Here is a 115,343-nt window from a genome sequence, read left to right as displayed (position 1 = left end):
GGGGGAGCCCCTGGAAACATAACGAAGAGAAACGCGGAGGACGACTAACAGAATCCCGGCGCTGGCACGAGGAAGCCCCTCTCGCGGCCGTGGCCCGGGGAGCGCTGGGACCGCATGGCAGGCCCCAGAAATCTAGGCGGCCGGCGGTGTGGTGGCACGCGCATCGGCCAAACCTCAACATGTGCCAGCCATAGCAAACACGTTGTGGCTGGAACCATTATCTACGCAGCCACCTCGACACCTTGGCCGACACGCAAGCATTTAGGCTGAACCTTCCGCAACGCCGACGGGAGGTGACTGAGAACTATTCCACCAAATTTTGCAAAAAAACTGCGGCGATCATCGCGGCCGCTCGCCTGTCTTTCAGCACATCGGCGACGCACATTTGCGGCTGGTCGTCATATGAGAGGTCGCGGAGTTCGACCAAGTAGTGCAGGACCAATTCTTTGTCTGTCTTGACGCTCTCACCTGGGGCAAGCAGCCAGTTCTCCACCTCGCGGCGATACGCTGGGCGAAATGCCGCTTGGACGGGGCGCTTCACGCGGCCGGTATCTCCGGTTTGAACCGCCAGGTCGAACTGACGGGATATGTTCCCCAAGAGCTGCGGCCGCCCGAAGGGCGACGAAAGATTTTTCACACCGTCTCTCGTTGGTTCTCCGACGAGCCAGATTCACTTAACGCTCGTCTTCCTGCGTCGGTGATTCGGAAGATCACTACGGGTCGCGTACCCATAGCATCTACCGTCGGCAGGTGCGCCTTGATCATGGCTGCTGCCTCCAACACGATCGCATTCCGAACGTCTTTCTCGTCTTGGATGACAAGCGGGAGGGAGGCACGCTCGATACGACGAAGCAAATCTATCGGCATTCTTTGTTACTCCCGAGTTGCACAGCGCGAAGTCTCGAAGTCCAGAATGTGACTTCAAAGTTTCGAAACAGACTGTACGACCAGGATTTAACAGTGTGGAGACGAAAGTCAAAAACCCACCAGCATCAGTGGGGTTAACCACTAGCTTCCGAGCCACACAGCATGACCGTCCTGACACCCTGCGCATGCACTAACGACCACCTTAGTCGCGTCGAGACGCTGCGTTGGACGGTCCAAAATACACTCGGCAGGTAACTCACTGGTGACTTCTTACTTCGTCGAGGTCCAAGGTGAGCCATGTTCCTGTACGTCGGCCACGTCACGCCGCGAAAGATTCAGAGCGCCTTGATGGTGACCAAACCCGACCGACAAGCAGCAAGCGCCGTCTTCAACGCGACCATGCGGGGAAACTTGCCCAAGACGCCTTGACCGTCTGCAGGCGGCGGCGGATTCAACCGGTCAACGCAACACAATAACCACGGCTGAGGCAGAAGGAGTGTTGCAGATGAAGTATTGGACGCGAACCCACTACACGGACGCCCAGAAGGCATTGATGTGGGAGCGCTGGAAGGAAGGCTGGACTCTGCATCAGATCGGCCATCTGTTCGACCGACCTCACACCTCGATCCACACCATCCTGTCGAAGACCGGTGGCATTCGACCACTGGACCGGCGGCGCAGCGCGAAGGCGCTGACCCTGGCGGAGCGAGAAGAGATCTCTCGTGCTCTAGTTGCGAAGGCCCCATAGGTGTTTCGGGTGTTCACCCGGAGAAGTTTTGAGAGACTGGAAATCGCCAAACCCCCAATCCACTCAAGACCCCGACCCGGATGAACACCCATAAGAATGCCCGATTGACGTACCTGCGGCGCCTGGAGATGGTTCAGGACATCACTGAACGTGGCGTCAGCGCATCAGATGCTGCCGCCTCGCACGGCGTCAGCGCCGTCACGGCCCGTAAATGGCTGGCGCGCTACCTGGTCGATGGTGCGGCAGGCCTGCTGGACAAGTCTTCGCGCCCCGAGAATTCGCCCCGCTCCATCGAACCTCATGTCGCTCTGGCCATTGTCGAGTTGCGGCGCAAGTTCTTCTTGCAGGCACGCATCGCTTCCTAAATGGGCGTATCCCGAGCCACCGTCAGTCGCGTGCTGCGTCGTGCCGGACTGTCGAGATTGAGTGACCTGCGCCCGGACGAGCCTGTGCAACGCTACGAGCGAGACAACCCTTGTGAGCTGCTGCACATCGACATCAAGAAGCTGGGGCGCTTCGACAAGGTCGGCCACCGCATCACCGGTAACCGCACTCAGCGTGCGCGCAGCGTTGGCTGGGACTTCGTCTTCGTTGCCGTGGACGACCACAGCCGCTTGGCCTTTACGCAGGTGCATCCCGACGAGACCAAGTTCAGCGCCGAAGCGTTCCTGCGGGCCGCGGTAGGCTACTTCGCAAGCATGGGTGTGCAGATCCAGCGGGTGTTGACCGACAACGGCATGTCGTTTCGCTCTGGGCTGTTCGCCGAAGCGTGCCTCGAGTTGGGCATCGGGCAGAAGTTCACCGGGGCGTATCGCCCGCAGACCAACGGCAAGGCCGAGCGCTTCATCCAGTCGGCCCTGCGCGAGTGGGCCTACGGGCACGCCTACGCGAACTCAGCCCAGCGCTGTGAGGCTCTGCCTGTGTGGAACCACTTCTATAACTGGCACCGGCCGCACCACGGCATCAACCTCGCCGTGCCCGTCTCACGTCTCTCGATGTCTTGAAAGAACCTCTTGATACTTCACAGGATCAAAATTCCAAGTCAAGCTTTCCAACCCGATGGACAAGCTTAGTCGGCGGCCTTCGCCACGGATGTCGGAAAGGATGCCGACAGGCGCAGCCCGGATCTTGAACAGGAGACCCCTTGTGCTGTACTCGGAGGCACACGTAAACCGAAGCGCGAGCCTTAGATTCCCTCAGGACTCGCGCATACGCCAAAAGCGGTCGTGGTGAACCGCCCCGGCGCCAGCAGCGCCGTGGGAGCGCGCTACGTCGCTCAGGCCAAGACCTGCCCGAACTGGCGAAGCTGTCGCACGAAAGGCCCTACAGCCTGAGCTTCTGCACGACGGGCGTCAGCGGGCTGAACCACCTCCAGCTCGAGATGTTCAAGAGCCTGGTGGTCAAGATGAAGACCGGGACCGCGCTCAACGTGATTCACTTTCCCTACCAACGGCGCGGCACAAGCCCTCACCGCGCTGAAGGCCGGCGAGGTGCAGGGCTGCGCGCTGCCCTACAGCACCTTTGAACTGCATGTTCTTTCATCCGTAAGTCCTTTTCGTTTGCTCACAAGTGAGTGGGAGGTGAACGGCAATGGTTGCCCAGAAATGCGCGAAGGATCGCAAACACCGCAGCAGGGCCTCGCGGCGCAGTGACATTTGGGAACGTTCTTCACCGTCGCGATGTGCGCAGTATCGGGTCGCCGTCCGTTGGAAGCGCATCACGGCGATTCCCGCCCTCTGGAGTTGAAACAAATGATTCTCTCGCGAACCGTCTTCAAGCTTGCCGCCGCAGGCCTCGTTGCCGCTGGCGCCCTGACCGTCGCCGCAACGGCCAACGCCGACACCAGCTGGTCCGTCGGCATCAACGTCCCCGGCGTGGTCGTGAACGAGCCGGCCCCCGTCTACACCTATCCGGCGCCGACCTACTACCAGGCTCCGCGCCCGGTCTACTCCGTTCCGCCGCCCGTCTACTACGAGCCGGCCGCGCGCTGGGAGGAACGTCGCGCCGAACGCTGGGAAGAGCGCCGTGCCGAGCGTCGCGAATGGCGCCGCCGCCAGTGGGAGCGCGAGCAGTACCACCGCTACTACGAGAATCGCGACTGAGGTCGGCGGCCTCGCGTGCAGGGCCGCCTCCTCCGCACCTGCGCTTCAGCCCTGCGCGGGCAATGGCTTCGTGAGCGCTGCGGGCGCGACCTGTCGACCGACCAGCCCGCCCACCGCCAGCAGCGCGAGCACGTAGGGCAAGGCGATCAGCAGGGCGCTGGGCACCTCGATGCCCATCGCAGGAAGCTGGAACTGCAGCGCAGTGGCGGCTCCGAAGAGACAGCAGGCCATCACGGTCCGGCCGAGGCGCCAGTTGCCGAAGATCACCGCCGCGATCGCCAGGTAGCCGGCGCCGCCGGTCATGCCTTCCGTGAAGGTGTGGATGTCACCGATCGACAGGAAGCAGCCCGCCAGCGCGGACATGAAGCCGGTGAACAGCACAGCGCCGTACCGGATGCGGCTCACCTTCAACCCCGAATGGCTCGCCGCCTGCGGCGACGTGCCCGCGGCATGGATCGCCAGGCCGAGCGCAGTGGCGCGCATCACCCAGCCCACCAACACGATCAGCACGATGGCGGCATAGAGCAGCCATGCCTGCCGGAAGACCTGCTCGCCCAGGTGCGGAATCTCCGACAGGCCGGGTGGCGCCCACTTGTCCAGGCCCGGGATCTCGGCGCGCGAGCGGCTGCCGAAGATCGCCCGGTAACCCAGGGTGGTCGCGCCGAGCACCAGGATGTTGATGCCGATGCCGGTGACGATCTGGTTGGCGCGCAGCGTGATGCTCAGAAAGGCCTGCAGCCACGCGATGGGCAGCACGCACAGCACGCCGCAGAGCAGGCCGAGCAACGGCGAGCCGGTGGCCCATGATGCGGTGGCGCCTGCAAAGGCGCCGGCCAGCATGAGGCCCTCCACGCTCATGTTGAGCACGCCGGCCCGTTCGCTCATGAGCTCGCCGGTGGCGGCGAGCAGCAGCGGCGCGGCGAGCCGGATGCTCGAGCCGACGAAGACGGCGGCCAGTTCGGGATCGATCATTTGCGTCGCGCCTCCATGCGCTGGATGCCGATGGCTGCCCCGGCGAGCGTCACGATGATGAGACCCTGGATCACCACGACCAGGGCGGTAGGCACTTGCGCCACCATTTCCATGTTGATCCCGCCCGAACGCAGGAAGCCGAAGAGCAGCGAGCCCGCAACCACGCCGGTCGCGCTGCCGCGTGCGAGCAGGCCCACCACCAGGCCGTCGAAGCCGTAGCCCGACGAGAAACCGGCCTTGAGCGTGTACTGCTCGCCCTGCAGCATCAAGGCGCCGGCAAGTCCGCCGAAGGCGCCGGCTGCGCAGAGCGCGCCGATGGCGAGGCGGTCGATGGGCATGCCGGCGCGGCGAGCCGCGCGCGGGTTCAGGCCGGTTGCGCGCAGCTGCAGTCCCGTCACCGTGCGGTTGAGCAGCAGCGCCACCGCCACCGCCAGCACCACCCCGATCAGCAGGCCGACGTGCAGCGGCGTACCCGCATCGCCGGTGAGTAGCGGCAGCTGGGTCGCCGCCGGAATCTCCAGCGACTCGGGCAGCGTCGCGCTGCTCGTCATCGGCCGGCGCAGCAGGTGCTCGGACTGCACGCTGCCGTACACCATCCAGATGGCGATGAAGGAAAGCAGCAAGGTCGCGATGACCTCGTTGGTGCCCATCTTGACGCGCAGGACGCCGGCGATGCCGCCCCAGAACGCGCCCGCCGCGCAGGCGCCGAGCATAGGAACGATGAAGGCCAGCCCCCACGGCAGCTGCGCCACTGGTGGCCACAGCGCGAGCGCCGTGGCCGTGATGCCGCCAACGGCAATCTGCCCTTCTCCGCCCACGTTCGTGAGGTTTGCGCGCTCGGCCAGGATGAAACCCAGGCCGACCAGCATGAGCACCAGCGCACGGTTGATCGAGGCAGCCAGCGCATAGGACGAGCCCCAGGCGCCGTCCGCGAACGCGGCGACCGCATCGCCCACGGGCACGCCGAGCGCGGCGATCAGCAAGGCACCGACGCCAAAGGCCAGCAGCACGGCGGCTGCGGAGACCTGCAGCGCAGGGGTCGGCCTGAGCCGCGACCAGGCAAGTACAGGACCGCTCATGGGGCGACCTCCTCTGCAACATCTTCCTTGTCACGGTGCCCGGCCATCCAGGCACCGATGCGCGCGCGGTCCGCGCCCGCCGTGGGGCATGTGCCCATCACCCGGCCCCGGTAGAGCACCAGCACGCGGTCGGCGACGCTCAGCAATTCGTCGAGCTCCGACGAGATGAGCAGCACGCCGACCCCGCGGTCCGCGGCGGCCCGGATGTGGCCGTAGACGGCCTCGACCGCGCCGACATCCAGGCCGCGCGTGGGCTGCGCCGCCAGCAGGAAGCGCAGGCCCTCGAGCGTGAGCTCGCGCGCGAGCACCGCCTTCTGCTGGTTGCCGCCGGAAAGGCCTCCGAACGGCACGTCGGGGCTGGCGGCGCGCACGTCGTAGCACTGCATGAGGTCCAGCGCCTCGCGGCGCATGGCCGCGCGGTCGAGGAGGCCGAAGCGCCGGAACCGGTCCAGGCGGTCGAGCATGATGTTCTCTGCGACGTTCATGCCTGTCACGCAGGCCAGCGCGTGCCGGTCTTCGGGCACCACGCCGCAGCCCGCGGCGCTGAGCTGGCGCGGCGTGGCGCGCGTCATGTCCTCGCCGCAAACGAAATAGCGCCCCTCGGTGGGACGCAGCATTCCCGAAAGCACCGCGCCCAGCTCGCCCTGGCCATTGCCCTCGACGCCGGCGATGGCCACGATCTCGCCCGGCTCCACCACCAGGGTGAAGTTGTCCAGGCGCACCACGCCATCGACGTCGCGCACGGTGAGGCCGTCGGCCAGCAGCGCTGCCTCGCGCGTCGGGCTGCCCGGTGCCGGCCGGGACGCACGAGACGCCCGTACCGGCGCGACGGCAGGCGCCTGCAGGTCGCGCTGGATCATCGCGCGCACCAGCGCGTCGATATCCTGTGCGGGCGCGTCCGAGCGCGCCACCACGCGGCCGCCGCGCAGGACGGTCGCACGCCGCGCAACGCGCTGGATCTCGGCCAGCTTGTGGGTGACCAGCACCACGCCGCAGCCCTGCTGCGCCACGCGCGTACACACCGAGAGCAATGCCTCGATCTCCTGCGGCAGCAACACGGCGGTGGGTTCGTCGAGCACCAGCAGGCGCGGCTCGCGCACCAGGCACTTCACGATTTCCACGCGCTGGCGCTCGCCCACCGACAGGTCCTGCACCTTCGCATGCGGATCGAGCGCGAGCCCGTAGCGCTCCCGCATCGCGGCGATACGCGCCGCGCCGGCCTTGCGGTCGAGCACGCCGCGCACCTGGCCGAGCAGCAGGTTGTCGAGCACCGTCATGTCGGGCACGAGGCTGAAATGCTGGTGGACCATCGCGATGCCGTGCGAAAGGGCATCCGCCGGCGAGCGCGGGCGAAACGCCTCGCCGGCCAGCGTCATCTCGCCCGCGTCCGCGGCGTGCACGCCGAAGACGAGATTGCACAGCGTGGACTTGCCGGCGCCGTTCTCGCCCAGCAGGCAGTGGACCTCGCCGGGATGGAGCGCCAGCGAGACGTCCTGCAGCGCCTGCAGCGCACCGAAGCGCTTGGACAGCCCCTCCAGCTTCAGCAGCGGCGCGGCGGCCGGCGTTGCGGCGAACCCCGGGCCGCCGTCGCTGATGCCGTCACCGAGGCCGTCACCGAGGTCGATGGCGTGGCGCTCGCGCATCAACCCTCCAGCACCTTGATCTTGCCGGACAGGATGTCCTTCTTGATCTGCTCGAGCTTGGCCTTCTGTTCGTCGGTCGCCCCGCAGATGACCATGTCCGATGCGTTCGGCCCCATGGCCAGTCCGAAGGGCTTGTAGCCGGCCTTCCAGGTACCGCCGACGGCCTCCTTGATGGCGTACTGCACCTGATAGCCGACGCCGGTGATGCTGTAGGCGGGATAGAGCGGATCGGTGCCGCAGCGGTTGGTGTAGCTGCCGATGATCTTCGTGCCCTTCTCCTTGGCCGCCTGCTCCATGCCGCGCAGGCCGAGGTTCAGGATGTGATAGTGCATGTCGGCGCCCTGCGCGATGGCCGCCAGCGTGGCTTCCTTGGCCTTGGCCACGTTGTCGAAGTCGCCGGTGTAGTTCTCGAAGTACTTGATGCCGGGCTTGATGTACCTGGCGCCGTTGCCGAACTCCTTGCCGGCATTGACGATGGAAGGGATCTCCATGCCGCCCACATAGCTCACGGCCCCGTTCTTCGAGAGCATCGCGGCGGCGGCGCCCGCGACGAAGGCGATCTCGGCCTGCTTGACGTCGTAGCCGGCCACGTTGGCCGTCTCCTCGGCCTTGTTGCCGCCGACGATCGAGAAGTGCGTTTTGGGGAAGCGCTTGGCCACCTTGAGCACGGCGGCCTGGGTCTGGCCGCCGACGCCGATCACGAGCGCGTTCTTGCTGGCCAGGTTGGTCAGGGCCTGCTCCATGTCGGCGTAGTTGATGTTCTCGATCATCTGCACCTTGATCCTGGCGCCGTACTCCTTCTGTGCGGCCACGAGTCCGTCGTAGCCGGACTCCATCCATCCCTTGTCCGACTTGGACCCGGGAATGAGGATGCCGACCGCGAGCGGATCCGCGGCCGAGGCCGGCAGGCTCAGCACGAGGGCGGTGAAGGCGCTGACGCCTGCGAGGACGGCGGCGCGGCGGGAGGGAGACGGAATCTGCATGGCATGCCTTTCGCTAGTTGGAGGGTTAAGTAACTAATCAATTACTTACCGACAACGCATCGCAATAACAGTGCCAGTGAATTCGCCGACTTTTTGCCGCATATCGGTGCGGCGACCACAACGAATGCACCAGCCTGCGGCGATGCGCCCTTCGCCCGCACACCACCGGAGCCTTTGATGAAACGCCACCCCTATCTTCCCGATGCCCGGCCCGACGGCGCCCTGGGCCTGGGCCAGCAGTACTACTGGGTCGCCAGCGAGCGCGAGGTCGATATGTCCGTGGAGCCGCCCGCGCCGCTGCGCGCTCGGGTGCAGGCGCAGCCGCAGAACGTGGTGCTCGACCTGCGCCGCACGGCCATCGTCATCATCGACCTGCAGAACGACTTCTGCACCGAGGGCGGATGGGTCGACCACATCGGCGGCAACTATGCGGCGGACCGCACGCCGATCGCCCCGCTGCAGAAGCTGCTGCCCGGGCTGCGCCGCGCCGGCGTGCCGGTCGTCTGGGTCAACTGGGGCAACCGCCCGGACCTGGCCAACATGCCACCCAACCAGATCCATCTGTACAAGAACAGCGGCACGGGCGTCGGCCTGGGCGACCCGCTGCCCGGCGGCAAGGGCCACGTGCTGCAGAAGGACTCGTGGGCCGCGGCCATCGTGGACGAGCTCGCACCGCACGAAGGCGACTTTCTGGTCGACAAGCACCGCATCAGCGGCTTCTGGGACACGCCGCTGGACAGCATCCTGCGCAACCTCGGGGTGCGCAGCATCCTCTTCGCGGGCTGCAACACCGACCAGTGCGTGCTGCACACGCTCACCGACGCCAACTTCCTGGGCTACGGCTGCGTGATGCTGAGCGACTGCTGCGCCACGAGCTCGCCGGACTTCTGCACCGAGGCGACGATCTGGAACGTCAAGAAGTGCTTCGGCTTCGTGACCGACTCGGCCGCCGTGCTCGCGGCGCTGCCCGCCTGATGCACACGGAGACAGCGCACGGATCGGGCGGCTGGATGCCCGGCCCCCGCTGCGAGCGGCCCGCCACCGGCGTCGGCGCGCTGAACGGGGTGCGCCTGGGCGTGAAGGACCTCATCGACATCGCAGGCGCCGTCACCGGCGGCGGTAACCCGGACTGGGCCGCCAGCCACGCGCCGGCCGTGCACGACGCGCCCTGCGTGGCCGCGCTGCGTGACGCAGGCGCGCGGGTCGTCGGCAAGACGATCAGCGACGAACTCGCCTTCAGCCTGGAGGGCGAGAACGCCCACTACGGCGCGCCGCGCCATCCGCGCGACCCCGATCGGCTGCCCGGTGGGTCGTCCAGCGGCAGCGCCGCCGCGGTCGCATGGGCGGAGGTCGACCTGGCGCTGGGCACCGACACGGGCGGCTCGGTGCGCGTACCGGCGGCGTTCTGCGGGGTAGCCGCGATGCGGCCCACGCACGGCCGGATCCCGCTCGACGGGGTCCTGCCCTTCGCACCGAGCTACGACACGGTGGGGTGGTTCGCGCGCGATGCCGACCTGCTGCGCCGCGCCGGGCATGCGCTGCTCGGCACCGAAGCCCGCATCGGCAGCGACCGGCCCGCGCCGCCCCTGCGCCTGTGCGTGGCCACGGACGCGCTGGCGCTGGCGGAGCCCGCGGTGCGCGAGCCGCTGGCCGCGTGGGCCCGCCTGATGCGCATCGACAGCGAGCGCAGCGCCTATGGCGGCAGCGACTGGCGCGACTGGTTCGAAGCCTATGCCGTGCTCCAGGGCCTGGAGATCCAGGCCCACGTCGGCCCGTGGATCCGGCGACAGCGGCCGCGCTTCGGCGCCGCCATCGCGCCGCGCTTCGAGGCGGCGCTGGCGCTCGATGCCGCACAGGGAACGCGCTGGAGCGACTGGCGCGCGCAGGCCGCCGCGCGGCTGGCGCAGAGGATGGGCCCCGACGAGGCGTGGCTGATTCCCGCCGCACCCTGCTTCGCGCTGTCGCGCCGCGCCGATGCGGCTCAGCGCGGCGCCTTCTACGAACGCGCACTGGCGCTCGGCGCAGTGGCCGGCCATGCGGGGCTGCCGCAGGTGGTGTTTGCGCTGCCGGCTGCCGAGGGCCTGCCGCCTTACGCATCCTTCATCTCGGCCAGGGGCAATGACGAACGGCTGCTCGAACTTGCCGCGACACTAGCGCCTGCATTCCCATCCACACCATGAGCAAACTTTCCCCACGGCAGGCGCCAGCCCAGGAGACGATCGCGCGGCGCGACGCCGCACTCACGCGCGCGAAGCTCCTGGAAGCGGCGATCGATGAGTTCTCGAACGAGGGCTACAGCGGCGCGCGCACCGAACGCATCGCACGGCTCGCCGGCACGAACATCCGCATGCTGTACCACTACTTCGGGAGCAAGGACGACCTGTACGTCGCCGTGCTCGAGGCGGTGATGGCCGACCTGCGGCACGAAGAACTCCGGCTGGACCCGGAGGCCGAGGAGCCGCTGACCGGCCTGCTGCACATCGCCGATTTCGTGGACCACCACTTCGCGACGCACCCGCGGCTGCGCAAGCTGCTGGCCTTCGAGAACCTCAACGAGGCGCGGCATCTCGCGCGCTCGAACCGGATCCCGGAGATGTCTTCGCCGGTGATCGCGCTGATCCGCCGCCTGCTGGTGCGCGGGGTGGCGGCAGGCGTCGTGCGCAGTGGCATCGATGCGCTGCACCTGTATGTGGCGATGGTGAGCCTGTCGTACTACGGCCGCGCCCATGCGTTCACGCTGTCACGCATCTTCAACAAGGACCTACAGGCCGCGGCCTGGCAGAAGGCGCACCAGAAGATGACCCGCCAGATGGTGGCGGCCTTCCTGACGCAGGCGCCATGAACGAACTTCCGCATGACTGCTTCCATGTCTGCTGAGCCCACACACCAGCCCGCCGCACCTGCTTCGGGCACCTCCCGGCGAGGCATGGTGACGAGCCCCCATCCGCTGGCCAGTGCGGCGGGCCTGGAGGTGCTGGCCGATGGCGGCAATGCCATCGAGGCCGCCATCGCCATGGCGGCCGTGTTGTGCGTCGTATGCCCGCACTTCACCGGGCTCGGAGGCGACGGTTTCTGGCTCATCGCGCAGCCCGGTGCGCCCGTGCGCGGCATCTCCGGCGTCGGGCAGGCCGCCGCAGCGCTCCCGCCGCTGTCGGGGCCAGTCCCGCTGCGCGGCGGCGCGTCGGCATTGACCACGGCCGCGGCGGTGGACAGCTGGGCCCGGGCCTTCGACATCTCGGCGCGCGACTGGCAGGGCCGCCAGCGCTGGGCGTCGCTGCTGTCTCGCGCGATCGAGCATGCGCAGGAGGGCTTCGCCGTGTCGGCCTCGCAGCGCTTCTGGCACGAGATGCGGGCCGCGGAGGCGCAGCACTGGCACGGCTTCGACGCGGCGTTTCCCGTCGGGCCTTCGCACCAGCACCAGCACCAGCACCAGCGCCAGCCCGGGCTGGCGCACACGCTGTCGCGGCTCGCGGCGCAGGGCCCGCGCGAGTTCTACGAAGGCGAAGTCGCGCACCGCCTCGCGGCCGGCCTGCAGGCCGCGGGTTCGCCGCTCACGCTGGACGACATGCGCAGCACCCGCGCTCGGGAAGTGACGCCGCTGGCCGTGCCCTACCGCGGCGGCACGCTGCTGAGCCTGCCGCCGCCGACGCAGGGCTTCGCCACGCTGGAAGCCATGGCCATCCTCGGCGAGCAGGATTTCTCGGGCATCGCCGAAGGCAGCGCCGAGCACTTCCACCGGATGGTCGAGGCGATCAAGCTGGCCTTCGTCGACCGCGACCGCTTCCTGGCCGACCCCGATTTCACCGAGGTGCCCGTGCAGCGGCTGCTCGACGCCGCCTACATCCAACAGCAGGCGGCGCGGGCGCAGGCCGGCGCACGGGCGATGCCCTGGCCCCAGCGATTCCGCCACGGCGACACCGTGTTCTTCGCGGCCGCGGACGCCTCCGGCCGCGGTGCGGGCGTGCTCCAGAGCATCTACTACGACTGGGGCAGCGGTGTCGTGGCCGGCGACACCGGTGTGCTGTGGCACAACCGCGGCGCGGCCTTCCACCACGATGCGAACCATCCCAACGGGCTGCGCGGCGGCAAGCGGCCCTTCCATACGCTGAACCCCGTCGCTTTCATGCGCGACGGTCGGCCCGAGCTGCTGCTGGGCACGCAGGGCGCGGACGGGCAGCCGCAGACCCTGGTGGCGCTGCTCACCCGGCTGATCGACTTCGGCCTGGACCCCGCGCAGGCACTGGCAAGGCCGCGCTTCCTGCTCGGACGGACCTTCTCCGACAGCCGCGACAGCCTGAAGCTGGAGCAGGACGTGGGCCCCGAGGTGATGGCATCGTTGACCGCGCGCGGCCACGAGGTCGCGCCCATCGCCGCGCACAGCCCACTGGCAGGGCTGCCCGGCGTGATCCGCTTCGAAGCCGACGGCAGCCTGGGGGGCGCGCACGACCCTCGCGGTGATGGGGTCGCACTGGGTCTTTGAATGCCGGGCTGCCGGCAGCCCGGCCCTCAGGCCTTCTTCGCCCAGGCGCTGCACCACCCCCCTGGCGTTGACCTGCTTGCCGGAGAACAGCGCGCAGTTGCCCTGCGGTTCGGTCGGCTTCGATTGCCACAGTGCGCAGCCGTTGCACAGCTGGGCGTTGACTTGCTTCGGGGATTTCTTCGTATCGGCCCTGGCCGAATCTGCGACATAGCCGAGCGCCACGGCTTGCGGCTCTCTCTCGCCGAGCTGGGCCTGCGCGAACGCATCGGAGGCGCAGGCGGCAGCGCCCGTCGCGGCGAGGGTCAGGATGAAGATGCGGCGGCTGGACGTCATCGCAAGGCCCCTGCAACACCGATCAACAACAACGCCCGGTCGCGCGTCGCGTTCAAGGGCTTCTGTCGGTTGACCAGAACCAACATCTCCAGAAGGTCTGCCTTCACTAGCGCCTTCACGCGACGCGGTACCACGCCGAAGGTGCGCCGGATGCCCTTCATGGTGCGCTTGATCAGCCAGTCCATGCCGGGCGATTTCAGTCCCCGCTCAGTGTGTGCCTGATGAATGGCAAATCAACAGCTGACCTCCACTGCCGGTCGGTTGCCTAAGACAGCAACATCCGATTGGCTCGCGATCGATGAGCACGATGATCGAGGCTTGGCACTAGTACGCAGAGCCGGGATGTTCGTGGTTGGCGAAGTGGCCGAGCAACGCACGGTTGTGAAAATCAGCTTGGTGCAGTCAGCAAACATGCACAGCCGCGAGCCTTGGGTCTACCTGTGCGATGTTCTGCAGCGGCTGCCGACGCAACGGGCTCCGGCAGCCTGCGTAATGTTGAGTCAATGCGCCTGCCTAGCATGAGGCCGACGCGTAACTCTCCAGGCCTTGGAGTTCCGCACCTAACGGTTTGCCGCGCCACGCCGTGTCCTCTCCGTCGCTTCGCAGACTCCGCCACCCATCGATACCCCCTGGACTTGTCATGCCACCTCTCTCACCATCGCAAACATGGTCGATCGCGCCCAAGGCAAGGTTGATCCCCGCCGCCACTCATCGGCTCGAACTCATCGAGGCCCTGCGTGGCTTTGCGCTGTTCGGCGTGCTGCTGGTGAACCTGCGCAGTTTCTCGCTCTTCGAATTCATGGGCAGCGCCGACGGCGCCCTGCTGCCGACGGCCGAGCGCCGCGATGGACCGTTTTCTCGCGCGTTGCAGCCGATGCGGCTCCTGCCCCGCAGACTCCTAGGCATCGCCCGCGGCGTTGCACGCCCGCCACCGGGATGCGGTACAGCCGAAGGACTGCTGGAACCAGCGGCTGAAAGTGCTGAGGCTCTCGAAGCCGGTCTCGTCCGCGATCATCGACAGTGGTGAGTCGGAGCCGGCCAGGGCGCGGCAGGCGACCTCCATCCGGATGCGTTGCAGGATGCCGGAGAACGTCTCCCCATCGTTCGCCAGCCTGCGGCTCAAGGTCCGGCGATCGATCTGGAAGTAGTCGGCCACGGACTGCGAATCGCAGTTCCCATCGTCGAGCAGGGTCCGCAGCAGACGCTCGACCCGCGTCGAGAATCCGCCCGGCGAGCGCTTGATCAGAGGCTCGAGCTGCTGCCGCGCGAGCTTTCGCAGGAAGGGCGCCGATGTGACGGGCCGCCGTTGCAACACGCTTCGGTTGAGCACCAATCCGGATATGAGCTGCCTGAACTGGACCGGGCATTTGAAGAAGCGCTCGACCGTCGGCATTCTTTGAGGCTTGGCGAACGAAAAGGACACCAGGTCCGGCTGAAAGGCCTCCCCGATCAGCCATCGAATCTGCATGGTGATTCCCACCAGGCAGAACTGGGTGGCCTGGAAGGACTCCTCCCTGGTCCGGGCCTGGAGCTCCGTGACGATCAGCGGCGACTGGAATCGCTGGTCCAGCTGGATCAGCGTTCCATCGGCATGCAAGGCAAGGTGCGTGGTGTAGAAATGGATGGCCTCTTCCACCGTTTCCGCCTCGCGCATCAGCAGGCTGACCGCCCCCAGGTTGGGCACGCCACGCTCGATGGCGGCGCGCATGCCGAAGTCGGGACAGTTCCCCAGTCGAGCCGACTCGGACAGCAGGCGCCAGAAGGAATCCAGCGAGATCTGCGTCTCGAGATCGTCCATGCAGGAAGGGTCTAATCCCACACGGCACAGCATCCGTTCGGGATCGAGCCCCGCCGCGCGAGCCGCCTCGAAGTAACCGATGAGCGTCGCGCTCCGGATCGATCTGGGTGCTGGCTTCCCTCTCATGGGCTGCGATCTCCAATGGACATGGGCAGAAGGCTCGTGCGTGCCTACTTCAGCGTCTCGAATGCGGTTTCCCTGATCGCGAACGTGAAGAGGGCCGAAAGTATCGCGCCGAAGATCAGGTAGTAGACCGGTGCGATCGGGTTCTGGAACGTCTGGATCAACCACACCGCGATGAATGGCGCGAAGCCGCCGAACACCGAAGCGGTCAACCCGTAGCCTATGCTCATCCAGGTCGTCCGGTTGCGCGTGGGAAACATCTCCACGATGGTCGTGGGCTGCACCCCATAGATCGACGCGAGGATGATCGCGAAGATGCACTGGACCAGGACGACGTCCTTCAAGGTCGCCGATTCGAGTGCGAGAAGATGACCAAAGGCCGGATAGGCCACCAGAAGAACGGCCGCGCACGAGAACAGCAGCACCTTCTTCCTGCCGATCAGGTCGGAGAGAAGACCGAAGCAGGGCGTGAGCACGAAAACGCAGACAAGGCCGACGGTGTTGGCCCACAGCGCATCGGCCATGGACAGCTTCAGGTTCGTCGTGACCCATGTCGGCATGTACAGCAACATCACATAGAAGCTGATGTTGGAGAGCACGGAGACACCACCGGCCTTGATCGCCAGCTTGCAACCTTCCTTGTCCTCGAGCATGGGAATGGGCGCCACGCGTTCAGCCACGGCCTTCTCGAACGCCGGTGTTTCGGCCACCGCGCGCCGCATCCACAGAGCGACGGGCCCGATCAGGCAACCGATGACGAAGGGCACTCTCCAGCCCCAATCCGCCATCTCCTGCGCGCTCAGCACCGAGTTGACGAGCGCAGCCACGCCCGACCCCAGCAGGAACCCGCCGATCACGCCGAACACATGCAGGCTGCCGAACAGCCCCCGCCGGCGCTCCGGCGACCATTCGACGATGTAGCTGACCGATCCACCCCACTCTCCGCCGGCCGAGAAGCCTTGAAGCAGGCGCGCGACCACGAGCAGGGCCGGGGCAATGACCCCCGCCGTCGCGTAGGTCGGCAGGATCGCGAGCAGCAGCGTGCCTGCCGTCATCAGGTACATCGTGAGCAGCAATGCGCTCCTTCGGCCACGCACATCGCCGATGCGGCCGATCACGAGGCTGCCGAGGGGACGTGCCAGAAAGCCGACGCCAAACACCGCGAACGAACTCAACAGCGCCGTTGCGGGCGCCGAGGTCGGAAAGAAGTTCTTGGCGATGTATGCCGCGATGAAAGCGTAGACGGCGAAGTCATACCACTCCAGAACGTTTCCCATCAGCGGCGCGGCCACTGCTCTGAACCTCGCCAGCCTGGAGCGGGGCCCTTTTGCGGGAAGCGAATGCCCTGGCGCGGCAACTGCGATGAAGGGGGGCGTGGACATCTTGTCTTTCCGCCAGATTGAATCTGGTCATGCTTGTGGTGGGTCGGGACGAGCGCCTCTTGCAAGGCGGTCGCCGTCTCTTGTCTCGACATCGAAGCGGCCGATCGGCCGATCGACAGCAGCGAGATTGCTCGCTTTGCCAGCTTTCGATTGACCTTTTGGGGCGTCGATTTTGCTGAATGGGGCATGTTCGGGGAACCTTCGATCCGCGGCGCCGTGCGATCGCATGCCGCATCCACCGCCATCCCCAGCGAGATCGGCTCGTTGTTGGCGAAGAAGAAGCGCCATGCCCCAAAGCGCACATTCGCCGCCTCAAATGGCCAAGCACCGCCGGTGCGACTGGCTACCTTCCGTGTATCCCCCCAGCAGCGTCACACGCAAAGGAAGCAGATATGCCGATCGATCAGGAAGAGATGCAGCCATGGCAATGGCCGGAAGAGGAATGGCGCCGCCGCGTTTATCGCGTGCGCGCCGGCCGGCGCCTTCGCCCCCGCGCATGGAAAGACGGTGCCAGGTTCGCCGTGGCGCTGGCATTCGATTCCGATCACGAGACCAACGAACTGCGCGACGGCGCCAAGTCGGTCAACCGCCTGGCGTGGGGCCAGTATGGCAATCGTGTCGGCGTGCCGCGCATCCTGTCGATGCTCGAACGGCATGGCGTCCCCGCGAGCTTCTATGTGCCGGCCGTCAGCGCGCTCCTCTATCCGGACGAGCAGCGAACCATCGTGAAAGCGGGACACGAGATCGGCGTGCACGGCTGGATCCACGAGCTCAATTCCGGCCTTGCCTTGCCGGACGAGCGTGATCTGATTCAGCGCTCGCTCGATGCCCTCGAGCGCATCACGGGCGTTCGGCCCACGGGCTACCGCTCGCCATCGGGAGACTTCTCCCCGAACACGCTGCAGTTGCTGCGCGAGCTCGGGTTCGCCTACGACTCGTCGATGGCCGCGGACGACGATTGCTACGAACTCATGATGGACGGCGAACCGACCGGCCTGGTCGAGCTGCCGTTCGATTGGGTGCGCGACGACGCGGTCTACTTTCTGATGCATCGCTTCCAGGGCCTGCGTCCGTACACCCCGCCCTCGGATGTCTTCGACATCTTCAGGCGAGAACTCGAGGGAGCGCACGCCGAAGGCGGCCTCTTCGAACTCACCATGCACCCGCACGTGATCACCAACCGTTCCCGGCTCTGGATCGTGGAAGAGATCATCAAGCATGCCAGGACACTTCCCGGCGGCGTGTGGTTCGCCCGGCATGACGAGATCGCACGCTTCGCCTTGGAACACACCCGCACGGAGGTCGAATGACAACCGCTGAATTCGATCCCGCACGGCGCGGCGTGGCCCGGCTCTTCTGCACCGAGTCCGGCGAAGGCTCGAATGTCCTGCTCCTGCACGGATGGACTTGCGACTCCCACGACTGGAGCTGGCAGTTGCCCGCGCTCGAAGCCCGGCATCGGGTCGTCGCCGTGGACCTGCGGGGACACGGCCGGTCCGAAGTACCGGCCTCCGGTGGCTACAGTCCCGACCACTACGTGAGCGACCTGGAATCCTTGATCGCCACGCGCCATGCCGGCCAGACCTTCGTGGTCATCGGCCACTCGATGGGCGCGCAGATCGCGGCGCGGCTTGCCGCGAAGAGACCCGACCTGGTCACCGCCGTGGTGTCGGTCGATGGCGCGCTCGGCTTCTCCCCGGAAGCGGCTGCTTTCTTCCTGAAGACCGCCGAGGCACTGGAGTCCGGAGATCCCGCGACGATAGTGCCGCCTTTCTTCGAAGCAGCCTACCAACCGTCGACCGCGCCCGCGTTCAGGCGATGGCACGCCAGACGCGTGCAAGGAATGGCCGCGCATGTCATCCGGGAGTCGTTCGCGCCGCTCTTCTTCGGCGCGGGCCAGGTCGGCGCAGGCGATGCGAGCGAAATCTTTCTGCGCGGTATACGACAGCCTTTCTTTCACCTCTGCCGAGACCCCGAGCAGGGATCGCGCATGAGCTCTTGGTTCTCGAACCCCAGGTCCAGGGTCGAGACCTGGCCGGAGGTCGGCCACTGGATCATGCAGGACCGCCCGGACGCCTTGAACGCCGCAATCACCGACTGGATCGCCGCGCTCTAGCGGCCTCTCGCCGCGACGGGCGGGTGCTCCGCCTTCTTTTTCTTTGCCCCCTTCCCTACAGAACCCTCTCGTGAGTCATCTTTTTTCTCCTTGGCAGATCGGACAGCTCGATCTGGACAACCGGGTCGTCATCGCGCCCATGGCCCAGTACGCGGCCAGGGATGGCAGCGCCGGCGACTGGCATGCCCTGCATCTGGGCCGGCTCGCGCTGGCGGGCGCGGGCCTCCTGATACTCGAAGCCACCGCGGTGCTGCCGGAGGGCCGCGTCACCCCGGCGGACCTTGGCCTCTACTGCGACGACAACGAAGCAGCGCTGGGCCGCGTGCTCAAGATGGCGCGCGCCTATTCGCCGGTCAAGGTCGCCATCCAGCTGGGACATGGCGGGCGCAAGGCGTCGAGCCAGGTGCCCTGGCAGGGCGGCCAACAGATTCGGTCGAACCAGCCCGAAGGCTGGCGCGGCGTGGCGCCCTCGCCCTTGCCGCACGGGCCCGAAGAAGAAACTCCGATCGAACTGGACGGCCAGGGCATGGCGCGTGTGATCGACGGCTTCGTCGCAGCGGCCCGGCGCGCGGCTCGTCTCGGCATCGATGGCATCGAGATTCACGCGGCGCATGGCTACCTGCTGCATGAGTACCTGTCCCCGCTGTCGAACCACCGCACCGATGCGTACGGGGCCAGCCTGGAGAATCGAATGCGCTTCCCGCTCGAAGTCTTCGATGCCGTGCGCGCCACGTTCCCCAAGGAGCGCCCGGTCTGGGTTCGCGTTTCGGCCACGGACTGGGTCGACGGCGGCTGGAACATCGAATCCACGATTCGATTCGCCCAGGCCCTGAAGGCACGCGGTTGCGCCGCCATTCATGTCTCCACGGGAGGCGTGTCGCCCTTGCAGAAGATCGCGCCCGCCCCGGGCTACCAGGTCGAGTTCGCCGAGAAGATCCGGGCCGAGTCGGGCTTGCCGACCATTGCCGTCGGGCTGATCACCGAGCCCGAACAGGCCGAGGCCATCGTGGCCCAGGGACAGGCCGATGCGGTGGCACTGGGCCGCGGCGTGCTCTACGACCCGCACTGGCCGTGGCATGCGGCGGCCGTCCTCGGTGCCCAGGTCGACGCGCCGCCCCAGTACTGGCGCTCCCAGCCATCGCGCTACAAGGCCCTCTTCCGGGGCGCCCGGATCGGCATGCGCTGACAGGCCGACGCTGCCGCCCCACATCTCCACCTCGACTTGAACCCAACCATGACCCGTCCCTACGCACCCAGAAATCCCGAACTCTTCGACCAAGGGCTCGCCACGCGCCGCGCCGTCCTCGGGGCCGACTATGTCGACACGGCCCTCCAGAACGCCACCGACTTCAACATCGACATGCAGGAGCTGGTCACCCAGTACTGCTGGGGCGATGTCTGGAACCGGCCCGGGCTGGACCGCCGCGCGCGTTCGCTTCTCAACCTCGCGATGATCACGGCGCTCAACAGACCGCACGAGCTGCGACTCCATGTGCGAGGCGCGATCAACAACGGCTTGAGCAGGAGCGAGATCAAGGAGGTCTTCCTGCAAGCGGCCATCTACTGCGGCGTTCCGGCCGCGATCGATTCCTTCCGCGTCGCCGCCGATGTCTTCAAGGAGATGGACAGCTCGGGGCAGCAGCCATGACGCGCGTCGGATTCATTGGCCTCGGCATGATGGGCACCCCGATGGCCCAGCGCCTGCTCGCCGCCGGCTGCTCGCTGACGATCCAGGATGCGAACCCTGCACGGGAAGAGGCCTTGCTCGCGCTGCAGCCCGCCGTTCGACGCGCGGGCGGTCCGGGCGATTTCTCCGGATGTTCCTGCATCTTCACGATGCTCCCCGACTCGGACATCGTCGATCGGGTCGTCCTGGCGTTGCTGCCACACCTCGCACCGGGGTCGACGGTGGTCGACATGAGTTCCGCCGATCCAGCCCGAACACGGCTTCTCGGCGAAAGGCTGAAAGACGCGCACATCGATCTGCTCGACGCACCGGTCTCCGGAGGCGTGAAGAAGGCCACGGTCGGCAAGCTCGCGATCATGGTCGGAGGAGCAGCCGATGTGCTGGCGCGCGTGAAGCCCTTGCTAAAGGCGATGGGCGAAGCCATCACGCACGTGGGCCCGATCGGCGCCGGACATGCCGCCAAGGCGCTGAACAACTACGTGTCGGCCGCCGCGCTCATTGCCACCGCGGAGGCCATCCATGTCGCCGCCGCATTCGGCATCGATCGCGAAGTCCTGGTCGAAGTCCTCGACGCATCGACAGGCAGGAACAACACCACGCAGAACAAGGCGCGCCAGTTCATGCTGAACGGTGCCTTCGACTCGGGGTTCTCGCTGGCCTTGCAGGCCAAGGACGTGGCCATCGCGGCATCGCTCGGGCGCCGGCTGGAGATGCCGATGCGCCTGGCGGAACAGGTCGACGAGATCACCCGGGCCGCGGCCCGGAGCCTGGGGCCGACCGCGGACCACACCGAGCTCTATCGCCATCTGGGCCAGCGATAAGGCCCCTCATGGGCCTCGGATTCATCCTCTCTTCGGACCAACCGGTCCATCCGTCCTCATCGGGAACTTGAAAGAAAGCCATGCGCGTACTGTCAGCAGGGTTCAAGCACGAAACCAACAGCTTTGCCTCTCACCGCGCCGATTGGCCGGCGTTCGAGCGCGGTGACGCGTTCCCGAAGGCCGTTCGTGGCAAGGCGATGCTGGACATGATTTCCTCGGTGGACGTGTCCGCCACCGGTTTCGCGAGCTACGCCAGCAAAAAGGGGTGGGAACTCGTTCCAAGTCTGTGGTGCGGGGCGGTTCCGTCGTCGTACGTGACGGACGACGCCTTCGAGAAGATATGCGAAGCCATCACCGCCGATGCGCGCAAGCTCGATTTCGACGCGATCTATCTCGAACTGCACGGGGCAGCCATGTCCGAGAGCTGCGACGACGCGGAAGGCGAACTGCTCGAGCGGCTGCGCACGATCGTCGGACCGTCGATGCCGATCGTCGCGAGCCTCGATCTCCATGCCAACGTCACGCGCGCCATGCTGGCCCATGCGGATGCTTTGGTCGCCTTTCGGACCTATCCGCACATCGACTACGTCAAGACCGGCGAACGCGCCGCGATCCTGCTCGACCGATTGCTGCTCGGCGGTGGAAGGGAGCCCCAGGCTTCGAGCCGGCTGCCGTTCCTCATCTCGATCAATGTTCAGGGAACGGCAAGCGAGCCGGCCAGGGGGTGCTACAGGCTGATCGAAGAAGTCGATGCGCGTCTTGGCACGGTCTCCAGCTTCTGCATGGGATTTCCGGCCTCGGACTTCGAGGAATGCGGACCGGTCGTGTGGTCCCATGGAGCGCGCGCACAGGAGGCCGTCTCGCTCCTCGTCGATTCGATCGCCGAACCTTCGCAGTGGCGGCTCTCCGCCAGATCGGCGCGCGAGACGGTGGACACGGCATTGACCCGGGCGACGTCGAGCCAACGGGCCATCGTCATCGCGGACACGCAAGACAACCCCGGCGTCGGTGGAACGAGTTCCACGACCGGCGTGCTGCACGCCTTGCTTCAAGCCGGCGCGGGGCGCGCTTTTCCCGAACGGGTGGCGCTGGGCGTGCTCTATGACCCGAAGGCCGCGGCATCCGCTCACCGCGCGGGTGTCGGGAAAACCATCCGATCCACCCTCGGCGAGTCGGTGCACACGCCCACGGGTCCCAGCGAACCGCCTGTCGTCGGCGACTTCAAGGTTCTTGCCCTGTCCGACGGCATCACCACCTTCAAGGGCCCGAAGATGACGGGCTTCCGGACCCGTCTCGGTCCCACCGCATGCCTCGAGGTCGATGGCGTCCTGGTCGTCGTCTCGAGTGCCAGGATCGGCGCTCAGGATCGCGAGCTGTTCCGGATGGTTGGTATCGATCCGGAGACCATGAAGATCATCGTCGTCAAGAGTTCGCACCACTTCCGCGCGGATTTCGAGTGTGTCGTGGAGAGTCCCGAAGAAGACATTCTTTTCGCGATCGCACCGGGCATGTTCCCCATCGATCCGGCCGATCTTCCGTGGAAGAAGTTGGCCGCTGCCACCCGGCTTTCTCCCTGAAGATCGATGGCTGCCACACGCTCGCGCCGGCGCCGAAGGATGGATGGTGCTCCCGTGCGAAGGGGCGGCAGCCCGCGCCCTGGGTTCACGGCTGGCTATCTGAACGCACTCAAGGCCTTCGAGGCCGCGGCGCGCCACCAGAGCTTTTCGGCGGCCGCCGAAGAACTCAGCATCACGCCGGCGGCGGTCGGCCAGCTGGTGCGCAGCCTCGAGTCGTGGCTGGGAGGCCGCTCTTCATCCGGGCGACCAGCGGCACCGCCCGCCTGGTGCTCACCGATGCAGTCCGCCGCGCGCTGCTCGACATTCGCGAGGGCTTCGACCGCCTGGGCCTAGCATTGCGCGGCTGAAAGACGCGTCGCCGAATCTCACGCTCACCGTGACGATCAGTCCGGCATTCGCAGCGAAGTGGCTGCTGCCGCGCATCGATCGGTTCGAGGGCCGATATCCGGAGGTGAATCTGCTGCTGGGCACCAAGACGCGGACCATCGGTTTCCTCGCCGAGCGCATCGACATCGGCGTGCGCTACGGAGGGAGACGCTGGGCGGGGCTTGCGGCCATCAAGCTCATGGACGAGCGCGTCTACCCCGTCTGCTCGCCGGCATTGAAGGGCTTGCGCAAGCCCGCGGATCTGGCGAAATGCAGTTGATCCACGATCTCTTGATGCCCGCACGCTCGAGATTTCCCACCTGGCGCAGCTGGCTTGACGGCACGTCGCTCGATGGGGCACAGACAACGCATGGCGTGCGCAACACTTTTTTTCGCGACTACTGCCCCCCCATGCAAGCAGGATTGATCGTAAGTACGGTTGGCAACAAGAAGGCTGGAAGCCGTTCCTTGTCAGCCTCGTCTTCGACTACACGCCACAGCTTTTGAGGGTGAGTGGCAGCATTTCCGGCGACGAGATTGAACTCTACATTCTGAAGGCGACGCTAAACGGCTCCAGTGGCGCGCGCGACTTCGTCCTGGGCTCCGTCATTCAGTCCAGAAAAACGCCTCGTGGGGACTTCGAGATTTCCATGTTCAGCCCGAACCTGCGACCCAACTATCTCATTGGCTATCTGTCCTCGATCGGTGCGCTTGACGCCGCTTCAATTCGAGCTTCCCTGAGACCGCGGGGATGACGGTTTCGGTCTCCGAGGGCCGGCTAGGCGCCCCCTAGACCCGAGAGTCATCTCTATAACCCGCTCTGGGCGATCAGCATCTGCGATACCTGGAGAGGCACGTCGCTCTTGTGCGCGAACGTCGTTAGCTCGGCCATACGAACGAGTGCCTAGCCAGTTCCTGTGTTGGGCAGTCCATCTCGTTTCAGATTCAGCGCGCAAGTGCTTTCAAGGTGATCTGCCACATTGGCTCGCGGCACGCAACCTCCTAATGGCGGGCGACGACGGCCAATCACGCCACCACGAAGCTCCTCGCTCAGAGCAGACCACCCTCCACTATCTCGTTTTTCAATACTGCAAATCCGCCAACTCGTTTGTGCCGATAAACCTCTCTCAGAACAATCCCGGCGAGAGCTGATTGACCAGCCTAGATGTCCGACATGAAGGCCAGCTCGACCATCGGCATGCCCGCTTCTCGGCACCGATGGTCGATGGTCGATGGCACCCAGTACCGCGATCGGCTTGTGAGTTCGCTTCCGAGTCTGGGTGGAGATCCTGGCTGCTTGCGCCCTGAATCTCCAGAACATTCAACCTGGAAATTCAAAACAAAACTGCTCAACGATCAAAGAGAGAGCAAGAGAAATTAAAGATCTTCAACTCGATTAACAAGTTTTTCGGGCATAGGGCATCTGCCCTATATCGAACAGAAAAGCCATGACGCATAGTTGCGAAAGTCTGGTGTGACAGACAAACAGCGGCGCAAGGCACGCATTAAAAAATCGGGAGAGCCATGAGTCAAGACAACGCTGCCTCAATCGCGGAATTCCTTCTGAAGCTTTATAGCTCAGCGCAAGGAAAAAGCGTTGCCCTCTTCCCCGAGTTCGCCATCGAGGAGCTCAAGCAATTTGTAGATTTTGACATGGCGCTTTTCGGTCTCATTCGCCCAGCGCCCGCAATCCCTGCCGGCGTGCATTGCTCATGGACGCACATACACCGCGAGCCAACCAACATGGTGGAAGAGTGGCTGACCCTCTGCTCCGAAGACCACGTTCTTCAGAACATGATGAAGGAGCTCGGCCGTGTTCGCTCTTATCACGTCCCCACAGTTTTCAGCAAAAGTGAAGATGCCAAGATTCTGGATTTCGCCCTCAGAACCCGCCACATTAATCTTGCCGCCGTGGCGAACAGCTATGGCGCTGAGGGGCTTTGCGGAGCGTTTTCCATCCGTCGCGCCGATACCACCTGGAAGTTCTCCGACGGGGAAAACTCGCTCGTGCAGTTGCTCTCCCCGCACATTTGGGAAGCCATCAGGATCAATCGAACGATCATGGCCGGCAAGGTTCAAGGTCTCGGCTCGGAGCCCGTTCGAGGGCTTTGCGTATCTGACGACAAGGGGACGATAGTTTTTCAGGACAACTCCTTTGAGCGCTTGAGACAAATCATGTTTCGAGACTCAAGCACCTATCGACTACCCGAGGTTCTTGCGAAATCTCTCTTGCACGAAAAAAAGCAAATCCTGGAAGATGGCCGAATGCTCTTTACCTGCAAAAGCGTCGCAAATCTCCGATTCATCACTGCAACCTTGATGTCCAGCCTCCACAAGCTCTCCATTCGAGAGAAAGAGATAGCCAAATTCTTCGGGACCGGACTTACACATGCAGAAATAGCAGACGAGTTAAGAATCTCTGGCTCTACGGTACGACGCCACATAGAAGCCGTCTACAAGAAGCTGGAGATACGAAGTAAGTCCGATCTTTCGTTTCTTATTCATACTTCACAGGACAGGTGTGTTGAGCACGTGTTGTCGGCGTTGGAAGCTGCCGTCATTTGAATGAATTGATCGAAACCCCGAACCAAGAATTCCGATCCACTAAAAAGAAGGCAAATGAAACTTCGAATCCTTGCGCTCTCCCTGATCCTCGTCGCTGCTGCAAACAATTCGTTTGCAAAAGATTGGGAATGGAATTACGAGATGGGCCGCGGCGGCACCAGTCCTGCGAGTGGCACCCAGCGCCCCACCAGCGGCAAGAATGTGGCAGAGCTGGCGCAGCAGAAGGATGGCAGCTACGAGTTCCGTATTCGCGGCAACACGGCGCCTGCCTGCTACAAGAGCTTCAAGACGGCCCAAGTGGAGGAGACGGATTCTGCCCTCACGATCACCCCCGAACCCCTCTTCGGCAACTGTGAGCGTATTCGCCTCGTGGTGAAGAAGGATGGGACTGGCGGGGTTCAACAGCAGCTCATGGGCAAGAAGCCAAATCAAGCTTGGCAGGACGAAGAAGTCCAAGCCTACGACCTGACGGCCAGGTGAAAGACAAGGAGACAGTATGTACGTCGTTCGCGGGAGCATTGATTCGCTTGGCGCCATGCGCGCACTGGGCGACGGTACGATCGTCTACGAATGGGTGCGCTTCAGGACCGTGGGTGATGTGCGCATCTGGCGCAACCGGGAGCGCGGCAACTTCGACGCCAGCGAAATCGATATCCTGAAGTTGGTCGAGCCAGCCATTACCGCAGCCCTGTCGCGCCTTAACTGGCACGACGCTTCGCCGGTCATCGAGCAAAGAGAATCTGCCGAGTCCACGCTGCAGCGCGAAGGGCGTCTCAGCAGGCGCGAGGCTCAGGTCGCCTGGCTGGTGAGCTGCGGCTACCCCGACAAGGAGATTCAAAACCGGCTCGGCCTTGAGTATCCAACCGTTCGCTTCCATCTCAGCAACGCGTTCAAGAAGCTGCGCGTCACGAATCGGGCAACGTTGGTCGGGCGAGTCCGAGCACTTTTGGCGCATCAAGCCCACGGCGGCCTGGAAGCGGCAGATGCATCGCCCGCCACGCATTCAGAAGATGCGCTCACTCCTTCTGCGTTCGCGACCAAAGTCCTCAGGCAGCGTTCTGCACCATAGCCGGCGCCTCCCAACTGAAATCCACGCCGAACGCGGCATCGAGCATGGCGCGGGCCTTTTCATTGTTGACTGGATGGGGCCTGCACCGGATTCGCCAGTCCATGCGTTCGAAGCAGCGTGCGCTCGGGCGGATTGCGACGCGGCCCGAACGGCGAATCGGAAGCGTTCAGGATGGAGGGCGCGCTTCTCGCCAGGAAATCGCTTCAGGGGCTCACGTAAGAGTTGCTTGGCGAGTTGCACAGTTCCACGTTTCTGTTCGAGAGGGCTGCGGATGAGTGAAGCATGTTCCGTGCTGCGGCCACAATGGTCCGCCACCAACACTTGCCAACGTGTCCTTGCGATTTAACCGTCCAGCACTAAAGGGCAGAATGGGGCCAAACCGGACCTCCCTCGTAGCGTCTAGCTTTGCAAATGGCGGGATCGCGAACCCCATGGTGTCGCAGGGCTCTGGTTGGCGCCGAAATCGACGCCTCGACGCACCTTGGAGGCAAGGCTCAACAGTTCCTCTGCATCCCAGTGGTCGTTCGCCTGGAAGGAGTTCTCATGCACGGCGACGGTCGGAGAAGGGCTGTTCATGAACGCCGATTCGCTAGGGCCTGTCAACCGGTCCTAGTCCGCGGAGAAGAAGCAGCGGAACGCGGCGCTCTTGTCGCCCATCTCCTCCGCGACGTCGAGGATCTCTTGGCACAGGACGTACTGAGCCCGGGTGGGAAGATGTTCAAGGACCACGACGAAGCCCGTGTCCGCCGAGCGCGGGACCGAGCGCACGATGCTGGCGCCGAGCTCGGTCAGGCTCTTCTGCGCGCCCAGGCCGAAGTCCTCGACGATCTTCGCCACGGCGTCGGCCTTGGTGGCCATGTCGCGCAGCGACGTGCGTCAGAAGACGTTTCGCTCGCGCTGTGCGGCTTCCTGCAGGTCGCAGATGCGCAGCGCGCGGATGGACTTTAGCAAGTTCGGGGCGCATGTCGCCCAACTTGAGCATCTCGTCCAAAACCAATTCCATTCAATCTCTCTCTGTCGTTGATCGGGGCGGTGGTCGGTCGGATGACCCCTGCAGTGGGACTTCACGTGGGAGACCGCCCTGACGGGAAAACCCTCGAGTTTCGAACTTCGGCCCTCTCGACGGAAGCCACGGCGAAACATGCTGCACCTGTCGGCACTGGCGCGCCATGCGGGCATTCCTTGATTCCGGTGCCGCAGGAGCAGCGCACCATCGGCCTTACCATCGCCTATCCCGCACCGGGGCGCCCACGCACCACGCCTGGTCTTCCTGCTCCAGTTCGGGGCGAGTTCGGCCGAGCCAGAAGGTGCACGCTGGCCCAAAGCATGCAAGCGCGTGAGGACCAGGAGATTTCCATGCTGACTTACTTTGATGCGTCGACGGTTCGGGAGGGTGAGCGCTTCGCCTACTGGCACGAGGAGATCTGCCGCAACTTCTGCCGCGCGGAGTCGACGCCCGTCGCCGCCGAGCGCTTCGACGCCAGCCTCTCGCGCGCCGAACTCGGCACGGTCCAGATCAGCCAGATCGAATGCGCGCCGCTGCGCTATCAGCGCGCGCCCAGCGACGTCCGCTCGGCCCCGAGCGACGATTTCCTGCTGAGCCTGCTGCTCGATGGCGAGGGCCATCTCGAGCAGCATGGCCACCACGCGCTCCAGCAGGTCGGCGACGTGGCGATCTACGACACCGCCCAGCCTTTCGTCTACCAGTTCCCCGACCGCTACCGCATGGCGCTGCTCAAGGTTCCGCGGCGCGCCATGCTGGCGCGGGTGCCGACGGCCGAGAAACTGCCCTCGCTGCTGATCAGCGGCCAGACGGCCCTGGGCGCGCTGGCCGGCAACATGATCCGCAACGCCGCCGCACTCGACCTTGATGGTCCGGCGGCGGCCAAGGTCGGCGCCTCGATCGTCGACGTCATCGCCGCCGCCATGGACGTCGAATTCGGCGGCATGGCACCCGTGAACGGTCGCCACGCGTCGCTGCTGGCGCGCGCGCAGTCACACATCCGCAGCCACCTCGACGATCCCGAGCTGGACGTGGAATCCATCGCCGCCGCGCTCTCGGTATCGACCAGCACGCTGGCACGGCTGTTCGCGGGTGCCGGAACGACCGTCATGCGCTGGCTGTGGGACGAACGCCTCGCCACCAGCCACCGTGCCCTCGTCGAAGGCCGCGCGCGGCAGGTCACCGAAGTGGCGCTGAGCTGCGGCTTCAGCAGCTTCTCGCACTTCAGCCGCAGCTTCAAGGCGCGCTATGGCCAGTCGCCCAACACGCTCATGAAGTCAGGGCGCTCCGCGGCGCATTGACGCTTGCGCCTGCACGTTTCGGGCAAGCGCGATTGACGCTCCGGGACCAGCGTCGGCGCGGTCGGATCCCTAAAGTCGTCTCCAAGGCAACCGCTGTGGTTGCCGGAGACGACGATGACCTTCACCAGCCTTTCCCGCGCGGCCGCCCAGGCCCCTGCATCCATCAGCGTTCGCATTGCCGCTGCCCGGCGCAGCACCAGCCTCCGGCGAGGCCGCGCCGGCCTGGCCCTGGCGGCCACGCTGTCCTTCATCGGCCAGGCCGGCGTCGTGCAAGCGCAGGAGTCGGTGGTGCTCGGCAAGGGCATCGACATCGCCTCGCTGTGCGGCACCAAGCCGACCATCGTCGGACTGACCGACGGCTTCGGCGGCGACACCTGGCGCAAGATCGCCGAGGCTGAATTCCGCGACGAGGCATCGAAGTGCAGGAACATCACCAAGATCCTCTACGCCAACGCCAATGGCGACCAGCAGAAGTCCAACAGCGACATCAACAGCATGGTGGCGCAGGGCGTGAACGTGCTGATCTCGTTCACCGATTTCGGAGATGCCATGCTGCCGGCGCTGCGCAAGGCGCAGCGCGCGGGCGTCACCGTCATCCCCTACTTCTCGAAAATGCCCGGCACACCGGGCAAGGACTATGCGGCCAACGTCTACCAGGACCAGGTGCGCATCGGCCAGATCTGGGCCGACTGGCTCGGCGACACGCTGAAGAAGGGCAACATCGTGCTGCTGGGCGGCACGCCGGGGGCGACATCGTCGCAGCGCTTCATGGATGGCTTCAAGGCTCAGCTCTCCAAGTACCCCGAGCTCAAGCTGCTCGACGACAACTACATCGTCACGAACTGGAATCCGGCCGACGCCCAGAAGGCGGTGGCGGGCCTGATCGCCAAGTACGGCGCCGGCAAGATCGACGCCATCGCATCCGACTACGGCGTGACCACGTTGGCGGCGATCAAGGCCTACGAGCAGGCCGGCCTGAAGGTCCCCGCGCAGGTCACGCTGGCGAGCAACAACGACATCAACTGCAAGTATCTGCAGGCGAAGAAGGCCAACAAGGCCTGGCCGTACTACTCGCTCGACGGCACCACGACCATCGTGCGGTACGCGTTGCGTCGCGGCATGGCCGAGTACCAGGGCACGAAAAACCTGGAACCCACGGGCGTGGTGCCCTTCCTCTACGTGGACAGCGCGAAGAACGTCGACCCGAAGTGCGACCCGGCCGCGCCGCCCGACGCGGACCTGTCCTCCGGACTGCCGGGCGACAAGCTCGGCGCCCTCTTCCGCAAGTGACATGGGCACCGCGGCAATCGATCCCGTCGTGCTGCAACTCGACGGCGTTACCAAGCGCTTTCCGGGCGTGCGCGCACTCGACCGGATGAGCTTCACCGTGCGGGCCGGCGAAGTGCACGGCCTGGTCGGCGAGAACGGCGCCGGCAAGTCCACCCTGATGGCGGTGGCCTCGGGTGCGCTGGCGGCCGACGAAGGCACGGTCATGCTGTGCGGGCAGGCCGTGCGCGGCGACCCCGAGCGGGCGCGCGAGCTCGGCCTGGCCATCGTGCGCCAGGAGCCGGCGCTGATGCCCGACCTCAGCGTGACCGAGAACCTCTACCTCGGGGTACCGCGGCGCTGCCGCCCTCCGATCGGGCGCGCGGCCCAGTGGGCGGCGACGCTGCTGGCGCGCTGGAACGACGAGGTGCGCATCGACCCGCGCGAGCGCGTCGCCACCCTCGGCCCCGAGCACCGCTTCATCGTCGAGATCGTCAAGGCACTGGCCGCCGAGCCGCGCCTGCTGGTGCTCGACGAGCCCACCGAACACCTGCTGGGCGACGACGTGGCGCGGCTGTTCGCGCGCATCCGCGAAGTCACGGCACGCGGCGCCGCGGTGGTCTACATCTCGCACCGGATTCGCGAGGTGCAGCAGATCGCCGACCAGCTGACGGTGCTGCGAACGGGACAGGGCCAGGGAAGCTACGCGGCGCGCAGCCTGAGCGAACAGCAGATCGTGGAGCTGATCGTGGGCGGCCAGCTCGATCGCGAGTTTCCGGCGAAGCGCGAGGCACGAGCACCCAGCGTCGACGCGCTGCGCCTCGAAGGCCTCGCCGGGCCGGGCTTCTCGGGCGTCGACCTGCGCGTGGCCTCCGGCGAGATCGTCGGCCTCGCCGGCATCGACGGAAACGGCCAGCGAGAGCTGCTGCGCGCGCTGGCCGGCATGGCGCCCTCGCGCGGGCGCGTGTGCGTCGGTGCGAAGGAAGTGGCGCTGCGCAACCCCGGCCGGGCGGCGGAGGCCGGCATCCGGCTGTTGCCCGGCGACCGCCACCGCGAAGGCATCTTCGGCGAACTCAGCGTGCGCGAGAACTTCTCGCTGCGCAGCCTGTCGCGCGACCTGCGCGCGGGCCTGCTCGCGCGCGGCAGCGAGCTGCGGCGCACCGAGGAAGCGGTCCGCCAGTTCGCGGTCAAGACACCGGACACCGAGACGCCGATCGCGTCCCTCTCCGGCGGCAACCAGCAGAAACTGGTGCTCGCCAGCGTGCTCGCGAGCAGGCCCGCCGTGCTGCTGGTGGACGAGCCCACCCAGGGCGTGGACATCGGGGCACGCATGGAGATCTACCGCAGCCTGCGCGCCACCGCCGCCTCGGGCGTGGGCCTGCTGGTGGTGTCCTCCGACGCGCACGAGGTCGCGGGCCTGTGCGACCGGGTGCTGATCTTCTCGCGCGGACAGGTCGCCGCCGAACTCGCTGGAGACGCGGTCACCGAGCACGGCATCACCGCGGCGGTCCTGACCGCCACCACGGTGCGCGAGCGGGCGCACGGCGGCGTTTCCGGGTTCTGGAAGTGGGCTGCGGGCGACGTCGCACCCATTGCCATGCTCCTGCTGGCGGTGCTGCTGCTCGGCGCCTATGCCGCCTCGGTCAACGAGTTCTACCTGACGGGGCGCAACTGGGGCGGGGTCCTGCCGCTGATCGCCACGCTGGCGCTGGTGGCCTTCGGACAGCAGGTGCTGATGCTCGTGGGCGGCATCGATCTGTCGGTCGGGCCGCTGATGGGGTTGATCGTCGTCGTCCAGTCCTTCTTCCTGGTGGCCGACGCGAGCGCGGGACAGCAGGCGCTCGGCTGGGCGCTGGTGCTGGTCATCTCGCTGGCGATCGGCTTCCTGAACTGGCTGCTCGTGGACCCGGCCGGCCTGCATCCGATGGTCGCCACGCTGGCGACCTACATGGTGGTGCAGGCCGTGTCGCTGCTGCTGCGGCCCGTGCCCGGCGGGCTGATCGCCGACGAGATCATGGAGGGCATCGGCGCGGGCATCGGCTTCGTGCCGCTGGCCATCCTGGCCGTGGCGGCGCTCGCGCTGGCGCTGGAGTTCGGCCTGTTCCGCACCCGTCTGGGCCTCGCGCTGCGCGGCTTCGGCTCGCAGCCCGAGGCTGCGCGCGTAGCCGGCGTGCATCCGCGCCGCACGCGCATGGCGGCCTACATGGCCTGCTCCTTCTTCGCCGGCCTGGCCGCCATCCTGATGATGGCGCAGACCGGCTCGGGCGATGCCAGCGCCGGCCTGAACTACACGCTCGCGAGCATCGCGGCGGTGGTCATCGGTGGCGCGAGCCTGTTCGGCGGGCGCGGCTCCTTCGTCGGCGCGCTGCTCGGTGCGCTGCTGATCACGCAGGTCAACGTCGTGACCGCATTCCTCGGCCTGAGCGATGCCTGGCAGTCCTACCTGCTGGGCGCCATGATCGTGGCATCGGTCGCGCTCTACTCCAAGAGCCGCGACATGGCGGTGGCGCGATGAGCCCGCAAGTCCTCGGCGCCGCGCGGCCAGGCGCCGCCCCGGCCGAACCCGCGCTCGCGCGCGGCCCGCGCGTCGGCGAATTCGGCTGGATCTGGATCGGCACCGCGCTGCTGTTCGCCTTCAGCGCGCTCGTCGCGCCCGGCACCGTCGGGGCCGGCTCGCTGCTTGCGATGCTGCCCTTCGCCAGCATCCTGGCGTTGGTGGCTACCGGCCAGACGGTGGTGATCCAGCAGCGCGGCCTCGACATGTCGGCCGCGGGCATGGTGTCGCTGGCCGGCGTGCTGGCCGCGGTGCTGGGCTACGCCACCCAGTCGATGGCGCTGTCGATCGCCGGCGCGCTGGCCTGCGGCGTGCTGGTCGGGCTGCTCAACGGCTTCCTGTCGGCGCGGCTCGCGATCTCCCCGCTGATCGCCACCCTGGCGGTCAACGCGCTGCTGCTGGGCGCGGTGCGCAGCCTCAGCGGCAACGCGCCGATTTCGGCGCCGCAAAGCATGCAGGCCTTCTCGCACGCCAGCCTGATGGGGCTGCCCAACAGCCTGTGGCTGGCCGTCCTGTTCGTGGCGGCGGTGGCGCTGATCACGCGACGCACGCTGCTGGGCCGGCGCTTCGTCGCGGTCGGCGTGAATCCGCGCGCGGCGGCCGCCGCCGGCATCGCGCCGATGCGCTACCAGGTCGGCGCGTACGTGGTGTCGGCCGTGTGTTTCTCGGTGGCGGGCCTGCTGCTGGCGGGCTACATCGGCAACGCCTCGCATACCGCGGGCAACGACTACCTGATGCCGGCCATCGCGGCGGTGGTGGTCGGCGGCACGCCGTTTTCCGGCGGTCGCGGCAGCGTGATCGCCAGCGGTGTGGCCGCGCTGTTCATGGCCCAGCTCGGCCAGCTGGTCCTGGCGCTCGGCGCCGGCGCGGCCGTGCAGCTGCTGGTGCAGGCACTGGCGATCCTGGCCGCGACCTCGATCCGCCTGCTGCCCCGACTCCTTTCCCGTTCCTCACCATGAGACCATTCGATACCTCCACCGAACCCCTGGCCTCGACCGAGATCTCGACCAGACCTGCCCGCGGCGCCGCGCTGCACTTCCAGTCGCTGACGGAAGTCTCGGGCCTGATCCAGCGCGGCGCGCTGTCTCCGCTCGAACTCACCCGCGCCATGCTCGCGCGCATGGACGAGCTCGATCCACGCCTGCATGCCTTCGCGCTGCCGATGGCCGAATCGGCGCTGCAGGACGCGCGCCGGGCGGAAGCCGAGATCGCGGCCGGGCACCATCGCGGCCCGCTCCATGGCGTGCCGCTGGCGATCAAGGACATCTTCTGGACCGCGGGCGCACCCACCGCCGCGGGTATGGCGATCCACCGCGATTTCGTTGCGCACGAGGACGCCACGGCGGTGCGCCGGCTCAAGGACGCCGGCGCGGTCATCCTCGGCAAGCTCACCTTGACCGAGGGTGTCTACGCCGAACACCGCCCGCCCTATGCGCAGCCGACGAACCCGTGGCAGGCCTCGCTGTGGTCGGGCGCCTCCTCCAGCGGCAGCGCGGTGGCGGTGGCCGCCGGCCTGTGCTTCGGCGCACTGGCCTCCGAGACCGGCGGTTCGATCAAGCTGCCGAGCGCGGCCAATGGCGTCACCGGCATCAAGCCGAGCTGGGGCCGGGTCAGCCGGCACGGCGTGTTCGAGCTCGCGGCGAGCCTGGACCATGTCGGCGCGATGGCGCGCAGCGCGGCCGACGCGGCGCTGATCCTGGGTGCCATCGCCGGCGCCGACCCGTGCGATCCCACCAGCGCGCCCGGGCCGGCCCCCGACTACCGCGCCGCGCTCGAGCGCGGAGTCCGTGGCCTGCGCATCGGCATCGACCCGGCCTGGACACGGCACGAGGTGGACCCCGCCACCGCGCTCGCGCTGGAGGCCGCGGTCGAGGTGCTGGTCGGCGAAGGCGCGCTCGCGCAGTCGGTGCGGCTGCCCGATGGCAGCGACATGATCTGGGACTGGTTCGGCGTCTGCGCGGTCGAGACCGCGCTGGCGCACGAAGCCACCTACCCCGCGCGCGCGGCCGAGTACGGGCCCGCCCTCGACAGCCTGTTGAAGACCGGCCATGCGATGACCGGCATGGAGCACCAACGGCTGCTGCGCCGGCGCGATGCCTTCGCGCGCGCGCTCGACGCGGTGCTTGAGCGGGTCGACGTGATCGCGCTGCCGGTGCTCTCGTTCCAGGTCCCGACGCTGGAACGCATGGCCCGGGTGGACGACGACCTGATCGCCGGCCTGCACCGCTTCACCTGCGCCTTCAACATGTCGGGCCATCCCGGCATCGTCCTGCCCTGCGGCAGCGGGCCGGCGCGCGCGCCGATCGTGTTCCAGCTCGTGGGCCGGCGCTTCGCCGAAGACCAGCTGTTCGCCGCCGCCCATGCATTCCAGCGCGTGACCGGCTGGCACCAGGTGCGGCCCATGGACTGAGACCGCAGTCCCCGTCACCATCGACGACAACGAGACGTACGAGGAAAGCCCATGACCGAACCCTCCTGCCCCCACGCCACTGCCGCCGCCGCCGCCGCCGCCGCCGAGCCTGGTCCCGACCCACGCCAGGCCAGCGCCAGCGAGGCGCTGCCCGACGACTATCCGGGACGCATCGTCGCCTTTCCCGAGGACGTGACCCACATGGTCAGCGCGATGTACGGCTTCCAGTCGAGAACGGCGGGCGCGGCCGATGCGCAGCGCCAGGCACTGCAGGCGTTGTTCGCGCTTCCCGACGGCCCCGGCTGGGTGGAGCGCGCGCACTATGTCGATCCCCAGGGCCATGCCTGCGACATCCTGCTGGCCTACTGGGTCGGACGCGACGCCTACCTGCGCTGGAGCGCGAGCGAGGCACCCGCGCGCTGGTGGCGCGAGTTGCCGGCCGATCCAGCCAGCGGCAGCGGCTTCTGGCGCGAGGTGATGAGCGCCCACAAGGACCGTTTCCAGTACGCAGCCGGCACGGACGAACCCGCCAGCGCCGCGGCGCTGCTGCCGATGGTGGGCTCGAAGAAGTTCGGCTACTGGGGCAGCTACCGCGATCGCTTCGCCGCCTCCCGTGGCGACAACTTCGCCAGCCCCCACAAGGAGATGCCGGACGCGGTGGCGCGCGACACGCTCGGCCGCCGGATCCGCATCACCACGCCCGACAACATCTGCTTCATTCGCGAGGGCCAGGGCTGGGAGCGTGCGCTCGAGGCCGAGCGCGCGATCTGGACCGACAAGATGGAGCAGGTGGTCGCGCAATGGGTCGCGGCACTGCAGCAGGATCCGAAGGTCACGGGCGGCCTGAGCATCCGGTTCTGCCGCGAGCAGGACGTCGCCAGCGGCGCCGAGCGCGAGAAGCAGTCGCAGTTCGGTTTCCTGCTGTCGCTGGGCCATATCGAAAAGGCGGCGCGCACCCACGCCACCCACCTGTGCGTGCGCAGCAGCTTCATCGACATGTACACCGAGCCGAAGTTCGCGCCGCAGATGCACATCTGGGTCGAGGCGCAGATCCTCAAGCGCGACGAGCTCGATGCCCAGTACATCAACTGCCACCCGCGCACGGGGCTGCTGCCCTACTTCGAGGCCAGCGAGGTGCCGGCGGGCTGCGCGGTGCGCTTCGCGGCGGATTGACAGCCCGCGGCCGGGCAGCCCGGCCGCCCGGCAGCCGTCTATCGCGGCACGTAGTTGTAGACGCCCACGCCCTGCAGGATGAGCAATTCGCAGGGCTGGCCGGCGTTGCCCGAGACCATGTGCGGCACGCCCGCGGGCACGGTGTACACCTCGCCGGGCGCCAGCACGCGCGCGCCCTCTTCGGGGTCGCGCACCGCCACCCGCGCAACGCCGCTCACGCAGTAGAAGGTATCGGCGATCCGGTCGTGCGAGTGCCAGGGCACGCACTCGTCGACGCCGTGGCCCTGCACGATCAGGCGCAACTCGGGCGGCGATGCGATCACGTCCATGCGCGCCAGGCCGGGCACCAGGCGCGCCGTGTCGGCCTGAGTGTGGGCCGTGGCCGCGGGCTCCACGCGCGCCCGGCGCGTGCGTTCGCCCACATGCGCCAGCGTGGGCGCGGCGCTGGCACGGCGCTCCAGCCCCTCTCCGTGCTCGAACACGGTGAAATCGATCGGCGCGCCGTCGACAGCATACACCGACAGGTCCACGCCGGGCGGCACCGAATAGAACTCGCCCGCCTCCAGCACGCAGCGAAACGGCGGGCGCTGGATCTGCACCGCCAGCCCCGACCGGTGCGCGAAGAACAGCGCGGTTGCACGCAGGCTGCGGAACCAGGCCACCGGCTGGTCCGCAGCCAGCGCGACCCGCCGCACCCACAGGCCGGGCACCCGAGCCACCGAGGTGCAGTGCGCCGCCGAGAACGGATCGACGGCGGTATCGGTCGTTGCGTCGTCCATGTCAGGAGTCCACCTTGAAACCGATGGATTTGACCACGGGGCCCCATTGCGCGGTATCGCCGCGCAGGCGTGCCGCCAGGTCCTCGGCGCTGGACCAGCGCGCTTCGATGCCGACATTGGCCACCCCCTCGATCAACGAGGGCACGGCCAGGGCCTTGCGCAACTCGGCATTGAGCCTGCCCACCAGCTCGGGCGAAGCCTTGGGAGGGAGGAACACCGCGAACCATTCCGCGAACTCCAGGCCCTTGAACCCTTGTTCCGCGAAGGTGGGCACGTCGGGCGTGAACTTGCCGCGGCGCGCCGTCGCGGTGGCGAGCACGCGCAGCTTGCCGAGTTCGGCCTGCTGCCGGAACTCTCCGACCGGCGCCGCCACCGCCGCCACCTGCGCGCCCACCGTGTCCATCACCGCCGGCTGCGAGCCGCGGTAGGGAACATGGACCAGCGGAACCCCGCCGGCGCGCGAGAGCAACTCGATCATGAAGTGCTGCGGCGTCCCGGCCGCCGGCGAACCGCAGCTTGCGCGCGCGGGATTGGCCTTGGCCCAGGCCAGGAAGTCGGGCACGTTCTTCACCTCGCGCGGCACCATGGGGCCCACCGCCAGGCCGGTATCGAACACGCCGGCCAGCGACACGGGCGTGAGGTCCTTGAACGGGTCGTAAGGCAGCGAGCCGTAGATGAAGGGATAGATGGCCAGCCCCGCCATCGGCACCACCAGCATGGTGCGACCGTCGGGCGCGGCCTGCTTGGTGGCCGAGATCGCCAGTTGCCCGGCCGCGCCGGTGCGGTTCTCGACCACCACCGAGGGGGCGTAGCCGCCCTGGATCTGCTGCGCGATGTGGCGGCTGAGCACATCGTTGGTTCCCCCGGGCGCGAAGCCCGCGAGGATGCGCGCTACATCGGGGACCTGCGCACGCGCGGCCGGGAACGGCAGGCTGCCCAGCGAACCGGCCGCCGACAGGGCGGCAGCGGTCTTGAGGAACGCTCTTCTCTCGATCGTCATGGAAACTCTCTGCGTTGGTGAATGAAAGCCGCCCGCGCCATACAGGCGCGGCGCGGCACCGAAGCTGAAAGTTAGCGTCGAGGGGACCCGGGCGCTTGTCCGGGAGCGCCATTCGCAGTTGCCCGCCAAGGGCAGGCGGCCATTGGGTGCCGTGGGCAAGAACGATTGCATGGCACAGGCAAGCGCCGCGTCGGCGGCCGGTGCATATTGGCGGACGTCATGACTCTCGCCCCGGAAGGCCATCCCCATGCTCCACCCCCATCCCCCCACGCGTTTCGCCCCCGCGGCAGACCAGGCACGCGCCCTGAAGGAAGCGCTGCAGGCCAACGGCGTCATGCCCGAAGGCTATGTCGAGCAGTGGAAAGACACCTTCGACCACTGGGTCCCGGAGAACGGAGCGCGCATCGTCGCGCGTGCGTGGAGCGATCCGGCCTATCGCGCCCTGCTGCTGCGCGACGGCACCGAGGCCTGCCGCGAACTGGGCTATGGCGGCCCGGAGGGCGGCTTCATCGTCGCGCTGGAGAACACGCCTGTGCTGCAGAACGTCATCGTCTGCACCCTGTGCTCGTGCACCGCCTGGCCGGTGCTGGGGCTGCCGCCGGACTGGTACAAGAGCTTCGAGTACCGCTCGCGGGTGGTGCGCGAGGCGCGCCAGGTGCTGCGCGAACTCGGCCTCGCGCTGCCCGACAGCGTGAAGATCCAGGTCTGGGACACCACGGCCGAGACGCGCTACATGGTGCTGCCGATGCGCCCGTCGGGCACCGAGGGCTGGAGCGAGGAGAAGCTCGCCTCGATCGTCACCAAGGACTGCCTGATCGGCGTGGCCCAGCCCGACCCCGCTTCCGCGCGCGCCTGAAACGAACCACCGAACAAGGAACCAAGGACCATGGACGGACTTCAGGATCTGGGCGGCATGCAGGGCTTCGGCCCGATGCCCGCGCACGAGGACGAGCGCCCTTTCCACGCCAGCTGGGAACCCGTGAGCTATGCCGTGGCGCTACTGGCCGCCGAGAAGGGCTTGTGGACCTTCGACGCCGGCCGCCACGCGATCGAGCGCATGCCGGCCCGCCAGTACCTCGGCATGAGCTACTTCGAGCGCGTGCTCGCCGGCATGACGACGCTGGCGATCGAGTCGGGCGCGGTGACGCGCGAGGACCTCGAGGCGCGCGCGGGAGGCGCGATACCCGTGGCCGCGCCGATGGGCGCCGGCGAAGCGGCGCGGCGCGACCACCCCGGCTTCGAGATCGGTGCGCGCGTTCGGGTGCGCGACCACCACACGTCGGGCCACACGCGCGCGCCCCGCTACATCCAGGGCCGCGAGGGCACGGTGCTGCGCGTGGCGCCCAAGGCGCGCTTTCCCGGCGAGGCCGGCCACAGGCAGGAGGCCTTCCACGAGCCCACGTACCACGTGCGCTTCCAGGCCACCGACCTGTGGGGCGATGCGGAGCCCGGCGCCTCGGTGGTGGTCGACGTCTATCAGAGCTATCTCGTTCCGGTGCGCTGATAGAGCGACTGCCGCGCGTCAGTGCGCCATCGTGCAGGTCACGCCACCGTCGATTGGGAGCGCCGCGCCCTGATGTACTTCGATTCATCGCAGGCCAGGAAGACCGCGGCGTTAGCGTGAATCCGCATCTCCCTAGGGTCAGAGATCGGCGGAATTCAACACTCCATCATCTTGAACAGCTCGATCGCCCATTTGAGGGTCTTCCAGGCGCTAGCGTGTACAGCGCTAGCAAGGCTGCCGTGCGAGCTTTCGCGAGGGGCTGGACGGTGGAATTGAAGGATCGGAACACTAGAGTGAACGTCATAAGCCCTGGTCCGATTGATACACCATTCACGAAGCCAGCGCCTCAGGCTTGGAAGGACACGATGAACGCCGCCATACCGATGGGGCGCTTCGGGCGACCCCAGGAGATTGCCACGGCGGTGCTCTTCCTCGCCTCGAGCGATTCGAGCTTTATCACCGGAGCTGACCTATGTGTAGACGGGGCCTATCCAGATTTAGTCGTCGCAGCGCCTGGCCCACCTTGGCCCGTTCGAGAGGCGACTGCTCGAGTTGTCGACGTCAGGCCCCACAGCGCGAAAACGGACAGCCAGGTCATGCGACTCAAGCGCAACCCGCCATCGCCATGACCGTGCCTCGTTTGCACGTACATCAAGTCATGTAGCCAAGAGGCTGCGCTCTTTTGTGATTGAGGCGAGGTATCCGTTTGCCGAGTGAATTCGCACGCGGTTGTTGAAGCCCTCGATCCAGTCCACGATGTACAGGCGAGCCTGGGCCCGAGTGTCATAGCGTACCTGGTAGATGCGCTCGACCTTCAAGGTTTTGAAGAAGCTTTCCATCGCCGCGTGGTCCCAGGCGTTTCCCTTCCTGCTCATCGACATCGTCATCCCGAAGTCCGCCGTCAGCCGGCGGTACTCATGACTGGCGTACTGGGCGAACCCCTGTCGAAATGGTGGAGCGGCGCGTTGACGGCGGGCCGACGTTCGTTCAGGGCTTGCTCCAGTGCACCGAGCACGAAGTCGGTCTGCATGGGGCGGCTGACGCGCCAGCCCACAATGCGCAGGGCAAACATATCGATGACGGAGACCACGTATGGCCAGCCTTGCCAGATCGAAACGAAGGTGAAGTCCGAGACCCACAACTCATTGGCGTTCTAGACCTTGAACGTTCGGTTGACTCGGTCCAGCGGGGCATGGAGCTGCAGTGTCTGGCGTGGTCGCGCGAATACGCTTGCCTCGGCGCGCGCCCTACAGTGCCAGGCGCTTCATCAGCCGCTCGACCGTGCAGCGCGCGATCCTTGCGCACGGCCAGGGTGCGCTTGGGCTCGGCCAGCATCCGCCCGATGACGGCGCTAAGTTGGAGCAACTCCAGGCCGCTGGCCCGCCCCAGCACCTCCAGCAGCCGAGAGTCGACGCTAGGCAAGCTCACGCAGCCATCCTCTGCGGCTGATCTGGCTGCCCGATGTTCCAGGACAACAACTCCTCGACACGGTTGATCGGGTGCTCGGCGATGCGTGTTAGCACCTCGCGCAGGTATGCTTCGGGATCGATGCCATTGAGCTTGGCGCTTTCCACCAGGCTGTACAGCGCCGCGGCCGGCTCGCCACCGTCGTTGGAGCCCATGAACAGGTAGTTGCACCTTCCCACGGCCACGCCACGCAGGGCCCGCTCTGCGGCCGATTGTCGATCTCGATGCGCCCATCATCGACGTAGCGCGTCAGCGCCTGCCAGCGCGTTGGTGCGCGCCGAGCCGCGTAGGGCCAACTCGGTACCGCAAAGCATCAGCGACCGGGTACCTTCACCTAAGTACCAAGGACTTCCGGCCGCATGGCCTTGGTCTGGTAGGGGGAATCCTGTCCTGCGAGCAGCATGCCGGCGAGCACCCTGTGCTTGGATTGCTCGATGTGAGACATCATGTGAGCGAGTGCCGCATCAAAGTCGCGCGCGGCCAGCGCATGCAGAAACTCCAGGTGCTCACGCATCGCCGGCACCACTTGCACAGGACGCATAGAGTCAGCGTCATAGCGAATCAAACGCACGTGAAGGCTGTTTACCCGATAGATCTCCGAGAGGATCTCATTGCCGATGGCGTCCACCATGAGATCGTGCAGCCCCCAGTCGACGACCTGCGCGTCGCGCTCCAGCGCTTCGTCGGGTTGCGGCTGCAAGGCTCGCTGCAAGATGGCCTCATGGCTCTCGATCAGTCGGCTGAGCGTTTCCGTACTGGCAGCACGGGCGAAGTTGATCACCGCCTCGCGCTCAACCATCGCCCGCACCTGCCATGCGTTGCGAATCAGCTTCATGTTGACGGACGCTATCTGCAAACCGCGCTTAGGCACGGTCTTGATCAGTCCGGCGGCCTCCAGCCGAGGTACCAACTCACGCACCGCCGCTAGTGGCATCTCAAGCAACTCCATCAACTCCCGCTGCGAGACGAACTGCCCGGGTCGGATCCGGGCATCAATGATCTGCTGACGAAAACCTTGGTAGGCGCGGCTGCGCTGGTTCACCGGCTCAGCCTCGGCCACTTGCGAAGGCGAGCGCCGGGAAGAGTCGGACAAAGCGACGGCGGGGGTGTTCATGGAAGTCATCGTAAGGGGCGCGCGAGGCGCTGGAGCGCATTGTCCCCGATCTAGGGTTAATACTAACATTCATCTGACATGTTAGTCAGCGTATAGTTTCACCTCAGCGCGACAATGTCGTGTCCCCAGTCAATTCACAGTTCAGAACGGAGCAGTTCCATGGGTCTCGATCTCACCGGCGTCATCCCTCCTCTCGTCACTCCTTTCACCGCCGACGGCAGCATCGACGAGGCGGCCTACCGCAAGGTCATCCGCTTCAATCTCGACAAGAAGGTCCACGGCGTATGCCCGGGCGGCAGCACCGGCGAAGGCCACACCTTCACCGTCGACGAGTTCAAGCGCGTCATGGAAATCACCGCCGCCGAAGTGGCAGGCCAGGTGCCGATCGTGGCCGGCATCATCTCCAACAGCACCCGCGACGCGATCAACCGCGCCAAGGCGATCGCGCATCTGCCGGTCGCCGCCCTGCAGGTCACGCCCGTGCACTATCTCTTCAAGCCGGACGAGCAGGCCACCCACAACCACTTCAAGGCCCTGACTGAGGCGGTCGACACGCCGGTGGTGATCTACAACGTGGTGCCTTGGAACTACCTGAACCCGGCCCAGATGATCCGCCTGATGAAGGAGCTGCCCGGCGTGCAGGGCATCAAGCAAAGCCAGGGCGACCTCAAGCTCATGGCCGACCTGCTGCTCGGCGTTCCCGAAGGCTGCAAGGTGTTCTCCGCCGTCGATGCCCTGCTGTACTCGTCGTTCGCGCTCGGCGCCCACGGCACCATCGCCGCCACACCCGCGGCCCTGCCCGGCGTCTGCGTGAACCTGTGGAACACGGTCCAGGCCGGCGACCACGTCAAGGCGCTGGAAATGCACAAGTCGATGCTGGCATTCTGGAACGCGCTGGTCGGCGACAACCTGCCTGCCAACATCAAGACCTCGATCACGCTGCAGGGCTGCGAAGCCGGCCTGCCGCGCGCGCCGATGCCGGCCACCGGCGAGGAGCAGCGCAGGAAGATCGAGGCCGCGATGGAAGACGTCCTGCGCTTCGACGCCTGAAGCGGGCCCCGCAAACAAGAAAGACAGGAGACATGAACATGAGAATCCAGCGTCGGCAGATCCTCGGCATGGGCGCCGCTGCAGCCTTGGGAACCACGCTGCTGCCGGCCGCGTGGGCACAGGGCTTTCCGGCCAAGCCGATCACGCTCGTGGTGCCCTTCGCGCCGGGCGGCAACACGGACATCGTGGCGCGCACGGTCGCCGTCGCCCTTGGCAAGGTGCTGGGCCAATCGGTGATCGTGGACAACCGCGCAGGCGCAGGCGGCTCGATCGGCGCGATGCAGGTCTCGCGCTCGCCGGCCGACGGCTACACGCTGCTGCTGTGCGGGGCCGGCGTCATCGTCACGGTGCCGGAGATGGTCAAGACCAGCTACAGCCGTGCAAGCTTCGCACCGCTGGGGCTGGTCAACAAGAGTTCCATGGTGCTGCTCGCGCGCAAAAACGAGACCCGCTTCAAGAACTTCAAGGAGTTCGCCGCCTATGCGCGCTCCGGCGACGGCAAGGTCACGGCGGCGCACTCCGGGCCCGGCACGCCCAACCACCTGGCGCTGCTCCAACTCGAGAGCCTGCTGAAGGCGAAGTTCACGACGGTCAGCTACAAGGGCTCCGGACCCGCGCTGGTGGACGTCATCGGTGGCCAGGTCGACGTGCATTTCGACCAGGTCACCAGCTCGCTGCAGCACATCAAGGGCGGCGCGCTGCAGGCGCTGGCGGTGCTGGGTCCGGTGCAGGACCCTTCCCTGCCCGGGGTTCAGACGGTCGCGGAGCTCGGGTTCGGCGACATCGACGGCACCACCTACGTGGGCGTGCTCGCACCGGCGGGAACACCGAAGGACATCCAGGACAAGCTGGCCGCGGCGCTCGCGCAGGCCGTGAAAGACCCGCAGACCGTGGCGAGCGCACGCGAACTCGGCAGCGTCGCGCTCTCGAGCACGCCGCAGGAATTCGCGCGGATCCTCGATGCCGAATACGCGCTGGCCACGCAGGCCACGCGGGACGGCCGCCTCAAGGTCGACTGAAGACCGCGCTTCCTGCGCATCGCGGGCCGGGTGCCCGCCAATGCGCCGGAAGCCCTCGCAGATTCATCCATTCGCACGGTGCGGCCCGGCCGCCACCGGCGCACGGACGCGCCCGCACGCAGGGGCGCTCCACAGAGCAAGGCAGACAGCAACGTGAAGAAGATCCTCAACGACCCTCAGGCCTACGTCGACGAAATGCTCGACGGACTTTGTCTGGCGCATCCGGAGCTGGTGCGACGCGGCGAAGGCGGCCGCGTGGTGGTCAGGCGCGGCGGCGCCGTCGCTGGCAAGGTCGGCATCGTCACCGGCGGCGGTTCGGGCCACCTGCCCGTCTTCCTCGGCTACGTGGGCGAAGGCCTGCTGGACAGCTGCGCCGTCGGCAATGTGTTCGCCGGACCACGCATGGACGACTGCATCGAGGCGATGCGCGCGGCCGACGGCGGTGCCGGCGTGCTGCAGCTGTACGGGAACTACGGCGGCGACCGCATGAACTTCGAGATGGCCGCCGAGATGCTCGAACTTGAGGGCATGAAGACGGCATCGGTGCGCGTGTCAGACGACGTCGCGAGCGCACCGCCCGAGCAGCGCGAGAAGCGCCGCGGGGTGGCAGGCCTCGTGCTGGTCTACAAAGCCGCCGGCGCCAGGGCGGCCGCGGGCGCGACGCTCGATGAGGTGGCCGCCACGGCGCGCAAGGCCGACGCCGCCTGCCGCACGATCGGCGTCGCGCTCACGCCTTGCGTGGTGCCGGAGTCCGGCAAGCCCTCGTTCGAGATCGCCGACGACGAAGTGGAGTTCGGCATGGGCATCCACGGCGAGCCGGGCATCTGGCGCGGTCCGCTCAAGACCGCCGACGCCCTGGCCGACGAGATGCTCGCGCGGGTGCTGCCCGAACTGGCGGTCTCGCGCGGCGACCATCTGGCACTGCTGGTCAACAGCCTGGGCGCCACACCGTCCGAGGAGCTCTACATCCTCTATCGCCGCATCGCGACCGTGCTCGCCGGGCGCGGCGTCGACATCGCCTTCTCGCTTGTCGGCCGCTACGCCACGTCGATGGAAATGGCCGGTGCCTCCCTCAGCGTGATGAAGCTGGACCGCGACCTCGAGGCACTGCTGGCGGCGCCCGCAACCTGCCCGTTCTGGAGCGTGCGCTGATGCTCGATGCCATCGTCCTGGCCCGCGCGGTGCCGCGCTGGTGCGCCGCCATGCATGCCGCCGCCCCGGAACTCAACGCCCTCGACGGCCGCCTCGGCGACGCCGACCTGGGCGCCACGCTCGACAAGTGCGCCACGCTGATGGAGCAGGCGCTGCCCGGGCTGCCCGACTCGCTCGAAGGCATCTTCAAGCGCTGCGCGCAGGCCTCGGCGAAGGCCTCCGGCTCGAGCTTCGGCACGCTGCTGACCGTCGCGCTCATGACGGCCGGCAAGCACTGTGCCGGCAGAGAGTCGCTCTCGACGCAGGACGTCGCGGCGCTGCTGTCCGAAGTGATCGCGACGCTGTCCGCGCGCGGCGGCGCCGCCCTCGGCGACAAGACCGTGCTCGACGGGCTGGATGCGATCCAGCGCGCCCTGTCCGGTGCCGCGGCCGACGCTCCCGCCCTCGCGCTCGCCGGCGCGGCGGTGCGCGAATCGCTCGATGCATTCCGCGACAAGCCCAACCGCATGGGCCGTGCCCGCATGTTCGCGGACAAGACCATCGGCCTGGACGACCCCGGCATGGTCGCGCTGCAGCGCATGGTCGACACGCTCTGACGGCACCCACCCGCGCCCCTCACCAAAGAAAAACGAACACGGAGACAGAACGAAATGCTCGGACAAGTGATCGTCAGCGGCCTCGCCATGGGTTGCATCTACGCGCTGATCGCGCTCGGCTACGCCTACGTCTGGAACACGATGGCGATCGTGAACTTCGCAGCCGGCGAGTTCCTGACCTTTTCCGCGTTCGTCTTCGTCGCCACCTTCACGACGAGCATGCACCTGCCCTTCTGGCTCGCCGCGCTGCTGACTGCCGCGGTGATGGCGTTGCTGGGGGCACTGTTCTCGCGGCTCGTGTTCGCCCGGCTGCAGCGCCAGAAGGCGCTGGTGGCCATCATCGCGACCGTGGGCTTCGGCATCTTTCTCAAGGAGATGGCCCGCATCATCTACGGACCCGAGCCGCTGCTGTACGCCAGCCCGTTCGGCGATGGCGTGATCGACGTGGGCGGCCTGCGCATTCCGGTGCAGCAGCTCGTGATCATGGTCGTCGTGGTGCTGGTGATGGTGCTGCAGTACCTGGCCCTGCGCTACACCACCATCGGCAAGGTCATGCGCGCCACCGCGCTGGATCGCGAGACCGCCCAGCTCATGGGCATTCCAGTCAACCGCGTGCTGGCCGGCACGTTCGCGTTCTCCTCGGTGCTGGCCGCGCTCGCGGGCATCCTGCTTGCGCCGCTGTTCTACGTGACGACCGAGATGGGCACGCTCGTGGGGCTGAAGGGATTCGTCGCGATGATCATCGGCGGCTTCGGCAGCGTGCCGGGTGCCATCCTCGGCGGCGTCCTGCTCGGGGTGATCGAGAACGTCGGCGCGTTCACCATCTCCTCCACCTACAAGGACGCGATCGCGTTCGGCGTGCTGCTGATCTTCCTGCTGCTGCGCCCGCAGGGGATCCTTCCGGAACGCAACGCCGACCGCGCCTGAGGAGTCCATCATGCACAACAACACCTGGATGCGCTCCCTGGCGTGGGTCGCCGTGCTCGCCGCGCTGGCGCTGCCGATCGCACTCGATCTCAACATCTACTACCTGCACGTGCTCAACCTGGCGTGGATCTTCGCGATCGCCGCGCTGGGCCTGCAAGTGGCAACCGGCATCACCGGGCAGATCGTGCTCGGGCAGGCCGCGCTCGTGGGCTTCGGCGCGTATGCCACGGCGCTGCTCATGATGCGCGTGTCGCTGCCCTGGTTCGTGGCGCTTCCCGCCGCCATGCTGCTGAGCGCCGCCGTGGGCGTGTTGCTGGGCGCGGTGAGCACGCGCATCAAGGGCCATTACCTCGCCATCGTGACGCTCGCGCTCAACGAGATCTTCCGCATGGTCGCGCTCAACGAAGAAGCCCTCACCGGCGGGCCGATGGGCATGCGCGACATCCCGACGTTGAACATCCCCGCGCTGGGCGATCACATCGACAAGCAGCTCTACTTTCCGCTGCTCTTGCTGAGCCTGGCGGCCTACGCCGCGATGGTCTGGCTCCAGCGCTCGCGCATCGGCCGCGACATGCGTGCGGTGCGCGACGACGAGATCGCCGCCGAGGCCATGGGCGTCGATTCGCGCCGCGTGAAGACCATCGCCTTCGCGGTGTGCAGCGTCTGGGCCTCGCTGGCTGGCGGCCTCTACGTCCTGCTGGTCGGGTTCGCGGCACCAAACAACTTCACGGTCTTCGAGAGCATCAAGATGATGTTGATGGTGGTGCTCGGCGGCCTGGGCTCGATCGCCGGCACCTTCCTTGGCGCGGTGGTGATCACCGTGCTGCCCGAGGCACTGCGCGGCCTCCAGACCTATTACCTGGCCGCGTTCGGCATCGGCGTGGTGGCGATCCTGCTGCTTGCGCCGCGCGGCCTCGGCGTGGTCGGCGACTGGCTGCTCGGCGCGTTCCTGACGGGCCGGCGCGATCCGGTGGGCGAAGCACCCGCCGCGCCGCTGAACCTCGGTGCGGCCGCCTGCGCCGCGAGCGCAGCCTTGGCCGGCCGCACGCCGGTTCCCGTGAGCGGCGAGCCCCTGCTCCAAGTGCGCCGCGTGTCGCGCAGCTTCGGCGGCGTCAAAGCCCTCGACGACGTCGCGTTCGACGTGCGCCGCGGCGAGATCCTCGGGCTGATCGGCCCGAACGGATCGGGCAAGTCGACCATGATCAACGCCTGCTCGGGCACCGTGGGCGTGGAAGGTGGCATCGAACTGGCAGGCGAGCGCATCGACAACCATGCGCCATGGTCGATCCACGCGAAGGGCGTGGCCCGCATCTTTCAGAACGTGCGGCTCTGGGAATCGATGACGGTGCTGGAGAACGTCATGGTCGCGTGGCGGCCGCCGGAGGGCGCGTCCGGCCAACGCGAAGCGCTCTGCCGCACGGCGGCGCTCGAGGCCCTGAACAGCATGGGCGTCGCGCACCTCGCATACCGGCGCGGCGGCGACCTGTCCTTCGGCCAGAGCCGGCTGGTGGAGATGGCGCGCGCGATCGTCAACAGGCCCCGCCTGCTGCTGCTCGACGAGCCTGCGGCGGGACTGCGCGGCGGGCTGATCCTGGAACTCGCGCAGATCCTGCAGCACCTGCGCGCGCAGGGCATGTCGATCCTCGTGGTGGAGCACCGCATCAAGCTGGTCATGAACATGTGCGATCGCGTCGTGGTGCTCAACCTGGGCCACAAGATCGCGGATGGCGCGCCGGCCGAGGTCATGAACACGCCGGCGGTGATCGAGGCCTACCTGGGCGAACGCGTGCCCGAAGAGGCCGCGCCCCCGCTCACCGCCCAGCCGGTGGCGGGCTGAGCCGCCGGCTATGCGCCCTCCCCGTTTTCGTTCCCTCTTAGATCAATGCGCACCGCGCCATCCACTGGAGATAAAAGCATGAAGAAGACTACCGTTCCCTCGTCACGCCGCGCATGGATCGCCGCAGCGTCGCTCGCGCTCTCGCTGCCCGCGATGGCCGATGCGCTCATCGGCGTCTCGCTGCCGCAGACGGGCCCCAAAGCGCTCGTCGGACGCAACTTCAAGCAGGGCGTGGAGCTCGCGGTCACGGAGATCAACGCCGCGGGCGGCGTGCTGGGCAAGCCGCTGGAGGTCGTGTTCGAGGATGACCAGGGCGACAACCCGAACGGCGCGATCAACGCGGTGAACAAGCTGATGCAGGTCAGCAAGGTGCCGGTGATGATCGGCCCGCACTACTCGGTCACCCAGATGGCCACGCAGAAGACCTACTGCAACGGCAAGGTGGTGTCGCTCACCGGCGGTACCTCGGTGGCCATCACGCACAGCGGCTGCAACTACGTGATCCGCACGCGCTCCGACGACGACGTGCAGGCCAAGGCGCTGATCGCCTATGCCCAGAAGGAACTCAAGGCCGGGGAGAAGACGGCCATCTTCTATGCCAACGACGACTTCGGAAAGTCGGGGCAGGCGCGCGTGGTCGCCCAGATGGCTTCGCTGGGGCTGAAGCCCGTCGCCGTGGAAAGCCACAACCCCAGCGACAAGGACTACTCGGCGCAGCTCGCCAAGCTGCAGAAGGCCGGTGCGGAGCTGGTCATCCTGTGGGCGCACGACACGGATGCGGCGCTGATCCTGCGCCAGGCCAAGCAGTTCGGCCTGCCCTTCAAGTTCGCGGGCGCCGTGCTGTCCGAGGAAGCGTTCCTCAAACTGGCCGGCAGTGCCGCGGAAGGCTCGATGAGCGCCTCCTACTTCGTGCCGACGGATCCCAACCCCGCCGTACAGGCCTTCGTGAAGAAGTACGAGGCGAAGTACAGGATGGCGCCCGACGTGTGGTCCGCCACCTACTTCGACGCGACCATCCTCGCCGCCAGGGCCATCAACGAAGCACGGTCCCCCGACGTGGAGAAGATCCGCGAGGCGTTCTCCAGGGTGAGCTACAGCGGCCTGCTCGCGGACTACAAGTGCGACAAGGCCGGCGACTGCAACCGGCAGGTCAACATCGTGGAGATCAAAGGCGGTCAGCCGGTCGTTCGCTCGGCGGTGAAGTTCTGAGCCCCGGCGCAGCGAGGAACCCCATGATGCAAGCAGACCTGCCGCGTGCCATGGTCGCCGAGCGGCCCGAACTCGAGCTCTCGCACGTCGACGTGTTCTACGGCAAGGTGCAGATCCTGTTCGACCTGTCGATCAGCGCCTATGCGGGCCAGATCGTCGCGGTCATCGGCGCGAACGGCGCGGGCAAGTCGACCACCCTGAACCTGATCGTGGGCCGGCTGAAGGCCGGCGCGGGGCGCGTGGAGTTTGGAGGCCGTGACATCGGCGCGCTTTCCGTGGAGCAGATCGTCGCATCGGGCATTGCCTGCGTGCCCCAGCGGCGGCGGATCTTCTCGACACTGAGCGTCAAGGAGAACTTGGAGGTCGGCGCTTATGTGCGTCGGCGCGACAAGGGCGCGGTCAGCGCCACGCTGGACGAGATCTACGAGCTTTTCCCGGTGCTCAAGCACAAGGCTGGGGAAATGGGCGGGGTGCTGTCCGGCGGCGAACAGCAGATGCTGGCGATCGCACGCGGCCTGATGGCCGGTCCCCGCATCCTGCTGCTGGACGAACCGTCGATGGGCCTGTCGCCCAAGCTCACGACCGAGATGTTCCTCGACATCCGCCGCATCGCGCGCGCCGGGCGCACTGTCGTGATCGTCGAGCAGAACGCATTCGCTGCGCTGAGCGTTGCCGACCACGGCTATGTGCTCGAAGGCGGGCGAATCGCACTCGAAGGCTCCGCCGCGCAGCTGCTGCACGACGACCATGTGCGGGACGCTTACCTCGGGGCCTGATGCGCCCCCCACAACAGACCATGTCCTTCCACCAGACACTTGCCCAGACCGCTGCCGCGGTCGAATCCCTCATGCCCGAGTTCCGGGCGATCCTTGAAAATCGCGCCGTCACGTCCGCGGCGGTACGCGCACACCACAGCCATGGTGAGGGCCTACCGGACCCCGGCCAGCCCGACGTGGTCCTGTTCCCCCTGAACAACGAGGAAGTGGCGGCCGCCCTGAAGCTGTGCCACCGTGAGGCGGTCCCGGTCATCGCCTTCGGCAGCGGCACATCGATGGAGGGCCATGTCGCGGCGATCCACGGCGGCGTCTGCATCGACGTCTCGCGCATGGACCGCGTGCTCGAAGTCTCCACCGAATCAATGGACTGCCGCGTGCAGGCGGGCGTGACGCGCGAGCAGCTCAACGAGCACCTGCGCGCCAGCGGACTTTTCTTCGCGGTGGACCCCGGCGCCAACGCATCGCTGGGCGGCATGGCCTCGACGCGGGCCTCCGGCACTGCCGCGGTGCGCTACGGCACCATGCGTGAAACCGTCATGGGCCTGACGGTAGTCACACCCGACGGACGCATCGTGCGTACTGGCACGCGCGCGCGCAAGTCGGCATCGGGCCTCGACCTGACACGGCTGTACGTCGGAAGCGAAGGCTTGCTGGGAATCATCACCGAGGTGCAGCTGCGCCTTTTCGGCCTGCCGGAGCACGTCACAGCGGCCGTGTGCCAGTTCGACAGCCTGCGCGCCGCCATGGACACCGTGATCGCCACGCTGCAGCTGGGCGTGCCGGTCGCGCGCATCGAGCTTCTCAACGAAGTACAGATGGACGCCTGCATCCGCTACTCGAAGCTCGACGAGTTCGAGCCCCGCCCCACCCTGTTTATCGAGTTCCACGGCAGCGAAAGCGCCGTGGCGGAACAGGTCGCGACAGTGGAATCACTTGCGCTCGACAATGGCGGCAGCGGGTTTCGTTACGCCCACCGACCCGAAGACCGCTCCAGGCTGTGGAAGGCGCGGCACTCCTGTTACCACGCCAACCTCGCGATGCACCCCGGCTGGAGCTCCATGGGTACGGACGCATGCGTACCCATCTCTGCGCTGGTGGAATGCATCACCGAAACCGAGGCCGCCATCCGTGAAAGCGGCCTGTACGCGCCCATCGTCGGCCACGTGGGCGATGGCAACTTCCATCTGGGCATCATCTACGACGACAACGATCCTGCGGCACGGGGCAAGGCGGAGGCCCTGGCCGAGGACGTGGCGCTGCGCGCGATCCGCCTCGGCGGCACCTGCACCGGCGAGCACGGCGTCGGCCTGCACCGCATCGGGCAAATCGAGATCGAGCATGGCGAAGCCATCGATCTCATGCGCGACATCAAGCGCGCACTCGATCCGCTCGGCATCATGAACCCGGGGAAGATGCTGAGGATGTAGCCACCTTGCGAACGTCCAACCACGGCTAGTGTGCTCTCCCTCTGGTAGGCCAGCAAAGTCGATGCGGTTCCTTAAGGATCGAGTCACCTGTGGCAGTCCATGCAAAGGGCCCGGACGATGCGGCGCAGGATGGCTTCTGGATAGCACATGGAATGGGCTGCTGCCGGTCTCATAGACACCGACCTAAGCTTTTTGAGCTTTCTCGAACTGTATCGGGCTGACGTAGCCGAGCGTCGAATGACGACGCGTCGGGTTGTAGAGCCGCTCGATGTAGTCGAACACATCGGCGCAGGCCTGTTCCCTGGACCGATACACCTTTCTGGCTGTGCGCTCGGTCTTCAATGAACTGAAGAAGCTCTCCATGGCCGAGTTGTCCCAGACCTCGCCCCGCGCGGCTCATGCTGCAGGTGATGCCTTCCGCCGAAGTTGCGCACTTCGGCGGCCAGAGGGTGCGAGAAATCAGCAGGAGGACACCGTATCCATTGAATGCACAGCGCGTGTCGAATCCTTCCCGCGCCACCCAGAACGGGCGACGCGCGTTCTCTTCGTGAATGCCTTCACAGATCAGCCTATGCCAACACTGCTGCGTACACAGCGCCACTAAGCCTAGCTAGGTGACGTGCAGGTGAAGCTGGACGCCGCGTCGGGATCGCCGGTGCCGTTGTATTTTGGAAACTGCGGGTGCCTGCACATCGGCCGCTGCATGCCCTTGCCCGGCTCGACGCTGCGCGTGGCCACGATCTCGTGGGCGCTGGGATGGGTGCCGGTTTCGATCCAGTCGAACATCGGGGTGATGAGGTCGACGCTGTCCGGGCCCTTGCCGCCTGCCGGCGTGGCGGCGCAGTGGTCGTTGCCTGCCAGCACGTAGTACTCGACGAACCGGTCGGCCGCGGCCTGCCCGCCCGCTGCGGCGACGACCTTGCGGTAGTAGTCCGTGGTGTTGTTGTGCGTGATCAGCCAGTCGGTGGTGCCGTGCATGAGCAGCATCTTGCCGTTGCGGGCCCGGAACCCGCTCAGGTCGGGGTTGACTGCATCGATCAATCGGGCGAGGTGGTCGAGTCGGTTCGTGTACTGCAGCGGGTCGACGTTCAGCGGGTCTGCGGACGGGTCTTGCGCCACGAAGTACTTCATGTAGTCGCCGCCGAGAATCTGAAGCGTGGTGCCTCCGATGGCCTGCCACGATGCGTCGTCGGCGGTCTCGCCGCCGACATAGGGAAAGGCCGGCCATGTGTAGCGACCACCCGCCACGTCGGTGGGCTCGTACAGGACCTTGGCGGACGCCAGCTGCGCATCGGTCAGGCAAGAGTCTGCGTCGGCGCCCGTGCATCGGAGCTTGGCCAGATCGGGCTTGCAGGCCTCGGGGTGGCTGATGATGCCGTCCTTCAGGCCGTCGAGTGCATCGCATTGGGACTGCATGAAGTTCGCGAGGGTCTTGACCTTCGGGATGCTCAGGCCCGCCTCGGGCTGGGCCAGCTGCTTGAGTATTTTTTGATACCAGAGGAACTGGCCCGTGTAGGCATTGGCCGGGGCGCGCGCGATCACGCCGTCGAACAGATCGGGATGCCGTTGCGCCTGGATCAACGCCTGACGCCCACCGCCCGAACAGCCCTCGTAGACAAACTTCGAGCGGCCGACCGATTCGCCATAGCGCGAGCGGAGCACGGCCTTCGCCGATGCAAGCACTTTGGGCACGGCACCGTCCGCGTAGTCCTGAAGCAACTGGGGGTCCATAGCGAAGGAGCCATTGGGATGCTTGGCCGCATCGTGTCCATGGTTCGTCGCGATGGTCGCGTAGCCGCTTTCCGCGACGCCAGGGCTGTAGGCGCTGGGGTAGATGGCGCCGTCGAAGCCGCCGCCGCCGATAAACAGGACACGCTGGTTCCAGCTGCTGGGCAGCTTGACTTCGAAAGCGAGTTCCGGCGGCATCTCGCCGCGCACGGTGCAGGTCTCCGGCGTGGTGTCTGTCTGGGGCGTCAGCGTCGCCTGCGTGATCGTGGCGCCTTCGAAGGCCCGGCTCAGGAAGCTGTTGCACGCAGCCTGCGCGCTTCCGGCACCGGACGGGAACAGCGCGGGTGGCGAGTTGCCACCACCGCTGCCGCTGCCGCCGCAGGAAGCAAGCAGCGCCGCAGCAGCCACCACGGACCACGAGGTGATGCGCCGGTGGGTGTCGCGTCGGCATGTGAGAGGGGCCATCTTCATTCTTTGTCTCCTTGTTGGGGCAATGCCCCCGTGAACGCGCACGCTGGCGCGGAAGGCACTCATGCGGCGGGCGTGAAAAGCACCGTGCCCTGCGCGAGCACGCTGGTCCTGTCGTCTGCGCTCTTGATCGCACCTTGCAATTCGAGAACGCAGCCGCCCTTCGAATGCGCGGCCATCGACGTCACGCGCCACTCGATGAGTACCGTCTCGCTCGCCCGTACGGGACGCAGCAGGTCGACCGAGAAGTTCATGCCCAGCACCTTGCCCCTCGTGGCGAAGTGACTGGCGGTCAGCCCCATCAGCAGCGAGGTGGTGTGGGTCGCACTAGCGATCAAGCCGCCGAAGCGCGTGCCCTGTGCAAACGCGGCATCGTGGTGCAGCGGGTTCTCGTCTCCCGCGGCCAGCGCGAAGGCACGCACTTGCGCTTCGTCGAAGGTGTGGGGTCGCGAGAAGCGATAGCCGGGCCCGACAGGCCCCAGGGCCGCGGCCGCTTCGCACTCAACCATGGCTCGCGAGCCGGGTGATGGCGTCCTGGCTTCCGGCCTGCTGGCGCAAGCGGAACTTCTGGATCTTTCCCGTGGCCGTCTTCGGCAAGGGGATGAAGATCACGCGGCGCGGACACTTGAAGTGCGCCAGCCGCTCGCGGCAGAACGCAATGATCTCCTGCTCGGTGGGCGCGGCGACACCGGCCTTCAGCTCGATGAACACGCACGGCACCTCGCCCCACTTGGGGTCGGGCTGCGCCACCACGGCGGCATGCAGCACCGCCGGGTGTCCATGGATGACGTCTTCGACTTCGACCGACGAGATGTTCTCGCCGCCCGAGATGATCACGTCCTTCGACCGATCGGTGATCTGCGCATACCCGTTGGCATGCAGGACCGCGACGTCGCCGGTGCGGAACCAGCCCTCGGCGAGCGCCTTGCGCGTTGCCGCCTCGTTCTTGAAGTAGCCCATCATCACGGTGTTGCCGCGCAGCATGAGTTCCCCAGCCGACATGCCGTCGGGCACGACGGGCTCGAGGGTGTCGGCGTCGCCGACCATGAGGCCTTCGAACATGGCGGCGCGCACGCCCTGGCGCACGCGCAGCGCACCCTGCTCGGCGGGCGCCAGATCGTCCCAGCCGTCCTGCCACACGCAACTCACCGGCGTACCCGAAACCTCCGTGATGCCGAAGACGTGCTCCACGTCGAAGCCCATCGCCAGCACCGCATTCAGCACGGCGAGCGGCGGTGGCGAGCCGGCCGTGAGCACGCGCACGGGGCGCGGCAGCCGGGTGTCTTTCGCCGCGTCCGCGAGCATTGCCATCACGACTGGCGCTGCGCAGAGGTGATCGATCTGATGGCGCTCGATGGCCTCCAGCACGACGTCGGCAGACACCCGGCGCAGGCAGACATGGGTGCCCGCCGCCGCAGTCACGGCCCAAGTGAAGCACCATCCGTTCGCGTGGAACATGGGCAAGGTCCACAGGTACTTCGGCGCCCGTGGCATTGCCCAGTTCGTGATCTGCAGCAGGCTCATGAGGTAGGTGCCGCGATGGCTGGCGACCACGCCCTTGGGGTCTCCGGTCGTGCCGGAGGTGTAGTTCAGGGCGATGGGTTGCCACTCGTCGCTGGGCCAACGACCAGCAAAGTCCGGGTCTCCGATCGCCAGCAGCGATTCGTAGTCGGTCTCGCCGATGGGTTCGCCGGGTGGTGCGAGGTGGTCGTTGATGTCGATGACCGCAGGCGCACGGTCGAGCAGCTTTAGCGCTGCGGCCACCGTGGCGGCGAACTCGCGATCGACCATCAGCAATTTGCACTCGCCGTGGCGCAGGATGAACGCGATGCCTTCGGCATCCAGGCGATGGTTGATTGCGTTGAGCACCGCGCCGGCCAGCGGAATGCCGAAGTGGGCCTCCAGCATGGCCGGCGTGTTGGGCGCGAGCACCGAGACGGTGTCGCCCGGTTCGATGCCTCGCATCGCCAGCGCGGACGCCAGGCGATGGCAGCGCTCGCGCGTCTGCGTCCAGGTTCGCCTCAACTCGCCGTGCACCACCGCCACGCGGTTCGGATGCGCGAGCGCCGCGCGGTCGAGAAAGCCCAGCGGCGTGAGCGGCACATGATTTGCCGCGCAGCGTTCGAGGCCCCGTGCATAGGATGGCGCGCTCATGCGGAGGTCTCCTTGGAGGTGTCGTGGAAGGTCGTAAACGCGGAGACTGGCTCGCGCTCGGTAACGAGCGAGTTCTCGACCGACGAGGTGTCGGCGTAGCCCAGGCTCATGCCGCAGACCAGCATCTGGCCGGCGGGAATGTCCAGCAGGTCCGCGATCTGGCGATGGAATTTCAGGAACGCGGCCTGCGGGCAGGTGTGGAGGTTGCGGCCGCGCGCGGCCACCATCACGCTCTGCAGGAACATGCCGTAGTCCAGCAGGCTGCCCTCCTCGAGTTCGCGGTCCACCGTGAAGAACAGGCCCACGGGCGCATCGAAGAAGCGGTAGTTGCGACCGTGCTGCAGGTGCATGCGCTGCTTGTCGCCCTTGGCGATGCCGAGCAATCCGTAGAGGTCCCAGCCGACCTTGCGGCGTCGTTCCAGGTAGGGAGAACACCATTCGCGCGGGTAGTAGTCGTAGGGCTCGAGCAGCTCGCCCGACCGGCCGGGATCGTCGTCGAGCGCGGCAATCGCCGCCGACAGACGGGTCTTGGCAGGCCCCGTCAGCACATGCACATGCCAGGGCTGCATGTTCATGCCGGAGGCGCTGTAGCGCGCCGTCGAGAGGATCGCCTCAACCTCTTCCCGGGGCACCGGCCGGGGCAAGAACGCCCTGACGCTGCGCCGGGTGGCAATGGCCCAGTCGACCGCTCCTTGCAGCGCGTGTGCCTCCAGCGGTGGCGCCATCATTCGGTTCATTGGGGTTTCCTTGCTATTTCGAAGCCGGACGAATCGCCCCGCCCACACGGCCCACTTCGCCGGGGGCCGCGCGCGCGGCCTTGGCCTGGGTCGACGCGGCGCGCGACTGGTTCACGAACGACACCGCTGCCGCGCCGATGACGCCGGCCAGGGCGATCGCCATGAAGTTCTGCTCGATGGGCAGGCTCAGCGACACGAGCCAGCCGATCAGGATCGGCGCGGCAATGGCGCCGATGCGGCCGACACCCGAGGCAAAGCCGACACCCGTCGAACGCACGGCCGGTGGATAGAAATCGCCGGCGTAGGCATAGGCCAGCAGTTGCGTTCCGAGCGTGGACGCACCCACCACGAACACGGCAAAGAACAGCAGCTCGGTCGATTTCGTGTATGCGAGCGCGGCCAGCGACGCAGCCCCGACCACGTAGAACGCCACCAGTACATGTTTGATGTTGAACTTGTCGCTCAGCAGGCCGCCGCCGATTGCGCCCACGATCGCACCGACGTTGAAGACGATCACGAAGTTCAGGGCCGAGCCCAGGCTGTATCCCGCCATGGCCATGAGCTTGGTCAGCCAGGAGTTCAGCGCGTAGACCATGAACAGCCCCGTCATGAAGGCCACCCAGATCATCACGGTGCTGAACGCGCGCCCGGCGTCGAACAGGGTGCGCACCGGCGCGTCGTGCAGGCGGTCGCTGGACGCGCCTACATACACGGTGCCGGCTGCGTTCGGCTGCTCCGGCGCGAGCTTGGCCGCGATCTCGCCGAGCTGCCGCTGGTCACCCTTCTTGAGGAGAAACGACAGCGATTCGGGCATCGTTTTCAGAATGAGTGGAATCAGCAGCACGGGCAAGCCGGCCACATAGAACACCCATTGCCATCCATGGCTCTCGATGAGCTGCTTGGCGGTGAGCGCGACCAGAATGCCGCCAACGGAGTAGCCCGCGAAAACCATCGTCACCAGGCGCGTACGCAGCTTCGCCGGTGCGAACTCGCCCATCTGCGCGGTCACGATGGGCAACACCCCGCCGATGCCGAGGCCCGCGATGAAGCGGGCGACGCTGAAGCCGATGGGTTCGGTGGCCAGCCCAGTCAGCGCCGTGAAGACACTGAAGAGCGCCACGCACACCGCGATCATGCGAGGGCGGCCGATGCGGTCGGCCAGGGTGCCCAGGAAGATCGCGCCCAGCATGGTTCCGAACAACGCCGACCCGGCCATGACGCCGGCGCTCGTGGCGTCGACGCCCATGTCTTTCATGATCGATGGCAGCGCGGCGCCCACGACCGCCAGGTCATAGCCGTCGATGACCAGGATCAACACGCACCACCAGAGCACGAGCCCGTGAAAGCCGTTGAACCGGGATTGCCCCGCCAACGCGTGAATATCGACCTGCTTGCCGGCCTGCCGCATGTTTTTGTCTCCTGTCGTTTGATCTGTCGCGGGATGCGATGTCGACGGGAGGTTAGTTCTGCAGGCGGCTCGCTTCCATGCCCGCGCGTCTCGATCTGGATGGGGCGTTCGGACATGTCGGCGTCCCCGGCGAGCGCCGAAGGTTCGGCTTATTCCGGCGCGGGCGCGGACGAGCGATAGGCGCCCGGGCTGACGCCTGTCCATTTCTTGAAGGCGCGATGGAAGGCGCTGGTTTCCTGGAAGCCGGTGCGCGCGGCGACTTCGGCCACCGTCAGCGACGCGCTCGACAAGAGGTCGATGGCGATGTCCCGCCGCAGGTCGTCCTTCACGCGCTGGTAGCTCACGCCCTCCTGCTGCAAGCGGCGTTGCAGCGTGGTGCCGGAAACGCAGAGTTCCTGTGCGAGCTTTTCGAGTTCGGGCCACGCCTCGGGCATCTGGCTTCGCAACCTGTTGCGCACCTGGGCGCTGGTGCTGGCGTCGTTGCGGTACTTGACCAGCAGGTTGGCCGGCGCTTCCCTCAGGAAGTTGTCGACCGTTGCGGGCGACTCCGCAATCTTCAGGTCCAGCAGATCGCTGGCGAAACTGATGTGCGTGGTCTCGCCATTGAATTTCACGCTCTCGCAAAAGCGCGTTCGGTAGTGGCTGTCGTCGCCGGGCGGCGGGCATCGGAACTGCATCTCGCGCAGGGGAATGCGCCGGTGCACGAGCCAGCACGCCAGCCCATGGACGAGGATGAACCAGGTGCCGTAGCCGAACAACCGGCGCAGCACGCCGCCGTCATGCAGCACGACGCGCGCCTCGTCGCCGTCGCAGACCAGCTCGCCGCGGAAATCGTCCAATGTGGCGTGGAGGAACCTCAGGATGCGGCGCAGCGCATGCGCCAGGTTGTCGGCGTTGACGGCGGCGCGCGTCATCAGCGCATAGCTGCCGCGGCGAAGCCCGTGGCTGTCGAGGCCGAAGAACTCGTCGTCCATCAGGTCGGCCAGCGCCACCCACATCTGCGAATACGCCGCCGCCGAGATGCGCGCACGCGGCGCGTTCAACAGCTCACGATCAATCTTGGCGCTTTCGAGGACGCTGCTGATGTCCATGTTCCTCAGCGCCGCGGCGTGGATCGCCTCGTGCACCAGTTCAATGGACACGGTTCCCTTCAAGCCAGCAGACTTCATACGCACTCGCTCAAGAATCAGTGGTGGGGCGAGCTCTTTATAAGCGCGTTTCGCGCTGAGCAGGATGCGACCTCAGGGGACCCGCAGCGTCTGCATCAATGAGATGCCGCCGACCTCTGTCGTGGGCTGTCGCGGAAGTTGTGCGACTAGCTGATCTGGGAATCGGAAGCGCCAGGTGCCGTCGACGAAAGCCTCGACAGGACGGCGCTGCGGCAGACATCCAGAATTTCATCGGCCAGTGGCGAGTCGTCAGGACACGCCCGCGACAGCACGATGGCACCGACTGCCTGCGCAATGAGGTCGATCCGCCTGGCGCGTGCGTCGCCGCCCTGATCGTCCTCCTCTGGCGCGTCGAACTGGTTTCCCAGGGTCACCAGCAGGTTTTCAATGCCGGTCGCAAACGCCGTCTTGATCGACTCCGGTTGGCGCGCAGCATCTGCGCACAGGGCGGCCATCGTGCAACCGTCACCCGGTGCATCTCGGTGTTCACGGGACAGATAGTGATGGACAAATGCCATCGCATCGACGCCTTCGGCCTTGGCGGCCGTCTGCGCAAAACCACAAGTCGCGGCTTGCGCCATCAGGTCGGCTTTGGATTCGAAGTGCTTATAGAACCCGCCGTGGGTAAAGCCTGCGAACGCCATCAAGTCCGCAATCCCCACCCCGTCGTAACCACGCTCGCGAAACAGCGTGGAGGCCGTCTCGACGATGTGCGCCCGGTTCGCCTGTGCCTGCGCCTTGGTGACCTTCATGTCCAGGACCTCTCTAGATGTGCCATCGGTGAAGCCATGAATATACATTGATGTCGATCATCATCAAAGTCCTTGACATCAAAGATGATGATCGACATCATTAAGCCAACTTACCTTGGAAGGCTCCCGAAAATGAGCGATACCCACCTGACCGCACCCACCCGCTTCGTCGAAGTGGATGGCGACAAATTCGCCTATCGCCGCTGGGGCAACACCTCCAGCGGACAGCCCCCTCTGTTCTTCGTCCAACATTTCCGCGGCGGCATGGACCACTGGGATCCCCTGTTGACCGATGGTCTGGCCGCAGGCCGCGAGGTCATCCTTTACAACGGTCGCGGCATTGCCTCCTCGACCGGCACGCCCCGCAACCGGATCGAAGACATGGCGGACGACATCGCCCTGGTGATCCGGGCGCTGGGTCTGTCCCAGGTCGATCTACTTGGTTTCTCGATCGGGGGCTTCCAGGTGCAGGAGGTCGTGCTGCGTCACCCGCAACTGGTTCGAAAGCTCGTCCTGCTCGGCACCGGACTGCGCGGCGGCGATCCGAAGATGGAGCCCAGGGTGCTGGAGGTCGCGCCGAACCCCGTGCCGACCGCGGATGACTTTCTCTACCTGTTCTTCGGCCGCTCGGAAGCTGCCAAGCAGGCGGGTCTGGCCTTCTGGGAGCGCCGCCACCAGCGCGCCGACCAGGACCCGCCCAGCTCGATGGCCGTCGCTCAAGCCCAAGCCGAGGCGCACGCCGCCTACCTGCAGCCGTTGCCGGGTGCGAACCCCTATGCCTTCCTGAACGCCGTCACGCAGCCGACCCTGGTGCTCAACGGCGTCGACGACATCATGATTCCCACGATCAACTCCTGGCATCTGTCGCAGAACATTCCCAACGCGCAGCTGTTGATCTATCCCGACGCCGGACACGGCGCGCAGTTCCAGTATCCCGAGCGCTTCCTGCAACACGCGATCCAGTTCCTCGAGGAGTGATGCCGTAGCGCATCCCGTCCCCGCCCGATCAACGACGACACAGCAAACAAGCATGACTGACAAGACGCTCTTCGAGCCCTACACACTTGGCTCACTCCAACTGTCCAACCGCATCGTAATGGCGCCGCTGACGCGCAATCGGGCAGGCGCTGGTCTGGTGCCCAGCGAGTACGCCGCCACCTACTACGGTCAGCGCGCCTCGGCGGGCCTGATCATCACCGAGGCCACCCAGATCTCGGCCGATGCCCAGGGCTACCAGGACACCCCGGGCCTGTACACGCCGCAGCAGATCGACGGCTGGCGCAAGGTGACCGACGCCGTTCACGCCAAGGGCGGGCGGATCTTCGTGCAGTTGTGGCACGTGGGCCGTATCTCCCACGTCGACCTGCGCCCTGGTGGCACCGCGCCGGTGGCCCCCTCCCCCATCCGCGCCGCGACCAAGACCTTCGTCAACAACGGTTTTCATGACGTCTCCGAGCCACGTGCCCTGACCCTGGATGAGATTCCAGGCATCGTCGAGGATTTCCGCCAGGCTGCGGCCCATGCGATCACTGCGGGGTTCGACGGCGTCGAGGTCCACGGTGCCAACGGCTACCTGCTGGAGCAGTTCATCAAGGACGGTGCCAACACCCGGACGGACGCGTACGGCGGCTCCATCGAGAACCGCGCGCGCCTGTTGCTCGAAGTCACGGCCGCCGTGGCGAAGGAAATCGGTGCCGAACGCACCGGTGTGCGCCTCTCGCCGGTGTCGTCGGCCGGCGCCATTTCGTCCAGCGATCCGCAGTCGCAGTACGACTACATCGCCGAGCAACTCAATGCGATGGGCATCGTCTACCTGCATGTGGTCGAAGGCGCCACCGGGGGGCCGCGCGATGCCGCACCGTTCGATTTCGACGCCTTGCGCACTGGCTTCAAGAACACCTACCTGGCCAACAACGGGTATGACCTCGAACTGGCCAACGCCCGCCTGATCGAGGACAAGGCCGACCTGTTCGTCTTCGGCCGCCCCTTCATCAGCAACCCCGATCTGGTCGAAAGGCTGGAGATCGGCGCACCCCTCGCCGCGCTGGACCCCACCACGCTGTATGGCGGTGGCGCCAAAGGCTACATCGACTATCCGACCCTCGCTGATTCCAGCGTCCGGTAGTCGTTTTTCCACGCTGCATATCGCGGCATGGACTCACCCTTTCGATCACCAGCAAAACACATGACCTCTCATTCCACTGTTCTCATCACGGGCGCCTCGACCGGCATTGGCGCCATCTATGCCGACCGCTTCGCACGCCGCGGCCACGACCTCGTGCTGGTGGCGCGCGACAAGGCGCGGCTGGAAGAGCTTGCGGCGCGCTTGCGTGAGGAAACCGGCGCTGCCGTCGATATCCTTTCGGCCGACCTGACCCAACCCGGCGATCTGGCCGCAATCGAGGCGCGCCTGCGCGAGGACGCCAGGATCGAAACCCTGATCAACAACGCCGGGGCCGCGCTGTCCGGCCAATTCATCGATCAACCGACAGACGACATCGCTCGCCTGGTCAGCCTCAACACCACCGCGCTGGTCAGGCTGGCCAGTGCCATCGCCCCGCGCCTGGTGCAGGCCGGCAAAGGTGCGATCGTCAACATCGGCTCGGTGGTCGGCCTGGCGCCCGAGTTCGGCATGTCGGTCTACGGCGCGACCAAGGCCTTCGTTCTGTTCCTGTCCCAGGGGCTGAACCTGGAGCTCGCGCCCCAGGGTATCTACGTGCAGGCGGTGTTGCCGGCCGGAACCCGTACCGAGATCTGGGAGCGCGCGGGCATCGATAGCCGTGCGATGCCTGACCTGATGGGAGTAGAAGAGCTGGTGGATGCCGCGCTGGCCGGATTCGACCGCCGTGAACTCGTGACCATCCCGCCGTTGCACGATGCCGCGCGCTGGGAAACGCTGAACACGGCACGTCAGGCCCTGGTCGCGGACATCCGGCAGGCGCATGTGGCAGAGCGCTATCGAAACGCCGCCTGATACGGAAAGAAGCGCCAGAACGGAAGGAACATCACATGACATTCAAGGCACTGCTCGCCAGCAAGACCGGCGACACCATATCAAGCACCCTGGTCGGCTTCAAGGAAGAGGACCTGATGCCGGGCGACGTCACCGTCGCGGTCGAGTACTCGACGGTGAACTACAAGGACGCGATGGCGCTCAGTGGCCGGTCACCGGTCATTCGCCAGTTTCCGCTGATTCCGGGCATCGACTTTGCCGGCGTCGTCGAGGCATCGACTTATCCCGGCATCGCAGCCGGCGACCGTGTGCTGGCCAACGGCTGGGGACTGAGCCAGACGCACCACGGCGGCTTTGCGCAGAAGGCGCGGGTGAGTGGTGATTGGCTGGTCAAGGTTCCCGAGGTGTTTTCGACCCGGGATGCCATGGCCATCGGCACCGCCGGGTACACCGCCATGCTGTCGGTGCTCGCGCTCGAGCATGGTGGCCTGACGCCCGAGCACGGCGACATCCTGGTGACGGGCGCCAATGGCGGCGCCGGCTCCGTGGCGATCGCGCTGCTGTCGAGCCTGGGCTATCGCGTGATCGCGTCGACCGGGCGTCTCGAGGAATCCGAATACCTGCGTGCGCTGGGCGCGGCGGACATCATCGACCGTCACACCCTGTCCGAAGCGGGCGCACCGATCGCCAAGGAGCGATGGGCCGGGGCCATCGATTCGGTCGGCAGCCATACCTTGGCAAACGTCCTGGCGCAGACCCGCTATCGCGGCGTGGTCGCGGCCTTCGGGCTCGCACAGGGCGCGGACCTGCCGGCATCTGTCCTGCCCTTCATCCTGCGCAACATCACCCTCGCCGGTATCGACTCGGTCAATGCGCCGCAGCCTGCGCGGCTGCAGGCGTGGTCGCGTCTGGCCAGCGACCTGGACCTGGACAAGCTGGCACGGACCACCAAGGTGATCGGATTGGCAGAGGTTCCTGACGTTGCCAGCCAGGTACTCGCAGGGAAGGTCCAGGGGCGCACCATCGTGGATGTAAACGCCTGACCGGATCGCGCATGCCCTACATCGATGCTCCCAACCTCTCGATCGATGTCGACGGGACTGCATTCGCGTACCGCGACCTGGGGCCGCGCGATGGCGTGCCTCTGGTCCTGCTCAACCACTGGGGCGCGGTCCTCGACAATTTCGACCCGCGGATCGTCGATGGACTTGCCCGCAGGCATCGCATCATCGCCCTCGACTACCGAGGGATCGGCGCTTCAGGCGGAACAGCGCCTGTGACCATCGATGCGATGGCGCGGGATGCGATCGCGCTGGTCCACGCACTGGGCTTCGAGAAGATTGATCTGCTTGGCTTCTCCCTCGGAGGATTCGTGGCGCAGGACATCGTGCTGAAAGCCCCCGGCCTGGTGCGCCGACTCATCCTGACCGGCACAGGGCCGGCAGGAGGCACAGGCATCGAACGGGTCGGAGCGGTCTCCTGGCCGCTGATAGTCAAAGGCCTGCTGACGCTGCGGGATCCGAAGACCTTTCTGTTCTTCACCTCCACGGGCAACGGTCGTCGAGCCGCGAAAGCCTTCCTGGAGCGACTGAAGGAGCGCAAGGCGGATCGGGACAAGGGGCCGACGCCCCTACCTTCCTGCGACAGCTGAAGGCCATCAAGGCCTGGGGCCGGCAGGTGCCCCAGGATCTGGGCGGCATCCGCATCCCTGTGCTGATTGCGAATGGCGACAACGACATCATGGTGCCCACTGTGAACAGCCATGACATGGCGCGTCGCATCCCAGGCTCGCAACTGGTCATCTACAAAGACGCTGGGCATGGCGGGATTTTCCAGTACCACGGCGAATTCGTGCCCAAGGCGATGGCCTTTCTCAATGACTGAACGACGGCATCTTTTGCAACCGGCTTCAGGCCGACTTTCCCGACCGCCCCCTGTGGGGCGGGGCTGCCCGAAGCGCATTCAACGAAACACTCTGGAAAAAAGTCGCCCATGAAAGCGTTCATCATCGATCGTTACGGAAAGAATGAGGTTGGCCGCATCGGCGAAACGCCCGAACCCGAGGTGCGGGACGATGACGTCCTGATCCAGATCCACGCGGCGAGCATCAATGCCCTGGACTCGAAGATCAAGAACGGCGAATTCAAATTGATTCTTCCCTACCACTTTCCCCTGATCCTGGGCAACGACCTGGCCGGTACGGTTGAGTGGGTCGGCGCTCGCGTTCGCAGCTTCAAACCTGGCGACGAGGTCTATGCGCGCCCCGACGACGATCGCATCGGCACCTTCGCCGAGTTCATCGCCGTCAAGGAATCGTCGCTGGCGCTGAAGCCCAACAATCTCAGCATGGTCGAGGCCGCATCCGTTCCTCTGGTGGCCCTGACCGCCTGGCAGGTGCTGGTCGAAACCGCCAAGCTGAAAAAAGGACAGAAGGTTCTGATCCATGCCGGCTCCGGCGGCGTCGGCACCATTGCCATCCAGCTTGCCAAGCATCTCGGGGCATTCGTGGCCACGACCACTAGCACGGCCAACGTCGCCTGGGTGAAGGCCTTGGGCGCGGACGTCGTCATCGATTACAAGCAGCAGGATTTCGCCACGGTGCTCCGCGACTACGACGTGGTGTTGAACAGCCTCGGCAACGGCGAGCTGAACAAATCCCTCCAGGTTCTCAAGCCGGGCGGGCATCTCATCTCCATCTCGGGGCCGCCCACCCCGGCGTTCGCCATCGCGCGAGGACTGGCCTGGCCGCTCAGGCAAGTGCTGCGCCTGTTGAGTTTCGGCATCAGGAACAAGGCAAAGAAGAACGGGGGCCACTACACCTTCGTCTTCATGCGGGCCGATGGGGCGCAGTTGCGAGAGATCACCGCCCTCATCGAGTCAGGCGCCATCCGCCCGGTCGTCGACAAAGTGTTCCCATTTCAGGACACACACAAAGCACTGGCCTACGTCGACAGTGGGCGCGCCAAGGGCAAGGTCGTGGTGCAAGTGGTGTAGCTGCCGCCTGCCTGCGCTAGCGTCTTTGATCAGGCCCTTGCCCCGCCGACTCAGGCCATCGCACGGCCGACGCGCAAGCCTCCGGTGGCCTTGGCGCTCTGTACCCGCTCTGCATGACCAGGAGATCGACCTTGAGTTCATACACAACCGCCCGCATCGGCAAGCGCGCACTGGTGACCGGCGCATCTAGCGGCATCGGTGCGGCCATCGACGCGTGGACCCACATTTTCGCTGACGCTTGAACCGCCTGTATTCCAACGCGCACGCCTGTGGTTCTGCGCATCGGTGCGCAGAAGCGGGTCAGCGTTCGATGGAAAAGTGGGGCTAAGACGTTCCTTGGCTCTGGAAAGCGTACGCGAAATCTGCTTCACGGCATGCGAACCCGTATGCTGCCAGGAGATGAGCTCTGGGAATTTGACTACAGAGAAGAGGCCAAGGTGAGGCCTCGGGCTTTTACGGTTGGGCGCTCTTGCGGGACGGTCGTGTCGTGGGGTACTCGGCCGACGAGTGACTGCTCGGGACGTTTTTGCGACCGCTGTGCGCCCGGATACGTCGGCCATAACCTGTCATTTGGGGTGAGAATGGCCACCGCGTATTTGGCACTAAGGTTCACTGGCGTCCCGCAGCTGGTTTGGCGGCTCTTCTTCCCAATGGGGGCGATCCTGACCGCCACGCGGCCGCACGGACGCAGCTTCAAGTGAATATTCCATGGCAACACCACGCCGCAGGACTCCAACAAGCTGATCGAGCAGTGGGTGCAGTTCGCCGCCGCGGGCTTTCGTGCGCCGGCGCTTCGGTGATTCAGTGCATGTAGCCCGACACGCCGTCCCATAGCAGCTTGATGGCCGTGATCACGAGCAGGCCATAGCAGACCCGGTACATCTGCCGCTGGTCGAGCCGGGCGTGCAGGCGCCAGCCCAGCCAGACGCCCGAGGGAATGGCGAGAAGGCAGATGGCCATCAGCGTCCACACGCTGCCCGCGGGCCGGGCCAGGGCCAGCCACGGTACGGCCTTGAGGATGTTGCCGACCGTGAAGAACATGCTCGTGGTTCCGGCATAGACCTGCTTGCTAAGGCCGAGCGGCAGCAGGTACATGGCCAGCGGCGGTCCGCCCGAGTGCGCCACCATCGTGGTGATGCCCGAGGTCAAGCCTGCGGCGATCGCCTTGGGCGACGAGCGCGGCCGCATCACCACCTCGCCACCGCGCACGAACCACACCCCGACGAAGACCAGCGTGATCGCCGCCATCACGATGGCGATCGCACGGTGGTCGAGCACGCGGAACAGCACATAGCCCGCGCCGATGCCGACCACGAGCCCGGGCACCAGCAGCAGCAGGTCGGGCCTGGACCACGTGGAGGGCTTCCAGTAGCGCAGGCTGAACAGGTCCATCGCGATGAACAGCGGCGCGAGCAGGCCGCCGGCCGTCACTGGGTCCATCACCAGCGACAGCAGCGGAATGCCGATGATCGCGAAGCCGCCGCCGAAGGCACCCTTCATGAAGCAGATCAGGAACACACCGGCGAAGGTGACGAGGATGGTGGTGAGCGTCAGTTCCATGCGGCGGAAACGGGTGGATCGGTGGAAGGCCCGGATCGTAGTTCCCCGATGCAAGACAATCAAATTATTGTCATGAATACAATGGCGCATGCCCCAGGCTCGCTACAAGCAATTGGTTGACCGGCTCTCGGAGGACATCCGCCAGGGCCGCCTGAAACCCGGAACGGCGCTGCCCACGCATCGCCGGCTGGCCACGCGCGAGGGCATCTCGCTGGCCACGGCCACGCGCACCTACGCGGAGCTGCAGGCCATGGGGCTGGTCTCCGGCGAGGTCGGCCGCGGCACCTTCGTGCGCGAGCCCATCCCCTTCGGCGACGGCGTGGAGATGCACGTGGCCAGCGGCGACCTGCTGGACCTGAGCTTCAACTATCCGGCGCTGCCGATGCAGACGGACCTGCTGCGCACTGCGCTCCGGCAACTGGCCTCGGCGGGCGAGCTCGAGTCCGTGCTGCGCTACCAGCCGCATGGCGGCCGTCCGCACGAGAAAGCCATCGTGGCGGCGCACCTGAAGAGCCGGGGCCTGTCGGTCGCCGCCGACGAGGTGCTGATCACCAGCGGCGCGATCCATGGGCTCGCTTGTGCCGCCATGTCCCTGCTGCGGCCCGGCGATGCGGTGGCGGTGGACGCCCTGAGCTACCCGGGCATCCAGGTGGTGGCCGAGCTGTGCGGGCTGGAACTGGTGGCGCTGCCCGCGTCCGGCCCGGGGCTCGATCCGGACGCGCTCGACGCGCTATGCCGCCGGCGAAAGGTCCGCGCCGTCTACTGCATGCCCACGCTGCACAACCCGCTCGGCTGGGTGATGCCGCTGGCGCAGCGCGTGGCCTTGATCGCGGTGGCGCGCCGCCGCGGCCTGCTGCTGCTGGAGGATGGCACCTACGCCTTCCTCGAGAAGAAGGCGCCCGCGCCGCTGGCGGCGCTCGCGCCCGACATCACCGTGTATGTCTCCAGCCTCTCGAAGAGCGTGGCGGCTGGTCTGCGCTTCGGCTTTGCATGCGCGCCCGCCGCCTTGGTTCCCCGCATCCACCGCGCCATCCGCGCCACGGTCTGGAACACGCCGACCCTGGTGACCTCCCTGTGCTGCGGTTGGTTGCAGGACGGCACGGTCGCGCGGCTCGAGCAGGAGAAGCGACGCGATGCCGTCGCGCGCCAGCGCATCGTGTCCACGGTGCTGGCGCAGTTCGAGATGGTTCGCCACCCGGCTTCGTATTTCGTCTGGCTGCCCTTGCCCGCCGGAGTGCGGTCGGACGCAGTCGCCATGCGGCTGAAAGAGGACCACGTGCTGGTCTCCACCGCCGCGCCGTATGCCGTGGGCTCTCAGCCGCCGCACGCCATCCGGCTGGCGCTGGGTTCGGTGTCGCATGCCGACCTGAAGCGGGCCCTGGAAAAAGTCGGCGGCGTCGTGGCGAGTCTCGACTGCTGAGTCCGATCCCTGCCTCGAACGAAGCGCCCGCGGCTTCGAGCGTCGTGCGGAGGCGCTAGATTCGCTCGTGCGCGGAGCCCGCAGCGACGACGGGTTGCGGCCGCAACCGGACGTGGCTCAGATGGCTCTTGCGCATCTTCTCGAGCGCATGCGGTTCTTCGGGCCAGCGGCACCAGTTCGGCCGCGGCGCGTCGAGGGCCGCGAGCCGCGAGCCGTGCCATGAGCGAAGTGGCGCAAGATAGCAATCCGCGGCGGTGGCAACGTAGGACTTGCGCCACCGGGCGCGATGATAGACAAGTTGGATATCGGGTCTGGCTCACCTTGCGGCGATCCACCATACCGCGCGAACTGGATGGAATCGGATATGAGTTGCGGAACAGGACTCGTCTCCAAACTCCCGGAGTTCTCTTACCCTTACAAGACCATGGCCGAGCCTGTTCGCGCCATGTAGCCCTGCTCCCAAACGAAGAGCGAGGCCTTAACAGGCTGTTGAATTTCTCCGGGGGGTTGAGGTGACGCAACGATGTGGGGTGATACCGATGCGCGGATCAGATGGGATGCAGGAAGGCCTGTTCACGCTGGCCAAACTTGGTGACTTCGTGCCGCCAGACCATCCGCTGCGAGCCATCCACGGGCTGGTCAATGAGGCTCTGGTCGGCTTGAACGGTCTGTTCAACACGATCTACGCCGAGACTGGGCGAGCATCGATTGCCCCCGAGAAGCTGCTACGGGCAATGCTGATCCAGGTGTTCTTCTCCGTGCGCAGCGAACGGCAACTGATGGAGCAGGTTCGCTACAACCTGCTATTTCGTTGGTTCATCGGGCTGGCCATCGATGACGAGGTCTGGGACCACTCAGTCTTTTCCAAGAACCGTGATCGCCTGTTTGAGCACGCTGTCGTCGAGAGCTTCTTCGCCGAGGTGATGCGACTGGCTGACAAGCGCAAGCTGCTGAGCAAGGAGCACTTCTCGGTGGACGGCACGCTCATCCAGGCTTGGACCAGTCACAAGAGCTTCTTGCCCAAGGACGGCGACGGGCCCGGGGCAGGTGGCGGCCCCGCAGGTCGCAACCAAGAGCGCGATTGGAAGGGCCGACCACGCAGCAACGATACGCACCAGAGCAAGACAGATCCGGATGCCAGACTGTTCCGCAAGGGCGCCAGCACTGCAGCGATCCTGGCGTATCAAGGCCATGTGCTGATGGAAAACTCAACGGTCTGGTTGTTGGCGCGGTGGTCACGTACGCCGACGGCCATGGCGAGCGCTCAGCAGCATTGGCGATGCTCGACACCGTCCCCGGAGCACACCGTAAGACGATCGCAGCCGACAAGGGCTACGACACGCGAGACTTCATCGCCGACTGTCACAAGCGCAGCGTGACGCCGCACGTGGCCAGCCACACGACGCGTTGGGGTGGCAGCGCCGTCGATGGACGAACGATTCGTCACGCCGGCTACGCTGCCAGCCAGGTCGTGCGCAAGCGCATCGAAGAGCACTTCGGCTGGGCGAAGACGGTCGGGCGGATACGACAGACGATGTACCGCGGACTCCAGCGTGTCGACCAGCCGTTCAAGCTCACCATGACGGCCAGCAATATCGTGCGGATGGCTCGAATGCTGTGCATTGGGCCTCAAAGGGCTGTGCAATGAGCCCACGAACGGCCCCTGCCCGACGTGTGGCGCACGTGCGCAAAGCCTCATCGGTCGAAACCGACAGCCAAGCCCTGGCCAATTCGACTTCAACCGCCTGATCAAGCTAACCAATCGACGTTCGCAACGTCGAGTTTCAACAGCCTGCTAGAGCCCCCTGGGCCAGGGCATGTTGTCGGGCCACGCGCTCGGTACCGTCGCGGTCACGCTTGCTGTGCTGCTGGCGATGAGTGCCTTCTTCCGTTTCACGCGTCTCGGCCTGGCGATGCGGGCCGCGGCCCTGAATCTGCTGTCGCGCACGCTGTCCGGGGCAGCGTGAGCCGGGTGCTGATGATCGGCTGGGGTGTCGCAGGCGTGATCGGGGCGGTCGCGGGCCTGCTGGCCGCACCGGTGGTTTTCCTCGGCCCGCACATGATGGCCGGCATCATGATCTACGGCTTCGCCGCCGCGGTCGTGGGCGGTGTCGACAGCCCGCCCGGCGCCATCCTGGGAGGCCTCGTGCTGGGGATCGGCGAGAACCTGCTGGGTGCCTACGTGACCGGCAATGAGCGCAAACTCACGATCGCGCTGGTACTGATGTTTGCCATCCTTGTCGTGCGCCCCCAAGGCCTGCTCGGCGGAAAGGCGGTTCAGCGTGTTTGAGCCCACCCACATCTCTTCCACACCGAGCGTGCGCCCACTGCGCCTACCTGTTGTGCCGGCAAGGCCATGGCTGGCCGTGCGTGGCTTGCAACTGTTGATCGGCTCCAGCGGCCAAATCTCGCTGGGCCACGGCGCCTTCTTTGCCGTCGGCGCGTACACCGCGGGCGTCTTGCGCGCCCATCAGAGATTGCCTTCTATGTCACCGTGACCGCGGCCATGGCAGTCTGCGGAGTGTTCAGCTTCCTCTTCGGTCTGCCAGCGTCCTGGTTGGCGGGCCCCTATCTCGCTTTGGCCACCTTCACACTCGCTGTCGCGCTGCCGCAGCTTCTGAAGCATCCGCCGCTGGAGCCCTGGACTGGCGGCGTCGGTGGGCTGAGCCTGGACCCTCCGGCTGCACCTTATTTGGCATCGAGTTCCTGCAACCCGATGCGTGGAACCTGCTTCTGACGGCTGTCTGGACCGCACTGATTTACGGCGTGCTGCGCCGACTGCTCAATGAACCGGTGGGTCTTGCCTGGATCACCTTGCGCGACCATCCGACAGCCGCCTTGGCCGTCGGCGTCGACGTCGACGTCCGCAAGTGGCGAGCGACCGCGTTCGCCGTCAGTGCTGCCACCGTCGGTGCGGCCGGCGCACTCAACACGGGCCTGACTCACTCCGTCTCCCCGGACAGCTTCCCGATCTTCCTCTCGCTGAGCCTGCTGGTCGGCGTGGCGCTTGCTGGCCCGAGCTCGAGGGTGGGTACCTTCGTGGCCGCGGTCTTTCTTTCCTTCGTGCCTGACGTCGCCGAGAAGCTGTCGCAAGAGCTCACCGGCGTTCTCTAAGGCGCCGTGATGCTCGGGGCCATGCTTGTGCTGCCGCTGCTTTCCAGGTGGCGCGGACGCATGGCTGTGTCCGATTGCGCTGCGGCACCAGCCCTGATCCCATCGATATGAAGCATGCTGAATCGCAACAGACCGCTTGAGGGCCAAGTGGCCGTAGTGACGGGCGCAACGCGAGGCGTCGGCAAGGGCGTCGCGCTGGCGCTCGGTCAAGCGGGTGCGTCGGTCTATGCGACCAGGCGCTCGCTCGAGGCCGCGCGTCAAACTGGCCGGGGTCCCTTCAGAAAACCGCCCACGAAATCGCCCGGCGTGGCGGCCGATGCATCCCGATCGTTTGCGACCATGGCGACAACGCCAGCGTGAAGCGCGTGTTCGAGCGTGTGCACGATGAACGGAACGCAGCGATCGACATCCTGGTGAACAACGTGTTTGCGGCCCCCGTCCCACATGCCGGTCAACGTGCCCTTCTGGGAGTTCGAAGACGGCCTTTGGGAAGACCTGCTGCGCGCAGGGCTGCGCTCGCACTACATCGCCAGCCGTTGCGCGGCGCCGAAGATGGTTGCCCGCCGCAAGGGACTGATCGTTAATACCTCCTCAGGCGGGACTCTGCGCTACGCCTTCAACGTGCCCTTCGGAGTGCAGAAGGCCGGCGTCGACAAGATGGCCAAGGACATGGCTCACGACCTCAAGCCCTTCAACGTGGCCGCGGTCGTGATGTGGCCAGGTTTTATCAAGAGCGAGAAGTTCCTCGCTCAGCCGGACCAGGTCCCACCACCACTCGCCAAGCGGATCATGGAAATCGGAGAATCGTCCGAGTTCGCGGGGCGGGCTGTGGTTGGCTTGGCGGCGGATCCAGCGCTCATGGAAAAGAGCGGTCGACTGCATCTGGTTGCGGATCTGGCGCAAGAGTACGGGTTCACGGACATCGATGGCAGGATGCCCGCGGCGCCTTAGCGGGTCTGACTACCGAGGGAGGCATGATGGGCGGCTCGGGTTGGGGCAAGCCACAGAAAGCCTTCGAGAGCCAGTCTGGCCAGATTTTCGGGGCGGGCTTGGCTGTCTGTTGGCTGAGCACAGGACCGCGCGAGGCTGAGGTGGAGGGCGACTGAGATCGGCACGAGGCTCGCTCGTCCGAAAGGCTAAGCGGGTGGGTTCGTCGGATCGACGATCTAGGCGGTCATCGGGGAACGTGAGCGCTGAGCAGTCAAGCCACGCCGGCATCCCGACTTTGGTGTGATGCTATGGCTCGCCTCATGCGGCTTTCAGCTCGCGACTGCCTGGAACCTGCGGGCCGCATTCCAGCCGTGCTACGGCCCTCTCACCATCCGCGCCAGAGATTCCGACCGCTGGCAACTTAGTGGGCGGATGGATCGTGAGGAGAAGCTATGGTCTGCGGGCCCGTCCTTTGGCAGGATCATGTCTAGAACAACCACGGAGAAAACACCTTGCGTCTCATCCTGGCCATCCTTCTTCCCTTCGTCGCCTTCTTCACGATCGGCCGCCCGATCGCAGGCATCATCTGTTTGATCCTGCAGATCACGCTCATCGGCTGGCTTCCCGCCGCGATCTGGGCCGTGTATGCGCTCAGCCAGTACAAGACGGATCGCAAGATTGAGAAGGCGCTGCGCGCTCGCAGGAGCACCTAAGCGTCGCACGTGAGAGGACAAGCGGGTCGATCGTTAGAAGGGCGTTCTCTGCGACGCCAGGTCCCTCGATCATCAGATCCCAAGCCCGAGCAGGATTTCCAGGCGAACCGAAAACGCCACATCCCTCTCCGCCTATTGAGCGCAGCTCAACGCCGCGTGCTCACTAACACTCCAAACCGCGGCCGTTCGGCATGCCGAACTGCTAGGGCATTGAAACACCCACGGCCTTGCGGGATTTTGGATTTTTAGGGTGATGCTCGGCAGTCAGCCGACGTCAAGACGGGCGGACAAATGCGGCGCTGTACAGAGCTGTGATGTGGCGGTTTCATTGGCAGCATGCCGAGCCCTGCCGCCTGCATCCAACAGGCTGAACTGGCCCCGTCCAGGGCGACTGCGTTTAGTTTCATTCGCAGTCGGCCTTCATCCAGGCGAGCGCCGTGGCTCACCTCCCCGCACATCCGCCAGTTAAATTAACGATCTCCTGCCTTGGCGCGTCTCGACAGTGTCGAGCCGCCTCTTCTCCTTAGAAGTTTTGGCGCAAGGTGGCAAGTGAGCTTGAATCATTCGCGCTGCGCCAGCACCACAGACAGGTACGAGACCGGTTGGTGCTGGAACGCCTCGATCCCGTGCTGCACGTTGGCATCGAACAAGAGCGAGTCTCCAGCCCTTACCGAAACCGCCTTGCTGCCATAGCGATATATGACCTCGCCAGAGAGGAAGTACAGAAATTTTACACCGTCGTGCTGGGAAGTCACGAAGGGCTCAGCACTAGGCAAAAGTGTGACCAGATACGGTTCCACTAAGATGTGGCCCGAAAGTAGGTGACCCAGCAGTTCATGGCGATAGTCCAACGCCGCGCCGCTTCGGTCGACCACTAGCCCACACCCAGCGGGCACATGGCAAAAATCAGCCCGAATCTCTCTCTCTGCGAAAAGACGAGACACCGGCACGCGTAGGCTTTCGGCAAGACGATCCAAGGTGTCTACTGATGGGGACACCAAGCCTCGCTCGATGCGCGAGATCATCGAGGCAGAAATTCCTGAGGCCTGCGCCAACGCTCCGCCGGATACGTCAGTCGCCACGCGAAGCGCTCTTACTTGCGCTCCTATGCGCGTTGCTGACAGGCTGCGTGCTTCATGTGCTGGTCGGCATCCTTGCGCCGGCAAAGCAGTGTCGGGAACTTGTACTGGCTCCGCAGTTGGCAAAGGTGACGCTCGAGTCGGGCTCACAGCAACTCTTCTATGCAGTGTATATACCGTCGATTCTAGTACTTCAAAGAAGGAAGGTCACCGGGTATGCCAATACCCGTCAAGAGATCGAACGTGCGGGCGCTCGCGCACAGAGAGCCCATTTCAATTGCACTGGGGAAGCGGCTCAAAGAACTTCGAATAGAGGCTGATAGATCCCAAGCCGAGCTCGCTTTCGACTGTGAACTCGATCGCACTTACATATCTCTAATGGAGCGAGGATTAGCCAATCCATCGCTGTGGACTCTTGGCACGGTGGCATTTGCGTTGAAAACGACAGTTTCGGATCTGCTTTTTGGCAACACGCACGTCGTTCAGCCATCCATGGGTGAGGACGGCAGAAAGCGTCGAGTTAATCAGGCGTCGCACGAGCCCAAACCTGCCACTGGCAATAGGCGTTCGCAGCTGCGTTGACGATTTTTACACCGGACAGGTTGTTGAGTTGGGCTGCGATCAAGGACGTGGACTGGCTTATGCCGCAAGTCCAAGGCTCACCCGGTATTCGGTGGGGCTGAGTGTCCGCGCCGAAGTAGAACTGAGCCACCGCGCGGCTTGAATCGTGAGCCAGGGGTGGAAGCCGACGCAGCAAGGGTCGGCTGTGGACAAGTGTATGTCTTGCCTTGTTCTGTGACCTCCTTTCGCTTCTTGTGATTGAACCCCGAGGTCATGCCGAAGGTGTTGCGGTACGCCCAGGCCCGCAGGTCGGCGACCGCGTACACCACGCGGGCGCCGAACTTGCGAAAGCGCGGGCCGCCGCCGAGCACGCGCTGCTTCTCGAGCGTACGCGGCGACAACCGCAGGAAGGTCGCGGCTTCTTCGGTGGTCAGGAATTCAGGATTTGCGGTCGCCGCCGCATCCAGCCGATCGTGCGCTGGCGAGTGCGGAGAAACGACGGTTGTCGTGCGGGAGGAGAGAGAATTGCCCAGTGCATGAAACAGCGACTAAGCTGCTAACCTGTGAAACCGATCTAAAGATGGTCTATACACCGCATGAACGCTGACTTTCGCCAATTGGGGAAAACGTTTGTACCCCTTTTGTACCCCCTCCCGGCCATCCGTCTTTCTATGTTGCTTTCAAGCATCATTATTGGGGCCGCCTCGACTGACCACGCCAGCTCGACATGATCCGTGGCGGATCCATGGGAAGACGATCAGAGGACATGACCTCGCAACAATGGGCACGGGGGCCAGACTGGGCTCAGGATCAGTAGCCGTCGGCGTGCCCTCGTGGCACCAACGCGAACAAGGCGCCGACTTTTTGGATGTGGGTCTGGGTCGCCACGCCAGACAAAAGATGACTCCGGCCTGTCGCCGGTGTGGCGAAGTTCCCGGACAAGGATGACCCCATCAAATTGCTTGCCCTTAGCCTTGTGAATGTTCATGACCTGCAATCCAGGATGCGCCTCGATTCCGTCCAGGATTTGCTCCTGGGCCAAGGCGTTATCAAGAGCGAATCTAGCGCGCGTGTAGGCGCCATCGCGGAGCCACTCGGCGGCGAGCCCCGCCGAGATGCGATGACCGCGTTGAAACGCCACAAGAAAATCCAGTTGGGAGGCAGCACGTACCAACTCTGCCTGTTCGGTCTGACGCAGGACATGCTTTACGAACAACCAATCGGCGGCCGGATCACCGGACAGCCCCTCCTCCCGAACATGCGTGACCACGAACCGCAGCGCTTTGGCGATATTGATCGTGAGCACCTTCCCTGCTCTGATCTTGATCGACTGCTCCAGTAGCTTGTCTACCGCCACCTTGCCGGCGCCAGTGGCGCGCCTTGCTGCAGCGAGCAATTCCATGCTCGTGGCGACGTCCATTTCGATGCCATCCGCTTGCTTGGGCTCCAGCAGGAACGCTGCAAAGCGAGCAGTCAGCAGCGCTTCCGCTTCATCAAACAGAAGTTTGTGCCGCACGACCTTGCCAACATTGGCGCCCAAGGCGTTCAACGCGTTGGATATCTTCAGGGCACCGACCTTTCCCATTGTGAGTATGGCAACAGACTTCGCGGATCCCTTGCCATCAGCTCGCATGTCACGGTGCAATTCCGATAACGCACGCCGTAGCAAGTGGTTCCAGTTTGGCGCGTTCTTTCCTACTCCATACGAAATTGTTGCCACACCTTTGTACGGACCACCCCTCGGCTTCGTGGTCAGGACGTCGTTGGCAAAGGCAAGAATCTCGGTGTCCGGGCTCCGATGATTGTCATTTCCCAGATCCACATCGAGCGGATCAAGGGTCGCTCGGATCGCCTTGGTTCGTTCGGGACCCACGCCAGGAAGGAAGTCGAATATCTGCTGCTCAAGATCGGCCAGACAAATGATCTGAGCATGTGGTGCGAGAAGTTCCACGCAACGCCAAGCGCTGTCACCCGTGTCTTGGGCCTCGTCAACGATGATCAAGGGGTGACTCAAGGCGATGTTGAGCTTCACATGAGAACTCTGCGCAAGCAGTTCTGCGGCATGGGAGGCAAAGAGATCGAAGGCCGTGCGCCCCTCCTCCATGAATAGCCGATAGCGCTCGGTGTGCCACTCCTCCCAACCTTCGTCTTCTTCGCCGATGCCGCCGGACAGAGCCTTCTCGTCCTGCGGAAGCAGAATGGATAACCTGCGCGGCGCGCCGAGTAAATAGGCGTGTGACTTCAGGATCTCCCAGAAGAACGAATGAAAAGTCTGAACCGACAGCAGCGCAATTTCCCCCCTCGGAATCACAAGCTTCGCGGCGTCCAGGACACGAGTAACCGCCGCACGCGAGAAGCTCAGAAACAAGACCGTCTGGCCCGGCACAACACCAGCGCGTATGCGTGCCAACGCCTTCCTCAGAGCAAGCGTCGTCTTCCCGCTACCAGGACCACCGATGACAAGTGCATGGCCCTTGCAGGCCAGAACGCTTTCGCGCGGATCGGGTATGGGCTGTCCCGTCAAGCGGGCGCCCCCTGCTCCTCAACGTCGGGAACTTGTGGCATCGCGGCATAGACCTCGTAGAGGAAATTCATGACAGAGACTGGCAGCTCCGCAAACTCGCACTCCTCAAACAAGCGAGCTGCCCACCCTGCCCCCTTGCTACTCTTCAACGTGTTCCGGGCCAGAACACGAACACCGGGGTCATCAGGGCGAGCCGCCGGCAGCCCGACGCTTGCTGCCTCGCCGCTATCTCGCAACGACGACAGAAAAGCCCAGAGACGCTCCACCGGCATCTCCGCAGCGATGAGGTCCTCGAAGCCTTTGTGCACGTGCTCCGTATTGATGTCGAAGTTTGCGGCCAGGCTGTCCTTCTGTGCTTGCTGGCGATTCGCGACAACGTCATAAAACGCGAAGGTCTTGAGCCCCATTGTCTTAAAGAACTTTCCGAATTTCGGCACGTTGGACTCGCCATAGGCATAGAAGAAAGTCGCACCGAGAATATCCAGTGGCTGAAATCCAAACAAGCCCATTGACTCCTCAATACGCCTAGCCGCCACTGGCAGTGCGTGGAATTCTGTCAATCCCTCAAGGACGATAGCTGCCTTTCCAAGCATACATTCGCAGAGCCCCCATCTTGCATACTGCTTGAACTCCTTGTCGGTCAGCCCTGCTGCTTCGGACACTTTTCGCGCACTCACGACACCGGCATCGCGCGAAAGCAGAAGCGTATGAGATGGCTCGAATCGCTCGATCACGAAGGGCGAGTGAGATGTCACAAACGCTTGGGTCGTCTTGGTAAGCAGGTAGTGCGCGATCCGGCGTTGGGTATGCGGGGGGACCGCAATCTCTGGCTCCTCCATCGCGAAGATGACTGTGTCGGGCTTCAGTTCAGCGATGAACGAGAGCAAAGCCAGAACCAATGTGTTGAGCGTCCCCGTTCCGGCGTGTGCGAATGGGACATGGCTCTGATCCGGCGACAGCGCAAGAAAGAACGCCATCGTCTTGCGCAAATGGTCGCGTGTCAGTTCCGAAACATGTATCTTGGTGGCGTGACCTGGCGCCTCCATCGCGATGTACTGCGACAGTCGCTGCTCGACACTTCTGAGAACGGGGGTAATCTCGGCTGCATCAGCTTCAAGATCAAGGTCTCGCAAACGCTGGATGGTTTTCTCCCAGAGCGTCGTGCGAATTCCCTTTGTTCGGAGAATGATGTCGAGGAGGCTCCCACGCTCCAAGCTCAAGGCACGCGAACCCGTTCGAAGGGCGCGCAAATACAAGAAACCAAAGAGCCTTTTGATGGGCCTTGGAACCGGCTTGAGTTTGCCATTCTCCTCGTCAGGACTCCTAGAAAAGTACGTCTTCGCAACGAACTCATCCTCCTCGGGATCGTACTCGCCAATCGTTTCCAGCCGCAGGCATCGAACAGAGGTGGGTGGGTTGGCGAGCGCGGCCTCCCCGTCCCCGAGCAGGCGCTTCTCTGCTATGTGCCAGAACTCCAGATGCCCACCACATTTGATCAGCACCTCCTCGCTCGGCTCAACGAGGACCACCTCAATACGAATCTTGGTCAGCACTGGCGGCTCGCCTTCCGCCAGCGCTGCGCTCATGTAGTGAGCGTTGTAGAAATCAAACTCGTCGATCGGGGGAAACCGATTGAGTCGATCGGCCCCGAGAACGAGGTCCAGAGCTTCGCAGATCGTGCTTTTTCCCACATTGTTCGACGCAACGAACAACGTATGCCCGTCGAACAGCAGTTGGGCTGACTTGATCCCACGGAAATTCTCTATCGCCAGTCGGACGACCTTCATTCAGTATTCTCCGGCCGAAATTCGTGTTGTCGATGAAAGGCAAGATAGCTAGCGTGCTCTCGCTTCAGTCCATTCAGGCGCCAATCGCCCGACAGTCCCAACTGCAGTCGTGCTACCCCCGAGAGTGATGCCGAAGTCAGCAGCGCTCCATCGTCGTCGAAGGAAATCCAGCCCCCGTCGAACAGGGCATCCAGGTGCGGAGCTAGGAGCAGGCCATTGAAGACATCCAGCCGCTCGTCATCGGTCGCGCACTTGCCCCACGGCTTTATGTGGGAAGCACGCAGCAGACTGGGCAATGCCAAGCCGGAAACGCAGCATCGCCCCTGCCAATAATCGAGCAGAGCATCCCTGAACAGGCCCTGCCCCACACGTTGAACAACCAAGCGCTCTGCCTCGGTCGACTGCGGGAGCCTGGCCTTCTCTCGCCGAAACTTGTCGGCCACTCGGTTCGGCATCGTTCTGGCGACGGCCGATGCGCGTTGCAGGATGGCATAAAGCTCGCCATACGCATGAACCTCGACAGCATCACCGACCACATGGTCCAGCAACGCCTTCGATGATGTCGACACCCTGACGCTGGCAGCCACACTGGTCGAAGCCGAGACCCAAATGGTCTCTGGAAATGCCGCCGACCGCAGCTCAAGCACGCCATCATCGGTCAGGCGAGGGGTCATTTCGAAGCCGCAGTCTGCCCCGGCCTTCTCCAGCCGCAGGCGGTCCAGAGGGGTCATGCAGCGTCTCCATTTAGACTTTGGCTTCCTGCACGCACGGCGCCTGCGGCAAGCAGTCGGCGGGTCGTCAGGAACTCCGCGCTGGACATGCTCCACCGAGCACACGTCTGCGCCAAGGCTACGACGCCACCGCGCTTTCGCCGGCAGTGTGTTGGCAGTTCAGCCGACGGGCCCATCACGACGGTCTTCCCCTGTAGCCCGCCGGCGCCGCCTTGAGCTCCTTCGGAGCCTTTGCAGGGTTGATCGATTTGAAGGGCGCGGGGTCAACCTCGAACACGCTCACGGCGACCTGGTTGTTCCCATGAACGTGTGCGATGAGGCGTTCATGTTTCGGAAGCGGCGCCTGGGCAGTGGAGCCACCGAACTCTCCGGAGTTGGCCAACACCACCGGCTGATACATGTGGAAGTGAAGCGCCGCCACCATGTTGTCAAAGGTCTGAACGTCCTGGTTGAGTGCTGCCACCAAGAACACGTCGGACCGATCCCGAAGATCGGCAACCAGGTCAAGGTCTGTTGCGTCGTAGCAAATGGCAGCGGAAATCCGTGTTCGCGTCTTCGAACCGACCGGTAGCTCGACCAGCGTCAGGTGTGGCCGATATCCCTTCACTCCCATGGCCCGTTCCAGCTTCATCGGATGAAGCTTGCCTTGCCAGACGTACTGGATGCTGCGTCCGTGACAGGGAGACTCTGTGCGGATGACCCACAGCCCCTGATTAATCGGTGCGCCCAGCTTGGCCGACGCCTGGAACGTCAGCCCGGTGAAAATGTTCGCGCCGAGCTTGTCGGACAGTCGGCGAAGCAAAAAAACATGCTCGGGGTGTACCGCCAATTCTGGGAGCAAGATGACATCAACGACCGAGCCATCCCCTTCTTCGTCGGCCGACTTTGAGCTCTGTGCGGAGGCCCAGGTTCTAAGCTTCTGAAAAGTCAGCCTGCAAACCTCCGCCAAATGCCTCCGGTGTTCAGCGAGGACACCGGGGGTCCAGTGCGTCGGATCCTTGACATCAAACTCGTCCCTGCGTGGACGCATCGGCTGAACGATGGCGACACGCAGGGGCCTGTCTTGGAGCGGCGCGTGGTCGTCGGTCGGCACAACGTACATGGGTGTCTTGCTTCGCGTTCCGAATAGGGCCCGCTGCACGGCAATCCGCTCTTCAAATACCGCAAGCAACTCATCGGCTGTTCGGGCTATCCCCGCCGCGGCTGCGTGGTGCGCACGAAACTCGACCCCAGGCCAGCGCAGCAATGTGGAAAGCAACCCCGACAGCCACGGAGACACAGGCCCCGGTTCATCCAGCAATCCGCGCCCAGAGTTCATTAGCCCGAATCTGCGCTTGAACCAACTGCTCCGAAGACCGGTGTAGTGGCCTACCTCCTCGGTCATGAGATAGCGCCGGCTCGTGAAGTCAAACTCGCCGGTCAGCGCCGCTCGCAGAATTCGCCCCAATCCGTAAAGCCACGCACTATCGCCGTCGACCCAAGGCGGATTGCCGTACAGAGGACTTGCTGATTCGGTGCGTACCAAGGGCTGTACAGACAAGAAGTCCTTCTCGTCGGGCAGCGCATGAACCCGTGTCCAGTCGTCGCAAGCGAGCGTGATGTCCATCGCGCTCAAGCCTGAGCTCAAGTGCACCTCGATGCCCTCCACGCCGAGCAGCGCCTTGGCAAGCATCAGGACTCCGTTCTCCTGCGCGAACACATTGTCGGCTTCCATCATGACGTGGTGAAGTGGCCGGACACTCCGGCGCACCCCACTGGTGCGGCGGGAGGACGTTCGCTTGTTGGTCTCAATCAGTGCGGGGGGTACAAACTTGCGCCAGCGCGGAGCCCTGCTGCCCCGCCCATTCAAGGCCGCCAACATGAGGTCTGGCCGGTGAAGCGACACGGTCGTCACTACCTCCGCCTGCATGGCGTCTTCCTTGGTCAGTCGCAGCCCCTCTGCCAACCAGACGCCGAATCGCCTCGGGTTGGGGTGCAACTGCTGGGCAACAAGCGCCAACGGAAGCACCTCCTTCAGCGCCCCAGAATGCGCGGGCTCGAACATGATTGCGCGGTTGAGCGCCTTGTAAGGCTGCACCAATGCGAAACTGCTCTCATCCGTCACCGCCAGCGAGACATCGCCAATGGAGGACAGGTACAGATGCGCCTGTTGCAGCAGGTACCATGGTGAATCCGCACGCTCAAGAACCACTCGACGAGCCAGTGTGCCCAAATCCTCTCGATAGCCGGCAATATCGACGGACTCGGGGTAGTCCTCCTCTGCACGAAAGCCAGTTTCAACGGCACCTGCGCGCAGAAGGTCTGCGAGAACGTACTCGGCGACACGAACCTGCCTCAGCTGAGCTGCACTGAGGCCGACCTGAGGGTAGAACAACTTGACGCTGAGCGCTTCGGCAACCGGCGACAACAACCTGGGATGCGGAAACAGATCCAGTCCGCAGCGCAGCAAGAGGGCCAGTGATGGGTTTTCGGCCCAGCATTTGATGAGCTTGCGCGCCGTGGACTCGAACTCATGGGCCAGGGCCATGCCATTGGTCACACGGTCGCTGAGCACGTTGCCAGTGGGCGTGTGTGCCGTGGCATCCGTCATCGCGAGACGATGTCGCATCAGCTGCGCCAAACGCGTTGCCACGAAGCGCTTGACCGTATCGTCGCGTACGTCCGTGCTGGGCGCCGCGACCGTGGCCAGACTCAGGCGCGACGGCTTTGGCTCCTCGGCATCGTCGATCTGGTCCGACATCCACAACAGGCCATCAAGCCCACCAGCGGCCTGGGCCAGCGACTCCAGGTCGAAGGTTCCACTGAGCTCCGCGTTGAGCACATCCATCAGGGCCGACATGTTGCTCTGCGCCGAAATCGAGCGGTATGGTGTCACGACGCACTTGTCGGGCGACAGTTCAAGCACCTTCTGTGCCTTCAACAGTTCGCAGTGGCTCTTCAGCGCATTGGTAACGAATGCGACCACGAGCTTCAGGATCGCATCTTGTCCGAGGCCACCGGTGCCGCTCGGGGCTTCGACGACCATGCGCATGTCATCCACATATCGACAGTAGTCGAGCAGCTTCACATCGCTACCAACGCTGGTTGCTCGATCTGCTGCTAGATGAAGCTCGCGGTCCAGCCTCAGCATGTACGCATTTGCCAAAAAACCGGAGGCAACCAACCCTTGCGGCAAGCCCAGTTCCAGCGCTTCTCGACCACCCCCATACATCAACTCTGCTTGCTCGTGATCTTCCGACCGCCACCGCCAACGAAAGATGCGCTCGGTGCGCTGCCAGAACGCTTCATCCGCCGCCGACCCATCGGGCAGCCCGAAGGCCTGCCGGTGCTCCGCCTCAATCCGGCGCAGCTCCTGCAAGAGTGCCGCCGTATCGACCCTGTCGAAGAACGACTTGATGTCGAGCGACACCACAAACAACTCGCGTCTGGGCGGCAGCTGCGTCAGCAATTCGGCACACACTCGTCGCGGCCTTGCCAGGAACGCACGATAGTCTTGAAAGTACTGACGGTAAGTTCGACTGTTGCCCCAAGAAAACTTGGCGTGAGAAGGCGCATTGGGCTGCTCAACCCAATTGCATTGAAGGCGGTTGCCATAACTCACCACGCCCCGCTCGCGCATCGTCAGTACATCCTTTCCGGACGTATCGCCCTGCGCCGTCTCAACGGCTTCCGCCAGACACATCATTACGGCCGTGGCCAGTGTCTGGTCTCGGATAGATAGATGTGCCAAGGGGCGCAGCTTTTGAGTCAGATCGCTCGAAGCCGCATCGGCGCCAGGCTCGCTGTCCTTGGTCTTAGGCACCCAGTCATCGAATGTGGGCTCAGAGCCGAGGTTGTCGATGTCCAGGTCGAGGAGGTCATCCAGCGAATGCACAACCGAGGTGGGCCTGAACTCCCATTTGGCAATCTTCGGGGCGGGCACCAGAAGCAATTCATGCGGACGAAAGCTGTCTTGACTGACGTCGGCACCCCAACGCAAGAGCTGGTCCTCGAGATCGACCGTCGACACATCCAGCTCCAGGACGTCGGCATACCAGTTGTGGCGGCGGATGAATGCGTGCGACTTCTTCCAAGCCTGAGAAAGCACCACCACATCGGCAAGGCTTCTACCGTGCGGCACCAGCTCCAGATACGCCTCCTTGACAACTGACATGTACCCCCCTCGTTCTTGTTCAGGTTATTCGCTTCAATGCGCCTTCTTCATGCGCGTCGTTTCCCCGGGTTAGTGGAAGCCCGGGAGTTCAGGCGCAAGCTCGCGCCTGAACAACAGCTTCTCATCAGATCCTGGCTCCAGTTCGAGCACGACATACGACTCACCACGAACCTTCTCGGGGGGCGGCGATGTCGTTGTCACGATGAACTGGAACGGCGCGCCACTGTCTCGACCGAGCTGCTCGGCAGCCTCGGCGGCCACGAGAAAGAACTCTCGGTAGAGCACATCGCTCATGTCGGCCTCACGTGGGCAGTCGTGCACTAGAAATCCTGGGTGATTGCTTGCCTCGGATGTCGCTGAGTCAAGCAAGCACACGATGTCCCCCAGAAGCACTTCAAGAACTTGGTACGCCTCGCCGCCTCTTGCAACCTCGAAAGGTCGATACTCATGATCCTGCACGAATCGTGCATGGCCCGACGCCCCGAGAAGCCTCGTCGATACAAGTGCTGTCAATGCCTTGATAGCGTCCGCACGGGCTGACTGCTGTGACCGACGACTGTGCAAGGTCGATCGAAGGCTGCTCAGTTCACCTTCCAGCCGCGCCAAAAGCCCACGCGTGTTGACCAATTCGGCAGACTCGATGCCCTGCTCTCTTTGCGTGTGCAGAAGCTGAAGTTCCGCCCATGAAGTCTTGAGGAGCGAACGAGAACTCTCGCTGGTTGCGACCCGAACCCGCAGACGCCGAAGCTCTGCTTGTTGAGTTGAGATCCGTTCCTGCTGTGCGGTCACCGCAGACTCGGAGCGCGCGTGGTCGGCTTGGCACTGGGCAAAATGTCGTGCCCGTTCGGGCGCGCTGGCCTGGACTTCCTTGCCGTCTCGGAACCAGGTCATGTTGACCGTGCTCTTGCGAGCTTGAATGTGCTGGCAAGCAGAGAATTCAACATCGCCATGGTCACATCGGCCGTCCAGCCACGCCAACTTTTCACGCACTTTCGTCAAGCGCTCAAAGTCCGCCTGATTGGCTTCCACAAGTGACTTAGCGATGCTCACCTCAACTTCGGCCAGCTTCACCTTGTCGGTAAGGTGTGCAAGTTGAAGCTGCTCGTGAGCCAGCAGTTGTTCCGCTCGGCCTACATCGATCTCCCACGCCGCCTCGGACGTCTCTGCTGAAGCAAGAGCTTCTCGAACCCGAGATTCGATGGATTCACCCAGAATGGTTTCAAACACTGGCTCGTCCTCACCAGATCGGACACGGGCACGCAACTGCCGCTCCGCGTGCGAAAGGGCATAAACGGGGGCACGTTCCAGTTCTGGGATTTGCTCTTTGGACTTGTCGAACTGCCCCTGCTTCGACTCAATATCGCGAAGCAGTTGGTCCAAGCCTGCATCGACCAACCCCAGCACCGAACCGACAAACAGCGGCGGGTCACGCCGGGAGCGAAGAAATCCAAGCCCCTCGCCATCCCGCCAGTGATAGAAACCATCAAAGCGCGTCCGTTGATCTCTGATGCACCAAGCCAACAGGTGACGCCACCGGAGCGGTTGGTTGGTACCCGGCAGCGACTGCGCGGCGAGGCGGCCGATCGAGAACAGTTCCAGCGCGCCAAGGTATTCTTGGAACTCATTGGGGACCGCGCCTTGCACCAGCGACTCCAACGCCTCGCAGGGCGCTGCGAGGGAATGGCTGTACGCCCCGTACGGCCGAAACACCAGCCAGGTTGTGCCGTCCACGTGCACCTTGGCAGCAACGCCACCTTTCGGGAAGCCCGCCGACGCCTTCTCACGCAATGTCGAAATGGCAGGCGCATCGTCGCCCAGGACGTACCGCATCAATAGGCACAGCGAAGTCTTCCCGACCCCATGGCCTGCGCTGGCCAGGCCCGATGCCTCCGAAGAGGTCGTCTCCCGAGCCCAAACGATATTCAGGCCAGGATGCAGTTCGATGGTACGAGTCAGAGACAGGGGCTCGCGGGACTCCACTAGCCACAGCGTCTCTATCCACATTCGAGGCTGTCTGCGGACTGATTCGTAACCCTCAAGCCACTGCTTCGTCATACGTCACCTTGTTCCTGTGGACCTCGATGTCTGCTCGCTGCCTGACGTTCCTGCACGTTCGACTTCGAGACGTCGTGACTCCGCTGCAACGAGCAGCCGGGCGACGTCACCATGCTCCGGAACCTGACGGACATCCCCAGGAGGCAATGACGTACCTCGATTGAACGCTGCCTCGCCGGCGCGAGCTTGTCGAGTGAGAGCGCCGACGGACTCCAGGCGCTGGACGATGGGGCGGACCCGATCCAGCAATTGCGTTGCAACGCTTGAAATGCCCAATGAGCTAGAAAGCTCCGTGAACCGCAGGCCGTCCGCCATGTTCAGGTACTGCACCGCGTTCACCGAACGGGCCACGAGAGACTGCAGTTCAGGCACCGAGATTCCTTCCGAGCGCTGCTCGACCAGGGCAACGATGAGTCCGGCAAGCAGTGCCTCCTCTTGGTTTCGAATCATGCCCAGTTCGGAGAGATTGGGGGCAACAGCTGGGGCGGCCGATGGCACCTCAACGGGGGTAGCGCTAAGTCTGTCCCAGGCTTCCAACACCAAGCGCTGGGTACGGTATTCGCCGAGCTCTCGGATCTCACTTTTTTTTAGAACGCGGAAGGTCTCGCTGGGGTAGTCTGAGCCCGCCACATCGGCGGGATCAAGGATGTAGCGCAGCTCTTCGCGAGTCAGGCCGTACATCCGGGCATAGTAGGCGTCAAGCTCAGCGCGCAGTTGGGCACGACGCTCAGAATTCCAGGCGAAGGGCCGGCCACGTTCGGCTGCAGAGCGCAGGTCGTAAGCCGATAGGTCGTCGGCCCAAGGACGCAGGTCGTAAGCGGTATAGATGAGTTCGAGGACTCTTGGTACGACGAAGTCCAGGGCGGCGGAGGTGTAGCGGTCGGGAGGGAGGACTGCTATTTGCTTCATCGTGAAATATTTGAAGGACGTGCCGCCGACCTTCTGCCGCGCCACGAAGTCGCATACAAGTGCATTGAGGTTCCCCACCAATGCCGCAACGAGCGGTGCCGGCATATCCGAGTGAAGAAGCAGAAACTTGTCGCCCACGCCGGACCGAGGGATTACCGACGAAATCAGTGTGCGAACCTTCTCTACGCCCGTTATATCCCTCCATCCCATCAGCCAGCAAGGGCTCCGAGTGTCCATCCACTGATCTATCAAACCGAGTAGCTCGTTCGCAATGGGCTCTTGTTTCAGCACTTGGCTCAAGGCATGTAGCTCGTCTTCCGACAGGCGCGCGTCGATATTCTGTAGCGCCCATTTTGGAAACTCAGCCAGAGCCTTCTTGATGGTCAGTCCGGTACCCAAAAGTGCTTTGGCAAGCGGCTCAAAGCGGGTTTTGAGATCCCCTTCGATTGCCGCAATGTGTGGCAAAGCACGTTGCTGAGGCCAGCCGACCTGGCCGTTACCTTTCAGCACTTCGGGCAACCCCGCAAAGCGAACGAATAGCTCGCCGGCGACCCAGGTTGCCAGTGCCTGTAGCAATTCAATCATGACACTGTCTCTAGCATTGGCCGGGGTTGCAGCGGCATGCCCCGCCAACCAAGCACGCGCCACGCGCGCCGGCACCCGCGCGATGCGAGCCAGAACCTCCCGTTCAGGCACCCAGTAGCGCGGGCGCACGGTGGAGTCTGGGTCGTCCTTCTGCGAGGCGCTTAAGTCGGCCGTGTCCAGACCACCCGGCTTATCGGGCGCGTCAATATAGGTAGCCCAGCGGTGGTCGAACTGGTGAATCATCTTGGCCTCGTAAAGAGGCAGGCTCCTGTTTGCCTTGAAAGGGCTGGAATCGCTGTGCGGTAGATCGAGGAACAGACCGCTGTCATTGGACATGTGCAGCATCGCTTGGAAGCGAATACCCCAGGGGTTGGTCTCGCCTTCAAGCAGTTCACCGTTAGGACCGAATTGCGCTTCGCGGATGAGCACCGGAGCAGCACGATAAAGCTTCTTGGTCAACTCAGCATCGCGTTCGCTACGGAAGACTGGACAGGTACGGGTGTTTGGGTTGATGAGAGCAAATTCTTCTGACGTGAGCCGGAACTGACGGCGCGCGTCGTGAATTTGCGCCGGCTGGCGAGCAAAGAAAACCAGCGTGGCGGCCTCGCTTGAGGGGCTACCCGCCAAGGTAATGAGCGCAAAGCGGAATGCGTGGTGCACTGACGGGAAAACGAACTCCTCGTTCTCCAAGCACAGCATGCTTCTCAAAAATCCGCCTACCGCTAGCCGCTCAAAGTACGCCTTCGTCGAATCATCAGTTGCAATTCCCGTCGGCACGATAAAGCCCGCTCTCCCGTTGGGCGCCGTGGCATACAGCATGGTCTCTGCAAACAGCGCATAGGTGTTCACGTCGCCTACGCCGGTGAGCGGATAGCGCCGGCCGTCATGCGCAAAAAGGCTGGCAGCCTCAGCGCCACGGCGGGCAGCTATGAATGCGTCATAAAGCGCCATCTCAGCTAGGTTCGGTGGGGTCAGCCCCTCGGCGCGCTCCAAGTCGGGGTTCAGATGATGAAGCAGCATTCCCTCACGCAGCCATTCAATGCGTCGACCGCGCTCGGCCTTGTTCTTGGCCGTGGCCACCAACGGGCTGCGGCTGGCAAAGAACTCTTCTTCTTGCAGCTTGATGCGCTCCCAAGGCGGGTTGCCCAGCATGACCGAGAAGCCACCTTTGGCTGCAACTTGCGGGAATGCGAGCCACCAATGGAAGACGCTGTGCGTGCGACACAGATAATGCGCTGCCTCTTCCACGTCAGCCCTCGGCGCCTGGCCACTCAGCACACTCCACAGGTAACCAGACAACGGCACCTGCTCACCCGTGTTCGCCAGCTTGGGCGCGAGGAAAGCCGCCACGTAGGTGTCAGCCAAGCGCGCCAGCGTAGAGCGCTGGGCAACGGCCTGTGCTTCGCGCCATGCGGCGCGCTTGGCTGCGATGCTTTCGGGGGTATCGTCTGACAACGTTTCCACTGCAACCGCCTTGACCGCCAATCCGGCTTGTGTGAATAAGTCGCCAGACTCAATGGCCTTCCAGCTCTTGAGGTCGGCCTTGTTCTGCTTTTTCAAGGCGGAGGCCATGGTCTTGTCATCGCCGGAGAGTGCCGTGTAGGCCTCGTCGGGGATACCGTGCTCCAGCACCTTGGGGTCCAGCACGCCCAGCAGAGCATCGCCTACCTGCAGGTGGTGGTCCACGAAGGACAAGGGCCGGTCAGGTGAGTAGGCCTCCAGCCACAGCGCTGTCTTGGCCAGCTGAATGGCCATCGGGTTCTTGTCCACACCGAAAATGCAGTGGCTGACCACGTCGCGTAGCGCGTGGCGGTAGTCCACGGGCGTAGGTGCCCCGCCCTCACGCTCTGCCGAGGCGCGGTGCAAGGCCACTTCGTCAGCCAAGCGTCGGGCTGCAGACAGCAAGAAATGGCCGCTACCACAAGCCGGGTCGCAAATGGTCAGGTTAAGCAGGGCCTCGACTGGGCGCTCGGGATTGCCACGAACCGTGTCCGCGATGACAGGCTCCAGCGCCGTCTTGATGAGCTCTTGAACCAGGCTGTCTGGCGTGTAATAGCTGCCGGTCAGCTTCCGGGTGTTTCCCTTGGTGCTGCCGTCGCTGTCGTCATCGCCGACAAAGGCAAGGCGGGCCGCAGCTGGTTGGGACAGCATTTGCAGGTCCGGCACCAGTTCCAGCAGGCTTTCGTAGACACTGCCCAGCTCTTCAGGGCCCATATCCCGGTAGTTGACTCGGGTCAGACCACCGTCGGCACGGAACCAGCCCAGCTGAAACACGGCAGTCAGCAACCAACGATTCTCCAACTGCGCACCATCGAGCCACGCGCATTGGTCCGCATCGAAGAGACCCCCAAGCGCGGGCAGACCCAAATGCGCTTCACCCTTTGCCAACGAGCCAAAGGTGATGGTGAGCGCCTGCCACAGATCAGCGTGCCAGTCGTGATGGCTGCGCCGCACAGCCCGCTCGCGCAGCCAGGTCATCGAATAGCCGGACAGGTAGCGTTGCTGCACGTCGGGCGATGCGTCGGGCGTGAAGATGAGGCGTTGTCCGCTGGTCTTGTCAGTTCGATCCTCGACTGTGGACAGGAAGATGAGCCGATAGACTAGGCGCAGGAGTTCTTCAAAGAAGGCCTGACGGCCCAAGGCACCGTCTTCGCCGCCCAGTCGTTGCAGAGCCGCCCGCAGCTCACCGTTGCCGGGATGCGAGAGGAAGCCCGTACCCAAGGCACGCAGAGCATCGGCCACCTGAAAGCGCAGGTTGGTTCGGACGGTCACGCCCGCGGCCTGGCCCGTGGCTCGCCAGCGTTCCCACACGCAGTTGGTGGGTTCACCCGAGGGGCTACCAAATCGGCTGGCGTGCGCTAGGAGCCAGAACGCAGTGAAGTCGGGGTGGAGCTCTTCGGTGAAGAGCGCCTCCAGATCCACTTCGACGTATGCCGGTCGGGTCAGGCTGGGGTTGTCGCGCAGGATGCGCAGCGTCAAACCGTTGCTAACAATGGCCCACAAAGACGCATCAGAGGCATTGAGGGCCTCTTGAGCCAGCATGTAGGGGCTGCGTCGGCGCACCTTGCCCGTGTCCGGGTTGGTCTCTCCGAACCGCTCGGCCGCCGTATCCAGCGGCTGGTCATGCGCGGCAAAGACCAGGGGCACGCGGCCGCTCTCGGCGGCATGGCCAACGGCGTAGCTGTGACCATTTTTTTCGATGGCCGCACAACGGCCGATGTCAGAGAAGTGCAGCACTTCCCGCATCAAGGGCAGCAGCAACTCGCGGACGGTCACGTCGTGGGCGTTGACGTCGATGCGCTTGCGCAGCGCCTTGAAGTCGTTCCACAGGCTCAGGGCGATCTTGAAGTCGCGCCCGATCTCGTCGCGCAGTTTAAGGCCTTTGGATATCCGGTACTGCGCCTCGGTCTGCTCGGTTGAAGCCGGTTCTGCCAGGGTGGTGAGGCGGGTGAGTTCGTCTGCGGGAATGAGCCCGCCTTCGATGCGGATGGCCCGGTACGCCAGGGTAGTGATTTTTTTTCGTGCCATGGTGTCAAGCCCCCTCGCCCTGTGCTGCAGCGGGGACCAGTACGTAAACGCCCATCACGTCCACGGGAAGGCTTGCAGTCACTTGGTAGGTGCCTTTGGCATCTGCCGCCTCGCGCACACGTCTGTGGTCTTGGAGGAGATCCTGGGCACGTGCCTTGGCAATGACTTCCAGTTGCGACTGCCATGCTGGCAGTCCATCCAGCGCCGTTTGCAATTGACGGTCTCGCAGGGGGGGCGGCATGTTGCGGGTGGCTTCAGAGCCCAGCAGCTCGCGAGCCTGGTCGGCGGCCAGCAGCTCAAACGGGGTTGCCCCTGCCGAAGCCACGGCCACGGACTCCTCACAGAGGATGAGCCGCGTTTGGCTGCCATGCGTGACGCTGAGCTGGTGGCGCATGCGCAGCAGCAACACAGTGGTCTTGAGCTGAACATTGCCGACAAAGGCCGCACCAGCTCGGGCGACTGCGCTTTCGTCACTGACGCCGTTCGTGGCATCGAGTGCCCTTTCGAGCAGCGTGTCCGCCAACACCACCACTAGCGGGTGGGTGCGGTGAATGAACAGCGCCCCCTGTGCGGCGGGTTGACGAAAGTCGATGCGTAGCGTGCCTTCAATGCCCTCTGCACTGAGGCGTTCGCGAATGGGTTGTGGCAGGTGCTCAGTCAGGAGCTTGAAATGCCCGCGAACAGCGTCCAGCGGCGCGCCTAGCTTGGCGGCTGCACGACTGACGAATCGCTCGACATCAGCCTCGCCACCCAGCACAGCAGCCGATTTTCGCCACTCAGGCAGTACGTCCTCAGGCTTCAGACGACGTTGGGCAAAGATGGAGCGATTCAGCTTGGCCTTTTCTTTGGCGCTCTGCCACGCCAGTTCGATCTGTTTGGCTGGTTCGCCAAATAGATCGAGCTGTGACTGTGCATTGATGGCCGTGCCCTTGCGCAACAGCACGGCGTTCAGCAGCGCCTGGGTCAGCTTGCCCTCGTCATCGGGCATGGGCACCAGAACGCCCAACTCCTTTCGGATGCTCTCGGCCTTGCGCAAGATGACCTGGAGCACGGCACCGTCCACCGGGTTGTCTTCGCCGTACAGCATGGTGCTGCGAACTTCTCGGGCCTTCTGGCCGAAGCGGTCTACTCGGCCCTCACGCTGTTCGTGGCGGGTGGGGTTCCAGCTGAGGTCGTAGTGAACGACGGCGGTAAAAAGGCTCTGAAGGTTGACGCCCTCGGAGAGACAGTCCGTGGCCACCAGGATGCGGGTTTCGCTTTCGCCCAACTGCTCGACAGCGGCTTCGCGCTCGCCAGGTGTGAGCTCGCCGGTCACGGCCTTGACCGTGGCGGCCTTGAACTTGTCGCGCAGGTAAGCGGCCAGGTAGTGTGCCGTGGCGATGTAGCGGCAGAACACGACCGGCTGGAAGCCCTCCTTCAGCAGCACGGCCAGGTGCTCCTGCAACTTGGCCAGCTTGGGGTCGTTCTGGCTGCCGGCCAGTGCATCAGCGGCGGCAATCAGGGCCTGGAGTCGTTGGGAGTCTTCGGTCTGCGCACCGGGCTCGATGTCGTCGGTCGAGAGTGCGTCGTCCGCACCGTCCAGCACCCGGTCACTGGCCTGCAGTTCCAGCTCTTCAAGGGACAGCGTCTCGTCTTCCCCATCGTCCGCCTGAACACCGTGCAGCCGTGTGCGCAGGGAATTGACGGCAGCCGCAGGCGACGACGAGATGCAGCGCAGCAAGGCCAGTGCGGCCCACCAGTTCATGCGCTGCTCACGCAGGCCCTGCCCCTCGGAACGTTCGACGAGCTCGCGGGCGTAGACCAGAACGTCGTTAAACAGTTGCCCCCAGGGACCGGTCAGTCGGTAGGTTATCTCAGCCGTCCTGCGGTCCGGAAACATGGACGAGTCTTGCCACTCGGCAATGTCGGGTCGGCGCCGTTGGACGAAATGGCGCGACAGCGCCTCGCGCAGGTCGCTGCGTTGGGTGCTCGGAAGGTCCTTCAGCAGCGTGAAGTCAGTACGCAGCAGACCCAGGAGGTTGAAGAACGCTTCCTCGTCGCCACTGTGTGGCGTGGCCGTCAGCAGCACCATGTGGCGGTCGGCGTCTTCGGCCAGCCCCTTGAGGAGCTGATAGCGTTGCTGCCGGCCTTGACCGCCCTGCGTGCAGGTGTGTGCCTCGTCCACGATGACGAACTCGGGACAGAAGCGCTGAAAGGCCTCGCGCCGGCGTTCGGATTTGATGTAGTCCAGGCTCACCACAGTGAAAGGGTGCGCGTCGAACAAAGACGTGCCGGGGGGCAGATCACGCTCCAGCCGGTCGGCGGTGTTCGAGCGCACCACCATCGCGTGGATGTGGAAGCGCTCGGCCAGTTCACGCTGCCATTGCTCACACAGATGAGGTGGGCAGAGCACGGCAAGACGCTGGACCTCGCCGCGGTCAAGCAATTCACGGGCGATGAGGGCTCCCTCAATGGTCTTACCGATACCGACGTCGTCAGCAATCAGCAGACGCACCGTGGGCAGCTTCAGTGCCATCAACAGTGGTACGAGTTGATAGGCCCGTGGTTCAACAGCGATGTTGCCGAAGCTTCGGAACGGGCCTGCACCACTGCGCAGTTTGAGCTGCAAGGCATCCAGCAGCAGTTGGCTGGCCGAGTGATTGCGGGCCTGACCGACCGTGGGCCAAGGGAAGGATGCCGGTTGAACCGGCAGGCGCTCCAAGGGCAGGAAGATGAGGGTTTCGTCGCGCTCACCGCCGCCCAAGGGGCGCAGGTGCAGCGTGCTGGTGTCGGACTCGGGCAGCACGATCCACTCGCGGCCACGAGCGGCAATCAGGCTTCCCGGAAGGAACTCCGGCAGGGGTGCATTCATATCGATTCAGGTCTTGCCGGGACCAAACAGGTCCGTATTGTTCTTGAAGATGTCGGGCCAGGCCGTGGTCTCTTTAGGGAACCTCACGACTAGATAGCCCAGTTCATCGAGCTTGCGATTGATGTCGGCGTCTTTCTGCTTCTGGCCCTCAGCATCGTGATGGGGGCCGTCGATGAAGACAGCCAGATGGAGGTCGTCGTAGACGAAGTCCGCGCAAGTGCCCGCAGCGGCAATCGTGTGTTGGCCGCGGTCCGGCTTGCGGTAGCCGTTGTCGCTGACATGGGCAAGCCACGCCTGCTCCAGGCTGCTGCCGGCCGTGCGTGACAGCTCAGCATCGTGCTCCTCAGGCGCACGGCCTTGTGTACTTTGTTCGGTGTTGGCCTGCGTCAGTCGACAGAGGATGTCCAGCAGCAGGCCGCTGGCATCCTTGTCTTTTCGGTCAATGAGCGTGTGATCCGGCTGGTTGTAGTACGACAGCAGGCATCGGTAGCAACCCGCCTCACACAGCGGCTGACCATCGGTATCGTGGTCCTCTTCCAAGGTCTTGCGCAGCCAGGGCTGCCCAGGTGCAGGCGGCAGGAAGTGCATGACCTCCAGAGCCTTGGCAGCGATTGCAGCCATCGCCGTGGGCTCCGTTGCCAGGCGCGTCAGCACGCCCGCGCCACCCTCGGCCGCCTCAAAGAAGAGGATGGACTGCCGGTTGTCGCGCGTTGGAAGGGGCTCCGCCATCAGCTCGCTCTCTTCGAGCTGGTACACCGCCTCGATGCCACGTTTCAGGGCGTATTGCAGGGTGGTCAACGTCGCTGCAGACAGAACACCGAGCCGGAAGTGCGGTCGCACGATGAGGATGTTTCGGCGGTCCTCGACGTAAGGGACGATGCGTTGCGGTGGCGTCTTGTCCGGCGGCGCCTCGCCTTCCGTCTCAGGCTCGCCGTTCCCATCGTCGACGCCGCCGACCCAATGGCCCGTGACGGGGTTCATCATGAAGCCTTGAATGGCCTTCTCTTTGCGGCGGCGCCAACCAAAGTTCATGCGCCACACCGTGGCGGCCGGGCCGTATTGCAGTTCCAACAAGGGGCCTTGGTCGTCACTTGCGACCGTGGTCACCATCTGCAGCTTTCGGTCCGATTCGGCGAACTGCAGCGTGGTTTGCATCTCGTAGCCCTGTCGAACACGTTCTTCCTCGTTGGCGGTGATGCGCTCGGCCCGTTTTGTGGAGACGTTCTCGATTCGGTAGAGGTTCTTGACCTCCTGGGCACCGTCCAGCGATGCGCCGCAGGAGACACAGCGGTCAGCATCGCGCTGTGAGCGGAAGTGACCGTAGCCGCAGGCGGGGCACAGGCGCGCAACTTCCGTCGGCAGACGTGCACCGTCACTGACTTGGTCTTGCCCCGTGATGGTCAGCAGGGCCTTGGTGACCCGGTACTGGCTGCCCTCGTGATAAATGAGGCTGTACGGGCCAAACTCACCAAGTGCCAGGAAGCGTGGACGTGACAGGAAGCTCTCGCGGCCGATGTACCCGCGACGTGCAGGCATATAGGCCAGCAGTGGCAGGCGTGGGAAATTGTAGCCGGGTAAGAAACCCTGGCTGGCCATGTAGCGGTAGGTGTAGAAGTCGCTGTTGAAGGCGCTGTCACCTGCCAGTAGCAGATCACGCTGCTTGCGTGCTTCGTTGTGGCGCTGCTGGGCTTCACGCCGTTCACGCTCGCTCGCAGCAGGGTTGTTTTCAATTTTGAAGTTCAGGTCGATGGCTTGGGCCGTGGCACGGTAGAGGTCGCGCCAGCGCTGCAGGGCTGCATCGAACTCGATGTATGAACGCTGGAAGACGGTCTCGGCCCATGCATCGCTGAACCACGGTGCACGTTGCGGCGTGAGCTCGGTCTTGAGCATGCCAAGGACCTTGAGGCCCCGCGAGTGCGCTCGCTTTTTCGCATCGGGTTTGTCCAGGTCCGACGCCATCTCTTCCGTCACGGGAAGAGATTCTGGCTGGTTCATGTCCAGCAGATCGCGCACGCTGTTGCCGAGCTTCTTGCCGGTTTCTGCAAGCCAGATGGCATGCATGTGACTCTTGATGAGTTCCAAGTTGGCCAGGTCCAGCGTCGGCGCGTTCACTTGGCCATGAACCATCCGAACGGGGTCGCGGAAGTAATACTGATCGTGTGGGCTCTGGGCGGCACAGTAGGTGATGACCAGCGCTGGCTGCCCTGCCCGGCCAGCTCGGCCACTGCGCTGCGCGTAGTTCGCTGGTGTGGGCGGAACGTTCCGCATGTACACCGTGTTCAGTGACGAGATGTCGACGCCCAACTCCATCGTGGGCGAGCAGAACAACACAGGGAGCCATTCAAGGGGCGTGCCGTTCTTGTTCTGCCACTCCGTTCGGTCCTTCTCGGTGAAACGGAATCTGGCCTCGCGCTCCATCCGGTCGTCCTGCTCGACTTGGGCGGTGTGCTCCCGAGCTTCGAAGTCGAAGAGCTGGTGAACCGGGCTGTCAAGCAGGTTTGCGATGTTCTTGTAAAGGCCTCTGAAGAATGTGTTGTCGTTGGCCTGACGCTGGCTTGCACCCGAGCCCGGCGCCCAGACCAGCGCAGTGCCATTCAGTTGCCAGCCGGTGAGACCGACGCCTGTATCTTCCTTGCGGACCAAACCATAGGATTCGGCGGCCTTCAGCAGTGCAGCGATGACATCCGGGTACGTTTGGTCATTGACCTGCTTGTAGTACGGATTGGCACCGCCCCAAGCGCTGCTCTTGCGCAGGTCCCTGCCTAGCCGGGACCGGCTGGAACCGATGACGAGGAAGTCATCCAGATTGACACGGCGGCCCCTGCGGTCGCTTTCCTCCTTGGGCCGGCTCGTGACGAACCACTTGGAAGGCTGTGGACGCTCGTCCTCCGTGAAGCCCCATGGCTCGCACAAATTGGCGTAGCTTTGGGTACGGAGTTGGTCCAGCTCAGTGCGGTCAAGGTAGCGAGTCGCGATGCACAGACCCTGCCGCATGAAATCGAATAAGACGCGCAACACCAAGGTGCGTTCGTTCGGCTTGGCGGCTTGCAGCACCGGTGGTGCATTCGCCCACTCGGCGGCATCGGCGGCCAGGTCGTCAATGTCCTGGTAGTCAATACGCACCAGCCCCAACTGTTCCAGGTTGGGGTTGTTGAATCGCCAACCACGACGCAGATCGAAGTAGCTTCGGTAACCAAGGATGCCGCGCATGGCCTCCTGAACTTGTCGTCGAGTGTTGCCCTTGACCTCGGGCTGCTGCATGTATTCCGACCGGACAGCGAAATCATCGCGGTGGAAGCCGAGCGCTTCAAAAACCGCATTGGCGACCTCCTTCTCGCTCAGCACTTTGGACGGGGCCTTGTTGACGGCCGACAAGAGCGCAGCGCGGGTCAAGAGGACCTGCAGGAAGTCGTTGAAGTGACCGGCCTGGAGCGCGGCATCCTGGCGATTGTCCGAGAAACCAAGAACCTTCTTGGCGTCTGCGGAGAGCTGCTGGTCTTGCTCGTACAAGTAGCGCAATGCAGACAAGGTCAGCATGGTCGTGGCAGAGCTGCGGCCCTCGCCCGACAACGAGGTCAGACGCAGCGCATCCTTGCCAGAGGTAGCGTGGGCAGTGCCACATGCGAGACAGAAACGGAACGCGCCAGGGATGAACCATGCGGTGAGCCCGAGCTCTGTCGTTGTCATTCCGTCCGCACGGACATTGACGGATTGCGGAATGAACTTTCGCTTGTCGGGTTTGACGCGCCACTCACCATCCACACGCTCTTCCACCCAGCCCTCTGGGTAGCGTTCGGGGTCAGAAGGGTCCCATCCGTCCAGGCTGGGTAGCAGGAAACCGAACTTGACTTGATCGTCGCCGTGCTGGCGCTCCTCGATGCTACGGACATTGAAAGTTCGACCTTCCGGACTTTCAACATCCCAGACAGGTAAATACTCCTGCCCACAGTCTCGACAGAAATGGACGTGGTAATAGCGGCGAAAGCGGTCCGTGTCGCCTGACACGTACTGCTGACCATCGAGTGTGATGGCGCGGTGACGGAGTGCCTCCAGCGTTGCGTAGACCTTGCCGCCGCCAGCAATGAACTGGTGCAGCTTGAACGCGAACAACGACTTGCCCGATTCGTCAGTGACCGCGTAGGCCAGCAGCATGAAGCGTTGCAGGTAGTCGAGACAGGTGTCTGTCGTCTCGCCTGACGCCTCGTGCAAGAGCCTGGCGGCTTCGGCCAATTTCCGCGGGCGAGCGCGGCGCGGCTTATCGTCTTCGTAGGTCAACCCAAGCGTCAACTCCACCCAGACAGAAATGGGATGCGCCGCAAGAGTTGTGAAATCAGCGCCAATCGGAACTCCGGCGCGAATGGCCTGGCCGAGACGGCCAACAACGGTCGTCAGAGTGTCCTGTTCCGGCGTGGTCCGACGCAGCGTTTCGGTGATGATGTTGCGGTCTGGGATGCTTGTGCCGAACAGTCGAGAAGCGACCCCCGCAACAACGGCATTGCGCGCCATCTGCGTGCCCTCGGTCGCCATCGTTGCAGATGTACCGATGCAGACGAGTTGTTCGGCCAGTGCCTCTCTCACGCGGCGAACAAGCAGCGCGACGTCTGCGCCCTGCCTGCCGCGGTAGGTGTGCAGTTCATCGAGCACGAGGAAGCGCAGGCCTCGGGCGTTGCGCATCACCGCCTTGTCGATATCGTTCTGCCGGGTCATCAGCAGTTCGAGCATCATGAAGTTGGTGAGCAGAATGTCAGGCGGATTGGCCGCCATGGCCTGTCGCTCTTCGTCAGACTCCTGCCCGGTGTAGCGTCCGAAAGTCACGGCTCGCTCTGCAACGTCTGACCCTAGAAACTTCTTCAGTTCCTCCAATTGCGAGTTGGCCAGAGCATTCATCGGGTAGATAACGATGGCCCGCGTGCGCGGCCTGGTATCGACTGCTTTCGCCTTCAGGCAGGCATCAACAATGGGGATGAAATAGCTAAGGGATTTGCCGGAGCCGGTCCCGGTGGTCAGCACGTAACTCTCCCCTGCTGCAGCCAAGCTGATGGCCTCGGCTTGGTGCTTGTGAAGGGGAAGCGAGACTCCCTCGGACGAGGCAGTTTTTCCGAGACGAAAGATGTCAGCGCACTGAGCGTTTAACTGACCGGCTGCAACGAACTCATCGACAGTCCCACCCGATTTGAAGTTCGGGTTGATTTGGATGAGCGGCTCTGGCCAGTATTTTTGACTTGAGTATTGGCCATCCACATAGTCGCGAATGTCATCCGCGCGAATGCGCGTGAAGCTGCGGGTGAACTGCTCGTACTCACTGACGATGTGGTCTCTGAACTCGAAGACATCCATGTCGGCTCCCTGTTTGGCTCAACGGTTCTCAGCATGCTTGACTTCTGCGCTCACTCCTTGCGCGCGGCAGTGCTGCCTGACCAGCACTTCGATAAAGTTGCCAATCGTCCGTCGCTCCTGCTCCGCCGCTATCCGAATTAATTCCTTCAGCTCAGGTGTAACCCGCAGGTTGAGGGTTTCGGTCTTTCGTTCCATAGCGTGACTCGTCGAGGGGTGTACCGCAAATGTAACGCAAAAAGTAAGTACTTGTCAGCGCGTCTGAGTGCGGGGACCGGATGGGGCTTGAACGTTCGGCGCCCCCCGGGATGCTAAGCAAGGCGGCAGGGCTTTTCGACAGGTGGCCGCCAAGGGCGGAAACAACTGAGTGGCCTAGCCTCTCAACCCTCTCAACGAGCTCTTGTCGCGTCCATCACACGTCTGGATGCGAGAGATGGAAGCGGCACGCTCGGTGACAGCGCTCATGGAGGTGCGAGATTTTGGCTCGGCGGTTCGTTCATCCAGGGTCTTGATAGCGCGGCGCCAATGGCACTTCGGGCCGATCTCGATGGCCTGCGGGACCACACCGCGCTTCCGCACGTGATGTTCGAGGACCCGTTTGCGCGGTGCAAGATCCTATGAAGCGCGAATTCAATTCCGCGCTGACCTGACCTTCCTGAAGAAGACTTTCGAGAGAGCCTGGTTCTCCGCGGGCAATCATCTGCCGCAAGGATCACTGGAGGGAGGTCTTCCAAGGCCGATTCAAGCAGCAAGAAAACGAACGAGAGTCATGCAGCAACGCATCAACCCTCATGCCCAGCTTTCGAAGGCAGCAACTCACCGCCCCTGAACTGAATACCCAACAACGGATTGGCCGCTACCTTTCTAAACTCCCTGTCGCGAGCCATGAATGTGTGCAGCATGTGGGGGATCAGCGCAGCCGCATCGACGGTCTGTCCATATTCCCGACTGTGCAGTTCCGCGTACCGATCCAGCGTCGTTTTCAGTTCAGCAGACACCGAGATCGTCAGCTTTACCACTTCTGCTTTCGGCAGTGGGCCCAGCCGAAGCTTGGTTTTGTTCATTGGAAACTCCCACGTTTGAAGAACAGCGGCTGGTACGGCCGCAGGATGAGGTCCTTGTTCACCATCACCCGCATCGGAAACCCCGGCCGGATCGTCAGCGTCGGCTGAATACTCGCGTTGCGCTTCGTGATCTCCTGCCCGACCTGGTTCACCGTGTCCTGCGCCCCCTCGCGCACGTCGATCACGAGGCGATTGCCGTCCTGGTCCGTCCGGCTCTGCGGCGCCGCCAGTTCGGCCCCTACGCCGAGCAACGTGGACAACGCTGCGCCCGAGAGGATGCGATCCCAGTGCCAGTCGACACCGTCCTCGAGCCCCGCGTAGCCGGCCGGATCGATCCCCGGCAACCGATCCAGCGCCACCGACGACGTGTCCGGCAGGATCAGCCGCGTCCACACCAGCAGCACGCGCCGCTGCCGGAAGGCCACTTGGCTGTCGTAGCGCCCGATCAGCCGCGAGCCCTGCGGGATCAGCAGGTGGCGCCCGGCGGCCGTGTCATAGACCGCCTCGGTCACGGTGGCGATCACCTGCCCCGGAAGGTCGGAGTTGATGCCCGTCACCAGCGCTGCCGGAATGATGGTTCCCGCCCATCAACTGGTACGGCGAAGCCGGCAACTGCAGGCTGCCCGGATTGCGCGTGGCCGTGTCGCCGGCCTTCGCAAGAAAGGCTTCCTTCCGGTCCTGGCGGTTCTGCGCCACCGCAGGGTTGCCCGGCGAAGCCGTGGATGGGCTCATCGCGCCCAAGGGATTGAACGACTGCTGACCCGCCGTCATCCCGGTCGGATCGGCGGCGGATACGGGCGTGGCCCGCTCGGCGACCGTCCCCCGCTTCGCAGCGGCACCGTCGCCGCTGCGCCGAAAGAACACCGACGACCGCGCCGCTTCCTCGGCCGCCAACCGCTCGGCCTGCGCCGGATCGACGGCATTGCCCGCCCTCGCCTCCATCGGCTGCTGTGCCTTCGCCATGGCGGACCCGAGGTCTCCCGGCAGCGGCGGCCCCAGCACCGGTGGCGCCGGCTTTGATGCCGGCGGCATTCCAGCATAGTCCTTCGGCAACTGATCCAGCCCATCCGCCCGGGCTACGCGGTCCACGTTGTACAGCTCGGCGGCCGGGTTGCGCTCGCGTCTCTGCGACTGCAGCGACCACATCGTGCCGCCCAACACGGCCGCGGCCAGGGTGCCGGCGCCGACCGCCAGCATGCGCCGATTGAGCCGCACGACCGACCGGGGCTGCGCGCGCAAGGCCATCGTCTCCGGCGCGACCTTGGGCGTAACCTGGGGCGACGGTGGTGGCGCCGAGCCTTCCTCACTCATGATCCATCGCTCCGTGCACCGCGTACGCTGCCGATCGCGCCATCCGTGCGCCGATGCGCACGACCTCGGCCTTGCCGCCCTTGAAGCCGCCCAGCCACAACTCCGCCGCGCCGAAGAGCCGATCCGCCACGTAGTACGGCGAGCGGAAGCGGTAGTTCACGAGCTGCCCGTCGCCCTGCGGCCCGATCACGAACAGCGGCGGCAGCTCGCCCTGCGCGATGCCGCCCGGGAACTGGATGTAGACCTTCTGCCCGTCGTCGAAGGCGCGCAGCGGCTTCCAGGACGGCGCATCGCCGCTGATCGCATAACGGAATCGGATCTGTTCCACCGACAGGCCCGAATCCACCGGCGCCGCAGCCTGCGCCTCCCGCGCCTGATTCTGCAGCGCCCGCATCCGGTCCTTCGGATAGTCCCAGGACACCGACGCCATCCAGGCCTGCGGCGTCGATGACAGCTCGAGCAAGTAGATACGCCGGTTCGTCGTGACGACCAGGTTCGTCTTCAGGCCCACGCGCGTGGGCTTCACGAGCACGTGGACCCGCTGGTTCGCACCGCTGCCGCTGACCGTGTCGCCCACGATCCAGCGCACCGTGTCGCCGGCCGAGACCGCCACCAGTTCCTCGCCCTCCTGCAGCGCGATCACCGTGACGCGGCCCGGGCTGGTGTAGACCTGATACAGCGCGCCGTCCGTGTACGGCCAGACCTGGATCGCATTGACATAGCCCTCGCGCGTCGGCGCGATGCGAGCCTCCTCGTTGGCCCGCGAGACCCGCACCTTCTCGTCGGCCGGCTCGAGCGCCGGCTTCGATTCCTGCGCGCTCGGCAGCGCCTTCATCTGGCCGGGCAGCGGCAAGGGCTTCGGCACCTCCACCACCTCGATGGGCTTTGCAGGCTCCGGCACCGACTGGGCGGCGACCACCACCGGCTCGTCCAGCGGGATCGCCGGCGGCGGCTTGCCCTGCGTGGCACAGCCGGCAAGGGACGCCGCAATCAGGATCGATGCAAATACGCCTCTACGGAAATCGGTCTTCATGGCTTCGTTCCTTTGGTGGTGTCCGTCGCATCGAGCTCGCGGCTCCAGGACAGCCCGTTGACGTAGATGCCCAACGGGTTCCTGCGCAGCCGCTCTTCGGTGCGCGGTGCCTGGAGCACGATCGCGAGCACCGCGGTCCAGCGCTCCAGCCCGGCCGCTTCGCCATTGACGTAGCGGCGCTCGGTCCAGCGCACCTGGAACGACGAATCGCTCGCGCGCACCACGCTGTTGATCTGCACCGCCACCGAGCTCTCCCCGATGCGCGAGAACGGATCGTTGGCGCGCGCGTGGTCGTTCAGCGTCGCGGCGCCGCGGTCGGTCGTGTATTCGTAGGCCTCGAGCCAGTTTTGCCGCACCACGATCGGATCGATCGACAGCGAGCGCACGTCGGTGATGAAGCGCGCCAGGTGATGTGCGATCTGCGCCTCGCTGGGCTTGTAGGGCGTGGCGGCCTCGCCGACCGTACGCACCTGGCCCGCACTGTCCACCTCGACGACGTAGGGCGTCACGATGGACTGCGCCGAGCGCCAGACCAGCCCGCCGGCCATCAGCAGGGCCAGCGAGAGACAGCCAAAGGCCATGAATCGCCAGTTCTTCGCTTGCACGCGCGAACTGCCGATGCGCTGGTCCCAGACCTGCGCCGCGGCTTGGTAAGGGGTGACGGGATCGGGCGTGTCCGAGTACCGCACCTGGGGTCGCTTGAATCGCATGGATGGTTCTCCTCGAAGATCCGGATCAGGTGGAGTCGTCGCGCAGGTTTGGGCCCGTGCCGCTGCCGCCGTGGTCGCCCGAGCGCAGCACATGCGCCGTCGTCGAGGCCGCATGGCTCAGCTGCTGCTTGCGGCGCATCTGCCGGGCCCATGCCGGCTCGGGGGAAGGTGCACCGGGGCCTCGTCCACACCGGCAGATGCCGCATTCCCCGCGGTCGCAGGCGCAGCGGCATCGGCCACGAAGTTGGACACGCGGTCTTTCACAGCCCGGGCGCCGGATGCGATGCGCTGGCCGGCAGCACCGGCACCGGTTTTCGTGAGATAGGCAAGGCCGGCACTGGCGGCGCGCACGCCACCACTGCCCGATGCCGCGGCGCTGTGTTGGTAGGCCGACTTCGCGCCGCCCGCCAGGCCGCTGGCCGAACGCGCGGCCGCAGCACCGCTGCCAATCGCGGCCCGCGCCGCACCGGGCGCCATGCGCGCGCCCGCGGCCACGGCCGAACCCGCACTCGCCACGGCCGCGCCGCCGGCGACCGCCAGGCCCGCCGCACCCAGGGCCGTCCCGGCCGCCGCGCCCGCACCGAGTTGCGGCGCACCCGATACCAGGCCCGTCGCGATCCCCGGTCCGAAGATCCCCAGCCCCAGCATCGCGAGCGCCGCCAGCATGATCGTCAGCGCATGGTCGATGGACGGCTCGGCTCCGGGCGGCGTGCGGAACTCTGCGAAGAGGCCCGTGCCGATCCCCACGATCACGGCCAGCACCAGCACCTTGATGCCCTAGGACACCACGTTGCCCAGCACCTTCTCCGCCAGGAACGCGGTCTTGTTCCACAGCGCGAAGGGCACGAGCACGAAGCCCGCCAGGGTCGTCAGCTTGAACTCGATCAAGGTGACGAAGAGCTGTACAGCAAGCACGAAGAAGCTCACGATCAGCACCAGCCAGGCCAGGAACAGCACCGCGATGGTGTCCAGATGGGCGAAGGTCTCGGGGAAGCCCGTCATCTCGCCGATCTGTTCCATGATCGGCCGGCCCGCCTCGATGCCGACCTGTGCGAGCCGACCGGGTTGCAGGAACTGCGCCTGCGTCAGGACGGAGCCCGACGCCACCAGGCCGAGCCCCGCGAAGGAGCGGAACAGCACCCCGGCCAATTGGTTGAAGTGTCCGATGATGAAAGCGAACGCCTTCACATAGAGCACCTTCGGAGCAGCCGCGCGATCACGTCGTCGCCCTGCCCGCTCGCATGGCTCATCGCCCAGAACAGCCCGGCCAGTGTCATGTCGATCACGACCAGCGTGGCCGTGAGAAACGCCACCTCGCCATGCAGCAGCCCGAAGCCCGAATCGATGTAGCGGGAGAAGATGTCGAGGAAGCGATCGATGACCGCAACATCGTTCATCGCGTCAGTCCTTGGCGCCTGCGCCGACTGGCAGCGAGGCCGGTGCGGCCGACGGCGGGACCGGGTCGCTCTCGTATGGCGACTGGCCGCCGCTCATGAAGCGCTGGCGTGTGGCCTCCGCCACCGCATGGCACTGCGCGTCGCCCATCCGGGCATGGTCGGCCTTGCACTGCGCGCGTAGATCCTTCAGCCGCTCGGGATTCGCGATCAGGGATTCGACGGACTCGATCGCGGGCTCGGAAGGCTCGGACTTGCCGCAGCCGGCGAGCACCAGGACGGCGACGGCTGTGATGATGAAAAGCAGGTTCTTCATGGTCTGCCCCTCAGCTGCCATAGAAATTCACGCTGTGGGGCGTGTACGGCGTGCCGCTCCCCATGAAGCGCCGGCGCACCTCGCGCGCGCGTTCCTGCACCGCCACCTGACGCGCCTGCTCCAGCGCCGCGGCGCGGTCCTGCGTGATCTGCAGCTGCTGCGCCTGGATCGACTGGCGCGACTGCAGCGCCAGCAGTTGGTTGGTCGCCTGCATCGCCTGCAAGGCGCCCGTGGCGGACCGGCTGCGGTTCACGAGATCCGTGAGCGCCCGCTCGTCGGCGGCGAAGTTCTGCATCGCCTGCGACTGCACCTGCGTCGCGGTGCGCAGGGCTTCGAGCGAATTGCGCCAGCGCTGCCGCGCATCGCCGGCCATCTGCGCGCCAGACATTCCCGCCGAAAAGGACTCCGGATAGAGACGCTTGAACTCCTCTTCCATGCGCGAGACGTTGAAGGCCAGCCCCTGCGCCTGCTGGATCAGTTGGTTCGTCGCCGCCAGCGTCGACTTCAGTTCGGACAGCGCGCTGAAGTCCAGGCCCTGCAGATTCCTCGCCTGGTTGCGCAGCCTCTGCGCCTCGTTCTGCAACTGTCCGACCTGGTTGTTGATCTGCTCCAGCGCCCGGGCCGCCGTCAGCATGTTCTGGATGAAGTTGGACGCGTCGAACACGGTGTCGACGACACCGAAGATGGCATGCGCCGGCTAGGCCACACCGAAGGCGATCGCACTGACCGCGACCAGCGCGGCGATCCGAGGCTTGAAGGAAGACGGGAGGTTCATGGCATTGGCTCCTGCGGGGTTGAGGAAAAAGATGGGGATGCAGATGGAAACGATGGAATGAGGTCGGCCGCCCAGCCGAGCCCGCGGTGGCGCAGCCAAGCGGCCGCGAAAACCGAAGGCACGTGCGCGAACGGCGACGCCCCGACCGAGGTCTGTACACGGTCGAGCTCACGCTGGTCCTCGGGTGAAGCCGCGCCGGCAAACGCCAGCGCCACCGGCCCGAGCCCGAGCCCGAGCTCGAAGACCCGGTTTCCCAGGCGCGACTGGTAGTAGCAGTCGCGCTTGGGCTGCGCCGTGGCGACGATCTCGATCTGCCGGCGGTTGAGTCCGAACCTCTCGTAGATCACGCGGATCTGCGGCTCGGTGGCCTGCGGGTTGGGCAGGAAGATCCGGCTCGCGCAACTCTCCACGATGGCCGAGGTGATGTTGGAGTTCTGGACGTCGGCCAGGCTCTGCGTCGAGAAGATCACCGAGACGTTCTTCTTGCGCAGCGTCTTGAGCCACTGGCGGATGCGCGCGGCGAACACCGGGTCGTCCAGGAACAGCCAGGCTTCGTCAAGGATCAGCAGCGTCGGCGCGCCGTCGAAACGTTCGTCGAACCGCGCGAAGAGGTAGCCCAGCACGGCAAGCACGGCCGCCTTGCTGTGCATCAGCTCCTCTTTGGCCGGCGACGCCCGGAATCGGCTACCGTTATGACCAGTTCAACCTAGCAGCACGGAACCCCGGATGAGCACCACCCCAACGACAACAGAGACACGCGTGGCCGTCCTGGTCGACTGCGACAACGTGCCGCCCGACATCCTCGAACACGCGCTGCGCATGGTGGCGCAGTTCGGCCGCGCAGTGCTGCGGCGCGGCTACGGCAACCAGGGCACGCTGGCCAACAAGTGGCAGGACGCCCTGGTGCGCCTGGCCTTCACGCCCTGCCTGCAGTACCAGTACGCCGCCGGCAAGAACGCCGCACACATTGCCCAGGCACTAGACGCGCTTGAAGCGCTCTTCGACCGACGGGCCGACACTTTCTGCCTGGTCACCAGCGACTCCGACTTCGCCTACCTATGCCGCAAGCTGCGCTAACGCTGCGCCACAGTCTGCATCGTCGGTGAGCCCAAGACACCGACGCCCTGCGCAATCCGCAATGCGAGCAACCAGTTCTTTGCATGGGAACGCCCCGAGCCGCCAGCGAAAGTAGTCGTCGAGGCCGCGCCGAACGCCACCGCGAAAGCGGGGCCGGCCAAGGCCGAGCCGCCGAAGCAGGAACCGCCCAACCCGGCGCCGAAGCTACGTAGAAACCAACGAGTTCGCGCCACGAAAAGGACCTGGTTCGTGGCAGACGCGGCGAGTTTCGTGGTGCCCCGGCTAATGGGAAACCGGGTCTCACGGGCCGACCGCGTAGTTACACCAGCATGCCGCGGCTCACCACGCGTGCGATAGCAGCAACCTTGTTGGCCACAGACAGCTTCTCGATCACCTTCTTCATATGGAACTTGATTGTGTTGGGGGAAACCTCCAGGAGGATGCCGGCCTCTTCTGATGTCTTGCCATCCGCCGTCCAGCGCAACACCTCGAGTTCTCGATCTGACAGGAGCGGAAAGTCTTCAGGCTCTTCCCTTCGAACCTGAGCCGACAAGTGCCGGTGGGCGGCATCAGCGAGCAAGTGAAGCTGGTAGCCGAGGATCGCAAGTTCCGAGGGCGTTAGCTTTTCGTGGGAGCGAGCGACTGTCAGCATGCCTACGCAACCGTCTGCATCGAAGAATGATTGAGCCCATCCATAGCGCAAACCGCTTTCGCGCGCCTCGTCCCAAAGCTGAGGGGTGCTCCTGAAGAGTTGGGCACTCCAGATGAGTGGTGCATGGGATCGCAAGCCGTGCGCTACGCTTGGATCGATGCCCAGATATCCCGCCTCTTGGTAGCGCTGCTGCCAAGCCGCGCTGTAGTTGTTGATCATGCGCGTCTTAGGGCGCGTGAACGAGTCAAAAATTCTGACGCCGTAGGCGCAACGTTCGAAGCCAAGCCGGCGCGCGTGCCGCGCGATCACGTCGAATTTGGCCTGTAGGTTGTCGGCGCGGACCAGTGCTCTCTCCATGTTCAGGAGAAATTCGAAAGGTGAGGCGGAGTCATCATTCACTCGAGGCTTGTAGAGCCGAAGGCTGCCGCCTGGGCGTCGCTCAAGGAATGGCAGATTCCTTTTCTTGCGCATGGATGGTTTCCTTATCGAATGTGATGTCGGGCTTTTTTGACGTGCTGCACGTGGGCCCGTTGCTTTCTCGATTCACTCTAGCGCAGTCTAGAAAGGACGTTCTCGCAACACAGCGACAAAACTTCCACCCTTTCCGCCAATGCTTAAGCGCAGGCCAGGCGTCGAAAAGCAGCGCTGCGCAGGATGAATACCTTTATCCGGCTGACGATGATGAAGTAGGCGGGAAAGCTGATATCGATGTGACAACAAGGCCCTCGCCGCAGCGAGCCGCGCGAAGGGGCAAACCACTCCCTGTTTTTTTTCAGGGCTCCGCCACGGTGGTACTGACGAGCCCCAGCAGCAAAAAGAGCAGGATTAGCCAGAACGAGTAAACGATCGCTGGAACCACTTCACCACTGGGAAACACGCGGCGCAAAAATGCGCTAACGCCGCTTATGCGCATGAACCATCACTTCGTGCTCCGCGCCACGCCTGGAGTTGGCGAATCTTCGCCAACTTGCCCAACGCCTTTCACCATGCTGGGCACGGACGTTCGTGCATGACATCCAAGGGCTCGGAAATATTTACGCGACTCGCACGATCCGCGCACGTACACACACCGCTGTTCCCTGCCCTACATCCTCAAGGGAGAAAGTTCGCTCTACCAGCCCGAAAAAATGGCGTGATGTCGAGCCAAGTATGGTGAACGAGTCAGGCAACGCGATCACAGCCGTCGGAGTTCTCACTGCTGCTGAGGCCAAGTAGCGCCGGAGCTCGACACCGATGTGTCGCTTCGACTGGCACATTGTGGTCGCACCAAGTGCACACCGGACTCCACACTCCGAATGCCATCAACTGGGGCAGCAGCGCGGGCTCTCCGGTTTCCGGTTCGTGCCGCGTCAGCCTTCTTCCGAGGATTCGGCTTCTTGCTGTTGACCGGCCTCGGTTAGCTCAGGCACGGTCGGCGCCGGTGTGGCGTCGATCAGGTGAACAGGGATGAGTTCGACCATTTCTCGGGCCTCTTGCGGTGAGCAGGTGAGCCAGCGGTCGATGTCGTGCTCCTCGATGGCGACGACCGAGCGCTTGTCTTGCACCTCGAGCGGCCTCTTCGTCGTCTTGTCGACCTCCGGCTTGTGCATCCGGGCCATGATCGGGTGCAGGTTGGCATTGATCGTGATCATCGTGAAGCTCTCCCACATCTCACCGGTCTCGCGGTCCAGCCAGGGACTCCACAGGCCCGCGAGCGCCCAAGGGCGGCCATCCGTGCGTTTGAAGCGCCACCACACGTTGGCGCGAGTTTCCCAGCAGGGCTCATCGAAGCTGTCGGCGAGGATCACGCACCGCCGGCTGTGGGCCCATGAATCCTTGAAGGTCGGCTTCTTTTCGATTCCGCCGAACCTCGCGTTGTAGGTCGATAGCCGCTGGGACTTGGTCTCGCCTCTTCGCGGCTTACTTTGGGGGATATGGCTCGGCGAGTGCGCTGGGATCAGCCCCCATTGCCCTGCCACCAACTCACGCGCGTACTCGGTCCGCTCGCGATCACGGCGGATGAAGACGCCGGTGGAGAGCGGCCGCATGCTGCGCATCCAGCGCTCCGCGCTGCGCGCGCCGATGTACCAGGCAGCCTCGATCTCGCGGTCTTCGGGGGTGATGTAGCGGGTGCACATGGCTTGGCTGAATTCTGCGCTCGGGAACCCATTGACGGTCAGGTTGCGGCGGGTTGATACTGTATTTTCATACAGTTATTGGAGATTATCCATGGACATTACCCCGCCCCTGCCCGGCGCCGAGTCGGCGCTCGACGACCCCGTATCCAATGGGGAGTTCATCCGCCTTGCGACGCGACGTGACGCCAGGCGCGACTGGACTCGACGGTTCAGCGGCGAGTACCAGCGCCTGCATCAGGGCCGCGTCGACATCGAATACCTGACGTTCGAGGCCGATGCGGTGTACCCCTTCCTGAGCCATCGGCCTCCCGAGGAGTGCGCGCGTCAGCGCTTCGGCTTCGACACGGGCGCGGACCGCTTCGAAGTTCAAGCCGAACAGAAATTCCGCACCCTGGCCGGCAACATCGGCCTGATCGACCACGGTCAGCCGCTTCCAGAGGATCTCAAGGAATTTGCCCACGGCGTGGCGGAGTTGTGCGCAGCCTCCGCGGAGCAGTACCGCCATCCGCGAGACGGCAGCGCTGGCGATCACATCCGGGCGACCTTCTGTGCGCTGCCCTTTTGATGGACAAGTTGGCGCCTTCTCCGTGCGTCCGAAGCAGGCTGCCGGCCCAAGAGGCTTCGTCGTTTCAAAGAGTCAGCACTCGCGACCGCTTGGCGGATGTCCCTTTTGACGTGAGCGATCCGTCGTTTGCTGCTGGCGCGGCGCGAGCGGGCGGGCGTCGTTGCTTCGCGATCGCAGTGAAGGCCTCATTCCCCCCGCGGCCCGCCGTGTTGACCTCAACCTTTTTCATGCAGCCGCACCGCGTTGCCTTCATTGCCAAGCTCCTGGACTACCCGCACGCCACGGCCGATGTGGTGCGTGTGTCCGAGCAGCGCTTCACGCGTGAGCTCGAGCGCCAGCTCGGCGAGGACGTGGTGCCGGCGCTGCGTGCCTACCAAAACGCCTACGAGTCCAGCGGCGCGGGCCTCACGAAGGACGAGCTGACGCTGGCGCAGCGCTGGGCCAAGGCCTATGACGCCGCACGAACCGCAGGCTTTCGAGATCTCGGAGACACCGACGAGGCGTTCTTCGAAGTTCGGCCGGTTTGAAGTGGACATCCAGGCCGAGTACGCGGCCATGGCCCGACGGGCCGGCGAGCTGGCGCCGGACGAGCCGCTGCGCCCTACCCTGCTTGAATTTGCCGAGCTCGTGGTCGGCATGTGTGCCGAAATCGGCCAACACTATGGTGACTGGGACCGGCAACGCTGGCGATCACATCCGGGCCGTCATGTACGACGTGCCTGGCCTTCTCCCCCCACCTCGACAATCGCCGGATGAGCCAAGCTGATTTTTTCCTGTCCGAGACCTCCGTGCTCGTCACACCCGTCTGGTACAGCGACAAGGTGCAAGACACGCGCGAGCTGCCGATGGCGCCGGGCGACTACAAGGTGACGCCTGGTGCGCGCTGGTCGGTCATATCGCTCAAGGACGGTGCGACGGTTTACGAAGGCATGGGTCCCGTGGTGATTCGACGCGCCAACGGCGCGTGATCCCAGTGATCCCATTGAGCCGATGAGTCTCTCTTGATTGAGAGACTTGTTGCACGGGAGGCAAGCTAACGGCCTTCGTCCTTAGCCGCAGGCTTCGCTCAGGAAGCGGCCGCGAGCCGCGGCTGCCACCCACGCTGCACTGGCCAGGTTGCATCTGGCATATTGATGCATTCTTGCCCGAACGGGTCGTCAGGCGACAGCGGCCCCTCCGCGCTCGACCTTGGCCTTGCTGGCAGGACGAGTCTGCCGCTTGCGCGCAACGCCAGACGCGCGCGTGCGACGCGGCGCCGACGGTTTGGCAAGGGAGCTCAGACTATCAAGCATGATCACAGTGCCCGTTTCAGTTCTGACAGCTACGGCCAGTTCTCCGCCCATTGCTTCTATGTACTTGCGCAATGTAGAAAGCAGCAGGTCCGAACGCTTCTCCAGCTGAGCTACAGCGTTTTGTCTGACATTGAGAACGCGCGCCACTTCCTCCTGGGTCTTGACCAACGCAGCGCGGACCTCCGCCAATGAATCCGCATGACGAACCATCTCCTCTGCCAAGACGGTCGCTTTGCTCTGGATGAGCTTCTGATCCTCTACGGAAAACTCTTCGATGATGCTTCGCAGTGTGGTGCTCATGTTGATTCCTTCTTGTCCTTGGCGAGTTTCTTCAGGTGGGCGTCGAACCTCTTGTCGGCCGTGTTGATCAGAGCCTTGTAGAACGCCGCCTCGTCCTGCCCCTGCTTGTCGCCGGCTACCAGCACATACGCTTTTCGCTGCGGATCGAAGGCGAAGGCCGCCCGCCAGATCTCCGAGCCGTTGTGAGCCTTGAAGCGCAGCTCCTTCATGTTGGCATGCTTCGATCCATTGAGCGTGTCGACATGGGGTCGTCCCGTCTTCGGTCCCGCCAACTCGATGCCGCTATCAGCGTGCGCGACCTCGGCCATGGAAATTGGTGTGCCAGCCGTCCAGACCATCTAAGCGCTGGAAGAACCTCTCATTGCACTGGGTGGCCGGGGCCGGCTTTTTTTCGCTCGCTCATGCCCCCATCGAGAGTGGGCTGCGCCGAGTCTGCCCCGCGATTTTTACCAACGAGGCAACGGTTGGACGTGCACAGCGAAACCTGTGGTCGGACTGGGTAAGCCTTAGCATTCGCCGTTGGTCCAGAGTTGCTGCCTTCTGCCCAACGGAACGACATGGTCGGACAGCGCTCCAGCGCTGAGGGTCGAAGTGGCGTCCGAATCTCATGTTGGCATCGCCCCCCTTCTAGCGCTGACCCGCCTATGCCCTTGGGCTCGTGAAGTTAGTCTTCACCCTTCGACGTTGCGGAGGAAGACGGCGGCGAGCATTGCCGCGGCTCGCCCGTCGCTCGCGAGGTCCTCAACGGACAGGCGGGGTTCATCGTCGTGCGAGAGATCGCGAACTTCAACGACGTACTTCAGCACCAGGTCTTGGTCGGTCATGGCCTCTCCGCTTTTCCCGAGGAGCCACCGGTTCACCTCCTCCCGGGAAGCCACGTGGAACACGGCACGGACCGGACGTGACACGCGCACGCGGTCGTCCGACTGACTTGGCAAATCGAAAACCTGCGAGATGGTGTCTGTCATGGGCAACCTCACCGGAGGGCGTTTCCGGCTGGTCCAAACGGTCATGCACGCGAGGCGCACTTGTTCCGCCGGTCCCAGCCCGCGCACCGAGACAATGTAATCATTTGGTTGCAATGCTAAGCCCAATGAAACAAAATGCAATCAAATCACAGGTGCTGCGCCTCGCGACCGGCATCAAGGGAAGAAAAGCGCGCCATGTGTGATGCGCCTCACCATGGCCACGACAAGCGAGGGACTCGTCACGCTTGCCGGCAGCGATGGACGCAACTCTTTTCTCTGCAAACATGTCGTTCTTTTCCGCCTGCGACTGCACTGCCAATCACCTGGGACGCGTGGAGCGACGAGGGTGGATGCGCTTGTTCTCTCAGCGTCGCTTGTATCAGTGCTCGAGCTGCCGAAAGCTGCAGCTGCTCCCGGAAGAGGCCGTCAACCGGGCCAAGGCGGCATACGCTTCGCGCGAAGCCATGCCGGATCGACGTCCGCGTTCCGCGGCGGCTTGATCGTCCAGGCTGGCAGGTCTTGCCAGCGTACCGCTGGGGGTGAGTGCTCACCGGCCGTGACCCTCTCATTGCGTGCTGGTGCTGGCCCGGAGATGTGCCTTGGGCCAAGTCACGCCGCATCGACACGAGGCGGCTACGATGCCGAACGGCTGCGCCCAGCAGTCCAAAGAGGCACTCCGGGCAGGGTTGGTGTTCCGCGCTATCGCGGGCCTTCCCCCTGCCCGCCCATCCGACGCGCAGCATGACCATTTTTGGATTTGTCCCGGCCCTCGCAGCGTTGTTCGCTCTGACGGCGGTCGAGCCTTCGCCAGCGTCGGCCCAAGGCTTCGACCTCACCGCGCAAGTCCGCGACAAGGCGGCGCTGGCCGTGTCCCAGTTTCAGGCGCGCGCCGGCGGACGGCTCGATTACTCCAAACAAAGTCTGGCCACCGTCGAGGAGATGTTGGCGGAGGCGTCACCATATGCCAAGGAGATGCCGCCTGCGGATGTGAAGGCCTTGGTCGAGCTGATGGGGTCTTACATCCTCGAAGTTGGGCGTCGACAACACGGTGGCACCTACCAGTGGCATGAAGCTCGGTCGCAGCCCGTCCTGGTCGTCGGGCCACCGAAGTTCAGCGTGGCGATGATGACCTTCGACAAAGTCAGGGCAAGACTGTCGGGTGACCCGGCGGACAGCATCGTTTTCTTCTACGAGGGATTTTCCGAGCGAGCCAAGACCGCCTCGCCGGACACGAACGCCCTCTTTGTCTGAGCCCGCGACGACTTCCACCGGGTTGTGCTGCGAGCCAGTCGCGTCC

92 protein-coding genes and 13 pseudogenes are annotated in these 115,343 nt (G+C 64.7%); 56 read left to right on the top strand and 49 right to left on the bottom strand.

All coding sequences use genetic code 11. The annotated features are described in order from the left end of the window. Nucleotides 1-304: 304 nt before the first annotated feature. Entirely contained in the window at nucleotides 305-637 is a 333-nt protein-coding gene (locus tag AC07RV_RS18825; protein ID WP_395345049.1) for a hypothetical protein, read from the bottom strand. Between the two features lie 735 nt (nucleotides 638-1,372). Here AC07RV_RS18825 and AC07RV_RS18820 point away from each other — a divergent pair. The 3 genes and pseudogenes from AC07RV_RS18820 to AC07RV_RS18810 all read left to right on the top strand — a co-directional run. Next, nucleotides 1,373-1,603: pseudogene (locus AC07RV_RS18820) on the top strand (IS30 family transposase); the annotation flags it as partial. Between the two features lie 92 nt (nucleotides 1,604-1,695). Further along, nucleotides 1,696-2,619, top strand: a pseudogene (locus AC07RV_RS18815) (IS481 family transposase). Between the two features lie 747 nt (nucleotides 2,620-3,366). Further along, nucleotides 3,367-3,717, top strand: coding sequence for a hypothetical protein (locus tag AC07RV_RS18810; protein ID WP_203208102.1), 351 nt, complete (start codon nucleotides 3,367-3,369; stop codon nucleotides 3,715-3,717). A 45-nt stretch (nucleotides 3,718-3,762) separates the two neighbouring features. Here the strand turns inward: AC07RV_RS18810 and AC07RV_RS18805 are convergent, their stop codons facing one another. From AC07RV_RS18805 to AC07RV_RS18790, 4 genes are read right to left on the bottom strand one after another with little or no spacing between them, the layout of a single operon-like run. Then, nucleotides 3,763-4,689 (bottom strand): ABC transporter permease, encoded by a 927-nt coding sequence (locus AC07RV_RS18805; RefSeq protein WP_444813991.1) that lies wholly within the window; start codon nucleotides 4,687-4,689, stop codon nucleotides 3,763-3,765. After that, on the bottom strand, nucleotides 4,686-5,768 hold the full coding sequence (locus AC07RV_RS18800; RefSeq protein WP_444813990.1) for an ABC transporter permease: 1,083 nt from the start codon (nucleotides 5,766-5,768) through the stop codon (nucleotides 4,686-4,688). The genes AC07RV_RS18805 and AC07RV_RS18800 overlap by 4 nt, the downstream gene beginning before the upstream one ends. Continuing rightward, on the bottom strand, nucleotides 5,765-7,411 hold the full coding sequence (locus AC07RV_RS18795) for an ABC transporter ATP-binding protein (protein WP_444813989.1): 1,647 nt from the start codon (nucleotides 7,409-7,411) through the stop codon (nucleotides 5,765-5,767). Before AC07RV_RS18795 ends, AC07RV_RS18800 begins: the two co-directional genes overlap by 4 nt. Continuing rightward, the gene (locus tag AC07RV_RS18790) at nucleotides 7,411-8,394 is read right to left on the bottom strand and encodes a BMP family protein (RefSeq protein WP_208509504.1); all 984 of its coding nucleotides are present in this window, start codon (nucleotides 8,392-8,394) and stop codon (nucleotides 7,411-7,413) included. The genes AC07RV_RS18795 and AC07RV_RS18790 overlap by 1 nt, the downstream gene beginning before the upstream one ends. A 177-nt stretch (nucleotides 8,395-8,571) precedes the next feature. Between AC07RV_RS18790 and AC07RV_RS18785 the strand changes: the two genes are divergently transcribed. The 4 genes from AC07RV_RS18785 (at nucleotide 8,572) to AC07RV_RS18770 (ending at nucleotide 12,874) form a co-directional block, all read left to right on the top strand. Continuing rightward, nucleotides 8,572-9,369: a cysteine hydrolase family protein gene (locus AC07RV_RS18785; RefSeq protein ID WP_019657322.1), complete on the top strand. Its 798-nt coding sequence runs from the start codon at nucleotides 8,572-8,574 to the stop codon at nucleotides 9,367-9,369. Between the two features lie 35 nt (nucleotides 9,370-9,404). Next, complete coding sequence (locus tag AC07RV_RS18780; protein WP_444852447.1) at nucleotides 9,405-10,574, top strand: amidase; 1,170 nt, start codon at nucleotides 9,405-9,407, stop codon at nucleotides 10,572-10,574. Beyond that, on the top strand, nucleotides 10,571-11,236 hold the full coding sequence (locus AC07RV_RS18775; protein WP_019657324.1) for a TetR/AcrR family transcriptional regulator: 666 nt from the start codon (nucleotides 10,571-10,573) through the stop codon (nucleotides 11,234-11,236). Before AC07RV_RS18780 ends, AC07RV_RS18775 begins: the two co-directional genes overlap by 4 nt. A gap of 84 nt (nucleotides 11,237-11,320) precedes the next feature. Beyond that, the gene (locus AC07RV_RS18770) at nucleotides 11,321-12,874 is read left to right on the top strand and encodes a gamma-glutamyltransferase family protein (protein ID WP_208509505.1); all 1,554 of its coding nucleotides are present in this window, start codon (nucleotides 11,321-11,323) and stop codon (nucleotides 12,872-12,874) included. 117 nt (nucleotides 12,875-12,991) lie between these two features. Here the strand turns inward: AC07RV_RS18770 and AC07RV_RS18765 are convergent. The 4 genes and pseudogenes from AC07RV_RS18765 to AC07RV_RS18750 all read right to left on the bottom strand — a co-directional run. Continuing rightward, nucleotides 12,992-13,207 (bottom strand): annotated as a pseudogene (locus tag AC07RV_RS18765) (high-potential iron-sulfur protein); the annotation flags it as partial. Next, nucleotides 13,204-13,392 (bottom strand): hypothetical protein, encoded by a 189-nt coding sequence (locus AC07RV_RS18760; protein WP_208509506.1) that lies wholly within the window; start codon nucleotides 13,390-13,392, stop codon nucleotides 13,204-13,206. The gene AC07RV_RS18760 and the pseudogene AC07RV_RS18765, both read right to left, overlap by 4 nt. A gap of 713 nt (nucleotides 13,393-14,105) precedes the next feature. Continuing rightward, entirely contained in the window at nucleotides 14,106-15,131 is a 1,026-nt protein-coding gene (locus AC07RV_RS18755; protein WP_444813986.1) for an AraC family transcriptional regulator, read from the bottom strand. 44 nt (nucleotides 15,132-15,175) lie between these two features. Then, complete coding sequence (locus AC07RV_RS18750; RefSeq protein ID WP_208509508.1) at nucleotides 15,176-16,420, bottom strand: MFS transporter; 1,245 nt, start codon at nucleotides 16,418-16,420, stop codon at nucleotides 15,176-15,178. Nucleotides 16,421-16,902: 482 nt separating this feature from the next. On the opposite strand from AC07RV_RS18750, the gene AC07RV_RS18745 reads away from it, so the two are divergent. The 11 genes from AC07RV_RS18745 (at nucleotide 16,903) to AC07RV_RS18695 (ending at nucleotide 26,711) form a co-directional block, all read left to right on the top strand. Next, nucleotides 16,903-17,820, top strand: a complete 918-nt coding sequence (locus AC07RV_RS18745; protein ID WP_444813985.1) for a polysaccharide deacetylase family protein — start codon at nucleotides 16,903-16,905, stop codon at nucleotides 17,818-17,820. Then, nucleotides 17,817-18,626 (top strand): alpha/beta fold hydrolase, encoded by an 810-nt coding sequence (locus AC07RV_RS18740; RefSeq protein ID WP_208509511.1) that lies wholly within the window; start codon nucleotides 17,817-17,819, stop codon nucleotides 18,624-18,626. Before AC07RV_RS18745 ends, AC07RV_RS18740 begins: the two co-directional genes overlap by 4 nt. A gap of 70 nt (nucleotides 18,627-18,696) precedes the next feature. Then, nucleotides 18,697-19,812: an NADH:flavin oxidoreductase/NADH oxidase gene (locus tag AC07RV_RS18735; protein ID WP_208509512.1), complete on the top strand. Its 1,116-nt coding sequence runs from the start codon at nucleotides 18,697-18,699 to the stop codon at nucleotides 19,810-19,812. Between the two features lie 48 nt (nucleotides 19,813-19,860). Then, on the top strand, nucleotides 19,861-20,274 hold the full coding sequence (locus tag AC07RV_RS18730; protein ID WP_208509513.1) for a carboxymuconolactone decarboxylase family protein: 414 nt from the start codon (nucleotides 19,861-19,863) through the stop codon (nucleotides 20,272-20,274). After that, nucleotides 20,271-21,134 (top strand): NAD(P)-dependent oxidoreductase, encoded by an 864-nt coding sequence (locus AC07RV_RS18725; protein ID WP_444813984.1) that lies wholly within the window; start codon nucleotides 20,271-20,273, stop codon nucleotides 21,132-21,134. The genes AC07RV_RS18730 and AC07RV_RS18725 overlap by 4 nt, the downstream gene beginning before the upstream one ends. Before the next feature lie 80 nt (nucleotides 21,135-21,214). Beyond that, the gene (locus AC07RV_RS18720; RefSeq protein ID WP_444813983.1) at nucleotides 21,215-22,711 is read left to right on the top strand and encodes a M81 family metallopeptidase; all 1,497 of its coding nucleotides are present in this window, start codon (nucleotides 21,215-21,217) and stop codon (nucleotides 22,709-22,711) included. 6 nt (nucleotides 22,712-22,717) lie between these two features. Further along, nucleotides 22,718-23,044 carry a LysR family transcriptional regulator gene (locus tag AC07RV_RS18715; protein ID WP_444813982.1) on the top strand — a complete coding sequence of 109 codons (327 nt, stop codon included), beginning with the start codon at nucleotides 22,718-22,720 and terminating at the stop codon, nucleotides 23,042-23,044. A gap of 43 nt (nucleotides 23,045-23,087) precedes the next feature. After that, nucleotides 23,088-23,357 carry a LysR substrate-binding domain-containing protein gene (locus AC07RV_RS18710; protein ID WP_444813981.1) on the top strand — a complete coding sequence of 90 codons (270 nt, stop codon included), beginning with the start codon at nucleotides 23,088-23,090 and terminating at the stop codon, nucleotides 23,355-23,357. A 1,244-nt stretch (nucleotides 23,358-24,601) separates the two neighbouring features. Further along, nucleotides 24,602-25,642, top strand: coding sequence for a helix-turn-helix transcriptional regulator (locus tag AC07RV_RS18705; protein ID WP_444813979.1), 1,041 nt, complete (start codon nucleotides 24,602-24,604; stop codon nucleotides 25,640-25,642). A 54-nt stretch (nucleotides 25,643-25,696) separates the two neighbouring features. Then, nucleotides 25,697-26,122, top strand: coding sequence for a hypothetical protein (locus AC07RV_RS18700; protein ID WP_431513391.1), 426 nt, complete (start codon nucleotides 25,697-25,699; stop codon nucleotides 26,120-26,122). Nucleotides 26,123-26,138: 16 nt separating this feature from the next. Then, a complete protein-coding gene (locus tag AC07RV_RS18695; RefSeq protein WP_444813978.1) occupies nucleotides 26,139-26,711 on the top strand; it encodes a LuxR C-terminal-related transcriptional regulator in 573 nt (190 codons plus the stop codon). 609 nt (nucleotides 26,712-27,320) lie between these two features. On the opposite strand, the gene AC07RV_RS18690 is transcribed toward AC07RV_RS18695, so the two are convergent. After that, nucleotides 27,321-27,569, bottom strand: coding sequence for a hypothetical protein (locus tag AC07RV_RS18690; RefSeq protein ID WP_444813977.1), 249 nt, complete (start codon nucleotides 27,567-27,569; stop codon nucleotides 27,321-27,323). Nucleotides 27,570-28,067: 498 nt separating this feature from the next. Here AC07RV_RS18690 and AC07RV_RS18685 point away from each other — a divergent pair, with 498 nt between their 5' ends. From AC07RV_RS18685 to AC07RV_RS18660, 6 genes are all read left to right on the top strand, one after another. Next, nucleotides 28,068-29,015, top strand: coding sequence for an AraC-like ligand-binding domain-containing protein (locus AC07RV_RS18685; RefSeq protein ID WP_444813976.1), 948 nt, complete (start codon nucleotides 28,068-28,070; stop codon nucleotides 29,013-29,015). Between the two features lie 114 nt (nucleotides 29,016-29,129). Then, on the top strand, nucleotides 29,130-30,305 hold the full coding sequence (locus AC07RV_RS18680) for a substrate-binding domain-containing protein (protein WP_444813975.1): 1,176 nt from the start codon (nucleotides 29,130-29,132) through the stop codon (nucleotides 30,303-30,305). 1 nt (nucleotide 30,306) lies between these two features. Next, nucleotides 30,307-32,796 carry an ATP-binding cassette domain-containing protein gene (locus tag AC07RV_RS18675; protein WP_444813974.1) on the top strand — a complete coding sequence of 830 codons (2,490 nt, stop codon included), beginning with the start codon at nucleotides 30,307-30,309 and terminating at the stop codon, nucleotides 32,794-32,796. Next, nucleotides 32,793-33,794 (top strand): ABC transporter permease, encoded by a 1,002-nt coding sequence (locus AC07RV_RS18670; RefSeq protein ID WP_444813973.1) that lies wholly within the window; start codon nucleotides 32,793-32,795, stop codon nucleotides 33,792-33,794. Before AC07RV_RS18675 ends, AC07RV_RS18670 begins: the two co-directional genes overlap by 4 nt. Then, nucleotides 33,791-35,245, top strand: a complete 1,455-nt coding sequence (locus AC07RV_RS18665; protein ID WP_444813972.1) for an amidase — start codon at nucleotides 33,791-33,793, stop codon at nucleotides 35,243-35,245. Before AC07RV_RS18670 ends, AC07RV_RS18665 begins: the two co-directional genes overlap by 4 nt. A 51-nt stretch (nucleotides 35,246-35,296) precedes the next feature. After that, nucleotides 35,297-36,418, top strand: coding sequence for a phenylacetaldoxime dehydratase family protein (locus tag AC07RV_RS18660; RefSeq protein WP_444813971.1), 1,122 nt, complete (start codon nucleotides 35,297-35,299; stop codon nucleotides 36,416-36,418). 38 nt (nucleotides 36,419-36,456) lie between these two features. Here AC07RV_RS18660 and AC07RV_RS18655 read toward each other — a convergent pair whose 3' ends face one another. Both AC07RV_RS18655 and AC07RV_RS18650 read right to left on the bottom strand, forming a co-directional pair. Then, nucleotides 36,457-37,197, bottom strand: coding sequence for a cupin domain-containing protein (locus AC07RV_RS18655; protein ID WP_444813970.1), 741 nt, complete (start codon nucleotides 37,195-37,197; stop codon nucleotides 36,457-36,459). Nucleotide 37,198: 1 nt separating this feature from the next. Further along, nucleotides 37,199-38,197, bottom strand: coding sequence for a tripartite tricarboxylate transporter substrate-binding protein (locus tag AC07RV_RS18650; RefSeq protein WP_444813969.1), 999 nt, complete (start codon nucleotides 38,195-38,197; stop codon nucleotides 37,199-37,201). Between the two features lie 247 nt (nucleotides 38,198-38,444). Between AC07RV_RS18650 and nthA the strand changes: the two genes are divergently transcribed. The 3 genes from nthA to AC07RV_RS18635 are packed head-to-tail and all read left to right on the top strand — an operon-like array spanning nucleotide 38,445 to nucleotide 40,330. Next, nucleotides 38,445-39,053, top strand: coding sequence for a nitrile hydratase subunit alpha (gene nthA / locus AC07RV_RS18645; RefSeq protein ID WP_444813968.1), 609 nt, complete (start codon nucleotides 38,445-38,447; stop codon nucleotides 39,051-39,053). A gap of 30 nt (nucleotides 39,054-39,083) precedes the next feature. Beyond that, nucleotides 39,084-39,701 carry a nitrile hydratase subunit beta gene (gene nthB, locus AC07RV_RS18640; RefSeq protein ID WP_444813967.1) on the top strand — a complete coding sequence of 206 codons (618 nt, stop codon included), beginning with the start codon at nucleotides 39,084-39,086 and terminating at the stop codon, nucleotides 39,699-39,701. Beyond that, nucleotides 39,629-40,330: an SDR family NAD(P)-dependent oxidoreductase gene (locus AC07RV_RS18635; protein WP_444813966.1), complete on the top strand. Its 702-nt coding sequence runs from the start codon at nucleotides 39,629-39,631 to the stop codon at nucleotides 40,328-40,330. Before nthB ends, AC07RV_RS18635 begins: the two co-directional genes overlap by 73 nt. 27 nt (nucleotides 40,331-40,357) lie before the next feature. On the opposite strand, the gene AC07RV_RS18630 is transcribed toward AC07RV_RS18635, so the two are convergent. From AC07RV_RS18630 to AC07RV_RS18615, 4 genes and pseudogenes are all read right to left on the bottom strand, one after another. Beyond that, nucleotides 40,358-40,588: an integrase core domain-containing protein gene (locus tag AC07RV_RS18630; RefSeq protein WP_444813998.1), complete on the bottom strand. Its 231-nt coding sequence runs from the start codon at nucleotides 40,586-40,588 to the stop codon at nucleotides 40,358-40,360. Between the two features lie 29 nt (nucleotides 40,589-40,617). Continuing rightward, a pseudogene (locus AC07RV_RS18625) lies at nucleotides 40,618-40,999 on the bottom strand (DDE-type integrase/transposase/recombinase); the annotation flags it as partial. Between the two features lie 126 nt (nucleotides 41,000-41,125). Then, nucleotides 41,126-41,442 (bottom strand): annotated as a pseudogene (locus AC07RV_RS18620) (transposase domain-containing protein); the annotation flags it as partial. Nucleotides 41,443-41,502: 60 nt separating this feature from the next. Next, nucleotides 41,503-42,282 (bottom strand): GntR family transcriptional regulator, encoded by a 780-nt coding sequence (locus tag AC07RV_RS18615; RefSeq protein ID WP_444813965.1) that lies wholly within the window; start codon nucleotides 42,280-42,282, stop codon nucleotides 41,503-41,505. A gap of 159 nt (nucleotides 42,283-42,441) precedes the next feature. On the opposite strand from AC07RV_RS18615, the gene AC07RV_RS18610 reads away from it, so the two are divergent. The 9 genes from AC07RV_RS18610 to AC07RV_RS18570 all read left to right on the top strand — a co-directional run bounded on the left by AC07RV_RS18610 (nucleotide 42,442) and on the right by AC07RV_RS18570 (nucleotide 52,275). After that, on the top strand, nucleotides 42,442-43,332 hold the full coding sequence (locus tag AC07RV_RS18610; protein WP_296739092.1) for a dihydrodipicolinate synthase family protein: 891 nt from the start codon (nucleotides 42,442-42,444) through the stop codon (nucleotides 43,330-43,332). 38 nt (nucleotides 43,333-43,370) lie between these two features. Further along, nucleotides 43,371-44,351 carry a Bug family tripartite tricarboxylate transporter substrate binding protein gene (locus tag AC07RV_RS18605; RefSeq protein ID WP_413765022.1) on the top strand — a complete coding sequence of 327 codons (981 nt, stop codon included), beginning with the start codon at nucleotides 43,371-43,373 and terminating at the stop codon, nucleotides 44,349-44,351. A 153-nt stretch (nucleotides 44,352-44,504) separates the two neighbouring features. Next, nucleotides 44,505-45,503: a dihydroxyacetone kinase subunit DhaK gene (locus AC07RV_RS18600; protein WP_444813964.1), complete on the top strand. Its 999-nt coding sequence runs from the start codon at nucleotides 44,505-44,507 to the stop codon at nucleotides 45,501-45,503. Then, nucleotides 45,503-46,099, top strand: a complete 597-nt coding sequence (locus AC07RV_RS18595; RefSeq protein WP_413765021.1) for a DAK2 domain-containing protein — start codon at nucleotides 45,503-45,505, stop codon at nucleotides 46,097-46,099. Before AC07RV_RS18600 ends, AC07RV_RS18595 begins: the two co-directional genes overlap by 1 nt. A 54-nt stretch (nucleotides 46,100-46,153) precedes the next feature. Further along, nucleotides 46,154-47,026 (top strand): branched-chain amino acid ABC transporter permease, encoded by an 873-nt coding sequence (locus AC07RV_RS18590; protein ID WP_208509521.1) that lies wholly within the window; start codon nucleotides 46,154-46,156, stop codon nucleotides 47,024-47,026. Between the two features lie 10 nt (nucleotides 47,027-47,036). Beyond that, nucleotides 47,037-48,863 carry a branched-chain amino acid ABC transporter ATP-binding protein/permease gene (locus tag AC07RV_RS18585; RefSeq protein WP_444813963.1) on the top strand — a complete coding sequence of 609 codons (1,827 nt, stop codon included), beginning with the start codon at nucleotides 47,037-47,039 and terminating at the stop codon, nucleotides 48,861-48,863. 78 nt (nucleotides 48,864-48,941) lie between these two features. Next, a complete protein-coding gene (locus tag AC07RV_RS18580; protein ID WP_431513381.1) occupies nucleotides 48,942-50,072 on the top strand; it encodes an ABC transporter substrate-binding protein in 1,131 nt (376 codons plus the stop codon). Nucleotides 50,073-50,098: 26 nt separating this feature from the next. Next, nucleotides 50,099-50,848 (top strand): ABC transporter ATP-binding protein, encoded by a 750-nt coding sequence (locus tag AC07RV_RS18575; protein ID WP_444813962.1) that lies wholly within the window; start codon nucleotides 50,099-50,101, stop codon nucleotides 50,846-50,848. Between the two features lie 20 nt (nucleotides 50,849-50,868). After that, nucleotides 50,869-52,275, top strand: coding sequence for an FAD-binding oxidoreductase (locus AC07RV_RS18570; RefSeq protein ID WP_444813961.1), 1,407 nt, complete (start codon nucleotides 50,869-50,871; stop codon nucleotides 52,273-52,275). 183 nt (nucleotides 52,276-52,458) lie between these two features. Here the strand turns inward: AC07RV_RS18570 and AC07RV_RS18565 are convergent. The 8 genes and pseudogenes from AC07RV_RS18565 to AC07RV_RS18530 all read right to left on the bottom strand — a co-directional run. Continuing rightward, nucleotides 52,459-52,690: pseudogene (locus tag AC07RV_RS18565) on the bottom strand (IS3 family transposase); the annotation flags it as partial. Between the two features lie 191 nt (nucleotides 52,691-52,881). Further along, nucleotides 52,882-54,474, bottom strand: coding sequence for a tannase/feruloyl esterase family alpha/beta hydrolase (locus AC07RV_RS18560; RefSeq protein ID WP_444813960.1), 1,593 nt, complete (start codon nucleotides 54,472-54,474; stop codon nucleotides 52,882-52,884). Nucleotides 54,475-54,533: 59 nt separating this feature from the next. Next, nucleotides 54,534-54,980, bottom strand: coding sequence for a MaoC family dehydratase (locus AC07RV_RS18555; protein ID WP_139701790.1), 447 nt, complete (start codon nucleotides 54,978-54,980; stop codon nucleotides 54,534-54,536). Further along, entirely contained in the window at nucleotides 54,973-56,625 is a 1,653-nt protein-coding gene (locus tag AC07RV_RS18550; RefSeq protein WP_444813959.1) for an AMP-binding protein, read from the bottom strand. The genes AC07RV_RS18555 and AC07RV_RS18550 overlap by 8 nt, the downstream gene beginning before the upstream one ends. Then, nucleotides 56,622-57,362 (bottom strand): nitroreductase, encoded by a 741-nt coding sequence (locus AC07RV_RS18545; RefSeq protein WP_444813958.1) that lies wholly within the window; start codon nucleotides 57,360-57,362, stop codon nucleotides 56,622-56,624. Before AC07RV_RS18545 ends, AC07RV_RS18550 begins: the two co-directional genes overlap by 4 nt. A 13-nt stretch (nucleotides 57,363-57,375) precedes the next feature. Then, a complete protein-coding gene (locus tag AC07RV_RS18540; RefSeq protein ID WP_444813957.1) occupies nucleotides 57,376-58,770 on the bottom strand; it encodes an MFS transporter in 1,395 nt (464 codons plus the stop codon). A gap of 149 nt (nucleotides 58,771-58,919) precedes the next feature. Continuing rightward, nucleotides 58,920-59,939 carry an AraC family transcriptional regulator gene (locus AC07RV_RS18535; RefSeq protein WP_444813956.1) on the bottom strand — a complete coding sequence of 340 codons (1,020 nt, stop codon included), beginning with the start codon at nucleotides 59,937-59,939 and terminating at the stop codon, nucleotides 58,920-58,922. A gap of 146 nt (nucleotides 59,940-60,085) precedes the next feature. Continuing rightward, entirely contained in the window at nucleotides 60,086-60,691 is a 606-nt protein-coding gene (locus tag AC07RV_RS18530; protein ID WP_431513373.1) for a TetR/AcrR family transcriptional regulator, read from the bottom strand. Nucleotides 60,692-60,823: 132 nt separating this feature from the next. On the opposite strand from AC07RV_RS18530, the gene AC07RV_RS18525 reads away from it, so the two are divergent. From AC07RV_RS18525 to AC07RV_RS18500, 6 genes and pseudogenes are all read left to right on the top strand, one after another. Beyond that, entirely contained in the window at nucleotides 60,824-61,669 is an 846-nt protein-coding gene (locus tag AC07RV_RS18525) for an alpha/beta fold hydrolase (protein WP_444813997.1), read from the top strand. Nucleotides 61,670-61,721: 52 nt separating this feature from the next. Next, nucleotides 61,722-62,816, top strand: coding sequence for an alkene reductase (locus tag AC07RV_RS18520; RefSeq protein WP_444813955.1), 1,095 nt, complete (start codon nucleotides 61,722-61,724; stop codon nucleotides 62,814-62,816). Nucleotides 62,817-62,876: 60 nt separating this feature from the next. Then, nucleotides 62,877-63,665, top strand: coding sequence for an SDR family NAD(P)-dependent oxidoreductase (locus tag AC07RV_RS18515; RefSeq protein ID WP_444610827.1), 789 nt, complete (start codon nucleotides 62,877-62,879; stop codon nucleotides 63,663-63,665). A 35-nt stretch (nucleotides 63,666-63,700) separates the two neighbouring features. Continuing rightward, nucleotides 63,701-64,687: an acrylyl-CoA reductase (NADPH) gene (gene acuI / locus AC07RV_RS18510; RefSeq protein WP_444813954.1), complete on the top strand. Its 987-nt coding sequence runs from the start codon at nucleotides 63,701-63,703 to the stop codon at nucleotides 64,685-64,687. An 11-nt stretch (nucleotides 64,688-64,698) separates the two neighbouring features. After that, nucleotides 64,699-65,528 (top strand): annotated as a pseudogene (locus AC07RV_RS18505) (alpha/beta fold hydrolase). 108 nt (nucleotides 65,529-65,636) lie between these two features. Next, nucleotides 65,637-66,638 carry an NADP-dependent oxidoreductase gene (locus AC07RV_RS18500; protein ID WP_444813953.1) on the top strand — a complete coding sequence of 334 codons (1,002 nt, stop codon included), beginning with the start codon at nucleotides 65,637-65,639 and terminating at the stop codon, nucleotides 66,636-66,638. Nucleotides 66,639-67,439: 801 nt separating this feature from the next. Here AC07RV_RS18500 and AC07RV_RS18495 read toward each other — a convergent pair. Continuing rightward, entirely contained in the window at nucleotides 67,440-68,198 is a 759-nt protein-coding gene (locus tag AC07RV_RS18495; RefSeq protein ID WP_444813996.1) for a sulfite exporter TauE/SafE family protein, read from the bottom strand. Nucleotides 68,199-68,286: 88 nt separating this feature from the next. On the opposite strand from AC07RV_RS18495, the gene AC07RV_RS18490 reads away from it, so the two are divergent. The 8 genes and pseudogenes from AC07RV_RS18490 to AC07RV_RS18455 all read left to right on the top strand — a co-directional run bounded on the left by AC07RV_RS18490 (nucleotide 68,287) and on the right by AC07RV_RS18455 (nucleotide 74,375). After that, nucleotides 68,287-69,618, top strand: a complete 1,332-nt coding sequence (locus tag AC07RV_RS18490) for an aminotransferase-like domain-containing protein (protein WP_492713940.1) — start codon at nucleotides 68,287-68,289, stop codon at nucleotides 69,616-69,618. Between the two features lie 539 nt (nucleotides 69,619-70,157). Then, nucleotides 70,158-71,266: pseudogene (locus tag AC07RV_RS18485) on the top strand (IS5 family transposase). Nucleotides 71,267-71,435: 169 nt separating this feature from the next. Then, nucleotides 71,436-71,585, top strand: a complete 150-nt coding sequence (locus AC07RV_RS18480) for a hypothetical protein (protein ID WP_492713938.1) — start codon at nucleotides 71,436-71,438, stop codon at nucleotides 71,583-71,585. Further along, nucleotides 71,582-71,908: an ABC transporter permease subunit gene (locus AC07RV_RS18475; protein WP_492713936.1), complete on the top strand. Its 327-nt coding sequence runs from the start codon at nucleotides 71,582-71,584 to the stop codon at nucleotides 71,906-71,908. Before AC07RV_RS18480 ends, AC07RV_RS18475 begins: the two co-directional genes overlap by 4 nt. 476 nt (nucleotides 71,909-72,384) lie before the next feature. After that, on the top strand, nucleotides 72,385-72,732 hold the full coding sequence (locus AC07RV_RS18470) for an ABC transporter permease subunit (RefSeq protein ID WP_492713934.1): 348 nt from the start codon (nucleotides 72,385-72,387) through the stop codon (nucleotides 72,730-72,732). Between the two features lie 114 nt (nucleotides 72,733-72,846). Beyond that, complete coding sequence (locus AC07RV_RS18465; RefSeq protein WP_492713932.1) at nucleotides 72,847-73,092, top strand: SDR family NAD(P)-dependent oxidoreductase; 246 nt, start codon at nucleotides 72,847-72,849, stop codon at nucleotides 73,090-73,092. Nucleotides 73,093-73,176: 84 nt separating this feature from the next. Then, nucleotides 73,177-73,683, top strand: a complete 507-nt coding sequence (locus AC07RV_RS18460; protein WP_492713930.1) for an SDR family NAD(P)-dependent oxidoreductase — start codon at nucleotides 73,177-73,179, stop codon at nucleotides 73,681-73,683. Nucleotides 73,684-74,174: 491 nt separating this feature from the next. After that, on the top strand, nucleotides 74,175-74,375 hold the full coding sequence (locus AC07RV_RS18455; RefSeq protein ID WP_492713928.1) for a YqaE/Pmp3 family membrane protein: 201 nt from the start codon (nucleotides 74,175-74,177) through the stop codon (nucleotides 74,373-74,375). A 560-nt stretch (nucleotides 74,376-74,935) separates the two neighbouring features. Here the strand turns inward: AC07RV_RS18455 and AC07RV_RS18450 are convergent. Further along, complete coding sequence (locus AC07RV_RS18450; protein WP_492713981.1) at nucleotides 74,936-75,499, bottom strand: helix-turn-helix domain-containing protein; 564 nt, start codon at nucleotides 75,497-75,499, stop codon at nucleotides 74,936-74,938. Between the two features lie 171 nt (nucleotides 75,500-75,670). Between AC07RV_RS18450 and AC07RV_RS18445 the strand changes: the two genes are divergently transcribed. Beyond that, nucleotides 75,671-76,036 carry a helix-turn-helix transcriptional regulator gene (locus AC07RV_RS18445; RefSeq protein WP_492713926.1) on the top strand — a complete coding sequence of 122 codons (366 nt, stop codon included), beginning with the start codon at nucleotides 75,671-75,673 and terminating at the stop codon, nucleotides 76,034-76,036. A 245-nt stretch (nucleotides 76,037-76,281) separates the two neighbouring features. Here AC07RV_RS18445 and AC07RV_RS18440 read toward each other — a convergent pair. The 18 genes and pseudogenes from AC07RV_RS18440 to AC07RV_RS18355 form a co-directional block, all read right to left on the bottom strand. Further along, nucleotides 76,282-76,482, bottom strand: a pseudogene (locus AC07RV_RS18440) (helix-turn-helix transcriptional regulator); the annotation flags it as partial. Between the two features lie 290 nt (nucleotides 76,483-76,772). Next, complete coding sequence (locus tag AC07RV_RS18435) at nucleotides 76,773-78,539, bottom strand: UvrD-helicase domain-containing protein (protein ID WP_492713924.1); 1,767 nt, start codon at nucleotides 78,537-78,539, stop codon at nucleotides 76,773-76,775. Beyond that, entirely contained in the window at nucleotides 78,536-80,326 is a 1,791-nt protein-coding gene (locus AC07RV_RS18430; RefSeq protein WP_492713922.1) for an ATP-dependent nuclease, read from the bottom strand. The genes AC07RV_RS18435 and AC07RV_RS18430 overlap by 4 nt, the downstream gene beginning before the upstream one ends. Next, nucleotides 80,323-81,057: an HNH endonuclease gene (locus AC07RV_RS18425; RefSeq protein WP_492713920.1), complete on the bottom strand. Its 735-nt coding sequence runs from the start codon at nucleotides 81,055-81,057 to the stop codon at nucleotides 80,323-80,325. Before AC07RV_RS18425 ends, AC07RV_RS18430 begins: the two co-directional genes overlap by 4 nt. A gap of 175 nt (nucleotides 81,058-81,232) precedes the next feature. Then, nucleotides 81,233-85,210 carry an RNA-directed DNA polymerase gene (locus tag AC07RV_RS18420; protein ID WP_492713918.1) on the bottom strand — a complete coding sequence of 1,326 codons (3,978 nt, stop codon included), beginning with the start codon at nucleotides 85,208-85,210 and terminating at the stop codon, nucleotides 81,233-81,235. A 69-nt stretch (nucleotides 85,211-85,279) separates the two neighbouring features. Next, the gene (locus AC07RV_RS18415) at nucleotides 85,280-87,265 is read right to left on the bottom strand and encodes a hypothetical protein (protein WP_492713916.1); all 1,986 of its coding nucleotides are present in this window, start codon (nucleotides 87,263-87,265) and stop codon (nucleotides 85,280-85,282) included. A gap of 3 nt (nucleotides 87,266-87,268) precedes the next feature. Further along, nucleotides 87,269-92,287, bottom strand: coding sequence for an Eco57I restriction-modification methylase domain-containing protein (locus tag AC07RV_RS18410; RefSeq protein WP_492713914.1), 5,019 nt, complete (start codon nucleotides 92,285-92,287; stop codon nucleotides 87,269-87,271). 4 nt (nucleotides 92,288-92,291) lie between these two features. Then, complete coding sequence (locus AC07RV_RS18405) at nucleotides 92,292-95,138, bottom strand: DUF8741 domain-containing protein (RefSeq protein WP_492713912.1); 2,847 nt, start codon at nucleotides 95,136-95,138, stop codon at nucleotides 92,292-92,294. Nucleotides 95,139-95,144: 6 nt separating this feature from the next. Next, nucleotides 95,145-100,475 (bottom strand): DEAD/DEAH box helicase, encoded by a 5,331-nt coding sequence (locus AC07RV_RS18400; protein WP_492713910.1) that lies wholly within the window; start codon nucleotides 100,473-100,475, stop codon nucleotides 95,145-95,147. A gap of 18 nt (nucleotides 100,476-100,493) precedes the next feature. Further along, nucleotides 100,494-100,670, bottom strand: a complete 177-nt coding sequence (locus AC07RV_RS18395; RefSeq protein WP_492713908.1) for a type II toxin -antitoxin system TacA 1-like antitoxin — start codon at nucleotides 100,668-100,670, stop codon at nucleotides 100,494-100,496. A gap of 584 nt (nucleotides 100,671-101,254) precedes the next feature. Beyond that, nucleotides 101,255-101,536 (bottom strand): DUF2274 domain-containing protein, encoded by a 282-nt coding sequence (locus tag AC07RV_RS18390; protein ID WP_492713906.1) that lies wholly within the window; start codon nucleotides 101,534-101,536, stop codon nucleotides 101,255-101,257. Then, nucleotides 101,533-102,847: pseudogene (locus tag AC07RV_RS18385) on the bottom strand (TraB/TrbI/VirB10 family type IV secretion system protein). Before AC07RV_RS18385 ends, AC07RV_RS18390 begins: the two are co-directional and overlap by 4 nt. Beyond that, nucleotides 102,844-103,880: pseudogene (gene trbG, locus AC07RV_RS18380) on the bottom strand (P-type conjugative transfer protein TrbG). The pseudogenes AC07RV_RS18385 and trbG overlap by 4 nt, the downstream one beginning before the upstream one ends. Continuing rightward, entirely contained in the window at nucleotides 103,877-104,590 is a 714-nt protein-coding gene (trbF, locus tag AC07RV_RS18375) for a conjugal transfer protein TrbF (protein ID WP_492713904.1), read from the bottom strand. The pseudogene trbG and the gene trbF overlap by 4 nt, the downstream one beginning before the upstream one ends. A 25-nt stretch (nucleotides 104,591-104,615) precedes the next feature. Further along, nucleotides 104,616-105,987 (bottom strand): annotated as a pseudogene (gene trbL, locus AC07RV_RS18370) (P-type conjugative transfer protein TrbL). A 4-nt stretch (nucleotides 105,988-105,991) separates the two neighbouring features. Continuing rightward, nucleotides 105,992-106,300, bottom strand: a complete 309-nt coding sequence (locus AC07RV_RS18365; protein ID WP_444814178.1) for an EexN family lipoprotein — start codon at nucleotides 106,298-106,300, stop codon at nucleotides 105,992-105,994. A gap of 10 nt (nucleotides 106,301-106,310) precedes the next feature. Next, entirely contained in the window at nucleotides 106,311-106,985 is a 675-nt protein-coding gene (gene trbJ, locus AC07RV_RS18360) for a P-type conjugative transfer protein TrbJ (protein WP_444814211.1), read from the bottom strand. A gap of 86 nt (nucleotides 106,986-107,071) precedes the next feature. Continuing rightward, nucleotides 107,072-107,734 (bottom strand): annotated as a pseudogene (locus tag AC07RV_RS18355) (TraG/VirB4 family ATPase); the annotation flags it as partial. 100 nt (nucleotides 107,735-107,834) lie between these two features. Here AC07RV_RS18355 and AC07RV_RS18350 point away from each other — a divergent pair. Further along, on the top strand, nucleotides 107,835-108,152 hold the full coding sequence (locus AC07RV_RS18350) for an NYN domain-containing protein (protein WP_444814179.1): 318 nt from the start codon (nucleotides 107,835-107,837) through the stop codon (nucleotides 108,150-108,152). 319 nt (nucleotides 108,153-108,471) lie between these two features. Here the strand turns inward: AC07RV_RS18350 and AC07RV_RS18345 are convergent, their stop codons facing one another. Both AC07RV_RS18345 and AC07RV_RS18340 read right to left on the bottom strand, forming a co-directional pair. Next, nucleotides 108,472-109,275, bottom strand: coding sequence for an autoinducer binding domain-containing protein (locus AC07RV_RS18345; protein WP_444814180.1), 804 nt, complete (start codon nucleotides 109,273-109,275; stop codon nucleotides 108,472-108,474). Nucleotides 109,276-110,153: 878 nt separating this feature from the next. Then, the gene (locus AC07RV_RS18340) at nucleotides 110,154-110,921 is read right to left on the bottom strand and encodes an SOS response-associated peptidase (protein ID WP_444814181.1); all 768 of its coding nucleotides are present in this window, start codon (nucleotides 110,919-110,921) and stop codon (nucleotides 110,154-110,156) included. A gap of 91 nt (nucleotides 110,922-111,012) precedes the next feature. Between AC07RV_RS18340 and AC07RV_RS18335 the strand changes: the two genes are divergently transcribed. From AC07RV_RS18335 to AC07RV_RS18325, 3 genes are all read left to right on the top strand, one after another. After that, nucleotides 111,013-111,486 carry a hypothetical protein gene (locus tag AC07RV_RS18335; RefSeq protein WP_444814182.1) on the top strand — a complete coding sequence of 158 codons (474 nt, stop codon included), beginning with the start codon at nucleotides 111,013-111,015 and terminating at the stop codon, nucleotides 111,484-111,486. Between the two features lie 110 nt (nucleotides 111,487-111,596). Beyond that, nucleotides 111,597-112,013, top strand: a complete 417-nt coding sequence (locus AC07RV_RS18330; protein ID WP_444814183.1) for a hypothetical protein — start codon at nucleotides 111,597-111,599, stop codon at nucleotides 112,011-112,013. Between the two features lie 225 nt (nucleotides 112,014-112,238). Beyond that, complete coding sequence (locus AC07RV_RS18325; protein ID WP_444814184.1) at nucleotides 112,239-112,454, top strand: hypothetical protein; 216 nt, start codon at nucleotides 112,239-112,241, stop codon at nucleotides 112,452-112,454. 189 nt (nucleotides 112,455-112,643) lie between these two features. On the opposite strand, the gene AC07RV_RS18320 is transcribed toward AC07RV_RS18325, so the two are convergent. The 3 genes from AC07RV_RS18320 to AC07RV_RS18310 form a co-directional block, all read right to left on the bottom strand. Beyond that, nucleotides 112,644-113,078: a helix-turn-helix domain-containing protein gene (locus tag AC07RV_RS18320; protein WP_444814185.1), complete on the bottom strand. Its 435-nt coding sequence runs from the start codon at nucleotides 113,076-113,078 to the stop codon at nucleotides 112,644-112,646. After that, complete coding sequence (locus AC07RV_RS18315; RefSeq protein WP_444814186.1) at nucleotides 113,075-113,386, bottom strand: type II toxin-antitoxin system RelE/ParE family toxin; 312 nt, start codon at nucleotides 113,384-113,386, stop codon at nucleotides 113,075-113,077. The genes AC07RV_RS18320 and AC07RV_RS18315 overlap by 4 nt, the downstream gene beginning before the upstream one ends. Before the next feature lie 363 nt (nucleotides 113,387-113,749). Continuing rightward, nucleotides 113,750-114,046 (bottom strand): hypothetical protein, encoded by a 297-nt coding sequence (locus AC07RV_RS18310; protein WP_203208194.1) that lies wholly within the window; start codon nucleotides 114,044-114,046, stop codon nucleotides 113,750-113,752. A gap of 741 nt (nucleotides 114,047-114,787) precedes the next feature. Between AC07RV_RS18310 and AC07RV_RS18305 the strand changes: the two genes are divergently transcribed. After that, entirely contained in the window at nucleotides 114,788-115,297 is a 510-nt protein-coding gene (locus AC07RV_RS18305; RefSeq protein ID WP_444814187.1) for a hypothetical protein, read from the top strand. Nucleotides 115,298-115,343: the final 46 nt, after the last annotated feature.

The organism is Variovorax sp. GW821-FHT09B01 (assembly GCF_059418345.1).
The sequence above is the reverse complement of the archived record's forward strand: the minus strand, read 5'-3'. Positions and strand labels throughout refer to the sequence as shown.

Coding starts and splice junctions, on each gene's coding strand:
- AC07RV_RS18810 (WP_203208102.1), top strand. CDS start 3,367: ATGATTCTCTCGCGAACCGTCTTCAAGCTTGCCGCCGCAGGCCTCGTT.
- AC07RV_RS18805 (WP_444813991.1), bottom strand. CDS start 4,689: ATGATCGATCCCGAACTGGCCGCCGTCTTCGTCGGCTCGAGCATCCGG.
- AC07RV_RS18800 (WP_444813990.1), bottom strand. CDS start 5,768: ATGAGCGGTCCTGTACTTGCCTGGTCGCGGCTCAGGCCGACCCCTGCG.
- AC07RV_RS18795 (WP_444813989.1), bottom strand. CDS start 7,411: ATGCGCGAGCGCCACGCCATCGACCTCGGTGACGGCCTCGGTGACGGC.
- AC07RV_RS18790 (WP_208509504.1), bottom strand. CDS start 8,394: ATGCAGATTCCGTCTCCCTCCCGCCGCGCCGCCGTCCTCGCAGGCGTC.
- AC07RV_RS18785 (WP_019657322.1), top strand. CDS start 8,572: ATGAAACGCCACCCCTATCTTCCCGATGCCCGGCCCGACGGCGCCCTG.
- AC07RV_RS18780 (WP_444852447.1), top strand. CDS start 9,405: ATGCCCGGCCCCCGCTGCGAGCGGCCCGCCACCGGCGTCGGCGCGCTG.
- AC07RV_RS18775 (WP_019657324.1), top strand. CDS start 10,571: ATGAGCAAACTTTCCCCACGGCAGGCGCCAGCCCAGGAGACGATCGCG.
- AC07RV_RS18770 (WP_208509505.1), top strand. CDS start 11,321: ATGGTGACGAGCCCCCATCCGCTGGCCAGTGCGGCGGGCCTGGAGGTG.
- AC07RV_RS18760 (WP_208509506.1), bottom strand. CDS start 13,392: ATGGACTGGCTGATCAAGCGCACCATGAAGGGCATCCGGCGCACCTTC.
- AC07RV_RS18755 (WP_444813986.1), bottom strand. CDS start 15,131: ATGAGAGGGAAGCCAGCACCCAGATCGATCCGGAGCGCGACGCTCATC.
- AC07RV_RS18745 (WP_444813985.1), top strand. CDS start 16,903: ATGCCGATCGATCAGGAAGAGATGCAGCCATGGCAATGGCCGGAAGAG.
- AC07RV_RS18740 (WP_208509511.1), top strand. CDS start 17,817: ATGACAACCGCTGAATTCGATCCCGCACGGCGCGGCGTGGCCCGGCTC.
- AC07RV_RS18730 (WP_208509513.1), top strand. CDS start 19,861: ATGACCCGTCCCTACGCACCCAGAAATCCCGAACTCTTCGACCAAGGG.
- AC07RV_RS18725 (WP_444813984.1), top strand. CDS start 20,271: ATGACGCGCGTCGGATTCATTGGCCTCGGCATGATGGGCACCCCGATG.
- AC07RV_RS18720 (WP_444813983.1), top strand. CDS start 21,215: ATGCGCGTACTGTCAGCAGGGTTCAAGCACGAAACCAACAGCTTTGCC.
- AC07RV_RS18715 (WP_444813982.1), top strand. CDS start 22,718: ATGGCTGCCACACGCTCGCGCCGGCGCCGAAGGATGGATGGTGCTCCC.
- AC07RV_RS18705 (WP_444813979.1), top strand. CDS start 24,602: ATGAGTCAAGACAACGCTGCCTCAATCGCGGAATTCCTTCTGAAGCTT.
- AC07RV_RS18700 (WP_431513391.1), top strand. CDS start 25,697: ATGAAACTTCGAATCCTTGCGCTCTCCCTGATCCTCGTCGCTGCTGCA.
- AC07RV_RS18695 (WP_444813978.1), top strand. CDS start 26,139: ATGTACGTCGTTCGCGGGAGCATTGATTCGCTTGGCGCCATGCGCGCA.
- AC07RV_RS18690 (WP_444813977.1), bottom strand. CDS start 27,569: ATGGCCACCAAGGCCGACGCCGTGGCGAAGATCGTCGAGGACTTCGGC.
- AC07RV_RS18685 (WP_444813976.1), top strand. CDS start 28,068: ATGCTGACTTACTTTGATGCGTCGACGGTTCGGGAGGGTGAGCGCTTC.
- AC07RV_RS18680 (WP_444813975.1), top strand. CDS start 29,130: ATGACCTTCACCAGCCTTTCCCGCGCGGCCGCCCAGGCCCCTGCATCC.
- AC07RV_RS18675 (WP_444813974.1), top strand. CDS start 30,307: ATGGGCACCGCGGCAATCGATCCCGTCGTGCTGCAACTCGACGGCGTT.
- AC07RV_RS18670 (WP_444813973.1), top strand. CDS start 32,793: ATGAGCCCGCAAGTCCTCGGCGCCGCGCGGCCAGGCGCCGCCCCGGCC.
- AC07RV_RS18665 (WP_444813972.1), top strand. CDS start 33,791: ATGAGACCATTCGATACCTCCACCGAACCCCTGGCCTCGACCGAGATC.
- AC07RV_RS18660 (WP_444813971.1), top strand. CDS start 35,297: ATGACCGAACCCTCCTGCCCCCACGCCACTGCCGCCGCCGCCGCCGCC.
- AC07RV_RS18655 (WP_444813970.1), bottom strand. CDS start 37,197: ATGGACGACGCAACGACCGATACCGCCGTCGATCCGTTCTCGGCGGCG.
- AC07RV_RS18650 (WP_444813969.1), bottom strand. CDS start 38,197: ATGACGATCGAGAGAAGAGCGTTCCTCAAGACCGCTGCCGCCCTGTCG.
- nthA (WP_444813968.1), top strand. CDS start 38,445: ATGCTCCACCCCCATCCCCCCACGCGTTTCGCCCCCGCGGCAGACCAG.
- nthB (WP_444813967.1), top strand. CDS start 39,084: ATGGACGGACTTCAGGATCTGGGCGGCATGCAGGGCTTCGGCCCGATG.
- AC07RV_RS18630 (WP_444813998.1), bottom strand. CDS start 40,588: ATGACGATGTCGATGAGCAGGAAGGGAAACGCCTGGGACCACGCGGCG.
- AC07RV_RS18615 (WP_444813965.1), bottom strand. CDS start 42,282: ATGAACACCCCCGCCGTCGCTTTGTCCGACTCTTCCCGGCGCTCGCCT.
- AC07RV_RS18610 (WP_296739092.1), top strand. CDS start 42,442: ATGGGTCTCGATCTCACCGGCGTCATCCCTCCTCTCGTCACTCCTTTC.
- AC07RV_RS18605 (WP_413765022.1), top strand. CDS start 43,371: ATGAGAATCCAGCGTCGGCAGATCCTCGGCATGGGCGCCGCTGCAGCC.
- AC07RV_RS18595 (WP_413765021.1), top strand. CDS start 45,503: ATGCTCGATGCCATCGTCCTGGCCCGCGCGGTGCCGCGCTGGTGCGCC.
- AC07RV_RS18590 (WP_208509521.1), top strand. CDS start 46,154: ATGCTCGGACAAGTGATCGTCAGCGGCCTCGCCATGGGTTGCATCTAC.
- AC07RV_RS18585 (WP_444813963.1), top strand. CDS start 47,037: ATGCACAACAACACCTGGATGCGCTCCCTGGCGTGGGTCGCCGTGCTC.
- AC07RV_RS18580 (WP_431513381.1), top strand. CDS start 48,942: ATGAAGAAGACTACCGTTCCCTCGTCACGCCGCGCATGGATCGCCGCA.
- AC07RV_RS18575 (WP_444813962.1), top strand. CDS start 50,099: ATGCAAGCAGACCTGCCGCGTGCCATGGTCGCCGAGCGGCCCGAACTC.
- AC07RV_RS18570 (WP_444813961.1), top strand. CDS start 50,869: ATGTCCTTCCACCAGACACTTGCCCAGACCGCTGCCGCGGTCGAATCC.
- AC07RV_RS18560 (WP_444813960.1), bottom strand. CDS start 54,474: ATGAAGATGGCCCCTCTCACATGCCGACGCGACACCCACCGGCGCATC.
- AC07RV_RS18555 (WP_139701790.1), bottom strand. CDS start 54,980: ATGGTTGAGTGCGAAGCGGCCGCGGCCCTGGGGCCTGTCGGGCCCGGC.
- AC07RV_RS18550 (WP_444813959.1), bottom strand. CDS start 56,625: ATGAGCGCGCCATCCTATGCACGGGGCCTCGAACGCTGCGCGGCAAAT.
- AC07RV_RS18545 (WP_444813958.1), bottom strand. CDS start 57,362: ATGAACCGAATGATGGCGCCACCGCTGGAGGCACACGCGCTGCAAGGA.
- AC07RV_RS18540 (WP_444813957.1), bottom strand. CDS start 58,770: ATGCGGCAGGCCGGCAAGCAGGTCGATATTCACGCGTTGGCGGGGCAA.
- AC07RV_RS18535 (WP_444813956.1), bottom strand. CDS start 59,939: ATGAAGTCTGCTGGCTTGAAGGGAACCGTGTCCATTGAACTGGTGCAC.
- AC07RV_RS18530 (WP_431513373.1), bottom strand. CDS start 60,691: ATGAAGGTCACCAAGGCGCAGGCACAGGCGAACCGGGCGCACATCGTC.
- AC07RV_RS18525 (WP_444813997.1), top strand. CDS start 60,824: ATGAGCGATACCCACCTGACCGCACCCACCCGCTTCGTCGAAGTGGAT.
- AC07RV_RS18520 (WP_444813955.1), top strand. CDS start 61,722: ATGACTGACAAGACGCTCTTCGAGCCCTACACACTTGGCTCACTCCAA.
- AC07RV_RS18515 (WP_444610827.1), top strand. CDS start 62,877: ATGACCTCTCATTCCACTGTTCTCATCACGGGCGCCTCGACCGGCATT.
- acuI (WP_444813954.1), top strand. CDS start 63,701: ATGACATTCAAGGCACTGCTCGCCAGCAAGACCGGCGACACCATATCA.
- AC07RV_RS18500 (WP_444813953.1), top strand. CDS start 65,637: ATGAAAGCGTTCATCATCGATCGTTACGGAAAGAATGAGGTTGGCCGC.
- AC07RV_RS18495 (WP_444813996.1), bottom strand. CDS start 68,198: ATGGAACTGACGCTCACCACCATCCTCGTCACCTTCGCCGGTGTGTTC.
- AC07RV_RS18490 (WP_492713940.1), top strand. CDS start 68,287: ATGCCCCAGGCTCGCTACAAGCAATTGGTTGACCGGCTCTCGGAGGAC.
- AC07RV_RS18480 (WP_492713938.1), top strand. CDS start 71,436: ATGTTGTCGGGCCACGCGCTCGGTACCGTCGCGGTCACGCTTGCTGTG.
- AC07RV_RS18465 (WP_492713932.1), top strand. CDS start 72,847: ATGCTGAATCGCAACAGACCGCTTGAGGGCCAAGTGGCCGTAGTGACG.
- AC07RV_RS18460 (WP_492713930.1), top strand. CDS start 73,177: ATGCCGGTCAACGTGCCCTTCTGGGAGTTCGAAGACGGCCTTTGGGAA.
- AC07RV_RS18445 (WP_492713926.1), top strand. CDS start 75,671: ATGCCAATACCCGTCAAGAGATCGAACGTGCGGGCGCTCGCGCACAGA.
- AC07RV_RS18430 (WP_492713922.1), bottom strand. CDS start 80,326: ATGAAGGTCGTCCGACTGGCGATAGAGAATTTCCGTGGGATCAAGTCA.
- AC07RV_RS18425 (WP_492713920.1), bottom strand. CDS start 81,057: ATGACCCCTCTGGACCGCCTGCGGCTGGAGAAGGCCGGGGCAGACTGC.
- AC07RV_RS18420 (WP_492713918.1), bottom strand. CDS start 85,210: ATGTCAGTTGTCAAGGAGGCGTATCTGGAGCTGGTGCCGCACGGTAGA.
- AC07RV_RS18415 (WP_492713916.1), bottom strand. CDS start 87,265: ATGACGAAGCAGTGGCTTGAGGGTTACGAATCAGTCCGCAGACAGCCT.
- AC07RV_RS18410 (WP_492713914.1), bottom strand. CDS start 92,287: ATGGCACGAAAAAAAATCACTACCCTGGCGTACCGGGCCATCCGCATC.
- AC07RV_RS18405 (WP_492713912.1), bottom strand. CDS start 95,138: ATGAATGCACCCCTGCCGGAGTTCCTTCCGGGAAGCCTGATTGCCGCT.
- AC07RV_RS18400 (WP_492713910.1), bottom strand. CDS start 100,475: ATGGATGTCTTCGAGTTCAGAGACCACATCGTCAGTGAGTACGAGCAG.
- AC07RV_RS18395 (WP_492713908.1), bottom strand. CDS start 100,670: ATGGAACGAAAGACCGAAACCCTCAACCTGCGGGTTACACCTGAGCTG.
- AC07RV_RS18390 (WP_492713906.1), bottom strand. CDS start 101,536: ATGAACAAAACCAAGCTTCGGCTGGGCCCACTGCCGAAAGCAGAAGTG.
- trbF (WP_492713904.1), bottom strand. CDS start 104,590: ATGCGATTCAAGCGACCCCAGGTGCGGTACTCGGACACGCCCGATCCC.
- AC07RV_RS18365 (WP_444814178.1), bottom strand. CDS start 106,300: ATGAAGAACCTGCTTTTCATCATCACAGCCGTCGCCGTCCTGGTGCTC.
- AC07RV_RS18345 (WP_444814180.1), bottom strand. CDS start 109,275: ATGCGCAAGAAAAGGAATCTGCCATTCCTTGAGCGACGCCCAGGCGGC.
- AC07RV_RS18340 (WP_444814181.1), bottom strand. CDS start 110,921: ATGTGCACCCGCTACATCACCCCCGAAGACCGCGAGATCGAGGCTGCC.
- AC07RV_RS18335 (WP_444814182.1), top strand. CDS start 111,013: ATGGACATTACCCCGCCCCTGCCCGGCGCCGAGTCGGCGCTCGACGAC.
- AC07RV_RS18325 (WP_444814184.1), top strand. CDS start 112,239: ATGAGCCAAGCTGATTTTTTCCTGTCCGAGACCTCCGTGCTCGTCACA.
- AC07RV_RS18320 (WP_444814185.1), bottom strand. CDS start 113,078: ATGAGCACCACACTGCGAAGCATCATCGAAGAGTTTTCCGTAGAGGAT.
- AC07RV_RS18315 (WP_444814186.1), bottom strand. CDS start 113,386: ATGGCCGAGGTCGCGCACGCTGATAGCGGCATCGAGTTGGCGGGACCG.
- AC07RV_RS18310 (WP_203208194.1), bottom strand. CDS start 114,046: ATGACAGACACCATCTCGCAGGTTTTCGATTTGCCAAGTCAGTCGGAC.
- AC07RV_RS18305 (WP_444814187.1), top strand. CDS start 114,788: ATGACCATTTTTGGATTTGTCCCGGCCCTCGCAGCGTTGTTCGCTCTG.